The 83299-nt window shown below is 48.6% G+C and carries 82 protein-coding genes and 1 pseudogene (1 of these 83 running past the window's edge); 31 read left to right on the top strand and 52 right to left on the bottom strand.

The genetic code is table 11. From position 1 onward, the window contains the following. The first annotated feature begins 422 nt into the window (after positions 1–422). Positions 423–881 (top strand): RNA recognition motif domain-containing protein, encoded by a 459-nt coding sequence (locus K0504_RS09530; RefSeq protein WP_225918069.1) that lies wholly within the window; start codon positions 423–425, stop codon positions 879–881. 55 nt (positions 882–936) lie between these two features. Here the strand turns inward: K0504_RS09530 and murI are convergent, their stop codons facing one another. Then, complete coding sequence (gene murI / locus K0504_RS09525; protein WP_220103951.1) at positions 937–1716, bottom strand: glutamate racemase; 780 nt, start codon at positions 1714–1716, stop codon at positions 937–939. A gap of 118 nt (positions 1717–1834) precedes the next feature. Here murI and trmA point away from each other — a divergent pair, with 118 nt between their 5' ends. Continuing rightward, positions 1835–2920: a tRNA (uridine(54)-C5)-methyltransferase TrmA gene (gene trmA / locus K0504_RS09520; RefSeq protein ID WP_220103950.1), complete on the top strand. Its 1086-nt coding sequence runs from the start codon at positions 1835–1837 to the stop codon at positions 2918–2920. A gap of 3 nt (positions 2921–2923) precedes the next feature. On the opposite strand, the gene fabR is transcribed toward trmA, so the two are convergent. Further along, positions 2924–3544 carry an HTH-type transcriptional repressor FabR gene (gene fabR, locus K0504_RS09515; protein WP_220103949.1) on the bottom strand — a complete coding sequence of 207 codons (621 nt, stop codon included), beginning with the start codon at positions 3542–3544 and terminating at the stop codon, positions 2924–2926. A 157-nt stretch (positions 3545–3701) separates the two neighbouring features. Between fabR and K0504_RS09510 the strand changes: the two genes are divergently transcribed. Both K0504_RS09510 and sthA read left to right on the top strand, forming a co-directional pair. Further along, a complete protein-coding gene (locus K0504_RS09510; RefSeq protein ID WP_220103948.1) occupies positions 3702–4841 on the top strand; it encodes a fatty acid desaturase in 1140 nt (379 codons plus the stop codon). A gap of 77 nt (positions 4842–4918) precedes the next feature. Continuing rightward, entirely contained in the window at positions 4919–6349 is a 1431-nt protein-coding gene (sthA, locus tag K0504_RS09505; RefSeq protein WP_220103947.1) for a Si-specific NAD(P)(+) transhydrogenase, read from the top strand. Between the two features lie 61 nt (positions 6350–6410). Here sthA and cysQ read toward each other — a convergent pair whose 3' ends face one another. Then, on the bottom strand, positions 6411–7220 hold the full coding sequence (cysQ, locus tag K0504_RS09500) for a 3'(2'),5'-bisphosphate nucleotidase CysQ (protein ID WP_220103946.1): 810 nt from the start codon (positions 7218–7220) through the stop codon (positions 6411–6413). Between the two features lie 60 nt (positions 7221–7280). Next, entirely contained in the window at positions 7281–7850 is a 570-nt protein-coding gene (gene nudE, locus K0504_RS09495; RefSeq protein ID WP_220103945.1) for an ADP compounds hydrolase NudE, read from the bottom strand. Between the two features lie 73 nt (positions 7851–7923). Between nudE and yrfG the strand changes: the two genes are divergently transcribed. After that, positions 7924–8586, top strand: coding sequence for a GMP/IMP nucleotidase (gene yrfG, locus K0504_RS09490; RefSeq protein WP_220103957.1), 663 nt, complete (start codon positions 7924–7926; stop codon positions 8584–8586). Between the two features lie 41 nt (positions 8587–8627). Here yrfG and K0504_RS09485 read toward each other — a convergent pair whose 3' ends face one another. The 12 genes from K0504_RS09485 to gspC are packed head-to-tail and all read right to left on the bottom strand — an operon-like array spanning position 8628 to position 19881. Further along, positions 8628–9386, bottom strand: coding sequence for a type II secretion system protein N (locus tag K0504_RS09485; RefSeq protein WP_220103944.1), 759 nt, complete (start codon positions 9384–9386; stop codon positions 8628–8630). Next, complete coding sequence (gspM, locus tag K0504_RS09480) at positions 9383–9859, bottom strand: type II secretion system protein GspM (RefSeq protein WP_220103943.1); 477 nt, start codon at positions 9857–9859, stop codon at positions 9383–9385. Before gspM ends, K0504_RS09485 begins: the two co-directional genes overlap by 4 nt. Then, positions 9856–11037: a type II secretion system protein GspL gene (gene gspL, locus K0504_RS09475; protein WP_220103942.1), complete on the bottom strand. Its 1182-nt coding sequence runs from the start codon at positions 11035–11037 to the stop codon at positions 9856–9858. The genes gspM and gspL overlap by 4 nt, the downstream gene beginning before the upstream one ends. Continuing rightward, positions 11015–12076: a type II secretion system minor pseudopilin GspK gene (gene gspK / locus K0504_RS09470; protein WP_220103941.1), complete on the bottom strand. Its 1062-nt coding sequence runs from the start codon at positions 12074–12076 to the stop codon at positions 11015–11017. Before gspK ends, gspL begins: the two co-directional genes overlap by 23 nt. Next, positions 12048–12674, bottom strand: a complete 627-nt coding sequence (gene gspJ, locus K0504_RS09465; protein WP_220103940.1) for a type II secretion system minor pseudopilin GspJ — start codon at positions 12672–12674, stop codon at positions 12048–12050. Before gspJ ends, gspK begins: the two co-directional genes overlap by 29 nt. Continuing rightward, complete coding sequence (gene gspI, locus K0504_RS09460; RefSeq protein ID WP_220103939.1) at positions 12671–13039, bottom strand: type II secretion system minor pseudopilin GspI; 369 nt, start codon at positions 13037–13039, stop codon at positions 12671–12673. The genes gspJ and gspI overlap by 4 nt, the downstream gene beginning before the upstream one ends. After that, positions 13036–13614, bottom strand: a complete 579-nt coding sequence (gene gspH, locus K0504_RS09455) for a type II secretion system minor pseudopilin GspH (RefSeq protein ID WP_220103938.1) — start codon at positions 13612–13614, stop codon at positions 13036–13038. The genes gspI and gspH overlap by 4 nt, the downstream gene beginning before the upstream one ends. A 5-nt stretch (positions 13615–13619) precedes the next feature. Then, complete coding sequence (gspG, locus tag K0504_RS09450) at positions 13620–14087, bottom strand: type II secretion system major pseudopilin GspG (RefSeq protein ID WP_220103937.1); 468 nt, start codon at positions 14085–14087, stop codon at positions 13620–13622. A 20-nt stretch (positions 14088–14107) separates the two neighbouring features. Further along, positions 14108–15340 carry a type II secretion system inner membrane protein GspF gene (gene gspF / locus K0504_RS09445; protein ID WP_220103936.1) on the bottom strand — a complete coding sequence of 411 codons (1233 nt, stop codon included), beginning with the start codon at positions 15338–15340 and terminating at the stop codon, positions 14108–14110. Positions 15341–15342: 2 nt separating this feature from the next. Then, positions 15343–16917 carry a type II secretion system ATPase GspE gene (gene gspE, locus K0504_RS09440; protein WP_220103935.1) on the bottom strand — a complete coding sequence of 525 codons (1575 nt, stop codon included), beginning with the start codon at positions 16915–16917 and terminating at the stop codon, positions 15343–15345. After that, complete coding sequence (gene gspD / locus K0504_RS09435; RefSeq protein ID WP_220103934.1) at positions 16910–18952, bottom strand: type II secretion system secretin GspD; 2043 nt, start codon at positions 18950–18952, stop codon at positions 16910–16912. Before gspD ends, gspE begins: the two co-directional genes overlap by 8 nt. A gap of 20 nt (positions 18953–18972) precedes the next feature. After that, complete coding sequence (gene gspC / locus K0504_RS09430; RefSeq protein ID WP_220103933.1) at positions 18973–19881, bottom strand: type II secretion system protein GspC; 909 nt, start codon at positions 19879–19881, stop codon at positions 18973–18975. A gap of 180 nt (positions 19882–20061) precedes the next feature. Here gspC and hslR point away from each other — a divergent pair, with 180 nt between their 5' ends. The 3 genes from hslR (at position 20062) to pckA (ending at position 23457) form a co-directional block, all read left to right on the top strand. Then, on the top strand, positions 20062–20460 hold the full coding sequence (gene hslR / locus K0504_RS09425) for a ribosome-associated heat shock protein Hsp15 (RefSeq protein ID WP_220103932.1): 399 nt from the start codon (positions 20062–20064) through the stop codon (positions 20458–20460). 332 nt (positions 20461–20792) lie between these two features. Then, positions 20793–21656, top strand: coding sequence for an Hsp33 family molecular chaperone HslO (hslO, locus tag K0504_RS09420; protein WP_404822998.1), 864 nt, complete (start codon positions 20793–20795; stop codon positions 21654–21656). 199 nt (positions 21657–21855) lie between these two features. After that, positions 21856–23457, top strand: coding sequence for a phosphoenolpyruvate carboxykinase (ATP) (gene pckA / locus K0504_RS09415; RefSeq protein WP_220103956.1), 1602 nt, complete (start codon positions 21856–21858; stop codon positions 23455–23457). Between the two features lie 132 nt (positions 23458–23589). Here the strand turns inward: pckA and envZ are convergent, their stop codons facing one another. Both envZ and ompR read right to left on the bottom strand, forming a co-directional pair. Then, entirely contained in the window at positions 23590–24894 is a 1305-nt protein-coding gene (envZ, locus tag K0504_RS09410; protein ID WP_225918065.1) for a two-component system sensor histidine kinase EnvZ, read from the bottom strand. A 10-nt stretch (positions 24895–24904) separates the two neighbouring features. Next, positions 24905–25627, bottom strand: coding sequence for an osmolarity response regulator transcription factor OmpR (gene ompR, locus K0504_RS09405; protein WP_220103930.1), 723 nt, complete (start codon positions 25625–25627; stop codon positions 24905–24907). 182 nt (positions 25628–25809) lie between these two features. Here ompR and greB point away from each other — a divergent pair. Together greB and K0504_RS09395 are read left to right on the top strand one after the other, a co-directional pair. Continuing rightward, a pseudogene (gene greB, locus K0504_RS09400) lies at positions 25810–26294 on the top strand (transcription elongation factor GreB). Positions 26295–26320: 26 nt separating this feature from the next. Further along, positions 26321–28606: a Tex family protein gene (locus tag K0504_RS09395; protein ID WP_220103929.1), complete on the top strand. Its 2286-nt coding sequence runs from the start codon at positions 26321–26323 to the stop codon at positions 28604–28606. 34 nt (positions 28607–28640) lie between these two features. Here the strand turns inward: K0504_RS09395 and K0504_RS09390 are convergent, their stop codons facing one another. The 3 genes from K0504_RS09390 to bioH form a co-directional block, all read right to left on the bottom strand. Beyond that, on the bottom strand, positions 28641–29564 hold the full coding sequence (locus K0504_RS09390) for a putative metalloprotease CJM1_0395 family protein (RefSeq protein ID WP_220103928.1): 924 nt from the start codon (positions 29562–29564) through the stop codon (positions 28641–28643). 8 nt (positions 29565–29572) lie between these two features. After that, positions 29573–29812, bottom strand: coding sequence for a hypothetical protein (locus K0504_RS09385; RefSeq protein ID WP_220103927.1), 240 nt, complete (start codon positions 29810–29812; stop codon positions 29573–29575). Positions 29813–29963: 151 nt separating this feature from the next. Continuing rightward, on the bottom strand, positions 29964–30704 hold the full coding sequence (gene bioH / locus K0504_RS09380; protein ID WP_220103926.1) for a pimeloyl-ACP methyl ester esterase BioH: 741 nt from the start codon (positions 30702–30704) through the stop codon (positions 29964–29966). Between the two features lie 57 nt (positions 30705–30761). Here bioH and K0504_RS09375 point away from each other — a divergent pair, with 57 nt between their 5' ends. Both K0504_RS09375 and nfuA read left to right on the top strand, forming a co-directional pair. Continuing rightward, positions 30762–31514: a ComF family protein gene (locus K0504_RS09375; RefSeq protein ID WP_220103925.1), complete on the top strand. Its 753-nt coding sequence runs from the start codon at positions 30762–30764 to the stop codon at positions 31512–31514. A 78-nt stretch (positions 31515–31592) separates the two neighbouring features. Then, positions 31593–32171 carry a Fe-S biogenesis protein NfuA gene (gene nfuA, locus K0504_RS09370; RefSeq protein ID WP_220103924.1) on the top strand — a complete coding sequence of 193 codons (579 nt, stop codon included), beginning with the start codon at positions 31593–31595 and terminating at the stop codon, positions 32169–32171. 80 nt (positions 32172–32251) lie between these two features. On the opposite strand, the gene K0504_RS09365 is transcribed toward nfuA, so the two are convergent. From K0504_RS09365 to K0504_RS09340, 6 genes are all read right to left on the bottom strand, one after another. Continuing rightward, the gene (locus K0504_RS09365; protein ID WP_220103923.1) at positions 32252–33592 is read right to left on the bottom strand and encodes an MATE family efflux transporter; all 1341 of its coding nucleotides are present in this window, start codon (positions 33590–33592) and stop codon (positions 32252–32254) included. After that, complete coding sequence (locus K0504_RS09360; protein ID WP_220103922.1) at positions 33592–34263, bottom strand: SCO family protein; 672 nt, start codon at positions 34261–34263, stop codon at positions 33592–33594. The genes K0504_RS09365 and K0504_RS09360 overlap by 1 nt, the downstream gene beginning before the upstream one ends. A 26-nt stretch (positions 34264–34289) precedes the next feature. After that, entirely contained in the window at positions 34290–35207 is a 918-nt protein-coding gene (cyoE, locus tag K0504_RS09355; protein WP_220103921.1) for a heme o synthase, read from the bottom strand. Then, positions 35200–36183, bottom strand: a complete 984-nt coding sequence (locus K0504_RS09350; protein WP_220103920.1) for a COX15/CtaA family protein — start codon at positions 36181–36183, stop codon at positions 35200–35202. Before K0504_RS09350 ends, cyoE begins: the two co-directional genes overlap by 8 nt. Before the next feature lie 2 nt (positions 36184–36185). Continuing rightward, positions 36186–36716 (bottom strand): hypothetical protein, encoded by a 531-nt coding sequence (locus K0504_RS09345; RefSeq protein WP_220103919.1) that lies wholly within the window; start codon positions 36714–36716, stop codon positions 36186–36188. A gap of 77 nt (positions 36717–36793) precedes the next feature. Further along, positions 36794–37483 (bottom strand): SURF1 family protein, encoded by a 690-nt coding sequence (locus K0504_RS09340; protein WP_220103918.1) that lies wholly within the window; start codon positions 37481–37483, stop codon positions 36794–36796. A gap of 39 nt (positions 37484–37522) precedes the next feature. On the opposite strand from K0504_RS09340, the gene K0504_RS09335 reads away from it, so the two are divergent. Further along, entirely contained in the window at positions 37523–37747 is a 225-nt protein-coding gene (locus tag K0504_RS09335; protein ID WP_220103917.1) for a DUF2909 family protein, read from the top strand. Here the strand turns inward: K0504_RS09335 and K0504_RS09330 are convergent. The 6 genes from K0504_RS09330 to lexA form a co-directional block, all read right to left on the bottom strand. Next, positions 37744–38619 carry a cytochrome c oxidase subunit 3 gene (locus tag K0504_RS09330; protein ID WP_220103916.1) on the bottom strand — a complete coding sequence of 292 codons (876 nt, stop codon included), beginning with the start codon at positions 38617–38619 and terminating at the stop codon, positions 37744–37746. The two genes, K0504_RS09335 and K0504_RS09330, sit on opposite strands and share 4 nt — an antisense overlap. Before the next feature lie 12 nt (positions 38620–38631). Next, positions 38632–39219, bottom strand: a complete 588-nt coding sequence (locus tag K0504_RS09325) for a cytochrome c oxidase assembly protein (RefSeq protein WP_220103915.1) — start codon at positions 39217–39219, stop codon at positions 38632–38634. Continuing rightward, entirely contained in the window at positions 39216–40826 is a 1611-nt protein-coding gene (gene ctaD / locus K0504_RS09320) for a cytochrome c oxidase subunit I (protein ID WP_220103914.1), read from the bottom strand. Before ctaD ends, K0504_RS09325 begins: the two co-directional genes overlap by 4 nt. A 10-nt stretch (positions 40827–40836) precedes the next feature. Next, a complete protein-coding gene (gene coxB / locus K0504_RS09315; protein ID WP_220103954.1) occupies positions 40837–41904 on the bottom strand; it encodes a cytochrome c oxidase subunit II in 1068 nt (355 codons plus the stop codon). 406 nt (positions 41905–42310) lie between these two features. Continuing rightward, positions 42311–42919 (bottom strand): SulA-like leucine-rich domain-containing protein, encoded by a 609-nt coding sequence (locus K0504_RS09310; RefSeq protein WP_220103913.1) that lies wholly within the window; start codon positions 42917–42919, stop codon positions 42311–42313. Continuing rightward, positions 42916–43548 carry a transcriptional repressor LexA gene (gene lexA, locus K0504_RS09305; protein WP_220103912.1) on the bottom strand — a complete coding sequence of 211 codons (633 nt, stop codon included), beginning with the start codon at positions 43546–43548 and terminating at the stop codon, positions 42916–42918. The genes K0504_RS09310 and lexA overlap by 4 nt, the downstream gene beginning before the upstream one ends. 149 nt (positions 43549–43697) lie before the next feature. On the opposite strand from lexA, the gene plsB reads away from it, so the two are divergent. Then, positions 43698–46079 (top strand): glycerol-3-phosphate 1-O-acyltransferase PlsB, encoded by a 2382-nt coding sequence (plsB, locus tag K0504_RS09300; RefSeq protein ID WP_220103911.1) that lies wholly within the window; start codon positions 43698–43700, stop codon positions 46077–46079. Here plsB and ubiA read toward each other — a convergent pair. Next, positions 46076–46966, bottom strand: a complete 891-nt coding sequence (gene ubiA, locus K0504_RS09295; protein WP_220103910.1) for a 4-hydroxybenzoate octaprenyltransferase — start codon at positions 46964–46966, stop codon at positions 46076–46078. The genes plsB and ubiA overlap by 4 nt on opposite strands. A gap of 238 nt (positions 46967–47204) precedes the next feature. On the opposite strand from ubiA, the gene K0504_RS09290 reads away from it, so the two are divergent. Further along, positions 47205–47627, top strand: coding sequence for a flagellar basal body-associated protein FliL (locus K0504_RS09290; protein ID WP_220103909.1), 423 nt, complete (start codon positions 47205–47207; stop codon positions 47625–47627). Between the two features lie 76 nt (positions 47628–47703). On the opposite strand, the gene glpG is transcribed toward K0504_RS09290, so the two are convergent. The 5 genes from glpG to K0504_RS09265 form a co-directional block, all read right to left on the bottom strand. Further along, positions 47704–48534, bottom strand: coding sequence for a rhomboid family intramembrane serine protease GlpG (gene glpG / locus K0504_RS09285; protein ID WP_220103908.1), 831 nt, complete (start codon positions 48532–48534; stop codon positions 47704–47706). Beyond that, the gene (glpE, locus tag K0504_RS09280; RefSeq protein WP_220103907.1) at positions 48534–48860 is read right to left on the bottom strand and encodes a thiosulfate sulfurtransferase GlpE; all 327 of its coding nucleotides are present in this window, start codon (positions 48858–48860) and stop codon (positions 48534–48536) included. Before glpE ends, glpG begins: the two co-directional genes overlap by 1 nt. Before the next feature lie 76 nt (positions 48861–48936). Then, positions 48937–49134, bottom strand: a complete 198-nt coding sequence (locus K0504_RS09275; RefSeq protein WP_220103906.1) for a hypothetical protein — start codon at positions 49132–49134, stop codon at positions 48937–48939. A gap of 83 nt (positions 49135–49217) precedes the next feature. Further along, entirely contained in the window at positions 49218–50252 is a 1035-nt protein-coding gene (gene tdh, locus K0504_RS09270; RefSeq protein ID WP_220103953.1) for an L-threonine 3-dehydrogenase, read from the bottom strand. 20 nt (positions 50253–50272) lie between these two features. Continuing rightward, positions 50273–51469, bottom strand: a complete 1197-nt coding sequence (locus tag K0504_RS09265) for a glycine C-acetyltransferase (RefSeq protein WP_220103905.1) — start codon at positions 51467–51469, stop codon at positions 50273–50275. Between the two features lie 335 nt (positions 51470–51804). Here K0504_RS09265 and K0504_RS09260 point away from each other — a divergent pair, with 335 nt between their 5' ends. Then, complete coding sequence (locus K0504_RS09260; RefSeq protein ID WP_220103904.1) at positions 51805–52596, top strand: hypothetical protein; 792 nt, start codon at positions 51805–51807, stop codon at positions 52594–52596. 28 nt (positions 52597–52624) lie between these two features. Here the strand turns inward: K0504_RS09260 and K0504_RS09255 are convergent, their stop codons facing one another. Further along, a complete protein-coding gene (locus tag K0504_RS09255) occupies positions 52625–53263 on the bottom strand; it encodes a TetR/AcrR family transcriptional regulator (protein ID WP_220103903.1) in 639 nt (212 codons plus the stop codon). Between the two features lie 224 nt (positions 53264–53487). On the opposite strand from K0504_RS09255, the gene K0504_RS09250 reads away from it, so the two are divergent. Genes K0504_RS09250 through coaD form a run of 3 tightly spaced genes read left to right on the top strand, consistent with a single transcriptional unit; the run spans position 53488 to position 55967 of the window. Continuing rightward, a complete protein-coding gene (locus K0504_RS09250) occupies positions 53488–54921 on the top strand; it encodes a capsule assembly Wzi family protein (RefSeq protein ID WP_220103902.1) in 1434 nt (477 codons plus the stop codon). After that, a complete protein-coding gene (locus K0504_RS09245; protein WP_220103901.1) occupies positions 54915–55463 on the top strand; it encodes a hypothetical protein in 549 nt (182 codons plus the stop codon). Before K0504_RS09250 ends, K0504_RS09245 begins: the two co-directional genes overlap by 7 nt. 18 nt (positions 55464–55481) lie before the next feature. Beyond that, positions 55482–55967, top strand: a complete 486-nt coding sequence (gene coaD, locus K0504_RS09240; protein WP_220103900.1) for a pantetheine-phosphate adenylyltransferase — start codon at positions 55482–55484, stop codon at positions 55965–55967. A 5-nt stretch (positions 55968–55972) separates the two neighbouring features. Here the strand turns inward: coaD and mutM are convergent, their stop codons facing one another. From mutM to radC, 5 genes are all read right to left on the bottom strand, one after another. Further along, a complete protein-coding gene (mutM, locus tag K0504_RS09235) occupies positions 55973–56782 on the bottom strand; it encodes a bifunctional DNA-formamidopyrimidine glycosylase/DNA-(apurinic or apyrimidinic site) lyase (protein ID WP_220103899.1) in 810 nt (269 codons plus the stop codon). Between the two features lie 15 nt (positions 56783–56797). Next, the gene (locus K0504_RS09230) at positions 56798–57253 is read right to left on the bottom strand and encodes a hypothetical protein (protein WP_220103898.1); all 456 of its coding nucleotides are present in this window, start codon (positions 57251–57253) and stop codon (positions 56798–56800) included. 103 nt (positions 57254–57356) lie between these two features. Further along, positions 57357–57527 (bottom strand): 50S ribosomal protein L33, encoded by a 171-nt coding sequence (gene rpmG / locus K0504_RS09225; RefSeq protein WP_220103897.1) that lies wholly within the window; start codon positions 57525–57527, stop codon positions 57357–57359. A gap of 11 nt (positions 57528–57538) precedes the next feature. Continuing rightward, a complete protein-coding gene (gene rpmB / locus K0504_RS09220; RefSeq protein WP_220103896.1) occupies positions 57539–57775 on the bottom strand; it encodes a 50S ribosomal protein L28 in 237 nt (78 codons plus the stop codon). Between the two features lie 309 nt (positions 57776–58084). After that, positions 58085–58759, bottom strand: a complete 675-nt coding sequence (gene radC, locus K0504_RS09215) for a RadC family protein (protein ID WP_220103895.1) — start codon at positions 58757–58759, stop codon at positions 58085–58087. Positions 58760–59027: 268 nt separating this feature from the next. Here radC and coaBC point away from each other — a divergent pair, with 268 nt between their 5' ends. Genes coaBC through slmA form a run of 3 tightly spaced genes read left to right on the top strand, consistent with a single transcriptional unit; the run spans position 59028 to position 61344 of the window. Continuing rightward, positions 59028–60221 carry a bifunctional phosphopantothenoylcysteine decarboxylase/phosphopantothenate--cysteine ligase CoaBC gene (coaBC, locus tag K0504_RS09210; RefSeq protein WP_220103894.1) on the top strand — a complete coding sequence of 398 codons (1194 nt, stop codon included), beginning with the start codon at positions 59028–59030 and terminating at the stop codon, positions 60219–60221. A 15-nt stretch (positions 60222–60236) separates the two neighbouring features. Then, positions 60237–60692 (top strand): dUTP diphosphatase, encoded by a 456-nt coding sequence (gene dut, locus K0504_RS09205; protein WP_220103893.1) that lies wholly within the window; start codon positions 60237–60239, stop codon positions 60690–60692. Between the two features lie 46 nt (positions 60693–60738). Beyond that, entirely contained in the window at positions 60739–61344 is a 606-nt protein-coding gene (slmA, locus tag K0504_RS09200; protein WP_220103892.1) for a nucleoid occlusion factor SlmA, read from the top strand. A gap of 360 nt (positions 61345–61704) precedes the next feature. Here slmA and K0504_RS09195 read toward each other — a convergent pair whose 3' ends face one another. Further along, on the bottom strand, positions 61705–63180 hold the full coding sequence (locus K0504_RS09195; RefSeq protein ID WP_220103891.1) for a methyl-accepting chemotaxis protein: 1476 nt from the start codon (positions 63178–63180) through the stop codon (positions 61705–61707). A gap of 452 nt (positions 63181–63632) precedes the next feature. Here K0504_RS09195 and glgC point away from each other — a divergent pair, with 452 nt between their 5' ends. Then, complete coding sequence (gene glgC / locus K0504_RS09190) at positions 63633–64889, top strand: glucose-1-phosphate adenylyltransferase (protein WP_220103890.1); 1257 nt, start codon at positions 63633–63635, stop codon at positions 64887–64889. A 41-nt stretch (positions 64890–64930) separates the two neighbouring features. Here the strand turns inward: glgC and pyrE are convergent, their stop codons facing one another. Both pyrE and rph read right to left on the bottom strand, forming a co-directional pair. After that, on the bottom strand, positions 64931–65572 hold the full coding sequence (gene pyrE / locus K0504_RS09185) for an orotate phosphoribosyltransferase (protein ID WP_220103889.1): 642 nt from the start codon (positions 65570–65572) through the stop codon (positions 64931–64933). 3 nt (positions 65573–65575) lie between these two features. Next, positions 65576–66292, bottom strand: a complete 717-nt coding sequence (rph, locus tag K0504_RS09180) for a ribonuclease PH (protein WP_220103888.1) — start codon at positions 66290–66292, stop codon at positions 65576–65578. Positions 66293–66537: 245 nt separating this feature from the next. Here rph and K0504_RS09175 point away from each other — a divergent pair, with 245 nt between their 5' ends. From K0504_RS09175 to K0504_RS09140, 8 genes are all read left to right on the top strand, one after another. Next, positions 66538–68166 carry a mechanosensitive ion channel family protein gene (locus tag K0504_RS09175; protein ID WP_220103887.1) on the top strand — a complete coding sequence of 543 codons (1629 nt, stop codon included), beginning with the start codon at positions 66538–66540 and terminating at the stop codon, positions 68164–68166. Between the two features lie 87 nt (positions 68167–68253). After that, positions 68254–69123 carry a YicC/YloC family endoribonuclease gene (locus K0504_RS09170; protein WP_220103886.1) on the top strand — a complete coding sequence of 290 codons (870 nt, stop codon included), beginning with the start codon at positions 68254–68256 and terminating at the stop codon, positions 69121–69123. A gap of 315 nt (positions 69124–69438) precedes the next feature. Continuing rightward, complete coding sequence (locus K0504_RS09165) at positions 69439–70689, top strand: tyrosine-type recombinase/integrase (protein ID WP_220103885.1); 1251 nt, start codon at positions 69439–69441, stop codon at positions 70687–70689. A 1-nt stretch (position 70690) separates the two neighbouring features. Further along, positions 70691–71029 carry a hypothetical protein gene (locus tag K0504_RS09160; RefSeq protein ID WP_220103884.1) on the top strand — a complete coding sequence of 113 codons (339 nt, stop codon included), beginning with the start codon at positions 70691–70693 and terminating at the stop codon, positions 71027–71029. Positions 71030–71225: 196 nt separating this feature from the next. Continuing rightward, on the top strand, positions 71226–71528 hold the full coding sequence (locus K0504_RS09155) for a type II toxin-antitoxin system HigB family toxin (RefSeq protein ID WP_001926661.1): 303 nt from the start codon (positions 71226–71228) through the stop codon (positions 71526–71528). 31 nt (positions 71529–71559) lie between these two features. Further along, the gene (locus tag K0504_RS09150; RefSeq protein ID WP_000354815.1) at positions 71560–71931 is read left to right on the top strand and encodes a helix-turn-helix domain-containing protein; all 372 of its coding nucleotides are present in this window, start codon (positions 71560–71562) and stop codon (positions 71929–71931) included. A 25-nt stretch (positions 71932–71956) separates the two neighbouring features. Further along, positions 71957–74365, top strand: a complete 2409-nt coding sequence (locus K0504_RS09145) for a TOTE conflict system archaeo-eukaryotic primase domain-containing protein (RefSeq protein ID WP_220103883.1) — start codon at positions 71957–71959, stop codon at positions 74363–74365. 469 nt (positions 74366–74834) lie between these two features. Next, on the top strand, positions 74835–75506 hold the full coding sequence (locus tag K0504_RS09140; protein WP_220103882.1) for a hypothetical protein: 672 nt from the start codon (positions 74835–74837) through the stop codon (positions 75504–75506). 334 nt (positions 75507–75840) lie between these two features. Here the strand turns inward: K0504_RS09140 and K0504_RS09135 are convergent, their stop codons facing one another. The 4 genes from K0504_RS09135 to K0504_RS09120 all read right to left on the bottom strand — a co-directional run. Next, entirely contained in the window at positions 75841–76554 is a 714-nt protein-coding gene (locus tag K0504_RS09135; protein ID WP_220103881.1) for a M48 family metallopeptidase, read from the bottom strand. After that, positions 76554–79664, bottom strand: a complete 3111-nt coding sequence (locus K0504_RS09130; RefSeq protein WP_220103880.1) for a type I restriction endonuclease subunit R — start codon at positions 79662–79664, stop codon at positions 76554–76556. The genes K0504_RS09135 and K0504_RS09130 overlap by 1 nt, the downstream gene beginning before the upstream one ends. A gap of 180 nt (positions 79665–79844) precedes the next feature. Further along, positions 79845–80996: an RNA-binding domain-containing protein gene (locus K0504_RS09125; RefSeq protein ID WP_220103879.1), complete on the bottom strand. Its 1152-nt coding sequence runs from the start codon at positions 80994–80996 to the stop codon at positions 79845–79847. Continuing rightward, positions 80975–83299, bottom strand: the 3' portion of a protein-coding gene (locus K0504_RS09120) for a TrlF family AAA-like ATPase (RefSeq protein ID WP_220103878.1). The gene runs 303 nt beyond the window's last position; only the last 2325 of its 2628 coding nucleotides appear in the window; its start codon lies beyond the right edge, outside the window — the gene reads right to left on this strand; it ends in the stop codon at positions 80975–80977. Before K0504_RS09120 ends, K0504_RS09125 begins: the two co-directional genes overlap by 22 nt.

The raw sequence follows: 83299 nt of genomic DNA, 5'->3' as shown, positions 1-83299 counted from the left end.
GATAATTTTTTATCTCAACTCACTGCGAGTGCCCACACAGATTGTCTTGCTTAATTGTTAAAGAGCGTGCGTCTTTCAACGCTGCAGCGCTTGGCTGCGGGAGGCGTATATTACGCTTCCAGTTGCTAGAGTCAAGCGATTAATTCAAACTTTTTTCTAGCGCTACAAGCTGGTGGTTATTCAACCTAAACGCTTACGCTCATTGAGCTGCGACCCGTTGCAGTGGTGGCGCATTTTAGAGATATAGCTCACAGAGTCAAGCACCAATCTATAACTTTTTTCTGACTGTCGATAATCTGGGCAATCTGGGTTATTTTCGTTAACGTCTTGTTGTTATTATGTGAATCTACGTTCACTCCGTAGCATCTCGGCTCCCAGAGTCTTATAACTCTTTTAAACCTGTAATTTAGGTGATAATAAAAATGACATCTTCTGTGCACATGAGGCGTTCGCTAATCGCCGTTGGTACTGCCGTTGTACTTGCGATCGTTGCAAAAATAACTTTCCCGGCAATTAGTGCTTACCTGGCGCCAGACTGGACAACCGCTATTAGCGCGCTTGTTGCTGCGCTTATTACTGCTTTCGTCGCATCAACTCGGGATACTCAAACCGATGCCGTACAAGGTATGACAACCTTGTATGTTGGTAACTTGCCATATCGTGCAAATGAAGCTGCGGTACGCAAGCTATTTGCTGAGCATGGCAAAGTCTTTTCTGTTCGACTGATGAAAGATCGTCAAACAGGTAAACGCCGTGGCTTTGGTTTTGTTGAAATGGCAGAAAATGATGCAGCACAGGCAATCGCTGCATTAAATGACGCTGATTTCCAGCAACGTAACTTAAAAGTGCGTGAAGCTAAGAACAAAACCGAGCAAGAGTAGACCTTCGTTCTATCGATTGTTCATTGGCAATAGCAGCCAAACCAGACCGCAAAACTCACAAGGGCAGGTTTAACACCCTGCCCTTTTTTAATCCAAAGGTCGCTACGGCCTGATTGAAGTCCTCTTCGTTCGGCAACGTCTTCGTTGCGTAATAAACCCCTTCAACACGTTCAAACAATGGTTCATCGGCCGATCGCGCCAGTTTCCGCATAACTTGCTGTGCCACGGCATAACCTGAATCGACCAAACGTACCGACGTTAAAACGCTCGCAATGGGAGACGCCACTAACGGAAAGTGAGTGCAACCCAGCACCACGGTATCAATATCGGGTTGCTCGCTAATAGGTTTTAGTAGCTGGGCTAAGGTTTGCTCATCCAGTCTCCCCGTTAACAAGTAGTGCTCAGCAAGATGAACCAATTCACTGACCCCAAGGCGCGTAATACGGCAATCGGGGGCAAAATCGGCTGCTAACTGATCGGTGTATTGGCGGGTTACTGTGGCCGGTGTTGCCAATAAAGCAATGTGCTTGGTTTGGCTAAGCGCGGCCGCCGGCTTGATGGCTGGCACAACACCAATCACCGGGATATCAACATGCAGACGAATGTCATTGAGTACCGAGGTACTGGCGGTGTTGCACGCGATGACTATTGCATCAGCAGCGACCGTTTCCAGCAGCTTGAGTAACAACGACAGGACACGTTGGTTTAATATCGGCTGGGGTAATTCGCCATACGGAAATAATGCGTTATCAAATAAGTAGTGGCACTCAAGATCGGGCGCCAATGCTCGTATGTGCTGCCAGATCGTCAAGCCGCCAACACCGGAGTCAAACACGATTATTTTCTGAGAACGCAATTTGCTGAGCCTTTGTGATTGCAATAAGTCGGCGCAAAAACTGGACAGTGGTATTCTAGGCCCTACAATCGGCCCGTTTTTGCAATGGGATCAAACTATGTCAGATCACGTCTCTTATCAGCAACAGCTGGATGAAAAAGTCGCACGCCTGAGTGCACAATTTACCGAGTTTGGTAATGTACCTATGGCTGTTTTCGAGTCACCGGCGCAGTATTATCGTATGCGTGCTGAGTTTCGGGTCTGGCACGAAGGTGAAGAACTTTATCACATCATGTTTGATCAGCAGAGCAAGCAGAAATACCGCGTTGACCAATTCGAAACGGCCTCCACGCTCATTAATCAAGCCATGCCGTTATTAATCTCACTACTGAAAGACAATGAAGTTCTGCGTCGCAAATTGTTTCAGGTGGATTACCTATCAAGCCAACAAGGCGAATTATTGATAAGCCTGCTTTATCACAAGCAATTAGATGATGAATGGCAGGCACAAGCAGAATTGCTTCAACAACAACTCAGAGCGCACTTTCCTACATTCATTGTTGGCCGCGCCCGCAAGCAAAAGCTGATCCTCGACCGCGACTACGTAAACGAGACGCTGCAAGTCAATGGACGAGACTATCTGTACCGGCATGTTGAAAATAGCTTTACGCAACCGAATGCCAAAGTGTGCGAGCACATGTTGAACTGGGCACAAGACTGCACTGCCAATATTGACGGTGATTTACTCGAGCTGTATTGCGGCAACGGCAACTTTTCAATTCCATTGGCCGCGAACTTTCGTAAAGTGTTGGCAACTGAAATAGCCAAGCCATCTGTCGACTCTGCACAGCATAATATTGCCAGCAATGGCGTTAGTAACTTGGATATTCTGCGTTTATCGAGTGAAGAATTTACGCAAGCATGGCGCGGCGATAGGAAGTTTCGTCGGTTAGAAGGGATTGATTTGCCAAGCTACCAACTCGATACCTTGTTTGTCGATCCACCGCGCGCCGGTTTGGACGAGCAAACACGAGAAATGGCAATGAACTTCAAGCAAGTGCTCTACATTTCATGTAATCCCGACACGTTATATCGAGATTTGCAGCGGCTAAGCGATCGCTACCAAGTTGAAAAACTAGCACTGTTTGATCAGTTCCCATTTACTCATCACGCAGAAATGGGTGTGTGGTTAACAGCAAAGTAACGGTTACTCGGTAAAGCGGCGATCATGCTTGAGCGCCGCCGCGCCTTTCGCAATTAACCGTAATTGATTAATGACTCGCTCGGCCAGTGGCTTGCGGGCTACCGCGGGTAAATCTAGCGCTTCTGCACCCGCATTAAACACCAGCGTGACCATGGCTTCCGCTTCAATAACGGCCAACTCTCGCGAACACTTGCCATAATCTTCTAAATAATCCGCTAGCTCAGCAATAAAGTGTTGAATTTCTCGGTTAACGGCCGCTCGAAAGGCTGCAGATGTGCCGGAACGTTCGCGCAGCAACAAACGAAAAACGTTTGAGTGGTTTTGTACGAATTCCATGAAGGTTTCTACCGACGTACGAATGATGCTGCCGCCATCGGCAATGCGTTGACGAGCCTTTCGCATCAACTGACGTAACGCCAGCCCTCCTTCGTCGACCATGGTCAGGCCAAGCTCGTCCATGTCTTTGAAGTGTCGATAAAATGAGGTTGGAGCAATGTTGGCCTCTCGGCTCACTTCTCGCAGGCTCAAGCCTGAAAAGCTACGATCAGCGCTCAGCTGGCTGAACGCCGCGTCGATGATCGCTCGGCGAGTTTTTTCTTTTTGTTGTGCGCGCACACCGGACATGAATAGTTCTCGTGCAAAGTCATGATTGCTAGCGTAATTCTACTCCGTTTCGAGGGCAGGCACAGCTCCTGCTGATAACAAAAGCAAAAATGTTGCTTGATTCACATCGCAAGCTCGGTTTTAATTTGCGTACACCTGTACGCTGAAAATTAAAATCATGGCAAAACCTGCAATTATCTGGTCTACAAACATTTTGTTCGCGAGCACCTTTATTGGCGCCATAACGTTAGTGCCTTGGTATGGCTTAACTTACGGATATAGCGCCGAATTATGGCTTATTGCAGCACTCTGCCTAGGCTACTGCGGCATGTCGATTACTGTGGGCTATCACCGTCTATGGTCGCACAAAACTTTCGACGCACACCCGTTCGTTCGTTTTATTCTTGCCATTGGCGGCGCTTTTGCTTTGCAAAACAGTGCACTGCACTGGAGTTCCGATCATCGAGTTCATCATCGCCATGTTGATAGTGAAGAAAAAGACCCTTATGCCGCCACCAAAGGCTTTTGGTATAGCCATATCGGCTGGATGCTACGTGAGTATCAACCGTTGCGGTATCAGGACTACAGTAATTGCCGTGACTTACAAAAAGACAACATCGTCATGTGGCAACACCGCAATTATTGGTGGCTGACGTGGCTACTTAATTTAGGTGTACCGCTGGCGTTTGGCTGGCTTTGCGGCGATGTGGTTGGTGGATTTTTACTCATTGGCGTTTTAAGACTGGTGGCCAGTCACCACTTTACCTTCTTCATTAATTCATTGGCCCATATCTGGGGCAAGCGCACATACACTGAAAAGAATTCGGCACGAGATAATGGCTGGCTGGCACTACTGACCTACGGCGAGGGTTACCATAACTTCCACCATTTATTTGAATACGATTACCGCAACGGCATTCGCTGGTATCAATTTGATCCGAGCAAATGGTTCATTTGGGGAATGTCAAAATTCGGCTTAACTCAAAACCTGAGAAAAGCTCCAACTGAGCGCATCCTCAAAGCGAAACTGGAAACCCAGAAAAAACGCTTAGATTTGAAAATGGAGCTCAGCCTTCACGCTGAACGCTGGCGCGAATCGCTCCAACACGAATACGATTTGTTGCTACAGCGTATTCAGGAATTCTACGCGCTACGCAAGCAATTGCTGCAGCTTAAAAAAGACAAATTATCAGCAACCTACCAACAAGAGCGTGATGAACTGAAAAGCCGTATTGAGCAACTTAAAGCGTCAATTCAGCAACATCAACAACGTTGGCAACAATTAGCTGCAGAAGTAACGGCCTTGTCACCAGCCTGATCACTCGGTTTTCGTCATTAGTCCTGCTAGACTGACCACTTATCAGACAGATACGTGAACTAGCAGGATTGATAAAAGTGACACAACAAAAAAAATCCAAACCAGCTCAGCCGGAAACGTTTAGTTACGATGCCATCGTTATTGGCACCGGTCCCGGCGGCGAAGGCGCCGCCATGAATCTCACGAAAAAAGGCCTTCACGTTGCCGTGATTGAGCGCCATAGTGATGTCGGCGGCGGTTGCACCCACTGGGGTACCATCCCCTCAAAAGCACTACGCCACAGTGTTGAACGCTTAACCGAATTTAACAACAACCCACTATTTTCAAGCCGCCAAGACAACCTTCACCTCACCTTTAAAGACATCCTGCAACACACCCAAGGCGTGGTGGGTAAACAAATCCGAATGCGACATAGCTTTTACGAGCGAAATCAAGTGGATGTCATCCACGGCGAAGCGAGTTTTGTTGACCCCTACACCATCAATGTGACCCGCTCCGACGGCAATATTGATCAACTCACCGCCAAGCAATTCGTAATTGCCACCGGCTCTCGCCCGTACCGCCCTGCTGATATTGATTTCAGCCACCCACGCATTTACGACAGCGATAGCATTCTGAACCTACAGCACGATCCGCGTAACGTAATCATTTACGGCGCAGGCGTGATCGGGTGTGAATATGCATCTATCTTTCGAGGCTTGAATAACAAGGTCGAATTGATCAACAGCCGTGATGCCCTGTTGTCGTTCCTTGATGCTGAAATATCTGATGCATTGAGTTATCACCTGCGGAACAACGGTGCCAACATCCGTCACTGTGAAGAATATGCATCCGTTACCGGTGATGAGACGGGCGTCGTCATGGAGTTGAAATCGGGTAAACGAATGCGCGCCGACTGCTTCTTGTTTGCCAACGGCCGAACCGGTAACACCGACACACTGAATTTATCTGCCGTTGGTTTAGCGGCCAACTCCCGCGGCCAGCTAACGGTCAACAGCCATTACTGTACTGAAGTGGATAACATCTTTGCCGTTGGTGACGTGATTGGTTATCCAAGCCTCGCCAGCGCTGCCTACGATCAAGGGCGCATTGCAGCTGATGCGATGACCAAAGGCCAAAGCGATACCAAGTTAATTGTGGATATTCCAACGGGCATTTATACCATTCCTGAAATCAGCTCGGTTGGCCAAACAGAGCAGCAACTGACAGAGAAAAAAGTGCCTTACGAAGTCGGCCGTGCTCACTTTAAACATTTAGCGCGCGCACAAATTGCTGACCAACCCGTAGGCACCTTAAAGCTGTTATTCCACCGGGATACCAAAGAAATTCTTGGCATCCATTGTTTTGGCGAGCGTGCAGCAGAAATTGTTCACATTGGCCAAGCGATTATGGAGCAAACAGGAAAAGGCAATACCATCGACTATTTTGCCCACACTACGTTCAACTACCCCACAATGGCGGAAGCCTACCGAGTCGCGGCGTTGAATGGTCTGAATAAACTATTTTAAATAGCGAACGGTAAAAAAAATCATAAAAAAGCCCGCTGCAGCGGGCTTTTTTATAGCTAAGTTAGGCGCGAATAATATCGCCCCAGCGGTACCCGGGGTCGGCCACCACCATGAAGTTTGGGTTCTCAAAGCTTTCGCGTTGATTGTAGGTCAGCGGCTGTAAGTCCATGGTCATCACGGAGCCTCCAGCTTGGCGAACGATACACTCGGCGGCGCCGGTATCCCATTCGCCCGTTGGACCAATACGCAAATAACAATCAGCAGAGCCTTCGGCAACCATGCAGCTTTTCAAGGTGCTACTACCAAATGGAATAAATTCGGCATTCATACCTGCGGGTAACAGTTCGGTAATGAGATCGAGTTTTTGACGGCGACTAATCGCAAATCGAAGTGTGCCAACCCCATTTTGCAAAGAGCGGGCTTGAATAGCCGTATCAACACCATTTGGATCGCGGCGGAACACACATTGGCCAGAAATCGCAGCATAGCTAATTCCGGTGACTGGTGCGTGGATCACACCCATGATCGGCTTACCGTTCTCAATCAGCGCAATATTGACCGCAAAATCACCGGAGCGTTTTATAAATTCGCCGGTGCCATCAAGCGGATCAACGAGCCAATACCGTTGCCAATTAGCGCGTTGTTCATAAGGTATGTGGTCAGATTCTTCAGACAGAATGGGGTAATCAACGGGCAATTGACTTAGCCCAGTCACAATGACGTCATTGGCCGCGAGATCGGCAGTCGTCACAGGAGTTTGATCACTTTTTTCTAGCTTCTCAAAATCGCCGGAATCGTAAATAGACGTAATGACTGCACCCGCTTCAACAGCAAGGGCCATGACTGATTCCAGCAACTGCTCTAACTTCATCTATCCATCCTTTGTATTCTGAAAAAGTTGGTTGAGACTATGATTCATCAAGCGTGCACGTTAGCGCCACAAACCCAAATGGCGGGCCGCCAACATTAATGCTGTCACGCTGCGAGCTTCTTTAAATTCGGACCAATCCAGCAAACTGCGCCATTCATCAATAGGCCACTTAACGATCACCAGTGGCTCTGGCTCATCGCCTTCTAACTGCGACGGCGTTAAACCTTGCGCTAATAACAGCTGCATATTGGCGGCGAAGTAGCCAGGTGCCAACGTAATTTGCTTTAACGAGGTCAACTCACTTGCAGCAAAGCCGACCTCTTCTTGCAATTCTCGATTACCGGCTTCAAGGGCACTTTCACCCGGATCAATTAAGCCTTTTGGGAAGCCCAATTCATATTGCTCGGTACCTGCAGCATACTCTCGAATCAGCAAAAATTCGCGGGTCTCTGTCACAGGCACAACCAAGACTGCACCCCGACCGCTGCCGCGCATTCGTTCGTATTGCCGCGTGGCGCCGTTGGCAAATTCTAGCTCCAAGGTTTCGATTTCGAACATACGACTTTTAGCGATCACCGTTCGCTTGTGAATCTTAGGTGGCGTGAGAAGCGGTAAATCCTTATCTGACATTGCGTTGGTTTGCCGAGTCTGAAGTGGTAGTGTGCTCTCATTACAACCAATTCCAACTGAAGATTCCAGTGTTATGCCGCAATGGTCTGCAATCAATACCGTGCTACTCGATATGGATGGCACCTTACTCGATTTATATTTTGATAATCACTTCTGGCTTGAATTCATGCCGCGCTGTTACGCCAAGCAGCAAAATATTAGCGAACAACAAGCGCTAACCTATTTGAAAGCCGAGTACCAAGCATTGCAAGGGAAGCTCGAGTGGTATTGCCTGGACTATTGGAATCAGCGTTTAGGGCTGGATTTGATGGCGTTAAAACGGCAAATAGCGCATTTAATTCAAATGCGCACTGATACCGAGCCTTTTTTAGATGCGCTGAAAGCCTCTGGTCGCCGGGTGATTTTATTGACCAACGCTCATCCAGATAGCTTGGCATTGAAAATTGAACATACCCGACTCGATGAACATATCGACGTATTGCTATCGAGTCATCAATACGGTGCTCCCAAAGAGCAGCAACGTTTATGGCAGGACGTCGTTGCCGATCAGCAAATTGATCCGGCTAGTACCTTGTTTGTTGATGATAGTTTGTCGGTCTTACGTTCGGCGAAGCGATTTGGCATCGGCCATTTGTTGGCAGTGACCAACCCTGATAGTCGCCAACCGAATAGGATTATTGAAGAGTTTGAATCGGTGAGTGACTTTACAACATTGCTTGATGATATCAGTCAGTAAGGTAGCGCCGGCTTTCAACCGGCGCTGGTAATTAACCGCAATTAGAATGTGCCATCAAATTCGATTTTGTAAGAATTACCGCCTTGTGGCGTGGCAACAAACATTAATGCTTGTATATAGCCTTGCGGAAAGCCCGGGCCAGGCTCCATGGTGCCGCTGACACTAAATTCTTGTTGACCGACTTGCGCGGTTAATGCCAAACCTAATACCCGTTTGTCATCTTCCACTGCTGCAACTAAATCACCATCGGCACAACTCAGCTTGGCACGGGTTTCGTCTAATTGTAATGGTCGCCCTAATGCTGCTGCCGCAACAGCTGGATTGCGCCAAACCACATCGCCAGCTAATTCGGAGCACCAAGGTACACCTTGCGATGCATGCTCAATGGTTCCATCAACTTGTCCTTGGAGCTCGACCTGAATAGGCATTGGCGATAATTCGGCAGCAATACTGGCGGGCAAAGAAAAGGTTAAGTTTTCAACATACCAGCCCGAAAAACTCGTGCCGGCCACACCGGATATCGCGATATCACTCGTCATGTCTTGCCCGGCAGTTAGATCAAGCTCAACACTGCCGCCAAACAGCGCCGCAACATTCATATCCCAGTGCAAATCTTTTATGATTTTTCCTTGCCAATGAATCACTTGAATATGGCCTTGCCAAACCGTACCAGACACACCGCCAACGTGAACATTTTGCGGCGCAGGTACGAACCACAAGCCAAATTTAGCAGGCAGTGAGACGACGACAAAAATCAGGTACAACACCACCGCACCCGCGATTAACCACCAACGCTTCATTCAATGATTCTCAACTGTAATTTACGCACTTTTACCATACCCACTTGATCATCACGGGCGAGATCGACAGCGACAACTTCAACCCGCTGACGTTGTAATGTTTGCAGCCAAGCCAATAGCGAATTGAATTCAGCTTGGTCAATCCGCACGCTCAGCTCGTCTTTTTGCGGTTGCAGTCGGCTTAATGTGATCTTGTGATCTCGAGCCGAACGGTTAACGCGCTGACTCAAACTACCAGAGACTTTAGCCGTTGAACGCGGTGTTGCGCTACGCGATAACAGCACTCGACTGACGCTTTTACGCATCCACTCCAACGTATTCTGCTGGGATGAAAGACGCTGCTCACCTCGGGTTACGGCGTCATGCATGGGCTGCCATACCACTAAGTAAAACAATAAAATGCCAATGGCCGCGGCCATGGCAATCAACAGGTGGCGTTCACGCTGCTGTAATTGATGCCACTTCTCGATCATGACACCCTCCGAATCGTTAGCGTGCCATTGACCTTACCGTTGCTCTTATTGAGCGCTCCCACTTCCGCCTGATACGGGTCAATGATGGCGGATTTAAATTGTTCAAACTGTTGGAAGTCGCTCGCCACCGCTTGAATTCGGACTTCTTTTCGCTTGCTATCAAATTTAAGCGACTCAATGGTCAGGCCATCAATAGCCCGGAGCGTATCGGCTAAGTCATGCAGCGCGCTCAAAAAACCATGGTCCGATCCACTACCGCCACCCGCCTCTTTCAACTTCTGGCGCATTTGGGCACGTAGATTGGTAAAGCGTTTGGCTTTCGGGAAGGCAATTTTATAGGTGTTTTCAACCTCGGCTTGTACTAAGTTTGCTTGGTGGTTCAACTCGCTGATGCGCAAACCAACATTAATGAGATATAAGGTCAGCGCTATCGCTGCCAGTGCAGCAACGCTCAACCAAGGCCTTAAGGCTTGTGGCGTACGCTTATTGCGGATCCGGTATTGACCATGGCGTAAGTTGATATTGGTATGAATGGCACCGTCAACCAACGACGCCAGCGGTAGCTCGGCAAGCTCAGTGATAACTGCATCTGACGAATGCTCCTGCGGCCAAGGTGTGTGCGCAACGAGCCCCTGCTCAGGCAGCTCTGCTTGACGCCACCAAGCGGCAAACCAATCGTCATCATCTAGCACGACACCTTGATTAGAACCCTGACGAATCAACCAGTTGTCACCCAGTTGGGCGGCATGCCACTGTTCATCTTGCAGCGGTAATGCCAGCACATCAGGTACAATTTTACCGACCTGAAGTTCAGCATTCTGGAACCAGGACAGCCACAATTCCATTTTACTATGGCTGACAAAACACACTCCAACCTCATCGCCCAGCTGTGCCGTCACGGTCAGGTGGATTTGCTCAACATCCTCAGCAAGATCATCTTCCAGCATGTACGGCAGTGCAGCCATCGCCTGACGACGATTTTTCTTTGGCACAGCCAATTGCGCAAGACCACAGTCTTGTAGCGGCGCTAATGCAATGATCTGGCGGTCAGCTGACCATGTTTGCAGTTCATGCAAATGATCGGCATCAGCTAGCTCTCCTGAGGCAATGACGTCACGCTCACGCTGTGACCAAACCAACCAAGGGATGGCTTGATCAGAATGGCTCGTCAACCTCACTATCAAGAACTCGTTCAACTCGTCCTCCAAACCGGCGGCTGTATGCCACCCAGTTATTTGTATCTTGTTTTAGCAGCGCTTCTGATTGCAACCTTGTGCCATCAGCCAATTGTGTGCTGGCTTTAAGCAAAAATGCATCCGACACTACCGTCAAATTATTCTTTACCAAATCGGCAATATCGATGCCCGCAAGCGCTGTCGATGCCAACAAATCGTCAATGGCTTCATAACCATCGCTGGGCCGGTCAGCCATTAATTGCTCGGCCTGTTGCAGCGACATGTTTGGCGTAAATACGGCAACAAACAGCTCTGGATGTTGTACCGTATTGACGTTTAATAACGCCTTGTTGCTCGATGGCACCACGCACACATAAGGCGAGATTTGAAACACAGCCTCTTGGGTAAAACCATTAATGGCGCGAAGCTCGCCAACATCAACCAACATGCTATTTGCCGCTAAATAGGGCCGCGTGCGGCTTTGATATTCGCTGTCTTCTGCACCACTGCTGTGATTCACGTAATCATCTTCATCGAGCCAATCGACTAGCGAATCGGCCATCACTTCTGCTTGATAGCTGTCTATTTCAACCGCTTCGAGTAATGCGATAAATTGCTTTGCCGCAAGTGGCCGCTCGCCGGTTTGCTGCAGTTCCGCTTGCTCGGCTTCTTGCGTGCGCACCCCGTTAAGGTTGAAACAACTGCGCATGTCTTTTAATTCACCGCTAAACACAGCCCCGCTTTCCAACGGAAAACTGGTTGAGCCAACCGCCCAATATTGATTGAGGTGGGTACGCTCTGGGCTATCTTCAAAATCTTGCTTAAGAACTTTAGATGCAAAGCCCTCTGCGCCAATATTGACCCACTTGGCTTCATCTAACGCGGCCAACGCTGTGGCCCGTTGCAACTGACGCCTTAACCGCTCGCTCATCTCAACAGCCATTAGTGAGATCAAAGCCACGACTAATAAAACCGTGATGAGCGCCACGCCTCGTTGGCGCATGGTGGCAGCGTTACGTCGTGGTGGCAGTCGCTTGTTCAAGCTTGGCCCCCGTCATCAAAAACACCCGTCGGATCTCACCAAATTCTTTACTACTAATGGTGACTTCTATTGCTTCCGGTAATTCTTTCGGGCGATTCCAACTCTCAACCCACGCTTTATCAACGTAGAACTGCACTTTGAACCACTCAACGCCGTCAAGCAGCACTCTAACTTTTGGTTCTTCACCTTGGTCTTGATCTGGGTAAAGCTGGTATACACGTTGAAACTGCTCTTCTTCAACCCGGTAAGCGACCCCTTGCACTTCACCGCGAGGGAGCTGATTAAACGGGTTGGTCCAACCGACTCGGGTGAAAGCCATAGTATCGCTTTCTGTTTCACCACGCCCCGCCTCATGTGAGAAAATGGTGGTTGATGGTGCTTCACCGTTAAGCCGTACTTGCCGTACTGACGCCTGCATGAAGTCGCGCTCCATGATCCACATGGCCCGCTGTAAGCGCTCAAATTTTTCACTGTGCTGGGCCGATGCATGATCGGCTTTCTGCACGGTCGTTAAGGTGCTAAATGACGCAATACCGATGACGCTGAAAATCGCAACGGCAACCAATATTTCGAGTAGTGTAAATCCGCGCTGACTCATGGCTTTTCCACGAAACCGGTAAGCACGGCAAACACATCGTCACCCTTTTCATCTTGGCTGACCGTAATTTCAACACTACGCAAATAGTCGCTACCGGCATCCACCAGCTTGATTTGGTAAAACCATTGCCGCTCTGCCATTTCCACGTCGCCTGACATATCGGTTTGCGCTTGTGCATTGGCATCGTAACGCAAGATAAACTCAGCCATTTGGTTCTGAGCAACCCAGTTGGCGACGGTTTTATCCATAATTCGAGTCTGCGAGCGTAAGCTTTGGCTCGTTGCGCTCACAATGCTCACCGCGGCATAGCCAAATATTGCCAGCGCCACCAACACTTCGATGAGCGTTAAACCACGCTGTTTCATCGCTCGCCCTCTGGCGGAGCCAAGGTTACTTCATCAATTTGGCCCAACACGGTAATGTCTTGTGGCTGTTCGTCTTCCAACGGTAACCAGCTAAAGGTCAGCGAAAAGTCGGTAAATTCACCGTAGCTATAGATGAACACCTGCGGCATGATTTTCTCGTCTTCGTCATCTTCTTCAAAAGCATTTTCAAATAAACCCTCGCTTTCGAATAACGAATCCTCTTCCCAAGGCAAACCATCGAGCTCTATTTCTAAACCGATATTCTCATCAATTTCGTAGGGCGCTAACCCTTTGCTGTTATTAACTATTTGCCAGCTTTCTTGTTCCCATCGAACAAAGTCGTAGCCCGTATCTGTGACACGCAAACCCAGCTCTTCGCTGGTGAGCATGGCACGGTCCGCTGCCAGTTGCATGACCACTCGAAAACGAGCAGCTTCGCGCTGTAATAGCGGCTCGGGGCCAGAGCCGGACAACGCCATCACCATGCCGCCAGAAACGAAGGCAATGATCATCACAACCACGAGGACTTCGAGTAAGGTAAAGCCCTGGTTGCGTTTAGCGAAGGCGCGGCCCATTTTAATTAACGGAAGTCCTGCAGATTCCAGTTACCAATATCTGCATTATTGCCTTCACCGCCTTCTTCACCGTCGGCACCTAATGTGTAGATATCAACATCACTATTCTCACCTGGGCTCAGGTACAAGTACGGATTGCCCCAAGGATCATTTTCTAAGCGGCGCACATAACCTTTGCTTGGGTAATTTCTTGGTATCGGATCAGATGTAGGCTCACTCACCAGCGCTTCTAAGCCTTGCTCTGTGGTTGGGTAGCGATGGTTATCAAGGCGGTACATTTCTAAAATTTCTTCAAGCTTGCCAATATCAGATACTGCTTTTTGAGTGGCGGCTTTTTCTGATTTGTCCATCAACTGAGGCACAACCATACTGGCCATAACCCCCAAAATCACAATAACGACCATCACTTCCAGCAAGGTAAAGCCGGCTTGCGCACGGCGCTGAATTGACGATGACAAAGATGAATGTTGCATAAGTTTCTCCCGCTGACTGATTAGCCAACTAAATTCTGCATTTCTAAAATCGGCTGTAGGATTGCTACAACAATAAATAATACGACCGCGGCCATTGCAACCAAAACCAACGGCCCTAAGAGTCCTAAGGCAATGGTCATGGCGCTATCGAATTCACGATCTTGGTTGTCGGCCGCCCGGCCAAGCATTTGCTCCAGTTCGCCACTCTTTTCACCACTGGCGATCATGTGCAGCATGATAGGAGGAAATAATTTGGTTTCCTGTAACGATGCTCGCAAACTGCTACCTTCCCGAACGCGATCGGAGGCTTTGCGCAGCGCTTCTTTCATTTTTAAATTCAGTAATACGTCGCCAGCAATTCGCATCGCTTCGAGCAGCGGCACTGCACTGGCGGTTAAGATACTCAAGGTACGCGCAAAGCGTGCGGTATTAAGGCCGCGGACAACTTTGCCCATGACCGGTAAATGTAACTGCGCCTGATGCCAGCGAAAACGATACGACTCAATACGCAAGACGCGCTGAATAGCCACTCCAATAAGCATGATGGCAACGAGTAACACAATGCCGTAATCCAGTACGAAATCTGACGCGCCGATTAGAATCTGCGTTGGTAACGGTAAGGCTTGCCCCAAATGAACAAATTGCTCCACAACCTTGGGCACGACCACGGCTAACAACATGCTAATAACGCCAATCGCAATCACAGTAAGCACTATTGGGTAAACCAACGCTTGCACGACTTTACCGCGCGTTTCCTGTCGTTTCTCGTTGTAGTCGGCCAGTCGATTTAACACCTCGTCGAGGTGACCTGACTTCTCACCGGCAGCAACGGTGGCACAAAATAGCTCATCGAAAATTTGCGGGAAGCCACGCAGCGAATCGGCTAACGAATGGCCTTCCAGAACGCGCGCGCGAACCGCCATCACCATACTGGAAATACGCTGTTTTTCGCTTTGTTGCGCAACTGCTTGTAGGCTTTCTTCAATGGGCAACCCTGACTGCACCAAGGTCGACAACTGGCGTGTCATTAATGACAGATCGGTGGTGGAAATTCGGCCGCGAAAACGACCGCCAGGTTTAGCGTCACTCTCGCCACTTTTGGCGCTTCGGCCAGCAGCGACTTCATCCAGCTGAACTGGCATGAGGCCACGTTCGCGTAGTTGTTGGCGCGCTTGCTTGGCACTTTCTGCTTCTTCAACACCTTTGGCTTGTTTGCCTTTGGCGTCAATCGCTTTGTATTGAAAAACTGCCACGGTTATTCCTCGCGAGTAACTCGCATGACTTCTTCTAGGGTCGTTTCACCCGCTAGAACTTTTTGGAAACCATCGGCTCGAATACTGGCACTGTGTTCACGAGCCAAACGCTCGATGCGCTGCTCGTTTTCACCGTTGTGAATCATTTCTCGCACTTCGTCAGTCACCACCAGCAACTCATGAATACCCGTCCGGCCCTTATAGCCCGTATGGTTACAGCTATCACAGCCTTTCGCGTGATACATGGACGCAGGTTCATCTGGCGTTAGGTGTACTAACTCACGTTCTGCTGCTGACGGGTTATATGGCACCCGACACGCAGGGCAAAGGGTACGCACTAACCGTTGCGCCAGCACGCCCAATAAGCTCGACGATAACAAGAAAGGTTCGACGCCCATGTCGTGCAAACGAGTAATGGCGCCAACCGCGGTATTGGTGTGCAACGTGGACATCACTAAGTGGCCCGTTAACGAGGCTTGCACGGCAATTTGAGCCGTTTCTAAATCTCGAATCTCACCAACCATCACAACATCTGGATCCTGACGCAAAATGGCGCGTAAGCCGCGCGCAAAGGTCATATCGACCTTGTTGTTTACTTGCGTTTGGCCAATACCTTCAATGGCGTATTCAATTGGATCTTCAACCGTCAGGATATTGCGCTCACGGCTGTTAATTTCGGTTAAGCCGGCATATAAGGTGGTACTTTTACCGGAGCCCGTAGGACCGGTGACCAAAATAATGCCGTGGGGCTTGGCAATGGCTTCAGCAAATTGATCGCGCACTTGTTCGGTCATGCCGAGACTTTCTAAATCGAGCCGCGCCTGATTCTTATCTAGCAAACGCAATACAACCCGCTCGCCGTGACTTGATGGCATGGTAGAAACCCGCACATCAACGGCTCGGCCGGCAATGCGCAACGAAATACGACCATCTTGCGGCACCCGCTTTTCAGCAATATCCAAGCGCGCCATGACTTTAATTCGCGACACAAGTAAGGATGCTAATTTGCGATTTGGCTTGAGCATTTCACGCAGCACGCCGTCAACCCGGAAGCGGATCACTAAGCTCTGCTCATACGTTTCAATGTGGACATCAGAGGCGCCATATTTAATGGCTTCCCCGAGCATGGCATTGATGAGCTTAATGATGGGCGCATCGTCGTCGGAGTCTAAAAGATCTTCGGTTTCCGGCAATTCTTCGGCGAGGGTGTAAAAATCAGCGTCGTTACCGATGTTTTCCATCAATTGCTGCGCTTCACTGGAATCGCGTTGGTATTCTGTAGTGAGGGCCAACTCAAACTGATCATCAGCCAGTAGCTCTAGACTCAACGGGCGATTGGCCACTCGACGAGCTTCGGTAATGAAGCGCCAATCCGCCGCCGCGCGATACAGCAAACGCGGGGCATCGTCATCCAATACCAACAACACACCATTTTCACGCGCAAAGGCAAACGGCAATTGTAGTCGGCTAATCGCTTCGTCTTCGACATCAGCCTCGGTAACGTCAGCGTCTGCCAGCTGTTGCTCGGCTAGCTCGATGCTTTCGTCTAACGGATCGACATGCTCTAACTTACTCATCGTCGTCCTGTTTCTTTTCTAGGCTTTTCAGGTATTCCAAGTACTTCTCATCGCTGTCAATGGTGGTGCCATATTCCGGCAACACAGGCACGTTCTCGCGAATAATCGGTAACTCTTGTTCGTCTTGTGACAATTGCAATGCCCGCATGAAGTTGTACTTACGCGAACTTACTGCATTCATAGTCGCCGCATCACGAACGATGGTTGGACGAATAAATACCAACAAATTACGTTTTGTTTTGCTAGTTGAAGTAGACGTAAAGAGTTTACCCAATACTGGAATGTCACCGAGAAATGGAACTTTCGATTCACTCTCTTGGGCGTCTTCATCAATCAAACCACCTAGCACCACGGTATCGCCGTTATCCGCCATGACCGTTGTTTTCAGCTCGCGCTTGTTGATGGTGATATCAACCGATGTAGTCCCTGAAATCGAAGACACTTCTTGTTCAATCACTAATTGAACGGCGTCACCTTCGTTAATCTGCGGCGTGACTTTCAATTTCACACCCACTTCCTGACGCTCAATGGTTTGGAATGGGTTAGCGTTATTTGAGCTGGCTGTTGAGCCTGTCAAAATCGGAACGTCTTGACCGGCAATAAAATAGGCTTCTTGGTTATCTAGAGTAGTAACCGAAGGCGTCGACAGAATGTTGGAGTTAGTCGAGCTTTTAACGGCCTGGATCACGGCTGCCCAATCGTCTTCAATCACACCCATCATCATACCGTTAACTTGGCCCAGCAAACTGGCTAGCAAGGTGTAATCGCCATCGGTGGTTGGGTTCTCGGTACAGGTGTCACCGGTACAAACAGTTGAGCCCGGCACATCTTCCGCAGCACGCTGACCGGCCCACAAACCCGATACGGGTACCTGAGTGCCATCATTCCACTGCATGACACCAGTATCTTCACTAAAGTACTGAATGCCTAAGCTAGCGCCATCTCCTTCCATAATTTCGACGATAATGGCTTCGATATGAACCTGAGCCCGACGGATATCCAACTGACGGATCACCGTTTCAAGCGATTGCATCATCGATGGCTCAGCGGTGATCACCAAGGCATTGCTGTCTTCATGGGATTCAATGTTGACGTCATTGCGCGTACGCGTTTTTGCCTTGTTGCCGCCGCTTTCTTCGGAGGAAATCGAATCACTAACGCCTTCGAGCACCTTCACCAAATCTTCTGCGTTGGCGTACTTGAGGTAGAACACGCGGGTGTTGCCGCTACTCGCGAGTTCTTTATCAAGGCGTTGAATCAACGTCACGATGCGAACTCGGGCTTTTTCTTCGCCGCTCACGATGACGCTATTGGTGCGATCGTCAGCCACTAATTTAGGGGTTAGGAAATCGGCCGTATTTTTACCGCCAGAAGTACGATTTAAGCTTTCAACAATGCGCACCATCTCGCCAGCAGAAGCATATTCAAGATCAACAATATCAACATGCTGATCGCCAGCTTGGTCAACTCGGTCGACAATTTCGACCAAACGGTTCACTACGGCCGCTCGGCCAGTGATCATCAATACATTCGATGGATCGTAATGAACCACATTACCGCCGCCAGCATTGTCGTTCAGCTGACGCAATAACGGTGCTAATTCACGTACCGACACATTGTGCACTGGTACAACACGAGTAATAAACTCATCGCCGACGGCAACTCCGTCTCGACCAACAACTGGGGTCGGTGAAAATTTCGCGTCTTTGTCTTTCACGATTTTGACAATGTTGTTTTCCATCTCAACGGCCGCATAGCCGTAGACTTCAAGCACATTGAGGAAAAACTGATAGTACTGGTCATCGTTCAACAAATCGTACGAGCGGACGTTGATTTTACCGCGCACCGCTGGATCGATGATGATGGTTTTATTGAGGTTTTTACCAACGATGTTGATGAATTCGTTGATGTCTGTGCCTTTGAAGCTGGCAGTGTATTCCGCAGCTACGGCCGTCAACGCGGCCCCACTCAATAACGAAGCCAAAGCTAAATGGCGCAACCAGCTTATTGCTGGGCGAATAGATAATTGTTTCATAAGCAAATAGTTAGTTAGCTTCACGGCGACGGTAGTTCCAATAAAAAGTCGTACAATTGGCCGTCACGTTCGACGGTTAGCGACAGATCAGTCATGGTGTTTAGCTCTTCCATCACTTGCGCGGATTGGGAGAGATCAGTTAAGTCATAGCCATTTAGCGCAACGGCTAAATCATTGGCTTGCAAACCAACCGCTTTGAACAGCGCTTGGTCAACACCTGGGTTGATCCGAAATCCTTTTAATTGCGTGCCATCACGCACGGGCGTAATTTTTACGTAATCAGTTAATTTGGCGATTTTGTCCTGAGTCGATGTAGACGAACGGACGGACTCTAACGCTTCTTTTAGTTTCGGGTTGCCAGTCGGCTTGGCCGACTTACGTGTTGTAGTTTTATTTTCGTTGCGGCTGAATGTGGTTTTGGCGTAAGCATCATCCAATTGCAGGGTCTCAGACACACCTGCATTACTAATGATCACTCGGTCAGGGTAAATTTCCTTGATCACCGCACGAGTCCCGTCAATGCGATCATCAACACCATAAGTCGCCTGCGAACCTTTCGATTCAATAATGGCTGAACCTCGCTGTGGCACAGAGCTGGAAACCACACCGGTTAACTTCACTCGCAACTTGGTTTTTGGCGCATCCACCGCTTTTTTCTGCACCGCAGCGGGCGCTAATGCATCACCAAACAGTTTCAAATCTTGCAGGGCGCTAATATCTCGCTGATTGGCCTCTTCCTGATTTGCTTTAGGCGGTTGCCATTGCCCTTTAGAATGGCTGGAAGGCAACAGGCGCAAGGTCAGCGCAGCCAACAAATATGCAACCGTGATTGCAAGCAAGATTAAAAGGGCAAGCCGGATTTTATCGATAGGAACTTTTCCCGTCGATAGGTTACTTAACCAGCGCCTGGCAACTACTTCCCAATTCATTCTTACTCTTCTTTAGAATTCAATAAACAGCACGCTTCGCCAGCCGTGGCAAAGAGCAGCCATGTTAAACGAGGCAACGGGCCGCCGACAACCCAAGTCATGGCTGTTTTCACACTATCTTCTAATTTCTGTTAGTGTTTCTAGCGCTATGTCACTTGTTTTGTTAACAGAGAGTTGAGCATGTCGTGTTCGAGTAACATTCGCTTAGACAAATGGCTGTGGGCCGCCCGCTTTTATAAAACCCGTTCAATTGCCCAACAAATGGTGCAAGGCGGTAAGGTTCGCTACAACGGTCAGCGCTGCAAACCGAGCAAAACGATTGAAGTGGGAGCCACTGTTCGCATTAGCCAAGGCTTTGTCGACCAAACTGTGGTGATCCAAGAATTGAGCGGAACCCGCCGAAGTGCACCGGAAGCTCAACGTTTGTATCAAGAAACAGCAGAAAGTAAGCAACAACGAGAGCAGCTGCAACAACAGCGAAAATTAGCGTTTGATAGTAAAACAGCGCCACCCACCAAGCCCGATAAGAAACAACGCCGCGAACTACTGCAACTAAAATCGCGTCAGCGTGAGTCTTAACCATGCCCCTTCGGTCGTAGTTTAACGACGGAGTAATGACAGTTTTATGAAAGCCATTTGGCAAGATGGCAACCTACCTTTCACTTTCCATCACTTGAGTTTTTCAGCCAAGGTATTGAGATTCATTCAGAAACGAGATTATTGCTTGGTCCTAGGTATATAATCGCGCCGTTTTTAGGCCTTTTCGGCCTCAATCGAATGAGTAATGATAATAATTTTTTATCAAAAACTTTTTGTGAACCATGCCGTGTTGCCGAACTTTTAGATACACTCAATTTTTGAGTAACGTTTAACGCAAACACGATTAGCTAATTTGAGGACTTACTCACGTGATTCAACCAGATGCTGACCTGCTGCACCGTTACCTATTTGAGCAGCGCGATTGCCGTGGCGAGTTGGTGCAACTGCACGACACTTACGCCCGCATAATTGAAGGGCACGACTACCCGCAGGTTATCGCCAAGCTATTGGGCGAAGCCCTCGCTGCCACATGCTTATTAACTGCCACGCTAAAGTTTGAAGGTGAAATAACTGTTCAAATTCAAGGTGATGGACCATTATCTTTATTGGTTATCAATGGCCGTAACGATCAGAGCATGCGCGGCATTGCTCGCTTAAAAAGCCACGCTGGCTCGGACATGGGATTTCAACAACTGATTGGCCATGGCCAAATGGTGATTACCGTTGCCCCCGATCAAGGTGAGCGTTATCAAGGCATTGTTGAACTGAGTGAAGCGACATTTAGTGCCTGCCTCGAACAGTACTTTATTCGCTCTGAACAGTTAGCTACTTGCCTCAAGCTATTTGCCGACGCCGAATCGCAGCAGTGTGGCGGTATTTTATTGCAAGCATTGCCCCAGCAAAACGATGCTGATGACTTTCAACATTTGCAGGTGTTGACCAGCACACTCAAGGCTGGAGAGCTATTCGACCTGCCTGCGGAGCAGGTACTTCACCGCTTGTTTCACGAAGAAAATGTCACCCTTTACCCAGCTCAATCGGTCTGTTTTAAATGCAGCTGCTCTCGCGAGCGTAGCAAGCAGGCTTTATTGTCTATGGGGAAAGACGAAGTATTACAGCTATTTAGCGAGCAAGAGCAGGTGGATATTCACTGCCAATATTGCAATAGCCACCATGTTTTCAATCAAGAAGACATGATTGAATTGTTTGGTAAGACCAACCCTTCAATTCATTAGTTTTTCTTGGGGGCCGATTTATGACCCCCAAATTTGTGACGTTGATCGGTTAACACCGTTGATAACGTCTTATTTTTTGATCTGGCAACAGGACTGCCAGAGTGCCGAGCGACAACAATGTCTAACCAGAAAGATAATAAACTAAACCTACAACCCTACACCTTAAAACTAGGAGAACGACATGACTGTGGACGCTCCGATCCAAACACTCGATCTTACGAAGTACGGCATAGAAGATACCGTTGAGATCATCCGCAATCCGTCATACGAACAGCTTTTCGAAGCTGAAACTGATCCGTCACTAGAAGGCTTCGAACGAGGCATCGTAACGGCAAACGGCACTGTAGCTGTCGATACCGGCATCTTCACCGGCCGCTCGCCCAAAGACAAATGGATTGTCTGCGACGACGCCACACGCGAAAACATGTGGTGGACCTCTGAAAAAGCCAAAAACGACAACAAGCCAATTACCCAAGAAGTCTGGAATGACCTCAAGGCATTGGTTACTCAACAACTTTCCGGCAAAAAACTTTACGTCGTGGACACCTTCTGTGGCACCAACCCAGATACTCGTCTGAAAGTTCGCTTTATTGTTGAAGTTGCATGGCAAGCCCATTTCGTGACCAATATGTTCCTGCGCCCCACCGAGGCGGAGCTGGAAGATTATGAGCCTGACTTCGTTGTCATGAATGGCTCCAAAACAACCAATCCTAAATGGCGTGAACACGGCCTGAATTCCGAAAACTTCACTGTGTTCAACATGACCGAGAAGATGCAAGTCATCGGCGGCACCTGGTACGGTGGCGAGATGAAAAAAGGCATGTTCGCCATGATGAACTACTACCTGCCATTGCGCGGCATCGCCTCCATGCATGCCTCTGCAAACGTTGGCCAAGACGGCGACACAGCTATTTTCTTTGGCTTATCAGGTACCGGTAAAACCACCCTTTCTACCGATCCAAAACGTGCACTCATCGGTGATGACGAGCATGGCTGGGACGATGAAGGCGTGTTTAACTACGAAGGTGGCTGCTACGCCAAAACTATCAACCTAAGTAAAGAAGCCGAACCAGATATTTATAACGCGATTAAGCGCGATGCACTGTTAGAAAATGTGGTGGTACGGGACGATGGCTCTGTCGACTACGACGACACCTCCAAAACTCAAAATGGGCGCGTGTCCTACCCGATCTACCACATTGAGAATATCGTCAAGCCCGTTTCCAAAGCCGGCCATGCCAACAAAGTGATCTTCCTAACAGCAGATGCATTCGGCGTGCTGCCTCCGGTTTCTAAGTTAACAGCTGAGCAAACCAAGTATCACTTCCTTAGCGGCTTCACTGCCAAGCTAGCAGGTACTGAGCGTGGTATTACCGAGCCAACGCCAACCTTCTCCGCTTGCTTCGGTGCTGCATTCTTAACGCTGCACCCAACCAAGTATGCGGAAGTGCTGGTAAAACGCATGGAGTCTGCAGGTGCGGAAGCTTATTTGGTGAATACTGGCTGGAATGGCTCAGGCAAGCGGATCTCTATTCAAGATACCCGCGGTATTATCGATGCCATTCTCGATGATTCCATTGAGAAAGCAGAAACCAAGCAAGTACCGATCTTCAATCTTGAAGTACCAACGGCACTGCCTGGTGTGGATCCAGCCATTTTGGATCCTCGTGATACCTACGCAGATGTTGCTGACTGGCAAGCCAAAGCAGAAGATCTGGCAAGCCGCTTCATTAAAAACTTTGAGAAGTACACCGACAACGATGCTGGCGCAGCACTCGTTGACGCAGGACCGAAAGTGTAACGGTTAATCGCTTCCAACTAAAAAACCCGCCTCGGCGGGTTTTTTATTGCTCTGTGATGTTTAGCGGTGCCATCCCATGTTACATGACCATGAGCAGGCGCTCTCCGTTTGAACTGGCTCGGCAAGCTCTCACTAGCTAATCGGCAATTCAATCCGAGCCATTAAGCCCTGACCATTAACATTCTTCAGTGAGACTTTGCCGCCATGGGACAATACGATTCGACGAATGATTGCCAAACCTAAGCCGCTACCCTCACTACCGCGAGCTTTATCGCCTTGGGTAAACGGCTCAAACACATTTTGTAGTTCGTCGTCGGGTATTCCAACGCCATGATCACGGACAGTAAGCCAAATTTTTTGATTTGCAGAATCAATGCCTGTTGCTAAATCAACAGGCGGCTCTCCATGACGCAATGCATTTTCCACCAAGTTTGCGACCACCCGCTTGATGGTGACGCGTCGCAACGGAATCTCAGGTAATTGCGCGTCAGGATTGAAGTGAATCGCAACATCCCGCACTTCTTCGGCCAGCACCACTTCAGAAACAATATCATTGAGTTGATAGGGTTCGAGCGACTCGTCTTTGTGATGACGAATGTAATCAATGAATTGATCAATAATGGCATTCATGTCGTCAATGTCCTGCACAATGCCATCGCGCAACCAATCATCATGATCCGACATCATTTCACTCGCTAACCGAATCCGTGTCAGCGGGGTACGCAAATCGTGGGAAATGCCGGCCATTAATAAATTGCGGTCTCCCTCGAGACGCTTGATACCATTGGCCATATGATTAAAAGCACGAGTCACTTCCATCACATCTTGAGTGCCTGACTCTTTTAAGGTTTCAGGCATGTCGCCTCGAGCCACTTTTAAGGCCGCGATGCGCAGTGCTTTTAGTGGCCTATTGAGTTGCCGAGCAAACAGCCAGCCACCAAACACACTTAAACCGCCAATAATAGCCAGATACATGGGTAACGGCGAAAAATCGCTCTCTTCAAGCTGTTTCATTGGCACCCGCAACCACAATTCTGGTGCCTGCGGCGCATTGACCCACACAATGTAATTAGAGCCTTGCTCAATGCGGATCTGAGCATTACCACCAAGCTCATTGCTCATTTGTTCGGACAGCAAAGAGTAAGGCGTGGCCGATGCCAACCCTTCAGCCATGGCTTGCGGTTCAATAAATATTTCAATGCCGGTACTCGACAGCATCCGAGCCTTGAGCGCGGGCGCCAGCATCTTATTACCCGGATTATGATCGTCCAGCACCAAGCGCACCTGATTGCCAAGCAGGTGAACAATTTGCTCATAAGAAGGTTTGATGACGTACAACGCCACCATAAAGTAAGACACCATTTGCGTCAGTAGCAATAAACTACCAATCAGCAATACGGTTTGCCCGAACGCACTGCGGGGCCAAATCCGGATCATTTAACCGCCTTTAAACGGAAGTGCCATCGGGCACGAACACATAACCCAATCCCCATACCGTTTGCAGGTAACGAGGGTTTGATGGGTCTTGTTCGAGCATCCTTCGCAAACGTGAAACTTGAACATCAATCGAGCGCTCAAGTGCAGAGTAGTCGCGGCCACGCGCAAGATTCATCAGTTTATCGCGCGATAGCGGCTCTCGAGGGTGCGTCACCAATGCTTTTAGCACCGCGAACTCACCGCTTGTCAGCGTCAGCGGCTCGCCCAATTGCGACATTTCACGTGTCGCCAGGTTCAATTTGAAATCACCAAATTCAACAATGGTTTCTTCATGAGCAGGCGCACCAGGAACTTCTTGCGTTTTACGGCGTAACACCGCTCGAATACGGGCAAGTAGTTCACGCGGGTTAAACGGCTTGGCCAAATAATCATCGGCGCCCAATTCTAGGCCGATAATGCGATCGACTTCATCACCCTTAGCGGTCAGCATAATAATGGGCAATTCATTGTTCTGTTGACGCATTCGACGGCAAATCGATAGCCCGTCTTCGCCCGGCAACATTAAATCCAGCACCATCAAATGAAAATTCTCTCGCTCCAGTAAGCGATCCATTTGTTCGGCATTTGGTGCCACACGCACCTGATAGCCTTGTTCAACTAAATATCGCTCCAGCAAAGCTCGCAAGCGCATGTCATCGTCTACTACCAGAATTTTGGTACTTTCCTGATTCATGAAAGCCTCCTTTTTCGATCACTATAGTGTGCCCCAAGCAAATGAAGCAAAACATTGAATGCAAATGAGATCAGCGTTTTGTTACAAATTATGTGACAAGCGCAGTCAAGGCTATCTTGGAATTACGTTAATTGGCCGCATATTAAAACCATTGCATCTTCACAAGCCCATATTACCGCCGCATGAAAACAAACCTGATCACCCGCGAGGGCTGGCATCAACTAGACCAAGAACTGAAATACCTTTGGAAAGAAGAACGGCCACGGGTGACTCAATCGGTATCAGAAGCTGCAGCACTTGGTGATCGCAGTGAGAATGCGGAATGGTTTACGGAAAAAAGCGACTACGGGAAATCGATCGGCGGTTACGTTTTTTAATGAAGCGCTTGGAAGTGTTAGAGATCGTCGATTACTCACCCCAGCAAGATGGCAAAGTCTTTTTTGGCGCCTATGTCGAAGTGGAAAATGATGATGGTGAACTCGCTCATTATCGAATTGTTGGCACTGACGAAATTGACGTAAAAAAGAAACACATCACCATTAACTCCCCCATGGCCAGGGCGCTCATCGGTAAGCAAGAAGACGACGAGATTCAGGTGCAAACACCTGAAGGCACCAAGATTTGGTACATCAATAAAATTCAATATACGCCGTTTGCAAACGCATAACCGGCAACGAATGTTTAAGAGATCCCATGCAAAACATTGCTCAACAAATTGCGGCTGAATTAAACGCAGCCACGGCTCAGGTCAATGCTGCCATCACACTATTAGATGAAGGCGCAACAGTACCGTTTATCGCTCGCTATCGAAAAGAAGTGACTGGCGGCTTAGACGACACCCAATTACGCAACCTAGAGCAACGACTGCACTACATTCGCGAATTGAATGATCGTCGCCAAAGCATTCTCAAGGCCATTGATCAGCAAGGCAAACTGACTGAAGAGTTGAAACAAGCTATTGGCAATGCCGATAATAAATCTCAACTCGAAGATCTGTATTTACCCTATAAACAAAAGCGCCGCACAAAAGGCCAAATCGCCATCGAAGCCGGTTTAGAGCCATTAGCTGAAGCGCTATTAACAGCGTCATCCGGCGAGCCTGAGCAAATGGCTCAGGCGTACATTAGCCCTGACAAAGGCATTGCTGACAGCAAAGCAGCCCTAGATGGCGCCCGTTATATTTTGATGGAACGTTTAGCTGTAGATAGCCAGTTAGTTGGCCAGTCGCGTAATCATTTAAAACGTCATGGCGTGCTCAGCGCCACCGTCCTCAATGGGCAAGAGCAGAACGGCCAGAAATTTAGCGATTATTTCGACCACAGTGAGCCCCTTAACAAGGTTCCTTCACATCGTGCGCTTGCCATGTTGCGGGGCCGCAACGAAGGCGTTTTGCAGTTGAAGGTCACCCTGCCGGACGATATCGAACCCGGCGATCAATTGGTTGCAGGCCATTTGCGACTGTCTGCCGACCAATCGACGCTTGGCCGTTGGCGACAACAGCTGGCGCAATGGACATGGCGCATTAAACTACTGATGCAATTAGAAAATGAGTTGATTGGTCAGCTCCGCGAACAAGCTGAAGATGAAGCGATTTCGGTATTCGCGCGCAACCTTAACGATTTGCTAATGGCTGCGCCTGCAGGCCATAAAGCCACTCTTGGCTTAGATCCGGGCTTACGCACGGGCGTGAAAGTTGCCGTTGTAGACGGCACTGGCAAGTTACTCGATACCGCCACCATCTACCCTCATGTTCCTAAACAACAATGGCAACAATCGTTAGCGACCTTGGCAACGTTAATCAAGCGTCACTCGGTCAATTTAATCGCCATAGGAAACGGTACGGCTTCGCGTGAAACCGATAAACTTGCCGCCGAACTGATCCAAGCGATGGGTCTTCCTGAGCTACAAAAAATCATGGTTAGCGAAGCTGGCGCGTCCGTGTATTCGGCGTCAGAGTTGGCCGCCAATGAGTTTCCTGATCTCGATGTTTCGCTTCGTGGAGCCGTATCAATTGCCCGTAGGCTGCAAGATCCGCTCGCCGAATTAGTGAAAATTGACCCTAAAAGCATTGGCGTTGGCCAGTACCAACATGATGTCAACCAAACGCAACTCGGCACTAGCTTGACCAACGTGGTTGAGGATTGTGTAAATGCGGTGGGCGTTGATGTGAATACGGCATCAGCGCCATTACTCACTCGAGTCGCTGGTCTCAACCGAGTTTTGGCACAAAACATCGTCGATTATCGCGATGCTAATGGCGCGTTCGCCCAACGTAAGCAGTTATTGAAAGTGGCGCGACTGGGCGCCAAAACGTACGAGCAATGCGCCGGATTTTTGCGTATCAGTAATGGTAAAAATCCACTCGATGCGTCTTCCGTTCACCCTGAAGCCTATCCTGTTGTTGAGCGAATTTTGTCACGCAATGGTTGGCAAATCAGCGATGTTATGGGGCAAAGTGGCGCTTTAAAAAGGTTAAATATCAGCGACTACACTGACGACAAATTTGGTGTTCCAACGGTAACCGATATTGTTGTTGAGCTTGAAAAACCCGGCCGCGATCCTCGTCCTGAATTTACCACAGCCACCTTCAAAGATGGGGTTGAAACTCTTGCAGATCTGAAACCAAACATGATCCTTGAAGGGGTTGTTACCAACGTCACCAACTTCGGTGCTTTTGTTGATATTGGTGTTCATCAAGACGGCTTAGTCCACATTTCCGCACTGGCAGATCGTTACATCAGCAACCCTGCAGATGTGGTCAAAGCCGGCCAAGTGGTCAAAGTGAAGGTGATGGAAGTCGATATTGCCCGCAAGCGCATTGCCCTGACGATGAGGATGGGCGATGTTGCAGAAAACAAACCCTCCGAGGGCCGCAAGCCACAACGCTCTTCCGCACCAGCTAAACACCAGGGGCAAGCCAAAAGTGCGCCGGTCAATAATGCCTTTGCCGACGCCTTTGCTAAGGCAAAAAGAAAATAAAAGATGGGAAGTTGGTCAAGCTTGATAAGCGGCGTTAAACGCTGCCTATCAAGATACCGGCAGAGCTTAAACTACTGCGCTGATAAGTATCGGCAATCACCGCGTTACGCATTGCCATTTGAGCAATGGTTTGCTTATCACTAAGAGGGCCTTGCTTTTCTTCTTGCAACGTTTCTTTATCTTGCCCTTGCAAGTTTTGCGTGGCATCGGCAACCGCTTCGCTAAATCGGCGGCGGTTTGATTGGTAGGCTTCATCGTCACCCGTGTCACCGGCGGCAATTTGCGCCTGAGCTTCCGCAATAAGCTGAACCGCTTCTTGCGCCACTCGACGATCTTGTGCTGACGGTTCAGCCGGAGCAGTAGCTGCAGCTTGAATTTGACGCATCTTGCGGATGGTTGCGACCGGATCGTTGGGTACCGGCGAAACATCAATGGACACTTCACCAGACACAGCATAAAGCACACCATCGGGGCCACGCTCATAACTATATTTGGGCGCGCCTGCATACTGACCGCCAACCGCAGAGTGGGTTTGCTCGTGGGCAATCACTTCGCGGTCGCGAGCTTCTAGCGCATCAATTTCCTGTTGCTCAATCGCTTGTTGCTGATCGGTTTGCTCACGTTCAGCTTGGCGTTGCTGTTGCTCGGTATTTTCACCACGTTCTTCGCCTTGCTCTTGTGAGCTGTCACCAATGGCCTCGATGCCTTCTTCGGACTCATTTTCAACGGTGTCGAGACTCTCAAAGGCATTGTCTGAAGCAACCAAGCGTTGGCGATTGTCTTTGGTTTGGGGCCGTTGCTGTTCTTGATCTTTGGCGATGCCCGGCTCGCGAGGAAAGCCCTCTGTTTGCGCGGGTTGCCGAATGATCTCGCGCACTTTGTTGTCATGCGCAACCGCCTGAGTCTGCGGATTTACCGGACTCACGGGCACATGGGCAAAGTTAGAAACGAGATTCATAATCGTGCTTACACTTTAGTGTCAATCAATGTGCCGACCATATCGTCGGCTGTTTGTATCACTTTAGTACCCGCTAAACTGAGGATTTCAGCTTTCTTCAGTTCGACAACTGGGCCAATTAAATTACTGCTAGAAAGTTCGGAAGTTTCAGGCTCAACCACAACTTCAGCAATCTCTTGCGCGCTCTGAGACGCGGTATAGAAAGCCTGATTAACTAGGTTAATTCCCGATTGATGAATACTGTTCATGTCGACCCCCTCCAAACAGAAGCTGTTTAATTATCGTACAAACAATAACAAAATGAAAGCTTTTAACAGTTTAAAGCGAGAAGCTGAACAGCGGCTGAACCCGCGTCAGAATAACGTTTATTGCTATATTTTTGACACTAAGCGCACTCACTTAATCGAGCTTGCCCGTCGCACGTAATAGCCATTCGGTCGATTCTTCTGGGTGACTAATAAACGGTGCGTGAGAGGCTTTGGGTAACACGGTAGCGACGCCTTGAATGGATTCAGCCAACGCAACCGGCACTAGTGAATCCAGCTTACCAAGCAGCCAATGCTGTGGGGGCTGAGTTGCAACATCGCGAAAATCCACCTGCTGCAGTAAAGCTAAGCCTTGTTGAAGGGCAATGTCATTTGGCGCCGGATGAGCTGAAAGCTGCGCCTTGATTTGGCGAATGTCCTGCTTAGCAGACTCACTTCCCATTGCTTGGATTGCCAAAAACCGTTCGATGGTTTTACCGGGGTTCTGGCTTAATTGTTCAACGAATTGGGCAAGCACCTGTGGCTTAATGCCGCGCCACGGTTCGACTGCCGGAAAATGAGGTGTCGTCGCCACTAATAATTGTGCCGAGACACGTTCAGGATGGCGCTGCGCTAAACGCTGAACGAGTAAGCCTCCGAGCGACCAGCCTAACCAATACGCTTGCTCAGGCAGTTTCGGTAATAGCGCATCAAGCCATTCGTCCAGATCAGCGTTGTCACATGCTGCGCTGCCACCAAACCCTGGTAAATGAACTAAATGACAGCAAAAGTGCTGCTTCAGGCGCTCCGCCCACGATTCGAAAATCGCCCCATTCATGCCCCACCCGTGGAGTAGGACTAAATCGTCGCCATTGCCAATTCGCATTACTGTCATCTGAGATCCATACTGGTTAAGCCAACGGATTTGGCTACATCAACAATCAAGGACGACATGGTAAGAACTTTTACGTGGAACGCCAAGTGGCAACAAATACGTGGTGTAGTGACTGCGCTTTCAGGGCGCCTACTAAAGCCTCGGTGCGCCTTGTGCCAACTCCCCACAAACAATACGCGCCGACCAACCTTATGTGCACCTTGCTATGATCGACTTCCGCTCTCAGAACAAGCCTGTAGCTGTTGTGGCTTACCGTTAAAACATCAAGTCAGCCCAAATGGCCCGCAACTACTTCTCTGTGGCCATTGTCAGCAAGAGGATTCTGCTGTTAATAGGATGGTTGCATTAGGCTGGTACCAAACTCATATCCAACATTTGATGCAACGATTCAAATACCACGGCGATCAAGTGGCTGGCCGTGCACTAACAGCAGCCTGGTTAACGCGCTGTGTGGACGTTGATATGCCGCAAGTGCTGATCCCCGTGCCCAGTCATCAAAGTAAAATGCGTCAACGTGGATTCAACCCCGCCAGCGTGATCGCGCAAGACTTCGCTCACTATCACCAATTACCGTTAGATGAATCCTGTTGTGCTCGAATAATTGGAGGAACCAGCCAAGCCGGAACCAACAAAGCTCAGCGCAAACGGCAAGTCAATGGCATGTATCAGGTTGAACCGTGCAATTATCATCACATTGCCATTGTTGATGATGTGGTGACCACGCAAGCCACGGTAAACAACCTCGCGCAGCAATTCAAAAACCATGGTGTAGAGCGAGTTGATGTCTGGTGCATTGCACGGACACCGTAATGGATAGCTTGTGTCCGCCGAGGTAATAGCGTTACAATTACCCAAGTAAATTTGTCAAGTATTATGACTGAGCCCGATATGATTGATATTTCTCCAGAAGCACAAGCTCATTTTGTTAAGTTGCTGAGTCAGCAGCCCGACAACACGCGGATCCGCGTTTTTGTTATTAATCCGGGCACGCCAAGCGCTGAGTGCGGCGTATCTTACTGCCCAGAAAACGCCGTAGAAGACAGCGACGAGCTGTTTCCGTACGATGGTTTTGACGCCGTGGTTGACGCAGAAAGCAAAGCTTATCTCGACGATGCAGCCATTGATTACGTGACCGATAAACTAGGCGCACAACTAACCTTGAAAGCCCCAAATGCTCGCGTTAAAAAAGTTGACGACAATGCGCCGCTCGTTGAACGCATAAACTACATCTTACAAAGTGAGATCAACCCGCAACTTGCCAATCATGGTGGCAAAGTAGAAATGGTTGAATTGACCGAAGAAGGCTTCGCCATCTTGCAGTTCGGCGGCGGCTGTAATGGTTGCTCAATGGTGGATGTGACGCTTAAAGAAGGCATTGAAAAGCAACTGCTGGAACAGTTTCCAGAAGAGCTCAAAGGTGTCCGTGATGTAACCGAGCACCAGCCCGGCGAGCACTCCTACTACTAGCTCTAACCGTTAGGTACGAGTTGAACACCAATAAAAAAGCCTCGCAATGCGAGGCTTTTTTATTGCGGATGCTTGCTCAGCTAACCTGCTACTTGGCGTAACTGTTTGGGTAAGCACACGGATAAACCGATGCCACGCGCCAGTAGAAAACACAAAAAAGCGATCCACAGTGCATGGTTGCCTTGTGCCTGTAACAACCACCAAACGGGGAAAAACACACCAAAGGCGGCCACTAACATGGTATTACGCATTGGCTTAGCGGCGGCAAAGCCGATAAAAACTCCATCGAGCAAAAAGCACGCAGCTCCAGCCAACGGCAACAAAATAATATACGGCATAAAATTTTGCGCCGTTTCGCGAACCGGCGCTAAGTCAGTCAACAGGCTGATAATCGCAGTACCGAACAGCCAGAACACGGCACTAAACAGCAACGCCAAAATCAAGGTCCAAGCACTATTCACCTGAATTGCAATCGTCGCATCAAGGCGGCATTTTGCCCCTTTTGCCCGCGCCACCATGGCTTCAGCAGCGTAAGCAATGCCATCTAAACCAAGGGCAATAAGCATGAGGAAATTCATCAATACGGCATTGGCGGCAATGGTCGCATCACCTAAACGCGCAGCTTTTGCGGTCATAAAAGCAATACATAGTTGGAGGCTGAGCGAACGAATAAAAATGTCACGATTCATCGCAACCAACGAACTGATGTGGCGCCACTTGAGCCAACTCGCCGGTTGCGCCAGTAACTTGATTAACTTCGGTTGAAGCCGCCACGCCAGCCATAATGCTAACGCCGCCGCACTGTAGTCGGCCAAAACAGTTGCAAGCGCCGCACCTTGTACGCCCCACTTAAAGCCCAGTACAAAGACTAAATCGAGGACAATATTGACGCTGTTCGTAAGAATAATAAGCGCCATCGCCGTGCGACTGCGCTGTAACCCGATGAACCACCCCATCAGAACTAAGTTCATCAATGCTGCTGGCGCCGATAGGATACGGATATCGAAATATAGTTGTGCTTGGATGGCCACCTGAGCCGACGGCTTCATTAAGGCCAATGCAACATGCCAAATAGCACTATTGGCAATCACCACTAACAACCCTAAACCAATAGCGAGCGCCAGCCCTTGCAGCAATACTTGTTGTTGCTGATGACCGTCATCGGCGCCGAGCGCTTGCCCCGCTAACCCCGTAGTCGACATGCGTAAAAAGCCCGCAAGCCAATAAAGCAGCGTCACCACCATGCTACCAACGGCTACGCCGCCGAGATAATACACCTCATCGAGGTGACCAATGACCGCCGTATCGACTAGTCCCAGCAATGGCACTGTTAGGTTAGCAAGGATCATTGGCACAGCGATTTTGCCAACCTTACGGTGCAACTCGATACGTTGCACCGTGGCGATTAGGTTAGCGATCATCAAGGTAACTCAATAGCGCGCTTGAAATCTTCCAGCAGCTGAGAGGCTTTAACGGTAGGTAATTCACCTGCAACGGGCACCGGTTTGAACACGCCATGAATATGACCAGCAGGGTTAATCAAGACTATGGATGCGGAATGATCCACTAAATAGGCATCGCTGTTGTTGCCATCGTAAAGCGCGTAGGCCAAACCAAGATTGCGAGTGAACGGGAATAGATCGGAATGCGGCGCCGTTGCGGCAACGAAAGCAGGATTAAAGTACTCCAGATAGCTTGCTAAGCGCGCCGAATCATCTCGTTGTGGATCAGCACTCACAAACAATACCGTAACGGGTAAATCACTGGCCTCGGCTAATTTGGGATACACGCCGTTTAACATTGCCAACGTCATTGGGCATATATCAGGGCAAAAAGTGTAGCCTAAGAACACCAACGTCCAGCTTCCTTGTAGGCGCTCTCGATTAACCTCTTGTTGATGGTGATCCGTCAGGTGGAAAGGTTGTAATTCCCGTTGCGGTTGGTACACCACCAGCGAGTCGGACTGATAACCATAGCCAGAGGCAACGACTGTGGGTTTTTCCGTCACGTTTTGCTTAATACTGCTAGAGATCCAAAAGCCAACGAGACCAGCGAACACCGCCGCAGCCAAAAACAATAAACGGTTTTTCACAACAACACCTTAGGGCTCAGCAGCGTTCATCCGCTGACAAAATGATCGACCAATATAACCATAAACAAAAGCATAAGGTGAACAATAGAAAAGCGAAAGGTTTTCATGGCCCAAACTGATTCAGGGCCCCACTTTAGGCGCACGGCGTAGTACACGAACATCAAGTTCAGTGCACTACTGCCCAGCAGGTATAACCAACCGTTCATGCCTGCCAAAAATGGGATAAGCCCCACTACAAATAACAGCAAGGTGTAAAGCAGCACGGCCGTTTTGGTAAATTCAACGCCATGGGTAACAGGCAGCATAGGCACGTTAACTCGTGCGTAATCGTTGCGTCGATGGATCGCCAACGCCCAAAAGTGAGGCGGTGTCCACGTGAAGATCAGCATCACCAACAGCAGCGGCTCGGCATCAATCTGGCCAGTTACTGCGGTCCACCCCAGTAAAGGTGGAATAGCGCCCGCTAGCCCGCCAATCACAATATTCTGTGGCGTGGCCCGTTTTAAATACAGGGTATAAACCCCCGCATATCCCACCAAGCCCAGCACCGTCAGCATGGCCGTTAATGGATTCACTAACAGCCACAAGAGCGCAGTGCCTACAAGGCCCAAAATAGCAGCAAAGCCCAGAGCTCTGGGCGCATCAATGACGCCACGAGGAATCGGCCGATGGTGAGTACGAGCCATTTGCTCATCAATGCGCCGGTCGACAACATGATTGAGGACAGCCGCCGCACCTGACACCAATCCAATTCCCACTAAACCAACCACCACGGGTTGCCAAGGTAACCAGCCTTGAGACGCTATGCACATACCAACGAGCGCGGTGAGTAACAACAACATCACCACATTGGGTTTGGTCATTTGGTAATAGTCTGCCCAATTGGCTTCGCCCATAACCCAAGCGCGAAAACTACCACTGTGCACTGTGATTGATCTAGCCATGATGATTTTCTCCGAAGATCCGATGGCGACCGGGGCGAGTCCACATCACCATCAAACTGGCAAATAACAAGGCGGCACCACCGTTATGACCAACGGCAACCGCGATAGGTAAATGAGCAACAACATTCACTAAGCCCAATGAAAACTGCACCGTCACCAGCAACAATAACCACAAGCCAGCAGCTCGACGCTGCTGTTGCATAAGACTCAACGCCGCGGCCAAAACAGCCAGCACCGTCAATACGCCGCCAAAGCGATGAAACACATGAATGGTCATGCGCTGCTGATAGTTGTGGCGACCATATTCGTAACTACCATCGTCACTTTGAGGCAATGAGAAGGCGCCACCAATATCGAATCGTTCTTGCCAACCCGCTTCACAGACTGGCAGCTGGGTGCAGGCGGTGGCAGCATAATTGGCTGATGTCCACCCACCCAGTAAGACTTGCCCCAACACCACAATCAACGCCAATAGCAACCAAGGACTGGTGCGCCTCCCTTCGCTAATTGCAGGTTCAGTTGTTCGCAAGCAACTAACCAGCACGCAAAGCAAAGCCAACGTACAAAAACCACCCAGCAAATGGGCCAAGACTACGAGCGGATTGAGCTTCATGGTCACGGTCCACATACCCAACATGGCTTGAAAAATCACTAACACCAACAAGCCACTGCTCAGTCGCCGAATACTTCCCCCGCGTCGCCAGCCCATCACCGCCAAACACGCAATGAGTAAACCCAATGCACCCGCAAGGTAGCGATGAATCATTTCATTCCAAGCCTTAGTCGGCTCCACCGGCCGTTCAGGAAACGCTCGATTCGCAGCACTAATCGCTTCCTCCGTTTGCGGCACAGCAATAGTGCCATAGCAACCCGGCCAATCTGGGCAGCCCAAACCAGCGTCCGTTAGGCGTGTATAAGCCCCCAGTTGGATCACCAGAAAACCAAGTACAACCGCAACAATGGCAACAACTCTCATGGCTAACTTACCCGAGACAATTTCAGCATCTTGTACAAATCGGATTTAACCCCGCGCCCTTGTTCAGCCGCCTGCTCCATCGGCGTCGGTGGATAGGCCAACATAATGTGGCCAAGTGGATCCATGATTAAAATAGTGCCCGCCGCCTGCCAATTCGCGGGCAAATCGGGTAACTCGTTACGCCAATACAATTGTTGCTCGGCATGATTAGCGGCAGATTTTGGCGCTTGCTCACCAACAGATAGCACCACAACTCGGTTTTGATATTGGCCGAGCGTCAATTTAATGCGTTGTAAATAGCTTTGCATCGGCTCGCATTGTTGCTCACAAATGCCGATTAACGCCCACTCTCGCTGCCAATCGGACTGACGCCACTGGACTCGTTCGACTGGCGGCATCAGCATTTCACCATGGGCGGTAACCCCGCCAGTGAACCATCCCAACCGTAGAATCAAGTAAGCGCAAATCACCGGCGCAGCAAACACCAATAACACCAAGAGTAACGTGCGCTGTGCTGACGTGAGTGCTTTCATATTTTCTCCTGAGTCGCCGCAGACTGAATCTGTTTGGTGGACAACGCGCTGTGCTCGGCTGAGCGCCATGCTCGCCATCAAAACAACAGCAGCAAGATAAAAATGGCCAGTGCAAGTGAATACCACTGCAACGCGTAGCCATAGTGCTTTTCTGGTCCCATCGACAACCATTGCCATTGTCGTGGCAAGCCCCATTCGGCTTGTTCATCGAGTCGCACTAACCACGGCTCTAACGGTAATTGAAGCGCCTCCGATAAAATGGCTGGCGCTTCGGTTTGACTGCGCACCACAGCGCCTTTTCGTTCAATGATTAAAGCGTCATTGAGCACGGGTACACGGCTAGGTAATTTAATGTGCCCTGTTAACCAAACGGTCGTTGGTAATTGCGGTATCGCAGGCCATTCATTTCGGTCTGGTGTTGCTGGTAACCAACCAACGTGAACTAACAAGTGACGGTCTTGATGTTGGGCCGGAACCAACAGCTGATAACCAACCTTGCCCTCGAAGGTTTTGTTATCCAACAACACGCTGCGGCCTGCATCGAGTGTTACCTTGAGCTTCACAGGCATACCGTGGCGTTGCGGTAACGGCGTATTCAGAATGGCAAATAGATCGGCGGGTGCTTGATTGGATTGTGCTTGCAAAGTATCGAGTAGCGCTTGCTTTTGTGCGCCACGCTCGGTTTGCCATAGGCCAAGCTTGACCAACCCTGCGAACACCACCAAGGTAAAAAGACTGAAACTTATCATTCGCCAAGATAGCTGCATTACCACCTTTCTCTAAGTCACCAACAACAAGGGTTATCCATGCATTGGTTTATCAAACTCATCATTGTTGCCCTGCTACTCGTTGCCATTGGCAATTTGGCTTTAGCGCTGCGCCAAATGTTGTCTACTCATTCCAAAGCCGGCAATCGACCTCATATGTCTCACTTCATCGGCCGCCGGTTAATCTTTTCAGCATCGATTGTGATTTTGCTTTTACTGCTCGCCGCTACCGGCCAAATCAGCTTTAATCCACGGCCGTTTTAGATCACGTACACAAACACGAATAAACACAGCCACACCACATCCACAAAATGCCAATACCAACTACCAGCCATAAATGCGAAATGCTGATCGCCTGTGAAGTGGCCTTTGAGGACTCGGCCAAACAACACAATCAGAATGATGGTGCCCAGTGTGACGTGCATGCCGTGAAAACCGGTCAATAAGAAAAAGGTATTGCCGTAGATCCCCGCATCAAGCGTTAAACCCATTTCCACATAGGCGTGGACATATTCTTCGACTTGCAAGAACAAAAAGGCGATGCCCAATACGATGGTCAAGAATAACCAAGCCGTTAAAGCCGTACGCTTACCTTGTTCAAGGCTGACGTGCGCTAGGTGCAAAGTAACGGATGAGATTAACAAAATGATGGTGTTGTATAGGGGGAGCCCATGCCAGCCCATGGCTTGAGTTTCACCGCCATCTGGCATAGAAACTAGTGGCCAATGGGCTGAAAATTCGGGCCAAAGTAAAGCATGGGTCATTTCATTATTATCGGCACCGCCCAGCCAAGGAACGGCGAGCATTCTTGCGTAAAATAGGGCGCCAAAGAATGCTGCAAAAAACATCACTTCTGAAAAAATAAACCAACTCATGCCTTGGCGGAATGAACGATCCATTTGCTCACTGTAGAGTCCCGTCATCGACTCATGGATCACATTGCCAAACCATCCAATCAGCATGATGATCAACAAGGTTGCGCCCGCCAGCAGCAACCACTGACCGTACCCGCCGCCCTGATTCATTTGCTGGACGGCAGTACCGGCACCAACGGCAATCAGAAATAGCGCAACGGCTCCGATAATGGGCCAGCCACTTTGCGCCGGCACATAATATTTTTGATATTGCTGACTCATACCATCATCCTCTTACGGCGCTGCCGTTTGGGCATTCGCTGGCTGGTCGCCACGATTGCTGATGTCGTACAGTGTGTAGGCCAAGGTCAAAGTTCCAATGTCATTTGGCATATCCGGTGCAATATAGAACTGCATCGGCATAACCTTTCGCTCGCCCGGCGCCAGTGGCTGTTGGTTAAAGCAGAAGCACTCCAACTTACGTAAGTACTGCGCGCCTAATCCTGGCGATACACTTGGAATCGCTTGTGCGATGACGGGTCGATTAGTCGGGTTTTCTACCACAAACTCGACTTGCGTCATGACGCCAGGATGAACCTTGATACTTGGCAAGCTTGACTGAAACGGCCAAGCCACACCTTTGGCATTATGGGTAACGAACTGCACTCGAACTTGACGACTCAAATCAGCATCAACAGCAACGGTGCTCACCGCTTCGCTATTGGTCTTGCCGTTCAGCCCAGTGATGTCGCAAAACACGTCGTATAACGGCACCATCGCAAAGCCAAAACCGAACATAGCCGCAACAATCAGCACCAAGCGACCAACAAGTTTTTTGTTGGCTTGTTGGTGCTGGGTTTGGCGGTCGGTTGGCGTATTCATTTGACGGCTGGCGGCGTTTCAAAGGTGTGATAAGGCGCGGGCGACGGCACAGTCCACTCTAATCCTTCGGCCCCCTCCCACGGTTTAGCCGCAGCCTTCTCGCCGCCGCGCGCAGCTTTTACTACCACAACCACGAACAACAACTGCGAAAGACCAAATGCAAAGCCACCGATGGAAACAATTTGATTGACGTCGGCAAATTGCAACGCATAGTCCGGAATACGGCGCGGCATGCCCGCCAGACCTAAGAAATGCATTGGGAAAAACAACACGTTGACCGAAACTAGCGAACACCAAAAGTGCATCTTGGCCCAGAACTCATTAAACATGTGACCGGTCCATTTTGGTAACCAATAATAGGCGGCCGCATAAATAGAAAATATTGCCCCAGTGACCAAAACGTAGTGGAAGTGTGCAACAACAAAATAGGTGTCGTGGTATTGAAAATCGACCGGCGTGATGGCGAGCATGAGGCCGCTAAATCCACCAATGGTAAACAACACCACAAATGCCAATGCAAACAGCATGGGCACTTCAAAAGTCATTGCTCCGCGCCACATGGTGGCAACCCAATTAAACACCTTCACGCCGGTTGGTACCGCAATGAGCATGGTGCAATACATGAAGAACAGCTCACCAAACAATGGCATTCCGGTAGTGAACATATGGTGCGCCCAAACAATAAAGCTCAGACCGGCAATTGACGCAGTCGCATATACCATAGAGGCGTAACCAAACAAGGGCTTGCGGGCAAATGCAGGGATAATCGCCGAGACAATGCCAAACGACGGTAAAATCATGATGTACACCTCTGGATGACCAAAGAACCAGAAGATGTGTTGGAACATCACGGGATCGCCACCACCAGCGGCATCAAAGAAACTGGTGCCAAAGTATTTGTCGGTCAGCACCATGGTGACCACACCAGCAAGCACTGGCATCACTGCAATTAGCAGAAACGCGGTGATTAGCCATGTCCACACAAATAACGGTAATTTCATCCAACTCATGTCAGGGGCACGTAAATTGACAATAGTTACAATCACGTTGATAGCCCCCATGATTGAGGAGATCCCCATGATGTGGACGGAAAACACGAACAACGCAGTGCTGTCCGATGAATACGTGGTTGAAAGGGGCGCGTAGAATGTCCAACCAAACGCCGGCCCGCCTCCTTCCATAAACAATGAGCCCAACAATATTGCAAAGGCAAAAGGTAGAATCCAAAACGACCAATTATTCATACGTGGCAGTGCCATATCTGGCGCGCCAATCATCATCGGGATCATCCAATTGGCAAGCCCCGTGAATGCAGGCATGACCGCACCAAACACCATAATCAGCCCGTGGACTGTGGTCATTTGGTTGAAGAAATTCGGATCGACTAACTGTAAGCCCGGTTGGAATAATTCTGCTCGAATCACCATTGCCATCGCACCACCGACTAAAAACATGGTGAATGCGAAAATTAAATAGAGGGTACCAATGTCTTTATGATTGGTTGTAAGCAGCCAACGCATGATTCCCTTTGGGGCATAATGGTGATGTTCATTGGTTTCGTCATGTTGCTGCGCTGCGATGTCATTTTGCTCGGTCATAGACGTCATAATTGTTTCCTTACATCGCTGCTTTTCGGCGGGCTTCAATATCAGCGGCTTGAATCAGTTCACCGGTATCGTTTCCCCAAGCGTTACGCTCGTAGGTAACGACGGCGGCTAATTCTTTCAGCGATAACTGCTTGCCAAATCCGGCCATCGCAGTTCCGGCTTTGCCGTATAACACAATATCGATATGAGCAGCGGCATCCGTCATCACCATGTCGCTCCCTTTGAGCGCGGGGAACATACCCGGCAGCCCCTGTCCGTTCGGTTGGTGGCAAGCGGCACAAAATTGATCGTAAGTACGTTTACCTAAATCCATTAACTCGTCTTTTGGCATTTGCAAGGCTAATAGTCGTTGTTCTTCCGCTTGCTTTGCTTGTTGCTCCGCTTGCTGCGATGCCAACCATGACTGAAACTCTTCAGGCTCTTTGGCAATAACAACGACCGGCATAAAGCCATGGTCTTTCCCGCATAACTCAGCACATTGACCGCGATAAATGCCTGCGGTCGGGACATTCGTCCATGCTTCGTTAATGAAACCTGGGTTGGCGTCTTTTTTGACGGCGAATTCAGGAACCCACCACGAATGAATAACGTCATCAGAGGTCATCAGAAATCTAACTTTGGTATTGGTTGGGATAACCAACGGGCGGTCTACTTCAAGTAAGTAGTTTTGGCCTTTAGCGAGTTTGTTTTCTATTTGGCGACGAGGGGTGGCAAGCACACTGTAATATTCGAGATCATGTTCGAGGTAACGGTAATGCCACTTCCATTGGCTACCGGTTACGAGCACGGTTAAATCTGCATCATCAGAATTTTCCATCGCAATAAGGGTATTGGTAGCCGGTATTGCCATGCCAATCAAAATGACAAATGGGATAGCAGTCCACAGTAATTCAATTTTGGTGCTTTCGTGAAAGTTGGCGGGTTTTACGCCACGAGATTTTCGATGCCGGACGATGGAGTAAAACATCACGCCGAAGACAAGAAAACCAATGATGCAACAGATGTAGAAGATGGTCATGTGTAGGTCATACACACGATCGCTGATATCGGTCACCCCTTTGGTCAAGTTCAAGGGCATGTCGTTGGCTTTACTTGCGAAACTAGCAAGTAACGTCAGACAGGGTACTACCAATTTTGCCAAATACACCTAGCGTCCTCCAGGTCACATGCAGCATTGCATGCCTTAGGGAAACGCAGACGGCTAACATTATCTTGTTACCGCGTTTCGGCTCGCACTAAATTTAGAATTAGGCATAGAAGGGCAACAGTCCAGCGATCAAGCACGCAGATTATTGATAATTAATTTATGATTCAATGAGATAGAGCAAAGGCTCTAGATGAATTGACGGAGCAAGTTATTGAATTGAATAGTTTTAGATTATTTATTGATCAAAAACAAAGTTTTTATTTTGAATTTATGAATTGTTAGAAAAGTGATCTAGCTCTCTTGCCCGACAACTCTCTGGGCAAGCATTAAAGCCAGATTAGTGTAAACAGTGCTGTAGCCCTTCTAACTGGTTGTTTTCTTTAACAGGAAGGTCAATTTTAGTGGCATTTTTATCGTACTGATGAGCGGTAATAGCCGGCCAATCCGCTAGCGTTGCAAACCCGCTAGTTTGTGGAAATACAAAGCTCAAGGCATTCGTACCGCGAGCCGCCAACTTTAATCGTTTAATATCTCGCGCAGTTAACTCTTTTGCCCAAGTCAAAATTCCAGCTGCATTATTTTTAGCCAACGCTTGCTCTGCTGCCCACAGGCTGTCGAAGTCTTCTTTGCCATGCACGATTAGCAAGCGTGCTTGGTTCACACCAGCCATATCCGCCAATGCATCAAGCGCTGATTTAGGTGGATTGAGTAAAATCAGCCATTGGGTACCCTGACTTAATTCACTCAAGACCGGCTCTAAGGTTTTCAGCAATTGGTTTTGATGGCTAGGTGACATTTCGTAAATCACTTCACTCTGCCAACCACCGGCATTAAGTTGTTGATTAAGTAAATCGTTACCTGTTTTTAAACACACTTTGGGTTGGGCAAGTGGTGCTACTTGCCATACGCCAGGGTGTTTCAATTTGGTTTGCACGACATGTTTCATAACCATTCTCCGTTACGGATCACACCAACAGCCAAGCCTTCAATGGAGAACTGCTGTTGGCGTAAATCAACTTCAATGGGATCGAATTCAGGGTTTTCTGCGAGAAGTAGGACTTTATGGCCGTTTTGCTGGAGCCGTTTAACGGTGACATCTTCTTCCACACGGGCCACGACGACCTGACCATTTCGAGCAACTTGAGTACTATGAACGGCTAGCAAATCACCATCTAAAATACCTATGTCCTTCATACTTTCGCCACTAACACGAAGTAAGAAGTCAGCTTGTGGCCGAAATAGGTTCGGATCCACCGCATAATGCGATTCAACATGTTCTTGCGCCAGAATGGGTTCGCCAGCAGCAACCTGTCCAATCAAAGGCAGGCCTTGTTCATCGTTGGCAGCTTCTTCTAGAAGTAAGCGAATGCCTCGTGATGTGCCCGGTAGGATCTCAATAACCCCTTTGCGTGCTAGCGCTTTTAAATGTTCTTCAGCCGCATTCGGACTTTTAAAGCCGAGCTGACGTGCGATTTCGGCGCGAGTCGGCGGCATGCCGGTCACTTCGATGGTATCTTTGATCAGCTGATAGATTTCAGCTTGTCGGGGCGTTAAAGGTCGCGTTGTGGTTGCCATTGTCTTTCCCGTTGCTTGCCTGTTTATCCATACAGTACCACTGTACAGTAATACAGTACCTTAGTGATCGCAAGTAAAAGCTTTCATCCATTTCTCAGTTGTGTTTGTTATACTCCGCCATTGGCGCCTGCAATCCTTTTCTGAATATCATGATCCATCACTCCAAGTTGTTGTCTCACCTAATAAAGTGGTCTCTTAAACTATTCGTCCGTTCGCGTGCGGTAAGCTCCGAAGAAGTGGCGGCTGTTGCCGATAAACCGGTGGTCTATGTGCTCGAACACTCCAGTGCCATTGACACCCTGACCTTGGCAAAAACAGCAAAGGAACTTGGTTTACCTTCTCCTTACGATGACAACTGCCGTGTTCTTTATGTTCATGGCCACCGCTTCCAACGGGGTCATGCAGGGAAATTACGATTAGCAATTCAGTCGTTGTTGTCGGCGCATCAACAAGACCCACAACAAGATACTCAGTTACTGCCCATCACTCATTTTTGGGGCCGCAGCCCAGAAAAAACTAAAGGCTCGCTTGCCACTTGGTTTGCCGACAACCCGACTCCCAGTTGGTTTCGTAAAATTTGGATGGTGGTGTTTTTAGGTCGCGATCACTTTATTCGCTTTGCGCCCCCGGTTTCCATTCGCGAATTCGTTAATCGCTATGGCGATGATGAAACCAGTGTTCACCGTATTACCCGCGTGGCTCGCGCTCACTTTTATCGCCAACGGTTAGCGGCGACCGGCCCTCGCCTACCGAATAAACAGCGGATGTTCAAAGAGTTGTCGCGCAACGAAGCGATTCGCCAAATCACCGACGCCGATCCTGCCAAGCAAGATTCTTTGCGCAAAAACGCGCAGGAGTACATGGAAGAAATTGCTGCGACTTACTCGAATTCCTTAGTTGTGGTGCTCGATCGCTTTATGACTTGGCTTTGGAATCGCCTTTACCGAGGCATCAACGTCAACAACATTGAGCAAGTGCGTCAACTTGCCGAGTCCGGTAAAGAGATTGTGTATGTGCCATGTCACCGCAGTCACATGGATTACCTGCTGCTGAGCTATGTCATTTACCAACAAGGCCTGGTGCCCCCGCACATTGCTGCCGGTATCAACTTAAACTTCTGGCCTGCTGGACCTATTTTCCGTCGAGGCGGCGCGTTTTTCATTCGTCGTTCGTTCCGCGGTAACAAGCTCTACTCCACTGTATTTCGCGAGTATTTGAGCTGGCTGATTAAAGAAGGTTTTCCGGTCGAATACTTTAGCGAAGGTGGCCGTAGCCGGACGGGCCGCTTACTAACGCCGAAAACCGGCATGTTAGCAATGACAGTGCAGAGCCAACTCAGTTCGCAAAGTCGGCCCATTGTGTTGGTACCGATTTATCTCGGGTATGAACACGTCATGGAAGTCACCACCTACCTGAAAGAGCTCAAAGGCAAGCGAAAAGAAAAAGAGAGCTTTTTTGCAACACTGCAAATTCTGCGTAAATTGCGCAATTACGGTCAGGGTTACGTCAATTTTGGTACGCCAATTTCGCTTGATGATCATCTCAACGCTCATGCAGCTGACTGGCGACAAACCGGCGCCGATGAACGGCCGCCGTGGTTGTCCGAAGCGGTATCAAGCCTCGCAAATCGTTCAATGATTGAAGTGAATAATGCCGCAGCAATTAACGGCTTAACCATCACTGCCATGGCGATTTTGAGTAACGACAATCGCGCCATGAGCGAACGTTCGCTGGCACTATTTTTAGAAGTTTGCCTTCAGCTGTCTCGCCAAGCGCGTTACCACGACAACACGACCGTACCCGAGGAAGATGGCCCAGCCTTGTTGAGCCAGACGCTAGAGCTTGAAAAGTTCACCGTCGACAAAGATAAGCTCGGCAATATCGTCAGCCTCGATCCGTTTGGTCAGGTGGTCATGACTTATTACCGTAACAATATTATTCACTTGTTTGTCGTACCCAGTTTAATTGCCGCCATGATTACGGAACGTGGCACAGCAACAAAACAAGACTTGGTACAGGACATCGAAGCGCTATTTCCGTTGCTGCAAGCGGAATTGTTCCTCAACCCATGTGACGAGTGGCGTGCTGCTTATATCGAGCAAATCATCGCTTCCTTCGAAACATTGAAGTTGATTGAAGTTAACCATGATGCCATTACCTGCTGTGATAAACGCAGCGCACAGCACTTACAATTGCAGCAGTTAGCCAACATCATTGGGGAAACGATGCAACGGTATAGCGTTGTGTTGGAGTTGTTGATGCAAACGCCTGATTTATCGCGCAGCGCACTCGAGTCAGAAAGCCGAGCCATTGCTGAGCAACTTGGCCGACTGCATGGTATTAACGCACCCGAATTCTTCGATAAGCAGCTGTTCGCAACGCTAACCACCAAGATGAAAACGATGGGGATGCTGGATCAAGATGAGCAAGCCAAGGATCAGCTTGGCCGCTACCATCAGTTGGTGTCTGGTTTAGTCTCCAGCGATATCCACAAAAGTATCGAACAATTGGTGCTCCAACCGCGTAGCTAAAGCTGCGACCAATATACCGACGCGGCCATTGCAGCCGCAACCACGAAACCTACCCAGTTATTCGCGCGAAAGGCGGCAAAACATTGTTGCCTTTCGCGTTGTCGAATCATCTTTGCCTGACGCACAAACATGCCTGCCGCTAACAACAAGCCGAACAACAACACCGGCTCAGCCAATGTGATCCAAGCAAACACGATGAGACATATTAAAAACAGCAGCTGCAGTATTGCGATCGCCAACCGGTCAAATTGGCCAAATAAAATTGCCGTAGACTTGATACCAACCTTCACGTCATCGTCGCGATCAACCATTGCATATTGAGTATCGTAAGCCACCGTCCAACATAAATTAGCCGCAAATAACCACCACGCTTGGATCGGTACAGTACCCAATACCGCCGCATAAGCCATGGGAATAGCCCAGCTAAACGCTAAACCTAAGACCATTTGGGGGAGCTGAGTAATACGTTTAGTGAAGGGGTAAATCGTTGCTAGACCAGCCGCAACAACCGACAAGGCAATGGTTAGCTGATTCAGCGACAGCACCAATACAAAGGCACACACGCAAAGTGTAATGAACAGGATTAACGCTTGTTGTGGCGAAACCTCACCTGTCACTAACGGCCGTGATTTTGTTCGCTCAACGTCACCGTCCCAGTGTCGATCAGCGTAATCATTAATGACACAACCCGCTGAACGCATCAGTACTACACCGAGCATCAACGCCAGTGCCGGCCAACTCCAAACATTACCTTGTGACGCGTCAATTAGCGCCCACAGGGTTGGCCATAACAACAATAAAATGCCCACCGGCTTGTCGAGTCGGCACAGCCGCCAAAGGCCCCGCCATGATAGCGGCGTGGCGCGTCCTAACTGTTGAGTTTTCATCGGTTCCGTTCACTAACTTTGTCACCCGATCATGCTAACACAGTCGACAATCGTCATTGACCCGAAAAATCCACCGCAAGCCATTCGATAATAAAACCGGCCGTTAACTGTCCGACAGCACAACAATTTTGTCATTATCCTAGCCGATCGGATCATCATTCCCGCTAAGTTTGGTGGCATTAGCGAAAGCAACTCAGTACACTATGGCTCTCTTATCGCAGCAAAGACCTCAGGCACCATGTTCAAAACATTTTCGACTAGCTGGAAGGCAGGAATAGTGCTGGCCGGATTGTTATTCAGCCAAGCTTCCTCTGCCGAAACCGCTGTTAACCCAGCCGGCGACTACGCTTACTTTGGATTTGAACCTGATATCGTCACCAATTATATTCGCAAAGGGGCCAGCCTCGGTTACATTCGCCTAACGGCGGAAATTATGGTGGCGGGCAACAATAACCTTGAGTTGGTCGAGCATCACGCGCCATTGTTGCGAGCTGCTGTGGTTGAAGTTTTTGGCCGTCAGCCAGAAGATAAAATCAAATCCTTGGCCGGCCGTGAAGAGATCCGCCGCCTTTGTTTGACCACAATCAACGAGCTGTTAACACAGGAAACAGGCCAGCCATTAGCGGCCGATATACTGTTTACCAAATACCTTTATCATTAAGCCTCTTGTTTATTCTCGCTTAATAAAAAAACCGGCAATTAGCCGGTTTTTTTAATGTATTGAACGGATGCCAGGCCTATCGATGGGATTTTCGAGCATCAAGCCAGCCTTGCGCAGCGCCAACCAACAAGCCACCTAAATGCGCATAGTTGGCAACCTGTTGCCCTAGCACACCAGCAAAACCAAGCGCTAACCAAAATAGCATGAAGCCGATATAAGCGGGCGGCATCGCAAGCTCTGGCTTGCTGCGCTGAACCACTGCGATATATCCCAGTAAGGCATACACCACACCGCTCAGTCCAAGAAAGTTGGCATCAACCAAAAAGCCCTGCAAGGTGTTAGAGAACAAGGCACCGATAAGCAGCAGCTCAAGCAATTTAGGCGTGCCAACCACCCGCTCAATACGCCCGCCGAGATACCACCACCAAACAACGTTGAATAGCAGGTGCACCATGGCAAAGTGCATTAACGCGGGGGTAAACATCCGCCAAATTTGCATCCACTGTTCGACAAATGGCGCCGGAAAATGCAACGCGCCAAAGATGGTGGATGCAAAGCCTATCTGGCTTAGCAAACCAAGTACCAAACAAGCCCCAAGGATCACTAAGGTTAACGGCCCAGCATGAAGCCAGATTTGATGCAAGATTGGCGTACCACTACTGCCGTAATCAAACTGAGCACCACTGCGATCCGCGCGCTGCCAAGAAGCCGAACGATATTTGGGGTGGTTCGGCTGCTCAGCAAACTGTTGGAATTCGCGGCGTGCGGCATCTAATTGCTCGCTATGAACAACATCAATGGAGAAATAGTGGCCATCTTCTCGGATCTCACAAGGCATGCCCTGCACTGCCATGTAATCAACGAAAGCCTGTGCCAATCTGGCATCTGTTAAACGGCCGAGCTGCATCAAGCATCAACCTCTACATCATTGGGAAATTGCTGAGACCACGCTTCAAAACCGCCATCTAAGCTATAAACTTGCTCAAACCCTTGTTGCGCTAAATACTCAGCGGCAGGCTGACTAGAAATGCCGTGGTAGCAACAAACAATCAATGGCTGCTCGAACTCGCCATGCAGCACCAATTCGGCCACATTGGTGTTATCGAGTCGTAAGGCACCATTCATTCGACCTTTAGCAAACGCAGCTGGATCGCGAATATCGGCAATTTGAATCGCGCCACTTGCCATCATGGCATGGGCATCGGCTGGGGAAATACGAGAAAAGGCTGACATCAACGGCTCCTAGTTCAATAAGTTGCCATTGTATCAGCCTTGAGCAGTCAGTCTATTGTGACTGCAAAGTCATGCTTCAATCAGTTGCTCTTAGGACTTCCCAGAATTTGCTGTCTGAGCGACCTAGATTTGATTTCATGAGTGATTGAGTCGATGCCACGCTGCCGCTACCACCACACAACGTGCAAGTATAGGCTTCTCGATATGATTGGTGGCCATTGGCACCAACCAGCACTAAGCTGCCCGCACCATCACACTCAGGGCAAATTTCCATCGCGCTAACTCCCCGTCAAGGATAATTACTACAAGCACAGCCACAGTAATTAACCTTCACTACAACGGAATGACAGTTGTGTGCTAATTCGATGACGTCCAGTCCAACACGACTTTGCCGCACTGACCGCTGAGCATGGCATCAAAACCTTGTTGAAACTGCTCAACCGGGTAATGGTGGGTCAACATGGGGGTTAGGTCTAACCCTGATTGCACTAAACTCGCCATTTTGTACCAGGTTTCAAACATTTCTCGGCCATAAATACCTTTGATGATCAATCCTTTAAAAATAACCTGATTCCAGTCGATGGCCATGGTTGATGGCGGGATCCCAAGCAGCGCCACTTTGCCGCCGTGATTCATTTTGTCCAGCAAATCAGCAAAGGCAGCCGGAACACCAGACATTTCTAGCCCCACGTCAAAGCCTTCACTCATGCCTAGCTGGCGCATCACCTCATCAAGCGACTGTTCGGCAACATTAACGGCTCGGGTTGCCCCCATTTTACGAGCAAGCGCTAAGCGGTAATTATTAACATCGGTGATCACCACGTGGCGCGCGCCGCAATGGCGAGCAACCGCAGCCGCCATAATACCAATGGGCCCAGCGCCGGTAATGAGTACATCTTCACCCACTAAATCAAACGATAACGCGGTGTGCACCGCGTTGCCAAAGGGGTCAAATATGGAGGCTAAATCGTCACTAATATCGTCGGCCAACTTAAATGCGTTATAAGCCGGGATCACCAAGTATTCAGCAAAACTCCCTGGCCGATTTACGCCAACACCGGTCGTGTTGCGACACAAATGGCGTCGGCCCGCGCGACAATTTCGGCAATGACCACAAGTGATGTGGCCCTCGCCAGAAACGCGATCGCCAATAGTAAAACCACGTACTTCCTGTCCAATTGCGACCACTTCGCCGGCATATTCATGACCCACGACCATTGGTACCGGAATGGTTTTTTGCGACCATTCATCCCATTTATAAATATGCAGATCGGTTCCACAAATAGCGGTTTTATGGACTTTGATGAGTAGATCATTGTGGCCTAACTCCGGCACCGGCACTTCGGTCATCCAAATACCCGGCTCAGCCTTAAGTTTGGCTAATGCTTTCATGGTTTTAGGCAAGCCGTCGATCATGAAATCACTCCTAACTCTCTGCCGACCTCAATAAAGGCATTAATGGCATGGTCGAGCTGTGCTTGCGTATGTGCAGCAGACATTTGAGTGCGAATACGGGCTTGGTTTTGCGGTACCACTGGGAATGAAAAACCCACCACGTAGATACCACGCTGCATCATGCGTTCAGCCATTTCAGCGGCCACTTTGGCATCACCCAACATCACAGGAATGATGGCGTGGTCGGCGCCAGCCAGACTAAAGCCGGCGTCACTCATACGTTGACGGAAGTATTGACTGTTATCGAGCAAGCGCTGACGCAGCGCATCGCCTTGTTGTAATAACGTCAGCACTCGGCGCGATGCACTAACAATTGCTGGCGCTAATGAATTGGAAAACAAATAAGGACGAGAGCGCTGGCGCAACCAATCAACCACTTCTTTTTTGGCCGCGGTATAGCCACCAGACGCGCCACCCATGGCTTTACCCAAGGTGCCGGTCAGAATGTCGATGCGGTCCATCACGTTGTGAAATTCGTGGCTACCACGGCCATGCTCACCCACAAATCCCACTGCGTGGCTGTCGTCGACCATAACCAATGCATTGTATTTGTCTGCCAAATCACAGATGCCCGGCAGGTTGGCAATTACGCCGTCCATCGAGAATACGCCATCAGTTGCAATGAGCTTGAAACGCGCGCCGGCCTTATCGGCCGCAATCAACTGCTGCTCTAAATCCGCCATATCATTATTTTGATATCGGAATCGCTTGGCTTTGCACAACCGCACGCCATCGATAATGGACGCATGATTAAGCGCATCAGAAATAATCGCATCGTCAGCGCTCAACAAGGTTTCGAACAAGCCAGCGTTCGCATCAAAGCAAGAGGAATAAAGAATGACATCCTCCATACCAAGGAATTCGGCTAACTCGCTTTCCAGTGCTTTGTGCTGATCTTGTGTGCCGCAAATAAAACGGACCGACGCCATGCCAAACCCGTAGTGATCAAGCCCTTGTTTCGCGGCAGCAATAAGTTCGGGATGATTCGCCAACCCTAAATAATTATTGGCGCACAGGTTAATAACCTCGTCACCCGACGCAACCGTAATATCGGCGTCTTGGGCGGTAACAATGGCTCGTTCTGATTTGTACAAGCCTTGTTGGCGAACGTCTTCAATACGTTCAACCAGATCAGCATAAAATGGGTGAGTCATGGCGATTCTCAGGCATGGAATAATTGCCGCGTAGTGTAACGCTAAGGCTGGTTTGGATTGTATGTTAGGCGCACAATTTCACCCGCGCTTGCGCCGTCATTTTGGAAACTTCTAAATACACTTGGCTTGCGCTACCAATTTCCAGCTTTGCGTTTATCGAACAGTGCAAGCGTGCAAGATGATCACGTACAGTTTTAACTAGCTCTCAATCCGCTCATCACAGCCGCGCTAATTGTTGCGCACATCGCTATGTTTCACATATAAAATCAATGCACTAAATTACACATGAAAAATATAAGGTTTTAGCGTCTTACAACAAAATGGAATGAATAATCATGGATGACATAACCAACAAACTACCGATCAAAAGTCTCTTATTTGAGGCCGCATCACTTTGTATCTCAAACTACAAAAGCCTCTTTCGTTTTGTGGCGCCGTTTATCATCACGCTTGTCCTCGCAGCGGTATTCTCTGCGCTGTTAGCACCATCAACCGTCGATGAAGGATTCCCTGTAACATTCTTTATTGGTTTTGTGGTGATCTTCATCATGGTGGGGGCCACTGCGGTCATGGCTGTCGTCGGCTGCCATCGCACATTTTTGCTAACGCCAGAAGAAGTGCGCGCAACTAAAGCGTTTCGTTGGAGCGGCCGTGAATTGAGATTTGTCGGTTGGTGGCTGGTTATCGGGATTTGCGCAGCGCTACTGTCGATACCGCTTGCCATGGTCGGAACGCCATTATTGCTTGCCAGTGCCAAAAACCCTGAGGCCCTATCACCGTTAATGATTGTTCCGTTTACGCTAATTTATTTACCGCTTTACTATGTGATTTCTCGCTGGACATTAGTATTGCCGGCTACCGCAACGGATGAACGCAATAAATCGCTATCGTGGGCTTGGCAGCTATCGAAAGGCAATGGTTTGCGACTACTGCTGTTACTCACCATTTTGCCTTTTTCTATTTCACTAGCATTCGCCATGTTGCAATTAACGGAGTGGTTTGTTTTTTCTCTACTGCAGATTCTTGTATCCCCCGTTGTTGCCGTCTTCGAGATCTGCTTGCTCTCATTAAGCTACTCTTACTTAACGAGATTTAATGATGATGACAGTGTTGAAGTAGCCGCATAGGCTACTTCAAATCATTGTCCAACGCGGATTATTGAAGTTCACTGCGCGCTCGGTAGTTTTGCTGCAACCGTTCGAAATCATCTTTCGCAATGTCAGTGGCGTACGGTTTCACCAGCGCAATCAGCTTAACGACGCCATCGTATACTGCGGGCACTTCCACCTTGACGTCGTTGGACTGACACATTTGAAAGCTAATCCAAAACGCAACCACCACCTTCATTAGCTGGATCAGGTCAAGTATTTCTTGGTCACTGGCAGCGATCAGGTTGTTCTCACGCAGCGCACGCAATACCACGCCAGCGCGATCAGAAATAGCTTCCTGTACATTGAGGTAGCGTTGCTGCAATGTTTGGTCGCGCAGTAAAATGCCCGGCAGACTGGAGTAGAAAAAACGAAATCGCCAGATGCTGGAAAATGCCTCATCGCAATAATCAGCCATTTTTGCTACCGACATCGGCCCTTCTGTTGGTTTAAACGCCGATTCCATGTGGCTAATATATTCGGCAAATACACTGTGGATAATGTCTTCTTTATTGCGAAAGTGGTAATACAGGTTCCCAGGGCTAATGCCTAGGTGGGCAGCAATATGATTGGTGGTAATGGCTCGCTCGCCGAATTCGTTAAATAACTCGATACTCGCCTGGATAATTCGCTCTTTGGTTTTCATGGTGTCACCCGTGTGGCAGCCTGACCAACTAGCCAGATCAATAAACTACTGAATAAACACTATATAAAACTAATTCGTATTTCGCTTAATTGGTTAGTGGGTTCTTTGTTATCAGTCACAATCTGACATTGACTAAAAATCCCCTTATAATCGACGACCTGCCCATTGTTTTAGTCTGAAATTTTGGCTACAACATCACTTGGAATACGACAGGGAAGCCCTCCATGGGTCTATCAGACAAATTATCAGCCACTATTGGCTTATTTGCGTTAACAGCAACCACACTGGTTGCCTTACCCGCTCAAGCAAAATCAGTTTCACCTTACTTACCACTAAAGCTGTCACCAGAAATCGAATATAAAGTTGAACGTTTGTTTGTGCTCGCCGATGAGCCAATTATCAAACGCCCGCTGGCGGTCCGTTCAGTCTACAAAGCATTAGCCAAAATTGGTGATCAAGACCCGGCGCTAAGCCGCTCCATTAAGCGTTATCTAGGGCGTTATAACCACACTGCAGGCCTCACTCACGGCAGTGCCAAACTAACGATTGATGATGATGTTGATAAGCACCTCGCTAATGCGCGAGGTCGCACCGTCGGCAGTAGTTATGAAGTACACGCTGGCGCCTACTGGACGCCAACCGATAGCATGTGGATAACCCTTGGCGGATTACACAGCGATGATACTAGTAGCTGGGAAGGTAGCTACGTCTCGTTTGGCGATGAGTGGCTTCAGATTGATATTGGCTACCGCCCGCACTGGTTTGGGCCGTTTCAAGATAGCGATATGTTGATTGCTACCAACGCTGAAACCATGCCAAGCGTCACCCTATCAAACACCGTTCCGCTTACAGATTTCGGTTTCACCTACGAACTATTTCTCGCTCAAATGTCTGAATCCGACTTGGTCCTTAGCCAAGAGCGCGACGAATATCAGACCGGTGAGCCTCGCTTATTCGGGGTCCACTTTGGATTTCAACCGTTTGACGGCTTTGCTATTGCCTTCAACCGGTTAATGCAATACGGCGGGGGCGATAGAGACGAAGATTTCAGCTCGCTTTTTAAAGCCTTTGTTGACCCCTCAGGGCAAGACAATATTGGCCAAAAAGGGCGTGACTTTGGTAACCAATTATCATCGGTCACCACTCGTTACACGTTTCCTGGGGAGTTTCCATTCTCGGTATATATGGAATATGCCGGTGAAGACACGTCCAACAGCTCGAACTTCCGGTTAGGCAATACCGCGCTAATGTTTGGGTTTCATTTACCCAAGCTGACTAAAACGTTGGATCTAACTTATGAGTTTGCCGACTGGCAAAACGCCTGGTACGTCAACAGTAACTACGGTGATGGCCTTCGCAATGAAGATGTAGTGATTGGTCATTGGGGCGGTCAGAATCGTGACTTAAACCCACCCGTTGGCGCTACAACCCACATGGCCAAATTAATTTGGGAAATGTCCGGCCGCCAGATTCTTACCAGTACCGCGCGTTTTATCAGTAACGAAGATTATTACAACTCTGATTACGATGACGGTTATGAGCTGCATTTGGAATACACCCACATTTTCAGCAAATTTTTAGCTGGCGCTGAAATTTATGCCGGACAAAATGTTTACGGCGATTCATTTGCCACAGCAACAGGATTTATTCGATGGTAAAGCAATGGATGATGGCGGCGGCATGCTCTGCTGCCGGTTTGGCAATACCAACTCAGGCAACTGAAATTTATGCCAATTTGGGCCTTAACTACCACAACGTCAGCTTTGATACGGGCAACGCTCAGGCTGATGCTGACGATGATTCCGACGCTGGCTACCACCTCGGGTTTGGTGTTCGGCGCCCGTTTGGCGAGCACCAACAACATTGGTTTGGCTTCCGTGTAGATTTTGATGAAGTACTGGGCGATTCCATGGTTGGCTTTCGTGCCATCGACTACCAATACCAACTTGATGATCACTGGCGCTTGGGTGCTTTTTTTGGCGCGGCTTCATTAGATACCGGCGCCTCTCAAACTGGCTACTACCTCGGTGGCGGAGCAACGTACTTGAACATCTATCCACAACTCGATGTGGGATTGGATGTTCGTTACGGTGATCGCCTTGCCCGCGATGTGTTGTTTGCTGACGATCCGGAAACGGATAGCCCAGATATTTTTTATGACGTCCTTAGCACCAGCCTTTACCTGAGCTGGCGTTTTTAACACCATAGGTCTGCAATCATGACAGTTCGCGTTATTTACCCAGGCACCTTCGATCCAATTACCAATGGTCACACCGACTTGGTCGTTCGGGCGTCACGTTTGTTCGACCACATTGTGGTTGGTATTGCCGCCAGTCCCACCAAAAAACCTTGGTTCACGGTTGATCAGCGCGTGGCGATGGCAAAAGAAGCGCTGCAAAACCTAACCAACGTCGAAGTCGTTGGCTTTCAGGGCTTGTTGATCGATTTTGCGAAAGCATATGATGCCAACGTACTCATGCGTGGCTTGCGCGCCGTATCTGATTTTGAGTATGAGTTTCAGCTGGCCAACATGAACCGCCGACTAATGGCTGAATTAGAAACAGTATTTCTGACTCCAGCAGAAGAAAATTCGTTTATTTCTTCTACCTTAGTGCGAGAGGTTGCCTTGCATGGCGGCGACGTGAGTCAGTTTGTTTGCCCGGCAGTTGCCAAAGCGCTACGCCTGAAAACTAACGCGGGTTGACTCAACTAACGCTGGCAATGGCCACAGTAAACCGTGGTCCGTTGCCCCAACTTCACTTCCTTCAGCGCGCGTTCACACTGAAAACAAGGTTTGCCGCCGCGCCCGTACACATACAACGTTTGAGCAAAGTAGCCCGGATTGCCATCGACTTGTGCAAAGTCTTTTAGTGTCGTGCCGCCCTGCTTAATAGCGGCGGCTAACACTTCTTTGATGTTATCGGCTAATTTCAGATAACGCTGTAAGCTAATTTTACCGGCTTCTCGCTGCGGATGGATCCCAGCTCTGAACAGACTTTCATTGGCATAGATATTCCCCACTCCAACAACAATTTTGTTATCCATAATGAATGTTTTTATGGGTGTTTTACGTTGCCGTGAAAGTTCATATAAACACTTGCCATCAAACTTTTCCGTTAGCGGCTCAGGCCCAAGCGATGCAAGCAGCTCGTGTTGTTCAGGTTGATTGGAAAATAGCAAACAACCAAACCGCCTTGGATCATTGAGACGCAGTAATTGGCCATTGGATAGCTCGATATCGACATGATCATGCTTCACCGCAGGCGTGCCAATTGGTACCACTCGCAGTTTGCCCGACATCCCTAAATGCAAAATAGCTGTACCCGCAGCAGTATCAATCAATAAATATTTAGCGCGACGCCGAACGGCCTGAATCGACTGCCCCACGAGCTGCTGTATCGCATCGGGTATGGGCCAACGCAATCGTTTGTCTCGGACGATAACGGCAGTAATGGTTTGTTGATTTAAGTGGGGTTCAATCCCCATCCGGCTTACTTCAACTTCAGGTAATTCAGGCATAGCTCTTCCTTGTGCTTAGGGAGTCGTAAGCACCTGTGAAAACGCATCAAATTGCTGCTGATCTAACTGCCATGCCCAGTCTTCATTGGCCGGCTGCAAACGAAGGTTGACCCCATCTAGCAAAAACACCAAGGGCTCTGCCTGTGCTAATAACTGTAGGCGAATCATTTGATCGAGCGATACTGCCGGGTTTGCATCCACCACGGGATATGCTTGGTACCAGCGTTCTAACCAAGACTGGATCTGTTGTTCGCCCCATGCAGGGTCCGTTGAGCGCCATAGCGCCCCTAAGCGTTCAAATTGGCGGCTAGGGGTTTGGATAGATAAGACTTGAGCTTCTGGCGCCAGTACGGGGCTTTCAGCACGATTTTGCAGCAGCTGCTTTTGCGAGACTTGAATGACCACAATAAACAACAAAATGGAAAAAATCAGGACGTTGTTCCAGCCCCGACGGGATAAATTAAGCGCCATTTAAGCACACCGCTAAAAATCGAGACCGCCAAGCTTACCCTAATTTTGGCAATAAAAAACCCGGCCGAAGCCGGGTTTTTCAATCTAAAAGCAGCATCAAGATTTACTTGATTTTGCCTTCTTTGTACATAACGTGCTTACGAACTACTGGGTCAAATTTTTTGATTTCAAATTTGCCTGGCATGTTGCGCTTGTTCTTATCAGTGGTATAGAAGTGGCCTGTACCAGCTGATGAGTTCAAACGAATTTTTTCGCGTCCACCTTTAGCAGCCATGGTTTAACTCCTTATACCTTTTCACCGCGGGCACGCAGTTCAGCTAGAACCACATCGATACCCTTCTTGTCGATGATACGCATACCTTTGGTAGAGATACGCAATTTAACAAAACGTTTTTCTGACTCCACCCAGAAACGGTGGCTTTGCAGATTTGGCAAGAAGCGACGTTTGGTCGCGTTCTTCGCGTGCGAACGGTTATTACCAGTAACCGGACGCTTGCCAGTGACTTGACATACTTTAGACATGTCGATTTGTCTCCGAAAATTCTTACATATGCTCGAGCGTACTGTATCCTGCATCTGGCCGTCGCCCAGGACACAAGAGGGCGCATTTTATACAGCGGAATGAGTTTGAGATCAAGAAAAAACAACGATTATGGATAAAATTAATCCAGCCGCTGGTGATGGAGTAAGGCTTACCGAACAGCCCATTTGCTTGCGATAAGTCGCGATAGCAACCTTGAGCCAGCTAGATACTGCGAGTTCGACGCCGCTCACAACATAATGACCGCATTATTTAACTTATATCTACTGTTTTGATATCAAACTCCGCCATCATATCAACTGCCGCTCCGCCATCGACACCACATGTCCTTGGGTCACTACCAAATGATCCAATACCGTCACATCAACCAGCGCTAATGCATCTTGGATCCGTTGGGTAATTTGAATATCCGCATTGCTCGGCTCAGCAATGCCCGATGGGTGGTTATGGCACAAAATGACCGCCGCAGCATTGGCCGCCAAGACTGTTTGCACAATGACTCGCGGATACACACTGGCTTGATTAATGGTGCCCTGAAACAGGGTTTTGAATTCAATAAGTCGATGCTGACTATCGAGCAGCAGCAAGGCAAACATTTCGTTTGCGTGCTGGGCTAGTTCAGCCGCGGCATAACGTTTAGCCGACTCTGTACTGTCCATTACTGTGTCGCGGCGCAGTTGTGCAGCCAATACCCGGCGAGCCATTTCCATCACCGCCTGTAGTTGAACGTATTTGGCACTGCCCAGTCCTTTTGCTTGGCAAAACTCTTGTTTTGGCGCCGAGATTAATTCGCTCAACGTGCCAAAATCAGCCAGTAGTTGCTGAGCCAGATCAACCACATTACAACCGGGCAACCCCGTTCGTAGGAAAATCGCGAGCAATTCTGCGTCTGACAGTGAGCCGGCGCCATTTGCCATTAGCTTTTCTCGCGGCCGCATAGCTTGTGGCCATTGATTCAGTTGCATGCGAGCCTCCTTGCATAGATGCAAACTGTTTTCAGTCTCTTAGACTATAGCAAAGCTCATACAGGTTGATTCTGGCTGGCCGCAAGCGAGCTGGTTAACATGTTATTTTCGGCGCTTTGGTTGTTTTTTATTCAGAGCGGCCAAAATTACGACTTTATAGCCGCACCAGATCACACCACTGACACAAACAGAATTCGCAGACCGTACGCAATTCGGGCGGTGTATGGTAAGGTAACGCCCACAAACCCCCTAATCAGGGCTACTTTTTGTGTTAACCAATAAACGCATTTTAATTGGCATTACCGGCGGAATCGCCGCATATAAAATACCTGAACTGGTGCGTCGGCTAAAAGATAATGGTGCCGACGTCCGCGTAGTCATGACGCCCGCAGCACAAGCATTTATTACGCCGCTGACGCTGCAAGCCGTGTCAGGCCACCCAGTTGCCGATAACCTACTCGATCCAACCGCCGAAGCCGCGATGGGCCACATTGAGCTCGCTCGCTGGGCCGATCTAGTGCTGATTGCGCCGGCCAGTGCTGACTTTATTGCCCGCTTTTGCGCCGGCTTGGGCAACGATCTGTTATCGACTTTATGCTTGGCAACAACCGCTCCGGTGGTAATCGCACCCGCAATGAATCAGCAAATGTGGCAAGCACAAGCGACTCAGCACAACATCAAGCAGCTCGCGGCGCGTAACATTCCACAGTGGGGTCCGGCCCTTGGCTCTCAAGCGTGCGGCGAAGTTGGTCCGGGGCGTATGTTAGAGCCCGCCGAGCTACTTGAGCACATCAACGATTTTTTAGCACCAGCACAGCTATTAGCAGGGAAAAAGCTCACCATTACTGCAGGGCCAACCCGCGAAGCACTCGATCCAGTGCGCTACATCAGCAACCACAGTTCCGGAAAAATGGGCTTTGCCTTGGCTGCCGAAGCAGTTCGTTTAGGTGCGGACGTGACGCTTATTAGCGGGCCGGTTAACCTGCCCACTCCTCAGGGTTGTCAGCGCGTCGATGTGACCAGTGCGGAACAAATGCTAGCGGCCTCGCTGGCGGTTGCAGAGCAGCAAGACATTTTTATTGGCTGCGCTGCTGTGGCCGATTATCGGGCTGCCGAAATTGCGCCTGAGAAATTAAAAAAGCAGGGCGACCGTATTGCCATCGAGTTGATTAAAAACCCAGATATTATCGCCTCGGTTGCCGAACAAACGAGCAACACTATTGTTGTGGGGTTTGCAGCAGAAACTCAGAATATTGCTCAGTACGCCCGCAACAAGCTGACCCAAAAAGGGTTGCACATGATTGCCGCCAACGACGTGAGCGGCAACGATATTGGCTTTAATGCCAACGATAACGCTCTCAGCGTGTTTTGGCACGATGGCCAGCACACCATTGAACAAAGCTCTAAACAGCAAGTTGCGGCGCAGCTACTTGCTCTCATCCAGCAACATTTAATGCAATAAGGTTTGTACTTCACGATGAAACCCATTGACGTAAAAATTCTCGACTCGCGTATTGGTAATGAATTTCCACTGCCAGCGTATGCGACAGACGGTTCAGCCGGCCTCGACTTACGCGCCTGTGTAGACGGCCCATTGGTGATTGGCCCCGGCGAAACCAAACTCATTGAAACCGGTATTGCCATCCACATTGGCGATGCCAGTTTGGCAGCAACAATTTTGCCGCGCTCAGGCCTTGGCCATAAACATGGCATTGTGTTGGGCAACTTAGTTGGCTTGATCGATTCTGACTATCAAGGCCCATTAATGGTGTCGTGTTGGAATCGCGGCTCAGAGGCGTTCACTATTGAGCCAGGCGATCGTATTGCCCAGCTGGTGTTCTTACCTGTGGTGCAAGCAAAATTTAATGTGGTTGCATCATTTGATGAAACCGATCGTGGCGAGGGTGGTTTTGGCCACTCAGGAAAGCAATAAGTTATCGATAATTGCAGTCACTTAAGCTCGGACGTTAGGAGGTACTATGTCAGAGACCAAAGCCCCGGAAACTAAAATCAGCCGCCGAGAGCACATTCTTCAGTGCTTGGCTCAAATGCTCGAAACATCGCCGGGCCAACGCATCACAACCGCTAAATTGGCGGCAGAAGTGGGCGTGTCGGAAGCAGCTTTATATCGGCATTTTCCGTCTAAAGCTCGCATGTTTGAAGGCCTGATTGAGTTCATAGAAGAGTCATTGCTGAGCCGCATCAACCTAATCTTAAGTGAACAGAAAGACACCATTCAGCGCTGTCAGTTGATTCTACAACTGGTGCTAACCTTCGCCGAGCGGAACCCAGGCATTACCCGCCTGATGAACGGTGATGCGCTGATGGGTGAAAATGAACGCTTACGTGGCCGCATTCATGCCTTGTTTGAAAAGATTCAGACGCACATTAAGCAGGCGCTGCGGGAAAAAGCGATCCGTGAAGGCGTTGGTTTTCGATTAGACGAAGGGATGTTAGCGAACTTGCTACTAGCTTATGCTGAAGGTCGTATTTCTCAGTACGTGCGCTCTGACTTTAAGTCATTGCCAACTGCCAACTTTAATGAACAGTGGGCGTTTATGCGCCAGCAATTACTGCAAAGTTAGTAGCTCGTTAGGCCCATATATTTGCGCCTAAGCAAACGCTATCAAGCCATCGCACAAAGCGATGGCTTTTTTTTAGCCGAAGCGTTCACCCTTCTAGAGCCTCAGGGCGAACGGAATAGGTTGTTGATGCTTCCGCGACATACAGACTTTCGTTGGGCATCACCACTTCCGCACTTCCATGTGCTCAGGCATACAGGCCATCCGTGGCCATAACCACTCCCGCACTTCTATGTGCTCATGACATACCGGCCTTCCGTGGCCATCGCCACTCCCGCACTTCCATGTGCTCATGGCATACCGGCCGTCCGTGGCCATAAAAAAACCAGCCGGTTGGCTGGTTTTTTTTGACTTGAGCAAGTGTTAGATACGGAAGCGACTAATGTTGCTAGACAGTTCGCTGTTGTATTGTTCTAACTCATGAACTTGCGTTGATACCGCCTGCGCATTATCAGATACCGATTGCGACAGATCATTCACTGCAGTGACGTGTTGGCTGATGTCGGTAGCAACATGACTTTGCTGCTGCGCCGCCGTGGCAACCTGACCGTTCATGTCATTAATGGTAACGATATGCTCAAGGATTTCTTGTAACACTTGACTCACGCGTGATGCAGAATCATTCACTTCTTCACTTGAGCCTAGGCTTTCAGCCATTGACGTGTTTGCCGCCTCAGCACTTTGCTGCACTTCGTTCACAATGGATTCAATTTCTTGCGTGGACTCTTGAGTTTTCTGAGCCAACGAGCGAACTTCATCGGCAACCACGGCGAAACCGCGGCCTTGCTCACCTGCGCGCGCCGCTTCAATCGCCGCATTCAAGGCCAGCAAGTTGGTTTGCTCAGCGATGCTGCGGATCACTTCAACAACCGAACCAATGGCCGTACTGGCGCTGCGTAATGTGGTAATGCGCTCAGCCGTGGCACTGATTTGCTGTGACAAGCTGTTAATGGTTTCAGCATTGGTTTGAACCTGCTCAACACCGTGATTCACTTGGTTCATCGCTTCTTGAGTACGGTCTGACGTGTCTTCCGCATTCTTCGCAACTTCCATTGCACTAGCGCTCATTTCTTGCAGTGCAGTGGCAACCTGTTCAATTTGGCTGCGCTGATCGCGTGTATTAGATTCGGTTTCAGTAGCGCCTGCTGCCAACGAGTCTGACACCAAGGTTACTTTGCTTGAGACCGAAGCAACGTTCGACATCAAACCGCCTAAGTTATCCATCAACAAGTTAAAGTTGGTTGCTAAGGTACCAATCTCATCTCCACGTTTATCATTCAAACGCTTCGTCAAATCGCCATCACCCGAAGCAATTTCGTAGAGCGAGTCGGCGACATGGTTGATTGGCTCAATCACCATTTTGCGCAGTGCAATAAAGGCCGCGACCACCACAACGGCCAGCATTAAGGCCATGGTCACGCTCATAAACATCAATTTCTGAGAGAGCTCATCTGAAACCACATTATGGTCAAACGAGACTTTAAATTTACCGATACTTTTGCCATCTCGAACCACTTCTTGTTCGATAATGTCGCCGTCCGCTAACTCACCGATACGCGCAATGTCTTTGCCGCGGTGGTCGGTCACATGGATGCCAAACACAATGTTGGACTGGGTCACGGCCGTTGCAATCGATTCGCTTTGCTCAAAATCGTAGGTAAATACAGGTTCAATCAGTGATGCGGTTGCCAGTTCGACCATGGCTGTTTGATCGGCTTTATATGCTTCTTCCAAATTCGATTTCAAATTGAAGTAGGAAAAGCTGCAACCAAAAATTAGCCCAAGCAAGCCGAAGCCAACCAAGACAAACACCAATTTATTATTCAGGCTCATTTTCATTATTTTTACCTCTTAGAAGGTTGCCTTAGCGACCTTCAGGATTTTTGCCTCGTGAAGCGAGTTCTCATTGTCAATTCGTAGGAATTGTATTTGTTGATGAGCAGAATGATGCTTCATTCCTCAACCATGACATCCGTGTGCTGCGTGCAGTGGCCTTTGCTACGGGGTGATAAGCAAACACGCTAATCCTTTTGAACTCACGAAACTCCCCCAGTTCGCGGACCCTAGCAACTTTAGCAGTTTTCACAATCAGCAAAATGCGATTCATCGACAAATGTGACATCTGTATCGACAAATAGCCTCGGAAGCTTTAGCAATTAATTTTTCGAGCAAAAAATCAACAAAACCTGTTTCTGCGCACTTTATTTGCGTGTTAATTTTGGCTCTGATCAAGCTTAGGTTCAGCTATAGCAACTATGCTTGATTGACGGTTAATCGAACAGATCTTCATCATGCGCTTGGTCAACCCTCCCGGACGTTATATAGATGACATCGCTAGAAACACCATTGCCTACGTGCTTGCAGGCGGCAAAGGTACTCGCCTCGGCAGCCTAACAAAAGTCCGAGCAAAGCCCGCTACGCCGTTTGGCGGCAAGTATCGAATCATCGACTTCACCCTTTCAAATTGTATGAATTCAGGGATCCGACGGGTCGGCGTCATGACCCAATACAACGCCATTGGATTACTCCAACACGTGCAACGCACTTGGAGTCATTTAGTCTCAGAAATGGGCGAATTCGTATATTTGTTGCCTGCCCATCAAGGCTCAAGCAATGGCTGGTATACCGGTACTGCCGACGCCATTTGGCAAAACCTGAAGATGCTGGAAGTGACTGATACCGAACATGTATTAGTGCTGGCCGGAGATCATGTCTACTCGATGGACTACCTCACGATGCTGCACGATCACGTGGCACAAAACGCCGATGTCACCATTGGCTGTGTTGAAGTCCCACAACGGGTTGGTAATCAATTTGGCATCTTGCAATGCGATGAAGACGGCCGAATTCATCAGTTTATTGAAAAACCAGACGATCCTTCTCCTTATGCATTGCCGTCTGGCAACGTGTTGGCGTCAATGGGGATTTACGTTTTTAACAAGCAAATGTTGCTCGATTTACTTCACGCTGATCACCAAGATGAAAACTCTAGCCATGACTTTGGCAACGACATACTACCCAAGGCATTAGCGAGTCATAAACTTATCGCTCATCACTTCAAAAATTGCGACGGTCAACCGGGATATTGGCGCGATGTCGGCACCATTGAAGCCTACTACGATGCCAGCATGGATTTGATTGCAGCCGTTCCGAAGTTAAATTTGTACAACAAACACTGGCCTATCTGGACGTATCAAGAACACTTGCCGCCTGTGAAGTTAACTCACGACAGCTGCGGTCACCACGCCTACGCAAAAGACTCACTGATTTCTGCTGGCTGCGTTTTTGTTGGCGCTCAAATAAGTCGATCACTTTGTTGCTACAACGTCCGCGTTGAAGCTTGCGCCGAAGTGCACCAGTCGATTTTACTGCCGGACGTTCATGTTGGTGCCAACTGCGTTGTGCATCATGCCATTATTGATGAAGGCTGCGTGATCCCAGATGGTTTAGAAATTGGCGAGGATGCCGAGCTAGATGCCCAGCGTTTTGCAATTACCGAGAATGGTGTAGTGGTGGTAACCAAAGCGCATTTAGCCCAGTTGGTATAGACCCGGCTGACTAGAGCAGCCGGGCTATTATTCAAAGCACATTAAATACCATATTCAGCACGGTAGTTATTCACCTGCTCTAGGTGGGCGGCCATTTCTGGCTGCGCCTCAAGATAAGTCACTAAATCAGCCAAACTGATAATGGACGTGACTTGACACTGATAGTCTCGCTCCACTTCTTGAATAGCTGACAATTCACCGGTACCACGCTCTTGTCGGTCTAGCGCAATGAGCACGCCAGCCAATTCAGCCTGATTCGCTTCAATAATTGCCATTGATTCACGAATGGCCGTGCCAGCGGTGATCACATCATCCACCAGCATAATGCGGCCTTGCAGCGGCGAGCCCACTAAATTACCGCCTTCGCCATGATCTTTGGCTTCTTTGCGGTTAAAGCAGTACGGCACATCCATGTCGTGATGGTCGGCAAGCGCAACCGCCGTGGTCGTGGCAATTGGGATCCCTTTATAAGCAGGGCCAAATAACACGTCGTAGGCGATAGCACTTTCAGCCAACGCCGCCGCATAAAAGCGGCCTAGTTTGGCCAAATCGCGCCCGGTATTAAACAAACCAGCATTGAAGAAATAAGGACTTTTACGGCCGGATTTCAACGTGAATTCGCCAAATTTAAGCACTTGCTTCTCAAGTGCAAACTCAATAAATGCTTGCTGATACGGTTTCACTGATTAATCCTCCAGCGCTTTCTTCTGTTCGGCAACAATAGTGTTAATGCCACCTTTGGCGAGTTCTAACAGCTCACCTAATTCATCAAACGAGAAAGGCTCGCCCTCAGCCGTTCCTTGCACTTCAATCAACTTGCCATGCTCGGTCATCACCACGTTCATGTCGGTTTCAGCGGCAGAATCTTCCACGTATTCCAAATCACAAACCGCATTCTCACCAACAATACCGACAGAGACCGCCGCAATCATAAATTTAAGCGGGCTTTTCTTTAATTTACCTTCGGCAACCATCCAGTTGAAGGCATCAACCAAGGCCACACAAGCACCGGTAATCGCCGCAGTGCGGGTACCACCGTCAGCCTGAATCACATCACAATCTAACGTGATGGAGTAATCATTGAGAGCCTTTAAGTCCACCGCAGCTCGCAATGAACGCGCGATGAGGCGTTGAATTTCCAAGGTGCGACCACCTTGTTTGCCACGCGCCGCTTCGCGATTGCCTCGCGTATGAGTTGCACGCGGGAGCATGCTGTATTCCGCGGTAACCCAACCTTGGCCAGAGCCTTTCAAGAAACGCGGCACCGAATCGTCAACAGACGCAGTACACAAGACTTTGGTGTCGCCAAATTCAACCAATACTGACCCTTCGGCGTGACAGGTGTAATTGCGAGTAAATTTGATAGGACGGGGTTGTTCAGGGGCTCTTTCGTTCGGGCGCATGCCGGCTCCAGCTTAGTTGTAATTCAAATCGGCACTAGTATAACGATGCGCGCAGCGGTTTTCTCAAAAACTTAGTCTTCAAGCCAAGTAACCATAATGGGGGCATTAACCTACCGCGCAGTGCCGGTAATTTGCTGCGCCTAAAAAATGAATGTGTGAATCCGTGGCAGATTTTTCAATTGCCCTAAAATCTCAACTAATATGAACAACATGCATCATTATTCTAATTGCAGTAGGGCTTAAATATGGCCATGTTTCGCCATTTGACAATCGTCTTCGTTATTTTCTTTTGCGCCAGTTTCACAAGTTTGGCCGAGCCGCCCACCTTAAAAAGTATGCTGAGTGGCGAAACAGAGCAGCAAGACCAAGCTCCCACTAATGCCACTCAGGTCCCACCCGATGAACAGGTGGTGGTTGATGAATTCAACCGCGGCTCACCTCGCTCTGCGATGGAGGGGTTCCTCAACGCCACCAATCGTAACGACTTTGAGTTAGCCGGACATTACCTAGATACGCGTAACCTGCCACACGATGTGGCCGCTATTAGCGCAGCGGATTTAGCGAAGCAATTGAAGCAAGTGCTTGATCGCAAACTGTGGGTCGATCTACATGCCCTGAGTCAGTCAAACTCGGGCGTCAGCCAAGATGGCTTGCCCAATTACCGCGATCTAATCGGAAAAATTGCCACGTCCGATCGCACGGTGAGCATTTTTATGCAGCGGATCCCCCGTGGTGACGGCGCTTATATTTGGAAAATTTCCAATGCGTCGATTTCACACGTACCGAACCTATACCAAGAATATGGCGATGGACCCATTGGGGAGCTGCTGTCGCCTTACCTGCCATCATTTCAATTATTGGGCATGCAGAGTTGGCAGTGGGTGATGGTAGTTGCCATGTTGGTTGGTGCCTACGCCGGGACTTGGCCATTGTTTTGGCTCGCACAGCGTTTTTTTCGCAAGCAGCATGAGCATTCTGATCTCATTCAGCACTTTATTTCCGGACCGGTGCGCTTGCTTACCATCGTACTAATTGTGCGTAGCCAATTTGACGTACTGAGGCCGTCGATTGAAAGCCGCGCGATTGCCGAAGGGCAAACCCTGCTAATTGTCGCTTGTACTTGGGTCATCGTGATCAGTTTGGAGTTGTTGCGCCAGCGTACCCGCCGCCAATTATTAGCAAAACACAAAGACCAAGCCGTGTTATTGCTCCGCCCATTATTCAATGTATTAAAAACCTTGGTGGTGCTGTTTGCTCTACTCATTTGGTTAGAAAATCTAGGTTTTCAAGCCACTACAATTTTGGCCGGGCTGGGCATTGGTGGCTTAGCCATCGCCTTGGCGGCACAAAAATCAGTCGAAAACATTATTGGCGCCATTACGCTGTACATTTCAACGCCGGTTAAAGCCGGCGATTTTTGCCGATTTGGCGATCAAACGGGGATTGTGGAAGAGATCGGTTTGCGGTTTACCCGAGTGAGAACGCTCGACCGCACCGTCATCAATATTCCCAACGCCACCTTTGTCGATCTCCATTTAGAAAATTTCGCCGAGCGCGAGAAAATAAGATTCAATCCGGCATTGAAACTACGCTTAGATAACAAAGCCAGCGACATCGAACGCGTGCTGCTCGACATTAAGCAAGCACTCACCGAGCACGCCATGATCGACTATGACCCAGTGAGAGTAAGACTGCAGAGTTTTACCAATCATGGTCTTGAGTTGAATATTCTGTGTTATGTCAAAACGACTGATTTCAATGTTTATTTAGAAGTGGCTGAAGCCCTTAACTTGACCATCCTCAGGATTCTGGAAGAAAACCAAGTGACGCCGGTCGATCAAGGCCAATATAGGCTGGTGAATCCAGCAAGCTGACGCCATAATGGACCGCCTTTTGAAAAACCTATTTCAATGCTCCCGCCGTTGCTTCGCCAACGCCATTTGAGCCACAAGGAATTGAACATGAGCATTCACAGCATGACGGCGTACGCGCGCCACGAAATTAAAGCCTCTTGGGGTAGCGCCGTATGGGAAATTCGCTCGGTAAACCAGCGTTACTTAGAAACCTTTATGCGCATTCCCGAGCAATTCCGCAGCCTCGATCCTGTATTGCGTGAACGCTTTCGTAAAGCCATGCAACGCGGCAAAATTGAATGCAGCCTGCGTTACGAGTTTCAACAAGCAGATAATAGTCAGCTGCAGTTAAATGAATCGCTGGCCCAAGAAGTCATTTCGAAAGCACGTTGGATTAGCGATCATGTTGGCGGCTCCATGCACGTCAATCCGGTTGATGTGATGCAATGGCCCGGCGTGATGATGGCCAAAGAGCAAGACTTAGATCAGATCACCAAAGACGTATTGGTCGGCTTTGATGAAACCCTCAAGCAATTCCTACAAGCCCGTAAGGCAGAGGGAGAAGCACTCAAAGACTTAATCACCACGCGCCTAGATGGCGTAGCCGAACAAGTCGCATTAGTTCGAGAGCATCTGCCCGTTGCAGCTCAGTGGCAACGCGATCGCATCATGACTCGCTTGGAAGAAGCCAAAGTCGAGCTAGACGCTGGCCGACTAGAGCAAGAAATGGTCATGATTGCGCAAAAATCAGATGTTGCGGAAGAGCTTGATCGGCTCGACACTCATGTAGCGGAAAGCAACAAGATCCTTAAAAAAGGTGGCGCCTGTGGCCGTCGTTTAGATTTCATGATGCAAGAGTTCAACCGCGAAGCAAATACCCTGGGCTCTAAATCCATTACGACCGATATTACTCAGGCCGCTGTTGAATTGAAGGTACTCATCGAGCAAATGCGCGAGCAGATCCAGAATATCGAATAGTCTTTTCACCCGTCCAAGAATGTCTTAAAAGCCCTGTTATTTGCTTGTAAATACAGGGCTTTTTTATTTTTCCCGTCCAAATCGGTTTGCAGATGCCCGTTACCAACTACCTGTTTAGTGGTGGGCAGAATGGTGGGCAGCCCCCTCATTTTGGCTCAATAAGCGTTTTGCGGTGAGCAAATTGGTGGGCAGTAAGTTGCCAAATTTTCGCATTTAACTCGCCACCACAACAGGTTAGCTGCTGATTCAATAAGCAAATCGGTGGTGGGCAGCCATTATTGCCCCCTCCATTATTTCAGCAACTATGGAGTAAACATGGGAAAACTCACAGCAAAACAGGTTATTGCATACAGCAAAGCCGACCCCAAAAAATATTCAGATGGTGAAGGTCTATACTTTTGCGTCCGCAAACAAGGCTCGCCTTACTGGATGATCCGCTACACCACCGCCAAAGGAAGACGAGAAGCAACCTTGGGGAAATTTCCTTTAATGTCGTTGGCAGACGCCAGAATTGCCGCAGCATACTTTCGAAAGGAAGTACGTGACGGCATAGATCCTCTTCTGGAAAAACAGAAAATCGAGTTACCTGACATTGAAACCGTGGATCAACTGTTCCATGACTGGTATAGAACAGACCTGAGTCGACGACTGAAGCATCCCAAGATCCCGTATCGGGTTTACACCAAAGAGATAAGCCCAGTCATTGGCATTAAGTGTATTTCTGAGGTGACCGCACGCGATGTGCGCGAAGTATTGGAACGCATTCGAGAAAGTAACCGCCCTACCATTGCCAACGACACCTTGATGTACATGAAGCAGTTGTTTCGACATGCAATTAAGCTCGACTTAACGCTGAATAACCCAGCCGCAGCATTTACCGTGGACGATGCCGGTGGCGTGGAGTCCAGTAAAGACAGGATGCTCAGCAAAGAGGAAATTCTCTACGCTTTTAGCGTGTTCCATACCCATATCAATAGCTTTGGCCGCGATAACTACCTCGCTTGCTGCCTGTTTTTGGTCTTGGGCGTGCGTAAAAGCGAACTATGCGAAGCCATGTGGCGTGAAATGGATTTAACCACGGGCGTGTGGGACCTACCCAAGGAACGAAGTAAAACTGGCGTGCCGATAAGCATTCCCTTACCACGCCAAGCCATTGCCTGGTTTAACGAGCTGCAAATCCGCGCTTGTGGCTCGCCTTATGTTTTCCCAGCCAGACGAGCAAGCCATCGTCCGCATATGGGGCCAGATACACTGAACCGTGCTATTTCTAAGCTGTTTGGTCGCGAGCCTGGGCGCAAAAAGCAGCCACCCAATAAAATGGGCAAACTTGAACACTTCACCGTACACGATTTACGCCGCACCTTTCGCAGCCTTGCCGCCTCTTTAGGCATTGCAGGCAATGTGGCCGAACGCTGTCTTAACCATAAGCTAAAAGGCGTTGAGGGCATCTACGACCGACACGATTACTTCGAAGAGCGCCGTATTGCCCATCAAACCGTGGCTGATGCGATCGAACCGCTGGTGAACTTTGAGCCCGCTTCACAACACCACACAGGAGGGCGTTAGCATGCAACTGATGATGCGACTCGCCCCCATTACCTTTCCAATAGCCATGCTGGCAGGGCTTGGTTGGTGTATTGGCATTGCCTTACTCGAACAAACTTATGGCGTAGGCTACACACTTACCCGATATTGCCTGACGACATTGGTGGTTCTCGCCCCGTGGCTGACGCTAAAACTCACGTTCTACGTGATTGTCAGCCTAGGACGTAAACTAGGACTCATCCCGCCTGCACGCCCAACGTACAGCCTAGGTTATGAAGAATCACTCTATTGGTTCAGAGTATTGGCGTTCTTCGATGGCAAACGCAGCCGTATGCCAAAAAAGCCATACAGGCGAAACTAACTAGCCACCCACTTGCTCACTTACCGTGGGCAGTTGGGACAATGGGGCAACACTTGATACCGCAAGCTTTAGAAGGTGAATAAGAGGGATTTGAACCGCCCCAAGGAATGGGGCAATTGGGGATGCGGTAAAAACTCCTAACCGCATCAAAAATGCCAAACTTGCAAAAGTCCCAATATGGGACTAACATCTATTTATGAGAATTATCGCACTATCAACCTTAAAAACATTTTGGGAAGACAGCCCAGAATACATTGACGCGAAAGAGCCAACGTTAGCGTGGTATAGGCATGCATTAAACGCTGATTGGGGATCACCGGCGGATGTGAAACAGGACTTTAGAAATGCCAGCATCCTCAAAGATGGGCGTGTCGTGTTTAACATTGCCGGTAATAAATACCGGTTAGTCGTTTGGATCAATTATGCCTACAAGGTGGTTTACATAAGGTTTATAGGCAGCCATGCGCAATACGATAAAATTGATGTACAAACGATTTGAAGCCAAAAGGTAGTAACAAGAGGTAAATATAATGGACATCAGACCTATTAAAACAGATGCCGACTACCGCGCGGCATTAAACGACATCGAAAACCTAATGATGGCGGAGCCTGATACCGTCGAAGGCGAAAAGCTGGACATTTTGGTTACGTTAGTCGAGGCCTACGAAGCAAAGCATTTTCCAATGGATTTGCCAGACCCTGTTGAGGCAATAAAGTTTGAGATGGAGCGCAAAGGCTTAACCGTTAAAGATCTTGAACCCATGATAGGTAAAAGCAATCGTGTTTATGAAATCCTAAACCATAAGCGATCACTCACGCTAAAAATGATTTGGAAACTTCATGAAGGGTTAGGTATTCCAGCAGAGTCGCTGATCAAGCCACCGCAAGTTCGCGCTTCATAGTGCTTCGAATCAAAATTAGTTTGTTATGAATGACGCTCGTTACCCAAACATTTCTGCTATTGATAACAGGCTAGCTGAGCTTGAAAACGAAAAGCAGCAGCTTCTCGCATTAAGAGAGGCTTTGCGTAGCGCTCAAAACGAGCGTTCAGTACAGACATTCACACCAGCACAAAAGGTCGCCCTGTTCAGACAACGATTTCGTGGACGAGAGGATATCTTTGCCAATCGTTGGCAAAATCAACAGGGTCGCAGTGGCTATTCCGTAGCCTGTGATAATGAGTGGGTAAACGGGGTTTGCAACAAACCCCGCATTAAATGCCAAGACTGTTCACACCGAAAGTTTAGCGAACTAGACGAGCGCATTATTTACAGGCACCTTGCCGGTCATCAAGTGGTGGGGCTGTATCCCTTACTGAAAGATAATACGTGCTATTTGTTGGCAGCCGATTTTGACAAAGGCTGTTGGCAAGAAGAAGTCAAAGCAATGTCTAAAGCGTGCCAAGCGTTTGATATTCCGCACGCGATAGAAATCTCGCGTTCTGGCAACGGGGCGCACTTATGGATCTTTTTTGACACCAATATCCCAGCGAACCAAGCTCGGGCACTGGGTTTCGCTTTGCTTGATAAAGCCATGGAAATATTTCCAAATCTTTCGTTTGACTCCTATGACAGGCTCTTTCCTAACCAAGATGTACTTCCTGAAGGCGGGTTTGGCAATCTCATTGCGCTACCACTTCAAAAGGAGGCTCGCCTTTCAGGCCGTAGTTGCTTTGTTGACAGTGATCTGAATGCCATCGATGATCAATGGCAGTACCTTGCTGGGCTTAAAACGCTCACTCAGTCGGGTATTGACCAACTCATAACAACCATTTCACCCAATACCCTATTACTGTCCGAACAAGGGCTAACAGACAACCGCCCACCTTGGGAAATCACAGCCAAAGCCGCACCAATAAAATTAGAGTCTTTGCCGAAAAACGTGACTATTACCTTGGCCAACCATATCTACTTTTTGATGAGCGAGTTACCTGGGCCACTACTGGCAGGACTAAAGCGATTAGCGAGTTTTTCTAATCCTGTGTTTTTTAAAACACAAGCGTTGCGCTTTTCAACCCATGGCATTCCGAGGTTTATTTCCTGTGCTCGTATTGAAAACGGTTATCTAGCACTACCGCGAGGCTGTCTCGATGACGCGATTGCTTTGCTACAAGAGCACAATATTTCGCCACTATTTGACGATAAGCGTGAAACCGGCAAACCATTATTAAAACTTACCCCCGAGTTCACTTTGCGAAAGAACCAGCGAGACGCAGTGGCCGCAATATCTAAACATGACTTCGGTATTTTGCATGCACCCACCGCATTTGGAAAAACGGTTACAGCCATTGGTATGATCGTAAAACGCAAAGTAAATACCCTAATACTGGTTCATAGCCGACAACTGCTCGAACAATGGCAAGAGCGCTTACGCACATTCCTACCAGAAGTAAACATTGGCAGTATAGGCGGTGGCAAAAGAAAGCCGAGTGGCTTTATCGACATAGCCACCTACCAAAGCTTGGTCAATAAAAAAGACAACTCTATCTCCCCTCTCATCCAAGACTATGGCCACATTATTGTTGACGAATGCCACCACCTATCTGCACCAAGGTTTGAAATGGTACTCAACGAGGTAAGAGCAAAATATGTATTGGGCCTTACAGCAACACCAGAGCGACAAGATGGTCATCAAAAGATCATTTTCATGGCGGCAGGGCCCATTCGCTACAAAGTGAAACAAAGCCCTGATGAGCAATTTACTCAAACCGTGATGATTCATCAGCTCTACGATGTACCAGCAGCAGAGCTAATAAAAACAGATGAGCGCCCCAAAATAAGCGATGCCTACCGCTGGCTCGTCGATAACCAACAGCGCACTTCAAAAATTGTCTCAGACGCCTCTCAGTGTGTTCAAAATGGTGGACACCCGTTAGTCCTTACAGAGCGTAGAGAGCACGCAGAGTACATACACTCACGACTTACCGAGATGGGTATAAGCACTGTCGCACTCAAAGGCGCCATGAAAGCTGCGGAACGCAAGAACGCTGACAATCATCTGCAATCGGCTCAAGTCGTCGTCGCAACAGGAAAATATGTAGGCGAAGGGTTTGACCTACCAAGACTGGATACGTTGTTTTTGGCTATGCCAATCGCATGGAAAGGTACATTGGCTCAATATGCCGGTCGTATTCATCGTGAATCGGAAGGCAAAACACAAGTCACTATTCACGACTATGTGGACTGCGCTTTCCCTATGCTGCAACGCATGTTTAAAAAACGCGAGAAAAGCTACAAGGCTATGGGGTACGCCCTTGAGTACATTGATGACAACAGTAACAAGCAACCTTCATTGAAGTTAGAAAACATCCCATCACCAAATACCAAGCCAAAATAAACAGCAGCACTTCATTAAACACTTCCCCATGCCTTTACCCCCTTACGCCAAAACCACTATCCGTTTGGCTTTTGGATCGAAACGCCAAACAGGGAAATTTGCCCATTTACTGTTTGGCTTCTCGATTGAAATCCAAAGCTGGTAGGCCTTGCCGGTACTGGCTTAAAGAAAGGTTTGGCACTTTTTGCCCCCTAAACCGACCTCGGCATCAAAGTACAAACCGTTTGATTTTTTAAGCCCAGAATGCAAACGATCGTTTGGCGTCTCGATTTTTTTGCGCTAGCCAAATGCCGCCAAACAGCACCGTATTGGACTATGTATATCAAACAGTTAGCCGCGCACTGCCCATAACATAAAGCCGTTTTGACTGGTTAGTTTGATGGCCATTTCTTTCATCTAATTCACCACCGAGTCTGCGTCCGACCACTGAAAATAGACGACATGAAAAACCAACAAGGTGGTAAGTGACGTGTTATGGGCAAGTGGCAACGATTGGGATAGAGAATGGATAAAGCAGGTGGTCGATTTACTAGTTGGGCATGGCGCGTTTACCCTCTACCCAGCACTAAGCCAGTGCGATAATGCCGCCGAACGTTTAACCCGCTGGCTGACCTATCAGTTACCGCGCGTTAAACAAGCACACCCTGGCTGCCCGATTCACCAATGGCTGAATAGTATTGGCGCACAAGAGATCGTAGAAAAATGGCAGCACCCCGAACAATGGCCAAACCTGTATTGGCTGCCTTTACCTGAGGTTGATGGCCATGCGCAAGGCGGGTTAGTTCTGTTACCGGCGCATTTATTACCGATATCCAACACATTGCCGCAACGTCATACTCCCGCCAACACCTGTATTTTTTGGTGCATCACGCCTTTATCTAAAACAGGAAAACGCGCTACCTTGCACCCCAAACAGCAAAATCGCGCCTTTTGCCTGCCCAGTTCGCCGGAGCAAATAGGAAAATCATGCACGGGGTTATTACTGAGAGGCTTGAAAAAAGAGCGCCAAAAACGAAACGCCAACGTGATCAGCCACCAGATCAACCTAGCGCTGCTGCACCACCTTTGTGGACCGGAGAATGATGCGTGGATTACGAGCAAATGCTTTGTTAACGAGAACGAAACTCAACAACAAGGCTAAATAGCTTGATATTTTTCATCAAGAGCACCATAATTCACTCAAGTTCTTCGGAACTGGTTGAACCTTTACCCAGTGTTTTGGTTCGTGGCTGCGCCTCAGTCGCCGTTAAGACTGGGGCTTATCTCTTAAAAACTACCCGAAATCACAAGCCCCAGAAACGAGTAACCCCTCGCAGGGCGCTGATCTAACGGGTAGCGGGAGGGGTGTTGTTGGTGCGATTTTAATATTAATAAAGCTGAATGGCCATCTATTCATACCATCTCGTGATGATCCACGAAATGGTCAGCAATATCCGTTAATACCCCAGTTCACCTGCATTAAACAAAACCAAACTTTAATAAATCCAATTATTGTGTGCTAAAGGCATTCGGTTTAACAAATCTCGACGCTCTCGCCAATCGGGAAGTAGCTTATCCATATACCCCTTGAAGCGTTCATTGTGATTACGCTCAAGCAAGTGCACCAATTCATGCACCAGGATGTACTCCAAACACTCCGGTGGCTTTTTAGCAAGTTCTAAATTTAGCCAAATACGCTTTGCCTGAATATTGCAGCTACCCCATTTGGTTTTCATCTTTTTAACGCCCCAATCGGCAGCGATAACGCCGATCTTATCCTCCCAAATAGGCAATAACTCAGCGATTCGCGCTTTAAGTTCATCTCGATAATATGAGCTCAGTACCAGAGCCTTGTTCTCAAGCGTTGTTGCGGGATTAACATATAAATGCAATCGACCACGACCTAAGTTGATTTTATGCTTCCCGGAACGCTCGATAAGATTCAGACGATAACGCCTCCCCCACAGGTAATGACATTCACCGCTAACCATTTCTCGATCAGATTGGCGAGGTTGTTTGGCAAAATCACTCTGCTGTTTCTTGATCCAAGGAATGCGACTAATCACTGCCATACGGATTGCGGTTTCTGTCATAGATTCAGGAGCAGAAACGCGCACACGCCCATCAGGTGGCAGTACGCTGATATGGAGATTTTTAATTGCCTTACGATTTAACTGCATCGTAATAGAACCAATTTCTACCTTAGGCATCAGTGGTACTCTTTTTGCGCTTTTGCCAGTTCCATTACACCCTGAATATCCACCTCATAACCCGCCGTTTCTTCTCGAACCGCATTGGCAATTTCTCGTTCCTTAAAGCGATCACCTACCCAATCCGCTTTTTTGGTATAACGAATGGCACTATCTATTTTGGTAGCCAGTAGTTCATCTTGACCAAAATTATCGTAAAACGCGCGTTTGGGATTAGAGTCCATCGATGGCGGATAGTTAGCCGCTGTCTGCTCTGGACGTATAACCTTACGAGATAGCTCGCGGATTTTTTCCAGATACTCTTGATATTCAATCGCTTTTTGGCGACGAAGCTCAATCAGCTCGTCCAATAACACCGACATTTGCTCGTAATACTTGGGGTTAACCGGGTTTTCATCAACGATGGTTTTACGCACATTATTTTCGATGGTTTCGGCCATGGCTTCCTGATTCTTACGAATACTTTCAGGCAAAGCCTCCACGGCATCAGCGCCTTTTTCAACAATGAGCTCAATTAGCCCCAGCTCTTCAAAATCCATCAGTACTTCGCTGTCATCCGCACGAATATACATATCTAACAAATGGCGCATGGCAGGCTCAAAGCGTTTCATTTCTACCAAATCGCCACTGGCCAGTTTTACTTCGTCACGGACTTTCTCAAAATGAGCCACTTCTGTTCTTATCGAGTCCACATCTTGCCCAGAATAGCCTGCATCAGGCATTTCATTGGCGATATTGGCGAACGCACGCAGCAGTTTGGCAACGTTCTGATAAAGCGTTAAACGCAGCGCTTCTTTCTCGGTGAGCTCGTCTTGGTTCAGACCTGACTTACCACAAAAATAATAAATGTAGTCTTCCGTGTTGCGTGGCGCTTTTACCGGCTCACACAAGGCTCGCACCATTTCCAGAGCATTATCCAAATCTAGCTTGGCCTGCTCTAAACGATCTTTCAGCAGCCCGGCAACGTCTTCCTTGTCATAACCATCAAATGCGCCTTGAGTATAATCAGAAATCGCTTTATCCAACGAGCGGAACAGATCTTTGTAATCAATGATGTAACCGTATTCTTTATCATCGCCATCCAAGCGGTTCACGCGGCAAATGGCCTGAAACAGGTTGTGATCAGCCATCTGTTTGTCGATATACAAATAGGTAGCCGAAGGAGCGTCAAAGCCAGTCAGCAGCTTATCGACCACGATGAGCAAGCGCATTTGCCCTGGCTCATCAATAAATTGCTTTTTAACTTCTTTTTCAAACTCTTCAACTCGGTTAGCGGCCTTGTCTTCCGGTTGCTCGAAGTAATCCGCAAGCATCTTGCGGTAAATATCGTACTTAAAGAGCTTTTCTGTTAAACCTTCACCAGTTTCTTCCCCTTTAATGCTTGCAGCAGTCGGTTGAAAACTGGTGACAATAGCCACCTTACCGGCTAAATCTGTTTGACTGAACATTTCATAAGCTTTACAAGCTTGATAGACACTAGAGCAGACCAACATGGCATTGCCGTAGCCATCCATCAGGCGTGGCTTGGTGTCCATATCCAGCAAGATATCATTCACAATCTGCTGCAAACGCGATTTACTGGACAGCACCTTTTGCATGGTGCCCCATTTCTGTTTCAACTGGGTTTTCGCTAATCGAGATAAGCCGCGTGTTTTGGCCTCAAACCATTCATCAACCTTTTTCTGCGAAGTGACATTTTGGTCAATGTCTCGTGCTTCATAGCGCAAGTCGAGCACCACCCCATCGGCCACGGCTTCATCAAATTTATAGGTGTGAATGTAAGGGCCAAATACCTCAACCGATTTCTTCTTGTCTTTCTTCATCAAGGGGGTGCCGGTGAAGCCGACAAACATTGCTTCTGGCAGGATGGACTTCATCGCTTCGTGCAACTTGCCCGATTGAGTACGGTGACACTCATCCACAAACACAAACAAATCGCCTTTGGCTTTAAAGTCCGATGGTAGGGATTTCTTTAACTCGGCAATAAACTCATCCGTCGCGGTATCGTTTTCCGAATCAGACTGCCGACCAAATTTATGGACTAAAGAGCAAACCAACCAAAGGTTGGGCTGATTGAGCGTCGCCACCAAATCGGCACCACTTTTGGTGCGATAAATATCTTCCTCAACACCGGTGAACACTTTTTCAATCTGCTCATCCAGCTCAGTACGATCGGTCACGATCAATACACGGGCGTCTTTGACGTTTTCGCGTATCCATTTGGCCAGCCATACCATAGTGAGGCTTTTACCAGAACCTTGCGTGTGCCAAATAATGCCGCCTTCTCGCCTTGCGATATGGCGTTTTGCCGCTTCAATACCAAAGAATTGATTGTGGCGACAGGTCTTTTTTATACCCGCATCGAAAACAATAAAATCATGGATAATTTGCAGCAAGCGCGCTTTGTTGCACACGCGGCTCAGGTGAAAGTCGAGTTTATGATCGTATGGCCCTCTATTTGGCTCATGGCTGCTGCAATCTTCCTTCCACTCTAGGTAATGTTTTTCAGGGGTTTCAATCGTGCCGTAACGCAAGCCTTGGGTATCGTTACCCGCCATCACCAATTGCATGCTGGTAAAAAAGTTACGAATAAAATCTTTCTTCTGATTATCGAGGTTCTGGCGAATACCTTCAGAGACAGACACCGAAGAGCGTTTTAGCTCAATCACACCAAGCGCGATACCATTGACATACAACACAATATCTGGACGTTTCTTATTCTCGCCTTTAATGGACACTTCTTCGGCAATGGCAAAATCGTTTGCTTCTGGGTTTTTCCAGTCAATCAGCCACACAGTTTCATTAAGATGGCCAGCACCTTCTTTGTCTTTCACGCCGTAACGCAGCAGGCGATAAACCTCTTTGTTGGCGTAATAGAGCTTTTTACCTTCGCCCAGTGCTGCTGCCGTATCCAATTGGCGAATAGCACGATTGATCAACGCCTCGCTGACGCCGCGTTTTTTTAGCCAATCAACGAGGATATCCACTTCAATATTTTTATTATTAGCGCGATCCTGCCAATCGCCTAAATAGCGATAGCCTAAGTCAGTTTGAAAAAACTGAACGATACGATTTTGGGTAGCGCGCTCACGCTGACCAACGTTACTCATCCTAACCTCTAATCAATTCGAAGCTTGTTTCCCTTGCCAATCAAGCAACGATCAAGCAAATTTTATCCATTTAAATCAATAAATTACTACCAAGCCAGTTAGATTCAGCACCACTCAGTCAAGCAACGATCAAGCAAGTTAGACTTTTGAGCACTTAACGCTACCAACTGTACTCGCTATTCATTGAGTTCGCTTAATAATGGCCTTGAACGCATTGCCAGCTCTGTCGTCAATAAACTCAATGTCTGAATACGCTTTTATCGCTCGTTTTATGCCGCTCCCCAAGCCTCGATATGGCAACACTTTTGGAGCAAACGAGGCCAAAATTGGGTTTCTAACATTCGAGTTACCCATTTTGATATTTTCTATCGTTAAGTTATTGGGCAAGTGACCGGGGCTCACGATTTCAATTCGATCTGCAAACACCAAAACCTTAATCGGCGCGGATACAAAGTAATCGCGATGAATAAGCGCATTGGCAATAAGCTCTTCAAGCACGATTCGCGGAATTTCTGGTTCACCGACCGAGTTGAAGCTTTGTTCATTCTGCTCATGGCGAATGTTAGCCAACACAAAACCCAGAACCTTTTGGAATACATCCGATTGCTTGCCGTTAATATCCTGGCTGTCGATATAGTGCTCGTCTTCGATATCAACACCCGGAAAAGCCACCGCTTTTACCATAAAAACCGGTAAGCGTATTTGTGGTCGTGATGCAAACAACAAGGCGCCGCAGATATTAAGCTGCCCGTTCTTTGCCAAATTCATGTTTTCAAGCAGTTGAACACGGGATACGTCTTGATCTTCAACTCGTTCGCCGTATTCCCTTTCAAAAAAAGCGTCAAAAAACTCTTGGTCTATGTCTGTAACAGAACTACCGCTAACAGGGGTCTCATCAGCGTGTATCAGTGCAGCTTCTTGAAACATTCTTTGGAGTTCTTCGCGTGCGGTCACTCTTCGTTTGTCAGATCCGCTTTTAACCCAGATATACCCATTAGTATCCATGTACGGCTTGTTTAAACCCGCTTCAACGGTGACTAGCAGCACCTTCCCAGTTGGCAAAGTGAAATTCTGAGTCATTGGGTTTATGGCGGGCCTAATGTTATTGGATGCAGCATTAGAGATCCGATTATTAATCTCTCGAATATTTTCGTCTGTTAAACCTGAAATAGTCCCATCGTCGTTTACACCAACGAGAATGTAGCCGCCTTTAGAGTTGCAAAATGCGGCCATTTCAGAGGCCAATGAGTTCTCATTATTAATGGTGGCTTTAAACTGATGCCTTGAGTCTTCACCGTTGGCAATAATCGCTAAGAGTTCTTCGGTTTCCATGCTTCATATACCTGCTTACGTTTTTCGAAGGCTTCGGCACCACCTTCCATAATACTTACAATGCGCTGTTGAACGTCAGCACAGTCAATGCTGCCGTTAACCAACGCGATATGGTCATCTTGATACTCACAGGCAATTACCTGTTCCGCATCACCCAGTACCGGAATATTGGCGTTGTGTGTCGCGAAGATAAACTGGGTAGAAGGCTTAAGCTCTCGGATCAGCTTGATGACATCGTCATAGATAGTTTGGTTGTCCAAATCATCTTCTGGCTGATCAATGATCACCACGTCGTTTTCTTGCTGACTTAACACAAACAGCATCAACGCCGATGCCCGTTGCCCCAACGAGTGGTGCGCCAGTGCTTTGCCGTGATACTCGATGGTAAACACATTCGGCACTTGCCAAGTTAACAAGGCTTCTAAGTTGTCTTCAAAATACTGCCAGAAGGTATCAAAAGACCCGCCAAGCGTGCTTTTCAGCTTTTCAACGTCGCGATAGGCCGATGCAAAGTCACTGTATTCATCCACCACACTTTGCAACGTCGCTTCACGAATACGGCTCCCTCGATACAAATCTTGAATGTGCTTAAGCATGGCAGCCTTATTCGCTTTAAATTGCGGCACAATTTTAAGGGGCGAATCAACCCGATTGATCTTACTCAGCACCTGCTCAATGGTGCGGTACTCCTCCAGCCAAAGATCATTAAGCTGCGCTAATTCACGTTCTAGGGATTGATTCAAATCCGCATACTGCTGCTCGCTTTTGGCGAGTACGGCTAACATTTGATCGGCTTGGTCTAACAAGCTTTTAAGCTGTTTAAATTCTTGCGGGCTAATTGCCTGAGCACCGGCTTGCTTAAGCTCTGTGGCCAGTTTGCGTTCAATCTCGGCAAACTCTTCTTTTAGCGCCTGTTTTTGCTGCACAAAGCCAGCCAGCTTCTGTTGTAATAGCGCAACCGTACTTTGACCCGTTAGCACCGTTTGCTTAATGCCATCAAAGCCAGCAATCAACTGCTGGTAGGTTGCAAAAAAGTCATCAAAAAATATCTGATTCTGGGCAGACTTATACAACGCCTGATTTTTTAGCTCATCTTCAAAGCTGGCGACAAAACTATTGAGCTCGGATAGATAATGCTCAGCACCTTGAATGACTTGCTGTGCTTTACGTTCGTCGCGCTCAAAGTCAATTTGCTTTTGCAGCTTGGTTTCAACACCGTGCTGCTGATAAAACTTGAGCTTAAATTCGGCATCTTGTTTTTTCTGCAACCATTCTTGCTTTTGCGTTGCCGCTCGGGTGAGGCGTTTAATCTGATTAATCGCGTCCACCACCCGCTGACGGCCCAGCTCAATTTTTTGTCTAACGGGCACCAGAGCTTCGCCAAGCAGCTTTTCAATCAAGTCTTTTTCAAAGCCAGCGCCCGTGCTGGAAAGATCTTTCTGACCAAAGTAGATCGGCTGATGCAATACCGTTTCACGCACCGACACGCCCGGTTGCAACTGACCATTCACATACACATCGGGGCGCTCACCCAAGATACGGCGGATTTGATAGGGCTGGCCGCGGCGGTCAATGGCGTCGATGGTAATTTTGCCACCACTACGCAGTAAGTGTTTTACCAGCCCCTCTTTGTATTCCACATCCGACGACTTATCACCAAAGGGGATATTCAGCGCGTAACGTACGCCTTCCAACACGGATGATTTACCACTGCCACGAATGCCAATCAGGGTATTGAGCTCAGGTGAAAGGCAAATTTCTGTGCCTCCTAAAGTACCCGCCCCTTCAAAACGGATTTTTTGAATATAAGAATGTTTATAGCTAGGCAGCTCGGCGCGGACTCGGGAGGCTTTATCGCGCAACGCAAACTTGACCGCCTCAAAGCTGAATGAGCCAAGCTTTAAGTAGCTTGCCTCTTTTCGTGCCGCCATATCCGCAAGGTTCTTGCCATCACAACCTTCCACTTCAGCCGGATATAAATGACCTAATGCCTGCTGGATTTTAGCGCGTTCATCACGGGTGCGCACTTTTTGAAAAGCCAAGGCTCTACGTCTTACTGTCGCGTTATCAAATAAATCCTTTATTCGCCCTGGTGCGAGTTCTTTCCACAACCCCTTTGGTGCTTCGACGTGGGCAAAAATGAGAAAGTAATCTTTGTGAAATTTATCCAGCTCACGCACGGTGTCGACAATATCGTGGTTCGAGCGCGCATTTTCATCTTCAAAGTTCGCAATACCCGCGAAAGTCAGGCTGAGAAACGTTTGAATATGGTTAGTCTGTTCTTTGTTGTTAAACCATTCATC

It is taken from the genome of Neiella holothuriorum (assembly GCF_019457915.1).
GTDB classification, from domain to species: Bacteria; Pseudomonadota; Gammaproteobacteria; order Enterobacterales; family Neiellaceae; genus Neiella; species Neiella holothuriorum.
The sequence above is the reverse complement of the archived record's forward strand: the minus strand, read 5'-3'. Positions and strand labels throughout refer to the sequence as shown.

Bases quoted from the DNA above. Each gene is read 5' to 3' on its own strand.
- K0504_RS09530 (WP_225918069.1), top strand. From the start codon at position 423: ATGACATCTTCTGTGCACATGAGGCGTTCGCTAATCGCCGTTGGTACT.
- trmA (WP_220103950.1), top strand. From the start codon at position 1,835: ATGTCAGATCACGTCTCTTATCAGCAACAGCTGGATGAAAAAGTCGCA.
- fabR (WP_220103949.1), bottom strand. From the start codon at position 3,544: ATGTCCGGTGTGCGCGCACAACAAAAAGAAAAAACTCGCCGAGCGATC.
- K0504_RS09510 (WP_220103948.1), top strand. From the start codon at position 3,702: ATGGCAAAACCTGCAATTATCTGGTCTACAAACATTTTGTTCGCGAGC.
- cysQ (WP_220103946.1), bottom strand. From the start codon at position 7,220: ATGAAGTTAGAGCAGTTGCTGGAATCAGTCATGGCCCTTGCTGTTGAA.
- nudE (WP_220103945.1), bottom strand. From the start codon at position 7,850: ATGTCAGATAAGGATTTACCGCTTCTCACGCCACCTAAGATTCACAAG.
- yrfG (WP_220103957.1), top strand. From the start codon at position 7,924: ATGCCGCAATGGTCTGCAATCAATACCGTGCTACTCGATATGGATGGC.
- K0504_RS09485 (WP_220103944.1), bottom strand. From the start codon at position 9,386: ATGAAGCGTTGGTGGTTAATCGCGGGTGCGGTGGTGTTGTACCTGATT.
- gspM (WP_220103943.1), bottom strand. From the start codon at position 9,859: ATGATCGAGAAGTGGCATCAATTACAGCAGCGTGAACGCCACCTGTTG.
- gspJ (WP_220103940.1), bottom strand. From the start codon at position 12,674: ATGAGTCAGCGCGGATTTACACTACTCGAAATATTGGTTGCCGTTGCG.
- gspI (WP_220103939.1), bottom strand. From the start codon at position 13,039: ATGAAACAGCGTGGTTTAACGCTCATCGAAGTGTTGGTGGCGCTGGCA.
- gspH (WP_220103938.1), bottom strand. From the start codon at position 13,614: ATGGGCCGCGCCTTCGCTAAACGCAACCAGGGCTTTACCTTACTCGAA.
- gspG (WP_220103937.1), bottom strand. From the start codon at position 14,087: ATGCAACATTCATCTTTGTCATCGTCAATTCAGCGCCGTGCGCAAGCC.
- gspE (WP_220103935.1), bottom strand. From the start codon at position 16,917: ATGAGTAAGTTAGAGCATGTCGATCCGTTAGACGAAAGCATCGAGCTA.
- gspD (WP_220103934.1), bottom strand. From the start codon at position 18,952: ATGAAACAATTATCTATTCGCCCAGCAATAAGCTGGTTGCGCCATTTA.
- gspC (WP_220103933.1), bottom strand. From the start codon at position 19,881: ATGAATTGGGAAGTAGTTGCCAGGCGCTGGTTAAGTAACCTATCGACG.
- hslR (WP_220103932.1), top strand. From the start codon at position 20,062: ATGTCGTGTTCGAGTAACATTCGCTTAGACAAATGGCTGTGGGCCGCC.
- envZ (WP_225918065.1), bottom strand. From the start codon at position 24,894: ATGATCCGGATTTGGCCCCGCAGTGCGTTCGGGCAAACCGTATTGCTG.
- ompR (WP_220103930.1), bottom strand. From the start codon at position 25,627: ATGAATCAGGAAAGTACCAAAATTCTGGTAGTAGACGATGACATGCGC.
- K0504_RS09395 (WP_220103929.1), top strand. From the start codon at position 26,321: ATGCAAAACATTGCTCAACAAATTGCGGCTGAATTAAACGCAGCCACG.
- K0504_RS09390 (WP_220103928.1), bottom strand. From the start codon at position 29,564: ATGAATCTCGTTTCTAACTTTGCCCATGTGCCCGTGAGTCCGGTAAAT.
- K0504_RS09385 (WP_220103927.1), bottom strand. From the start codon at position 29,812: ATGAACAGTATTCATCAATCGGGAATTAACCTAGTTAATCAGGCTTTC.
- bioH (WP_220103926.1), bottom strand. From the start codon at position 30,704: ATGACAGTAATGCGAATTGGCAATGGCGACGATTTAGTCCTACTCCAC.
- K0504_RS09375 (WP_220103925.1), top strand. From the start codon at position 30,762: ATGGTAAGAACTTTTACGTGGAACGCCAAGTGGCAACAAATACGTGGT.
- nfuA (WP_220103924.1), top strand. From the start codon at position 31,593: ATGATTGATATTTCTCCAGAAGCACAAGCTCATTTTGTTAAGTTGCTG.
- K0504_RS09365 (WP_220103923.1), bottom strand. From the start codon at position 33,592: ATGATCGCTAACCTAATCGCCACGGTGCAACGTATCGAGTTGCACCGT.
- cyoE (WP_220103921.1), bottom strand. From the start codon at position 35,207: ATGGCTAGATCAATCACAGTGCACAGTGGTAGTTTTCGCGCTTGGGTT.
- K0504_RS09350 (WP_220103920.1), bottom strand. From the start codon at position 36,183: ATGAGAGTTGTTGCCATTGTTGCGGTTGTACTTGGTTTTCTGGTGATC.
- K0504_RS09345 (WP_220103919.1), bottom strand. From the start codon at position 36,716: ATGAAAGCACTCACGTCAGCACAGCGCACGTTACTCTTGGTGTTATTG.
- K0504_RS09340 (WP_220103918.1), bottom strand. From the start codon at position 37,483: ATGCAGCTATCTTGGCGAATGATAAGTTTCAGTCTTTTTACCTTGGTG.
- K0504_RS09335 (WP_220103917.1), top strand. From the start codon at position 37,523: ATGCATTGGTTTATCAAACTCATCATTGTTGCCCTGCTACTCGTTGCC.
- K0504_RS09330 (WP_220103916.1), bottom strand. From the start codon at position 38,619: ATGAGTCAGCAATATCAAAAATATTATGTGCCGGCGCAAAGTGGCTGG.
- K0504_RS09325 (WP_220103915.1), bottom strand. From the start codon at position 39,219: ATGAATACGCCAACCGACCGCCAAACCCAGCACCAACAAGCCAACAAA.
- ctaD (WP_220103914.1), bottom strand. From the start codon at position 40,826: ATGACGTCTATGACCGAGCAAAATGACATCGCAGCGCAGCAACATGAC.
- coxB (WP_220103954.1), bottom strand. From the start codon at position 41,904: ATGCCCTTGAACTTGACCAAAGGGGTGACCGATATCAGCGATCGTGTG.
- K0504_RS09310 (WP_220103913.1), bottom strand. From the start codon at position 42,919: ATGAAACATGTCGTGCAAACCAAATTGAAACACCCTGGCGTATGGCAA.
- lexA (WP_220103912.1), bottom strand. From the start codon at position 43,548: ATGGCAACCACAACGCGACCTTTAACGCCCCGACAAGCTGAAATCTAT.
- plsB (WP_220103911.1), top strand. From the start codon at position 43,698: ATGATCCATCACTCCAAGTTGTTGTCTCACCTAATAAAGTGGTCTCTT.
- ubiA (WP_220103910.1), bottom strand. From the start codon at position 46,966: ATGAAAACTCAACAGTTAGGACGCGCCACGCCGCTATCATGGCGGGGC.
- K0504_RS09290 (WP_220103909.1), top strand. From the start codon at position 47,205: ATGTTCAAAACATTTTCGACTAGCTGGAAGGCAGGAATAGTGCTGGCC.
- glpG (WP_220103908.1), bottom strand. From the start codon at position 48,534: ATGCAGCTCGGCCGTTTAACAGATGCCAGATTGGCACAGGCTTTCGTT.
- glpE (WP_220103907.1), bottom strand. From the start codon at position 48,860: ATGTCAGCCTTTTCTCGTATTTCCCCAGCCGATGCCCATGCCATGATG.
- K0504_RS09275 (WP_220103906.1), bottom strand. From the start codon at position 49,134: ATGGAAATTTGCCCTGAGTGTGATGGTGCGGGCAGCTTAGTGCTGGTT.
- tdh (WP_220103953.1), bottom strand. From the start codon at position 50,252: ATGAAAGCATTAGCCAAACTTAAGGCTGAGCCGGGTATTTGGATGACC.
- K0504_RS09265 (WP_220103905.1), bottom strand. From the start codon at position 51,469: ATGACTCACCCATTTTATGCTGATCTGGTTGAACGTATTGAAGACGTT.
- K0504_RS09260 (WP_220103904.1), top strand. From the start codon at position 51,805: ATGGATGACATAACCAACAAACTACCGATCAAAAGTCTCTTATTTGAG.
- K0504_RS09255 (WP_220103903.1), bottom strand. From the start codon at position 53,263: ATGAAAACCAAAGAGCGAATTATCCAGGCGAGTATCGAGTTATTTAAC.
- K0504_RS09250 (WP_220103902.1), top strand. From the start codon at position 53,488: ATGGGTCTATCAGACAAATTATCAGCCACTATTGGCTTATTTGCGTTA.
- K0504_RS09245 (WP_220103901.1), top strand. From the start codon at position 54,915: ATGGTAAAGCAATGGATGATGGCGGCGGCATGCTCTGCTGCCGGTTTG.
- coaD (WP_220103900.1), top strand. From the start codon at position 55,482: ATGACAGTTCGCGTTATTTACCCAGGCACCTTCGATCCAATTACCAAT.
- mutM (WP_220103899.1), bottom strand. From the start codon at position 56,782: ATGCCTGAATTACCTGAAGTTGAAGTAAGCCGGATGGGGATTGAACCC.
- K0504_RS09230 (WP_220103898.1), bottom strand. From the start codon at position 57,253: ATGGCGCTTAATTTATCCCGTCGGGGCTGGAACAACGTCCTGATTTTT.
- rpmG (WP_220103897.1), bottom strand. From the start codon at position 57,527: ATGGCTGCTAAAGGTGGACGCGAAAAAATTCGTTTGAACTCATCAGCT.
- rpmB (WP_220103896.1), bottom strand. From the start codon at position 57,775: ATGTCTAAAGTATGTCAAGTCACTGGCAAGCGTCCGGTTACTGGTAAT.
- radC (WP_220103895.1), bottom strand. From the start codon at position 58,759: ATGCAACTGAATCAATGGCCACAAGCTATGCGGCCGCGAGAAAAGCTA.
- dut (WP_220103893.1), top strand. From the start codon at position 60,237: ATGAAACCCATTGACGTAAAAATTCTCGACTCGCGTATTGGTAATGAA.
- slmA (WP_220103892.1), top strand. From the start codon at position 60,739: ATGTCAGAGACCAAAGCCCCGGAAACTAAAATCAGCCGCCGAGAGCAC.
- K0504_RS09195 (WP_220103891.1), bottom strand. From the start codon at position 63,180: ATGAAAATGAGCCTGAATAATAAATTGGTGTTTGTCTTGGTTGGCTTC.
- glgC (WP_220103890.1), top strand. From the start codon at position 63,633: ATGCGCTTGGTCAACCCTCCCGGACGTTATATAGATGACATCGCTAGA.
- rph (WP_220103888.1), bottom strand. From the start codon at position 66,292: ATGCGCCCGAACGAAAGAGCCCCTGAACAACCCCGTCCTATCAAATTT.
- K0504_RS09175 (WP_220103887.1), top strand. From the start codon at position 66,538: ATGGCCATGTTTCGCCATTTGACAATCGTCTTCGTTATTTTCTTTTGC.
- K0504_RS09170 (WP_220103886.1), top strand. From the start codon at position 68,254: ATGAGCATTCACAGCATGACGGCGTACGCGCGCCACGAAATTAAAGCC.
- K0504_RS09165 (WP_220103885.1), top strand. From the start codon at position 69,439: ATGGGAAAACTCACAGCAAAACAGGTTATTGCATACAGCAAAGCCGAC.
- K0504_RS09160 (WP_220103884.1), top strand. From the start codon at position 70,691: ATGCAACTGATGATGCGACTCGCCCCCATTACCTTTCCAATAGCCATG.
- K0504_RS09155 (WP_001926661.1), top strand. From the start codon at position 71,226: ATGAGAATTATCGCACTATCAACCTTAAAAACATTTTGGGAAGACAGC.
- K0504_RS09150 (WP_000354815.1), top strand. From the start codon at position 71,560: ATGGACATCAGACCTATTAAAACAGATGCCGACTACCGCGCGGCATTA.
- K0504_RS09145 (WP_220103883.1), top strand. From the start codon at position 71,957: ATGAATGACGCTCGTTACCCAAACATTTCTGCTATTGATAACAGGCTA.
- K0504_RS09135 (WP_220103881.1), bottom strand. From the start codon at position 76,554: ATGCCTAAGGTAGAAATTGGTTCTATTACGATGCAGTTAAATCGTAAG.
- K0504_RS09130 (WP_220103880.1), bottom strand. From the start codon at position 79,664: ATGAGTAACGTTGGTCAGCGTGAGCGCGCTACCCAAAATCGTATCGTT.
- K0504_RS09125 (WP_220103879.1), bottom strand. From the start codon at position 80,996: ATGGAAACCGAAGAACTCTTAGCGATTATTGCCAACGGTGAAGACTCA.